The sequence below is a fragment of the Leifsonia sp. Ger2509 genome, from assembly GCF_055231915.1.
In genome coordinates this window covers 3,854,466-3,966,487 of sequence record NZ_JBUYVB010000003.1, presented here as the reverse complement: position 1 = coordinate 3,966,487, position 112,022 = coordinate 3,854,466, and the positions used below count along the sequence as shown (strand labels likewise).

General features: G+C 67.3%; 111 protein-coding genes and 2 tRNA genes (2 of these 113 cut by a window edge). 27 read left to right on the top strand and 86 right to left on the bottom strand.

Translation table 11 applies throughout. The features are described from left to right. The 3 genes in view from ligA to ACV7NN_RS19210 are tightly spaced (at most 53 nt apart) and all read right to left on the bottom strand, a layout consistent with a single transcriptional unit that may run on beyond the window. Window positions 1-1,693: the 5' portion of an NAD-dependent DNA ligase LigA gene (gene ligA / locus ACV7NN_RS19220; RefSeq protein WP_463351147.1), read on the bottom strand. Its footprint begins 554 nt before the window's first position; the window shows 1,693 of its 2,247 coding nt (coding positions 1-1,693); it begins with the start codon at window positions 1,691-1,693; its stop codon lies beyond the left edge, outside the window. Between the two features lie 53 nt (window positions 1,694-1,746). Continuing rightward, on the bottom strand, window positions 1,747-2,865 hold the full coding sequence (mnmA, locus tag ACV7NN_RS19215; RefSeq protein ID WP_463351146.1) for a tRNA 2-thiouridine(34) synthase MnmA: 1,119 nt from the start codon (window positions 2,863-2,865) through the stop codon (window positions 1,747-1,749). Window positions 2,866-2,909: 44 nt separating this feature from the next. Further along, window positions 2,910-4,139, bottom strand: coding sequence for a cysteine desulfurase family protein (locus ACV7NN_RS19210; RefSeq protein ID WP_463351145.1), 1,230 nt, complete (start codon window positions 4,137-4,139; stop codon window positions 2,910-2,912). 47 nt (window positions 4,140-4,186) lie between these two features. On the opposite strand from ACV7NN_RS19210, the gene glgX reads away from it, so the two are divergent. Together glgX and ybaK are read left to right on the top strand one after the other, a co-directional pair. Continuing rightward, window positions 4,187-6,304: a glycogen debranching protein GlgX gene (gene glgX, locus ACV7NN_RS19205; RefSeq protein ID WP_463351144.1), complete on the top strand. Its 2,118-nt coding sequence runs from the start codon at window positions 4,187-4,189 to the stop codon at window positions 6,302-6,304. Continuing rightward, window positions 6,304-6,792: a Cys-tRNA(Pro) deacylase gene (gene ybaK / locus ACV7NN_RS19200; protein WP_463351143.1), complete on the top strand. Its 489-nt coding sequence runs from the start codon at window positions 6,304-6,306 to the stop codon at window positions 6,790-6,792. Before glgX ends, ybaK begins: the two co-directional genes overlap by 1 nt. A 28-nt stretch (window positions 6,793-6,820) precedes the next feature. Here ybaK and glgP read toward each other — a convergent pair whose 3' ends face one another. Further along, window positions 6,821-9,382: an alpha-glucan family phosphorylase gene (gene glgP, locus ACV7NN_RS19195; protein ID WP_463351142.1), complete on the bottom strand. Its 2,562-nt coding sequence runs from the start codon at window positions 9,380-9,382 to the stop codon at window positions 6,821-6,823. 198 nt (window positions 9,383-9,580) lie between these two features. On the opposite strand from glgP, the gene ACV7NN_RS19190 reads away from it, so the two are divergent. Together ACV7NN_RS19190 and glgB are read left to right on the top strand one after the other, a co-directional pair. Beyond that, window positions 9,581-11,563, top strand: a complete 1,983-nt coding sequence (locus ACV7NN_RS19190; RefSeq protein ID WP_463351333.1) for an alpha-1,4-glucan--maltose-1-phosphate maltosyltransferase — start codon at window positions 9,581-9,583, stop codon at window positions 11,561-11,563. Continuing rightward, window positions 11,563-13,782 (top strand): 1,4-alpha-glucan branching protein GlgB, encoded by a 2,220-nt coding sequence (gene glgB, locus ACV7NN_RS19185; protein ID WP_463351141.1) that lies wholly within the window; start codon window positions 11,563-11,565, stop codon window positions 13,780-13,782. Before ACV7NN_RS19190 ends, glgB begins: the two co-directional genes overlap by 1 nt. Here glgB and ACV7NN_RS19180 read toward each other — a convergent pair. Genes ACV7NN_RS19180 through ACV7NN_RS19170 form a run of 3 tightly spaced genes read right to left on the bottom strand, consistent with a single transcriptional unit; the run spans window position 13,766 to window position 17,370 of the window. Further along, window positions 13,766-14,551 carry an SDR family oxidoreductase gene (locus ACV7NN_RS19180; protein WP_463351140.1) on the bottom strand — a complete coding sequence of 262 codons (786 nt, stop codon included), beginning with the start codon at window positions 14,549-14,551 and terminating at the stop codon, window positions 13,766-13,768. The genes glgB and ACV7NN_RS19180 overlap by 17 nt on opposite strands. Before the next feature lie 33 nt (window positions 14,552-14,584). Then, on the bottom strand, window positions 14,585-15,547 hold the full coding sequence (locus ACV7NN_RS19175) for a co-chaperone YbbN (protein WP_463351139.1): 963 nt from the start codon (window positions 15,545-15,547) through the stop codon (window positions 14,585-14,587). Then, window positions 15,544-17,370 (bottom strand): hypothetical protein, encoded by a 1,827-nt coding sequence (locus ACV7NN_RS19170; protein WP_463351138.1) that lies wholly within the window; start codon window positions 17,368-17,370, stop codon window positions 15,544-15,546. Before ACV7NN_RS19170 ends, ACV7NN_RS19175 begins: the two co-directional genes overlap by 4 nt. Window positions 17,371-17,651: 281 nt before the next feature. Here ACV7NN_RS19170 and ACV7NN_RS19165 point away from each other — a divergent pair, with 281 nt between their 5' ends. Continuing rightward, entirely contained in the window at window positions 17,652-20,555 is a 2,904-nt protein-coding gene (locus ACV7NN_RS19165) for an apolipoprotein A-IV repeat region-like domain-containing protein (protein ID WP_463351137.1), read from the top strand. Window positions 20,556-20,574: 19 nt separating this feature from the next. After that, window positions 20,575-21,612: an AI-2E family transporter gene (locus tag ACV7NN_RS19160; RefSeq protein ID WP_463351136.1), complete on the top strand. Its 1,038-nt coding sequence runs from the start codon at window positions 20,575-20,577 to the stop codon at window positions 21,610-21,612. A gap of 4 nt (window positions 21,613-21,616) precedes the next feature. Here the strand turns inward: ACV7NN_RS19160 and ACV7NN_RS19155 are convergent, their stop codons facing one another. From ACV7NN_RS19155 to ACV7NN_RS19105, 11 genes are all read right to left on the bottom strand, one after another. Beyond that, entirely contained in the window at window positions 21,617-22,357 is a 741-nt protein-coding gene (locus ACV7NN_RS19155) for an alpha/beta hydrolase (RefSeq protein WP_463351332.1), read from the bottom strand. 2 nt (window positions 22,358-22,359) lie between these two features. After that, window positions 22,360-22,659 carry a hypothetical protein gene (locus tag ACV7NN_RS19150; RefSeq protein WP_463351135.1) on the bottom strand — a complete coding sequence of 100 codons (300 nt, stop codon included), beginning with the start codon at window positions 22,657-22,659 and terminating at the stop codon, window positions 22,360-22,362. Window positions 22,660-22,686: 27 nt separating this feature from the next. Next, window positions 22,687-24,429 (bottom strand): cation:proton antiporter, encoded by a 1,743-nt coding sequence (locus ACV7NN_RS19145; RefSeq protein WP_463351134.1) that lies wholly within the window; start codon window positions 24,427-24,429, stop codon window positions 22,687-22,689. A gap of 46 nt (window positions 24,430-24,475) precedes the next feature. Further along, a complete protein-coding gene (locus ACV7NN_RS19140; protein ID WP_463351133.1) occupies window positions 24,476-25,111 on the bottom strand; it encodes an aggregation-promoting factor C-terminal-like domain-containing protein in 636 nt (211 codons plus the stop codon). A gap of 108 nt (window positions 25,112-25,219) precedes the next feature. Next, window positions 25,220-25,768, bottom strand: coding sequence for a DivIVA domain-containing protein (locus tag ACV7NN_RS19135; protein WP_463351132.1), 549 nt, complete (start codon window positions 25,766-25,768; stop codon window positions 25,220-25,222). 21 nt (window positions 25,769-25,789) lie between these two features. Next, the gene (locus ACV7NN_RS19130; protein WP_463351131.1) at window positions 25,790-26,779 is read right to left on the bottom strand and encodes a phosphatidate cytidylyltransferase; all 990 of its coding nucleotides are present in this window, start codon (window positions 26,777-26,779) and stop codon (window positions 25,790-25,792) included. An 8-nt stretch (window positions 26,780-26,787) separates the two neighbouring features. Next, on the bottom strand, window positions 26,788-27,342 hold the full coding sequence (frr, locus tag ACV7NN_RS19125; RefSeq protein WP_463351130.1) for a ribosome recycling factor: 555 nt from the start codon (window positions 27,340-27,342) through the stop codon (window positions 26,788-26,790). 46 nt (window positions 27,343-27,388) lie between these two features. Continuing rightward, the gene (gene pyrH / locus ACV7NN_RS19120) at window positions 27,389-28,114 is read right to left on the bottom strand and encodes a UMP kinase (RefSeq protein ID WP_463351129.1); all 726 of its coding nucleotides are present in this window, start codon (window positions 28,112-28,114) and stop codon (window positions 27,389-27,391) included. Window positions 28,115-28,216: 102 nt separating this feature from the next. Continuing rightward, window positions 28,217-29,044 (bottom strand): translation elongation factor Ts, encoded by an 828-nt coding sequence (gene tsf, locus ACV7NN_RS19115; protein ID WP_463351128.1) that lies wholly within the window; start codon window positions 29,042-29,044, stop codon window positions 28,217-28,219. Window positions 29,045-29,094: 50 nt separating this feature from the next. Next, a complete protein-coding gene (rpsB, locus tag ACV7NN_RS19110; protein ID WP_463351127.1) occupies window positions 29,095-30,066 on the bottom strand; it encodes a 30S ribosomal protein S2 in 972 nt (323 codons plus the stop codon). Window positions 30,067-30,325: 259 nt separating this feature from the next. After that, on the bottom strand, window positions 30,326-31,762 hold the full coding sequence (locus ACV7NN_RS19105; RefSeq protein ID WP_463351331.1) for a sugar porter family MFS transporter: 1,437 nt from the start codon (window positions 31,760-31,762) through the stop codon (window positions 30,326-30,328). 230 nt (window positions 31,763-31,992) lie between these two features. Here ACV7NN_RS19105 and ACV7NN_RS19100 point away from each other — a divergent pair, with 230 nt between their 5' ends. Then, on the top strand, window positions 31,993-32,577 hold the full coding sequence (locus ACV7NN_RS19100) for a murein hydrolase activator EnvC family protein (protein ID WP_463351126.1): 585 nt from the start codon (window positions 31,993-31,995) through the stop codon (window positions 32,575-32,577). A 56-nt stretch (window positions 32,578-32,633) separates the two neighbouring features. On the opposite strand, the gene ACV7NN_RS19095 is transcribed toward ACV7NN_RS19100, so the two are convergent. The 9 genes from ACV7NN_RS19095 to ACV7NN_RS19055 all read right to left on the bottom strand — a co-directional run bounded on the left by ACV7NN_RS19095 (window position 32,634) and on the right by ACV7NN_RS19055 (window position 39,821). After that, window positions 32,634-33,539: a tyrosine recombinase XerC gene (locus ACV7NN_RS19095; protein WP_463351330.1), complete on the bottom strand. Its 906-nt coding sequence runs from the start codon at window positions 33,537-33,539 to the stop codon at window positions 32,634-32,636. Between the two features lie 68 nt (window positions 33,540-33,607). Continuing rightward, entirely contained in the window at window positions 33,608-34,903 is a 1,296-nt protein-coding gene (gene dprA, locus ACV7NN_RS19090) for a DNA-processing protein DprA (RefSeq protein WP_463351125.1), read from the bottom strand. Further along, complete coding sequence (locus ACV7NN_RS19085; RefSeq protein WP_463351124.1) at window positions 34,900-36,471, bottom strand: YifB family Mg chelatase-like AAA ATPase; 1,572 nt, start codon at window positions 36,469-36,471, stop codon at window positions 34,900-34,902. Before ACV7NN_RS19085 ends, dprA begins: the two co-directional genes overlap by 4 nt. Continuing rightward, the gene (locus ACV7NN_RS19080; protein ID WP_463351123.1) at window positions 36,471-36,824 is read right to left on the bottom strand and encodes a YraN family protein; all 354 of its coding nucleotides are present in this window, start codon (window positions 36,822-36,824) and stop codon (window positions 36,471-36,473) included. Before ACV7NN_RS19080 ends, ACV7NN_RS19085 begins: the two co-directional genes overlap by 1 nt. A gap of 104 nt (window positions 36,825-36,928) precedes the next feature. Continuing rightward, window positions 36,929-37,252: a DUF2469 domain-containing protein gene (locus ACV7NN_RS19075; RefSeq protein WP_055813042.1), complete on the bottom strand. Its 324-nt coding sequence runs from the start codon at window positions 37,250-37,252 to the stop codon at window positions 36,929-36,931. Between the two features lie 12 nt (window positions 37,253-37,264). Continuing rightward, window positions 37,265-37,933: a ribonuclease HII gene (locus ACV7NN_RS19070; protein WP_463351122.1), complete on the bottom strand. Its 669-nt coding sequence runs from the start codon at window positions 37,931-37,933 to the stop codon at window positions 37,265-37,267. Continuing rightward, on the bottom strand, window positions 37,933-38,682 hold the full coding sequence (gene lepB, locus ACV7NN_RS19065) for a signal peptidase I (protein ID WP_463351121.1): 750 nt from the start codon (window positions 38,680-38,682) through the stop codon (window positions 37,933-37,935). Before lepB ends, ACV7NN_RS19070 begins: the two co-directional genes overlap by 1 nt. Before the next feature lie 85 nt (window positions 38,683-38,767). Next, on the bottom strand, window positions 38,768-39,115 hold the full coding sequence (rplS, locus tag ACV7NN_RS19060) for a 50S ribosomal protein L19 (RefSeq protein ID WP_163290074.1): 348 nt from the start codon (window positions 39,113-39,115) through the stop codon (window positions 38,768-38,770). Window positions 39,116-39,326: 211 nt separating this feature from the next. Continuing rightward, window positions 39,327-39,821: a hypothetical protein gene (locus ACV7NN_RS19055; RefSeq protein ID WP_463351120.1), complete on the bottom strand. Its 495-nt coding sequence runs from the start codon at window positions 39,819-39,821 to the stop codon at window positions 39,327-39,329. Window positions 39,822-39,890: 69 nt separating this feature from the next. On the opposite strand from ACV7NN_RS19055, the gene map reads away from it, so the two are divergent. Then, window positions 39,891-40,658, top strand: coding sequence for a type I methionyl aminopeptidase (map, locus tag ACV7NN_RS19050; protein ID WP_463351119.1), 768 nt, complete (start codon window positions 39,891-39,893; stop codon window positions 40,656-40,658). 20 nt (window positions 40,659-40,678) lie between these two features. Here the strand turns inward: map and trmD are convergent, their stop codons facing one another. Together trmD and ACV7NN_RS19040 are read right to left on the bottom strand one after the other, a co-directional pair. Further along, entirely contained in the window at window positions 40,679-41,365 is a 687-nt protein-coding gene (gene trmD / locus ACV7NN_RS19045) for a tRNA (guanosine(37)-N1)-methyltransferase TrmD (protein WP_463351118.1), read from the bottom strand. Window positions 41,366-41,390: 25 nt separating this feature from the next. Then, window positions 41,391-42,560, bottom strand: coding sequence for an MFS transporter (locus tag ACV7NN_RS19040; protein ID WP_463351329.1), 1,170 nt, complete (start codon window positions 42,558-42,560; stop codon window positions 41,391-41,393). Window positions 42,561-42,684: 124 nt separating this feature from the next. Between ACV7NN_RS19040 and ACV7NN_RS19035 the strand changes: the two genes are divergently transcribed. After that, on the top strand, window positions 42,685-43,347 hold the full coding sequence (locus tag ACV7NN_RS19035) for a GntR family transcriptional regulator (RefSeq protein ID WP_463351117.1): 663 nt from the start codon (window positions 42,685-42,687) through the stop codon (window positions 43,345-43,347). A 58-nt stretch (window positions 43,348-43,405) separates the two neighbouring features. On the opposite strand, the gene rimM is transcribed toward ACV7NN_RS19035, so the two are convergent. From rimM to rpsP, 3 genes are read right to left on the bottom strand one after another with little or no spacing between them, the layout of a single operon-like run. Then, window positions 43,406-43,987: a ribosome maturation factor RimM gene (rimM, locus tag ACV7NN_RS19030; protein ID WP_463351116.1), complete on the bottom strand. Its 582-nt coding sequence runs from the start codon at window positions 43,985-43,987 to the stop codon at window positions 43,406-43,408. A gap of 1 nt (window position 43,988) precedes the next feature. After that, window positions 43,989-44,225: an RNA-binding protein gene (locus ACV7NN_RS19025; protein ID WP_463351115.1), complete on the bottom strand. Its 237-nt coding sequence runs from the start codon at window positions 44,223-44,225 to the stop codon at window positions 43,989-43,991. Window positions 44,226-44,227: 2 nt separating this feature from the next. Further along, window positions 44,228-44,713 carry a 30S ribosomal protein S16 gene (gene rpsP / locus ACV7NN_RS19020; RefSeq protein ID WP_463351114.1) on the bottom strand — a complete coding sequence of 162 codons (486 nt, stop codon included), beginning with the start codon at window positions 44,711-44,713 and terminating at the stop codon, window positions 44,228-44,230. A 180-nt stretch (window positions 44,714-44,893) separates the two neighbouring features. Here rpsP and ACV7NN_RS19015 point away from each other — a divergent pair, with 180 nt between their 5' ends. After that, window positions 44,894-46,027: a glutamate--cysteine ligase gene (locus ACV7NN_RS19015; RefSeq protein ID WP_463351113.1), complete on the top strand. Its 1,134-nt coding sequence runs from the start codon at window positions 44,894-44,896 to the stop codon at window positions 46,025-46,027. A 20-nt stretch (window positions 46,028-46,047) separates the two neighbouring features. Continuing rightward, entirely contained in the window at window positions 46,048-46,749 is a 702-nt protein-coding gene (locus ACV7NN_RS19010; RefSeq protein WP_463351112.1) for an SGNH/GDSL hydrolase family protein, read from the top strand. A gap of 93 nt (window positions 46,750-46,842) precedes the next feature. Here the strand turns inward: ACV7NN_RS19010 and ffh are convergent, their stop codons facing one another. From ffh to ftsY, 4 genes are read right to left on the bottom strand one after another with little or no spacing between them, the layout of a single operon-like run. Further along, a complete protein-coding gene (gene ffh, locus ACV7NN_RS19005) occupies window positions 46,843-48,405 on the bottom strand; it encodes a signal recognition particle protein (RefSeq protein ID WP_463351111.1) in 1,563 nt (520 codons plus the stop codon). Between the two features lie 12 nt (window positions 48,406-48,417). Further along, window positions 48,418-49,098: a GNAT family N-acetyltransferase gene (locus tag ACV7NN_RS19000; RefSeq protein WP_463351110.1), complete on the bottom strand. Its 681-nt coding sequence runs from the start codon at window positions 49,096-49,098 to the stop codon at window positions 48,418-48,420. Further along, window positions 49,098-49,598, bottom strand: coding sequence for a DUF2004 domain-containing protein (locus ACV7NN_RS18995; RefSeq protein WP_463351109.1), 501 nt, complete (start codon window positions 49,596-49,598; stop codon window positions 49,098-49,100). Before ACV7NN_RS18995 ends, ACV7NN_RS19000 begins: the two co-directional genes overlap by 1 nt. Before the next feature lie 9 nt (window positions 49,599-49,607). Next, complete coding sequence (gene ftsY, locus ACV7NN_RS18990; protein ID WP_463351108.1) at window positions 49,608-50,483, bottom strand: signal recognition particle-docking protein FtsY; 876 nt, start codon at window positions 50,481-50,483, stop codon at window positions 49,608-49,610. 67 nt (window positions 50,484-50,550) lie between these two features. Here ftsY and ACV7NN_RS18985 point away from each other — a divergent pair, with 67 nt between their 5' ends. Beyond that, window positions 50,551-51,432 (top strand): CHAD domain-containing protein, encoded by an 882-nt coding sequence (locus ACV7NN_RS18985; RefSeq protein ID WP_463351107.1) that lies wholly within the window; start codon window positions 50,551-50,553, stop codon window positions 51,430-51,432. Here the strand turns inward: ACV7NN_RS18985 and smc are convergent. The 6 genes from smc to ACV7NN_RS18955 all read right to left on the bottom strand — a co-directional run bounded on the left by smc (window position 51,429) and on the right by ACV7NN_RS18955 (window position 60,270). After that, window positions 51,429-54,983: a chromosome segregation protein SMC gene (smc, locus tag ACV7NN_RS18980; RefSeq protein WP_463351106.1), complete on the bottom strand. Its 3,555-nt coding sequence runs from the start codon at window positions 54,981-54,983 to the stop codon at window positions 51,429-51,431. The genes ACV7NN_RS18985 and smc overlap by 4 nt on opposite strands. 176 nt (window positions 54,984-55,159) lie before the next feature. After that, window positions 55,160-55,873, bottom strand: a complete 714-nt coding sequence (locus ACV7NN_RS18975) for an ABC transporter ATP-binding protein (protein WP_463351105.1) — start codon at window positions 55,871-55,873, stop codon at window positions 55,160-55,162. Beyond that, window positions 55,860-56,759, bottom strand: a complete 900-nt coding sequence (locus ACV7NN_RS18970; RefSeq protein WP_463351104.1) for an ABC transporter ATP-binding protein — start codon at window positions 56,757-56,759, stop codon at window positions 55,860-55,862. The genes ACV7NN_RS18975 and ACV7NN_RS18970 overlap by 14 nt, the downstream gene beginning before the upstream one ends. Beyond that, window positions 56,756-57,952 carry a branched-chain amino acid ABC transporter permease gene (locus ACV7NN_RS18965; protein WP_463351103.1) on the bottom strand — a complete coding sequence of 399 codons (1,197 nt, stop codon included), beginning with the start codon at window positions 57,950-57,952 and terminating at the stop codon, window positions 56,756-56,758. The genes ACV7NN_RS18970 and ACV7NN_RS18965 overlap by 4 nt, the downstream gene beginning before the upstream one ends. Then, window positions 57,949-58,956, bottom strand: a complete 1,008-nt coding sequence (locus ACV7NN_RS18960; protein ID WP_463351102.1) for a branched-chain amino acid ABC transporter permease — start codon at window positions 58,954-58,956, stop codon at window positions 57,949-57,951. Before ACV7NN_RS18960 ends, ACV7NN_RS18965 begins: the two co-directional genes overlap by 4 nt. Window positions 58,957-59,076: 120 nt before the next feature. Then, entirely contained in the window at window positions 59,077-60,270 is a 1,194-nt protein-coding gene (locus tag ACV7NN_RS18955; RefSeq protein ID WP_463351101.1) for a branched-chain amino acid ABC transporter substrate-binding protein, read from the bottom strand. Window positions 60,271-60,519: 249 nt separating this feature from the next. Here ACV7NN_RS18955 and ACV7NN_RS18950 point away from each other — a divergent pair, with 249 nt between their 5' ends. Continuing rightward, window positions 60,520-61,614 carry a GNAT family N-acetyltransferase gene (locus tag ACV7NN_RS18950; protein WP_463351100.1) on the top strand — a complete coding sequence of 365 codons (1,095 nt, stop codon included), beginning with the start codon at window positions 60,520-60,522 and terminating at the stop codon, window positions 61,612-61,614. Here the strand turns inward: ACV7NN_RS18950 and mutM are convergent. Genes mutM through ACV7NN_RS18900 form a run of 10 tightly spaced genes read right to left on the bottom strand, consistent with a single transcriptional unit; the run spans window position 61,611 to window position 72,168 of the window. Then, window positions 61,611-62,540 (bottom strand): bifunctional DNA-formamidopyrimidine glycosylase/DNA-(apurinic or apyrimidinic site) lyase, encoded by a 930-nt coding sequence (mutM, locus tag ACV7NN_RS18945; RefSeq protein ID WP_463351099.1) that lies wholly within the window; start codon window positions 62,538-62,540, stop codon window positions 61,611-61,613. The two genes, ACV7NN_RS18950 and mutM, sit on opposite strands and share 4 nt — an antisense overlap. Beyond that, complete coding sequence (rnc, locus tag ACV7NN_RS18940; RefSeq protein WP_463351098.1) at window positions 62,518-63,231, bottom strand: ribonuclease III; 714 nt, start codon at window positions 63,229-63,231, stop codon at window positions 62,518-62,520. The genes mutM and rnc overlap by 23 nt, the downstream gene beginning before the upstream one ends. 22 nt (window positions 63,232-63,253) lie before the next feature. After that, entirely contained in the window at window positions 63,254-63,457 is a 204-nt protein-coding gene (rpmF, locus tag ACV7NN_RS18935; protein WP_077053432.1) for a 50S ribosomal protein L32, read from the bottom strand. Between the two features lie 2 nt (window positions 63,458-63,459). Next, window positions 63,460-63,978 (bottom strand): YceD family protein, encoded by a 519-nt coding sequence (locus ACV7NN_RS18930; RefSeq protein WP_463351328.1) that lies wholly within the window; start codon window positions 63,976-63,978, stop codon window positions 63,460-63,462. A gap of 59 nt (window positions 63,979-64,037) precedes the next feature. Then, window positions 64,038-66,299 carry a transglutaminase TgpA family protein gene (locus tag ACV7NN_RS18925; RefSeq protein ID WP_463351097.1) on the bottom strand — a complete coding sequence of 754 codons (2,262 nt, stop codon included), beginning with the start codon at window positions 66,297-66,299 and terminating at the stop codon, window positions 64,038-64,040. Beyond that, complete coding sequence (locus tag ACV7NN_RS18920; RefSeq protein WP_463351096.1) at window positions 66,292-67,638, bottom strand: DUF58 domain-containing protein; 1,347 nt, start codon at window positions 67,636-67,638, stop codon at window positions 66,292-66,294. The genes ACV7NN_RS18925 and ACV7NN_RS18920 overlap by 8 nt, the downstream gene beginning before the upstream one ends. 6 nt (window positions 67,639-67,644) lie before the next feature. After that, entirely contained in the window at window positions 67,645-68,697 is a 1,053-nt protein-coding gene (locus ACV7NN_RS18915) for an AAA family ATPase (protein ID WP_463351095.1), read from the bottom strand. Then, complete coding sequence (gene coaD, locus ACV7NN_RS18910; protein ID WP_463351094.1) at window positions 68,694-69,176, bottom strand: pantetheine-phosphate adenylyltransferase; 483 nt, start codon at window positions 69,174-69,176, stop codon at window positions 68,694-68,696. The genes ACV7NN_RS18915 and coaD overlap by 4 nt, the downstream gene beginning before the upstream one ends. A 50-nt stretch (window positions 69,177-69,226) precedes the next feature. Beyond that, window positions 69,227-71,428, bottom strand: a complete 2,202-nt coding sequence (locus ACV7NN_RS18905) for an ATP-dependent DNA helicase RecG (RefSeq protein ID WP_463351093.1) — start codon at window positions 71,426-71,428, stop codon at window positions 69,227-69,229. After that, window positions 71,425-72,168 (bottom strand): hypothetical protein, encoded by a 744-nt coding sequence (locus ACV7NN_RS18900; protein WP_463351092.1) that lies wholly within the window; start codon window positions 72,166-72,168, stop codon window positions 71,425-71,427. The genes ACV7NN_RS18905 and ACV7NN_RS18900 overlap by 4 nt, the downstream gene beginning before the upstream one ends. Before the next feature lie 48 nt (window positions 72,169-72,216). Here ACV7NN_RS18900 and rsmD point away from each other — a divergent pair, with 48 nt between their 5' ends. Then, window positions 72,217-72,786, top strand: coding sequence for a 16S rRNA (guanine(966)-N(2))-methyltransferase RsmD (gene rsmD, locus ACV7NN_RS18895; RefSeq protein ID WP_463351091.1), 570 nt, complete (start codon window positions 72,217-72,219; stop codon window positions 72,784-72,786). Window positions 72,787-72,805: 19 nt separating this feature from the next. Here rsmD and thiL read toward each other — a convergent pair whose 3' ends face one another. Next, a complete protein-coding gene (gene thiL / locus ACV7NN_RS18890; protein WP_463351090.1) occupies window positions 72,806-73,810 on the bottom strand; it encodes a thiamine-phosphate kinase in 1,005 nt (334 codons plus the stop codon). A 24-nt stretch (window positions 73,811-73,834) separates the two neighbouring features. On the opposite strand from thiL, the gene ACV7NN_RS18885 reads away from it, so the two are divergent. Beyond that, window positions 73,835-74,401, top strand: coding sequence for a DUF3515 family protein (locus ACV7NN_RS18885; RefSeq protein ID WP_463351089.1), 567 nt, complete (start codon window positions 73,835-73,837; stop codon window positions 74,399-74,401). 4 nt (window positions 74,402-74,405) lie between these two features. Here ACV7NN_RS18885 and ACV7NN_RS18880 read toward each other — a convergent pair whose 3' ends face one another. The 8 genes from ACV7NN_RS18880 to ACV7NN_RS18845 all read right to left on the bottom strand — a co-directional run bounded on the left by ACV7NN_RS18880 (window position 74,406) and on the right by ACV7NN_RS18845 (window position 82,769). After that, window positions 74,406-75,503, bottom strand: a complete 1,098-nt coding sequence (locus tag ACV7NN_RS18880; RefSeq protein ID WP_463351088.1) for a D-alanine--D-alanine ligase family protein — start codon at window positions 75,501-75,503, stop codon at window positions 74,406-74,408. Further along, window positions 75,406-76,539: an NAD(P)H-dependent glycerol-3-phosphate dehydrogenase gene (locus ACV7NN_RS18875; protein ID WP_463351087.1), complete on the bottom strand. Its 1,134-nt coding sequence runs from the start codon at window positions 76,537-76,539 to the stop codon at window positions 75,406-75,408. The genes ACV7NN_RS18880 and ACV7NN_RS18875 overlap by 98 nt, the downstream gene beginning before the upstream one ends. Beyond that, the gene (locus ACV7NN_RS18870) at window positions 76,532-77,353 is read right to left on the bottom strand and encodes a lysophospholipid acyltransferase family protein (protein ID WP_463351086.1); all 822 of its coding nucleotides are present in this window, start codon (window positions 77,351-77,353) and stop codon (window positions 76,532-76,534) included. Before ACV7NN_RS18870 ends, ACV7NN_RS18875 begins: the two co-directional genes overlap by 8 nt. A gap of 7 nt (window positions 77,354-77,360) precedes the next feature. Continuing rightward, a complete protein-coding gene (murA, locus tag ACV7NN_RS18865) occupies window positions 77,361-78,731 on the bottom strand; it encodes a UDP-N-acetylglucosamine 1-carboxyvinyltransferase (protein ID WP_463351085.1) in 1,371 nt (456 codons plus the stop codon). Beyond that, entirely contained in the window at window positions 78,728-79,330 is a 603-nt protein-coding gene (leuD, locus tag ACV7NN_RS18860) for a 3-isopropylmalate dehydratase small subunit (RefSeq protein ID WP_463351084.1), read from the bottom strand. The genes murA and leuD overlap by 4 nt, the downstream gene beginning before the upstream one ends. Beyond that, on the bottom strand, window positions 79,330-80,844 hold the full coding sequence (gene leuC, locus ACV7NN_RS18855; RefSeq protein ID WP_463351083.1) for a 3-isopropylmalate dehydratase large subunit: 1,515 nt from the start codon (window positions 80,842-80,844) through the stop codon (window positions 79,330-79,332). The genes leuD and leuC overlap by 1 nt, the downstream gene beginning before the upstream one ends. A gap of 144 nt (window positions 80,845-80,988) precedes the next feature. Next, entirely contained in the window at window positions 80,989-81,726 is a 738-nt protein-coding gene (locus ACV7NN_RS18850; protein ID WP_463351082.1) for a PP2C family protein-serine/threonine phosphatase, read from the bottom strand. Continuing rightward, complete coding sequence (locus ACV7NN_RS18845; RefSeq protein WP_463351081.1) at window positions 81,723-82,769, bottom strand: TerC family protein; 1,047 nt, start codon at window positions 82,767-82,769, stop codon at window positions 81,723-81,725. The genes ACV7NN_RS18850 and ACV7NN_RS18845 overlap by 4 nt, the downstream gene beginning before the upstream one ends. A 245-nt stretch (window positions 82,770-83,014) precedes the next feature. On the opposite strand from ACV7NN_RS18845, the gene ACV7NN_RS18840 reads away from it, so the two are divergent. Further along, window positions 83,015-84,028 carry an RNA polymerase sigma factor gene (locus ACV7NN_RS18840; protein WP_463351080.1) on the top strand — a complete coding sequence of 338 codons (1,014 nt, stop codon included), beginning with the start codon at window positions 83,015-83,017 and terminating at the stop codon, window positions 84,026-84,028. 70 nt (window positions 84,029-84,098) lie between these two features. Here the strand turns inward: ACV7NN_RS18840 and ACV7NN_RS18835 are convergent, their stop codons facing one another. Then, window positions 84,099-84,563, bottom strand: coding sequence for an SRPBCC family protein (locus tag ACV7NN_RS18835; protein WP_463351079.1), 465 nt, complete (start codon window positions 84,561-84,563; stop codon window positions 84,099-84,101). Window positions 84,564-85,392: 829 nt separating this feature from the next. Between ACV7NN_RS18835 and ACV7NN_RS18830 the strand changes: the two genes are divergently transcribed. Beyond that, window positions 85,393-85,470 (top strand): hypothetical protein, encoded by a 78-nt coding sequence (locus ACV7NN_RS18830; protein WP_463351327.1) that lies wholly within the window; start codon window positions 85,393-85,395, stop codon window positions 85,468-85,470. 327 nt (window positions 85,471-85,797) lie between these two features. Then, window positions 85,798-86,688, top strand: a complete 891-nt coding sequence (locus ACV7NN_RS18825; protein ID WP_463351078.1) for a class I SAM-dependent methyltransferase — start codon at window positions 85,798-85,800, stop codon at window positions 86,686-86,688. A gap of 251 nt (window positions 86,689-86,939) precedes the next feature. On the opposite strand, the gene ACV7NN_RS18820 is transcribed toward ACV7NN_RS18825, so the two are convergent. Further along, the gene (locus ACV7NN_RS18820) at window positions 86,940-87,200 is read right to left on the bottom strand and encodes a hypothetical protein (RefSeq protein ID WP_463351077.1); all 261 of its coding nucleotides are present in this window, start codon (window positions 87,198-87,200) and stop codon (window positions 86,940-86,942) included. Window positions 87,201-87,222: 22 nt separating this feature from the next. On the opposite strand from ACV7NN_RS18820, the gene ACV7NN_RS18815 reads away from it, so the two are divergent. Next, entirely contained in the window at window positions 87,223-87,642 is a 420-nt protein-coding gene (locus ACV7NN_RS18815) for a hypothetical protein (protein WP_463351076.1), read from the top strand. Between the two features lie 537 nt (window positions 87,643-88,179). Here the strand turns inward: ACV7NN_RS18815 and ACV7NN_RS18810 are convergent. The 3 genes from ACV7NN_RS18810 to ACV7NN_RS18800 all read right to left on the bottom strand — a co-directional run bounded on the left by ACV7NN_RS18810 (window position 88,180) and on the right by ACV7NN_RS18800 (window position 91,399). Next, window positions 88,180-88,252 (bottom strand) — tRNA-Glu (locus tag ACV7NN_RS18810). Window positions 88,253-88,329: 77 nt separating this feature from the next. Continuing rightward, window positions 88,330-89,232, bottom strand: a complete 903-nt coding sequence (locus tag ACV7NN_RS18805) for a diacylglycerol/lipid kinase family protein (protein ID WP_463351075.1) — start codon at window positions 89,230-89,232, stop codon at window positions 88,330-88,332. Between the two features lie 73 nt (window positions 89,233-89,305). Further along, the gene (locus ACV7NN_RS18800; RefSeq protein ID WP_463351326.1) at window positions 89,306-91,399 is read right to left on the bottom strand and encodes a heavy metal translocating P-type ATPase; all 2,094 of its coding nucleotides are present in this window, start codon (window positions 91,397-91,399) and stop codon (window positions 89,306-89,308) included. 79 nt (window positions 91,400-91,478) lie between these two features. Between ACV7NN_RS18800 and ACV7NN_RS18795 the strand changes: the two genes are divergently transcribed. Continuing rightward, window positions 91,479-92,117: an MBL fold metallo-hydrolase gene (locus tag ACV7NN_RS18795; RefSeq protein WP_463351074.1), complete on the top strand. Its 639-nt coding sequence runs from the start codon at window positions 91,479-91,481 to the stop codon at window positions 92,115-92,117. Between the two features lie 45 nt (window positions 92,118-92,162). Here the strand turns inward: ACV7NN_RS18795 and ACV7NN_RS18790 are convergent, their stop codons facing one another. Further along, entirely contained in the window at window positions 92,163-92,426 is a 264-nt protein-coding gene (locus tag ACV7NN_RS18790) for a hypothetical protein (RefSeq protein WP_463351073.1), read from the bottom strand. Window positions 92,427-92,459: 33 nt separating this feature from the next. After that, window positions 92,460-92,972 carry a DUF1269 domain-containing protein gene (locus ACV7NN_RS18785; protein ID WP_463351072.1) on the bottom strand — a complete coding sequence of 171 codons (513 nt, stop codon included), beginning with the start codon at window positions 92,970-92,972 and terminating at the stop codon, window positions 92,460-92,462. A gap of 143 nt (window positions 92,973-93,115) precedes the next feature. Here ACV7NN_RS18785 and ACV7NN_RS18780 point away from each other — a divergent pair, with 143 nt between their 5' ends. After that, window positions 93,116-93,259, top strand: coding sequence for a hypothetical protein (locus ACV7NN_RS18780; protein WP_463351071.1), 144 nt, complete (start codon window positions 93,116-93,118; stop codon window positions 93,257-93,259). A gap of 7 nt (window positions 93,260-93,266) precedes the next feature. Here ACV7NN_RS18780 and ACV7NN_RS18775 read toward each other — a convergent pair whose 3' ends face one another. The 9 genes from ACV7NN_RS18775 to ACV7NN_RS18735 form a co-directional block, all read right to left on the bottom strand. Continuing rightward, on the bottom strand, window positions 93,267-93,869 hold the full coding sequence (locus tag ACV7NN_RS18775) for a DnaJ family domain-containing protein (RefSeq protein WP_463351070.1): 603 nt from the start codon (window positions 93,867-93,869) through the stop codon (window positions 93,267-93,269). 58 nt (window positions 93,870-93,927) lie between these two features. After that, window positions 93,928-94,161, bottom strand: a complete 234-nt coding sequence (locus ACV7NN_RS18770; protein WP_463351069.1) for a hypothetical protein — start codon at window positions 94,159-94,161, stop codon at window positions 93,928-93,930. Window positions 94,162-94,192: 31 nt separating this feature from the next. Next, window positions 94,193-94,597 carry a hypothetical protein gene (locus ACV7NN_RS18765; RefSeq protein WP_463351068.1) on the bottom strand — a complete coding sequence of 135 codons (405 nt, stop codon included), beginning with the start codon at window positions 94,595-94,597 and terminating at the stop codon, window positions 94,193-94,195. Window positions 94,598-94,643: 46 nt separating this feature from the next. Continuing rightward, complete coding sequence (locus ACV7NN_RS18760; protein ID WP_463351067.1) at window positions 94,644-95,045, bottom strand: hypothetical protein; 402 nt, start codon at window positions 95,043-95,045, stop codon at window positions 94,644-94,646. Window positions 95,046-95,133: 88 nt separating this feature from the next. Further along, window positions 95,134-96,798, bottom strand: coding sequence for an alpha-amylase family protein (locus ACV7NN_RS18755; RefSeq protein WP_463351066.1), 1,665 nt, complete (start codon window positions 96,796-96,798; stop codon window positions 95,134-95,136). A gap of 141 nt (window positions 96,799-96,939) precedes the next feature. After that, window positions 96,940-97,548, bottom strand: coding sequence for a hypothetical protein (locus ACV7NN_RS18750; RefSeq protein ID WP_463351065.1), 609 nt, complete (start codon window positions 97,546-97,548; stop codon window positions 96,940-96,942). A gap of 115 nt (window positions 97,549-97,663) precedes the next feature. After that, complete coding sequence (locus tag ACV7NN_RS18745; protein WP_463351064.1) at window positions 97,664-98,506, bottom strand: hypothetical protein; 843 nt, start codon at window positions 98,504-98,506, stop codon at window positions 97,664-97,666. Window position 98,507: 1 nt separating this feature from the next. Then, a complete protein-coding gene (locus tag ACV7NN_RS18740; RefSeq protein ID WP_463351063.1) occupies window positions 98,508-99,092 on the bottom strand; it encodes an RNA polymerase sigma factor in 585 nt (194 codons plus the stop codon). Window positions 99,093-99,506: 414 nt separating this feature from the next. Continuing rightward, entirely contained in the window at window positions 99,507-99,935 is a 429-nt protein-coding gene (locus ACV7NN_RS18735) for a hypothetical protein (RefSeq protein ID WP_463351062.1), read from the bottom strand. Between the two features lie 40 nt (window positions 99,936-99,975). Between ACV7NN_RS18735 and ACV7NN_RS18730 the strand changes: the two genes are divergently transcribed. The 3 genes from ACV7NN_RS18730 to ACV7NN_RS18720 all read left to right on the top strand — a co-directional run bounded on the left by ACV7NN_RS18730 (window position 99,976) and on the right by ACV7NN_RS18720 (window position 101,627). Beyond that, window positions 99,976-100,221 (top strand): hypothetical protein, encoded by a 246-nt coding sequence (locus ACV7NN_RS18730; RefSeq protein ID WP_463351061.1) that lies wholly within the window; start codon window positions 99,976-99,978, stop codon window positions 100,219-100,221. Continuing rightward, the gene (locus tag ACV7NN_RS18725; RefSeq protein WP_463351060.1) at window positions 100,221-100,376 is read left to right on the top strand and encodes a hypothetical protein; all 156 of its coding nucleotides are present in this window, start codon (window positions 100,221-100,223) and stop codon (window positions 100,374-100,376) included. Before ACV7NN_RS18730 ends, ACV7NN_RS18725 begins: the two co-directional genes overlap by 1 nt. Before the next feature lie 189 nt (window positions 100,377-100,565). Beyond that, the gene (locus tag ACV7NN_RS18720; RefSeq protein ID WP_463351059.1) at window positions 100,566-101,627 is read left to right on the top strand and encodes a TolB family protein; all 1,062 of its coding nucleotides are present in this window, start codon (window positions 100,566-100,568) and stop codon (window positions 101,625-101,627) included. Between the two features lie 143 nt (window positions 101,628-101,770). Here the strand turns inward: ACV7NN_RS18720 and ACV7NN_RS18715 are convergent, their stop codons facing one another. Continuing rightward, on the bottom strand, window positions 101,771-102,211 hold the full coding sequence (locus ACV7NN_RS18715; protein ID WP_463351058.1) for a hypothetical protein: 441 nt from the start codon (window positions 102,209-102,211) through the stop codon (window positions 101,771-101,773). 402 nt (window positions 102,212-102,613) lie between these two features. Here ACV7NN_RS18715 and ACV7NN_RS18710 point away from each other — a divergent pair, with 402 nt between their 5' ends. Beyond that, window positions 102,614-103,483, top strand: coding sequence for a hypothetical protein (locus ACV7NN_RS18710; protein WP_463351057.1), 870 nt, complete (start codon window positions 102,614-102,616; stop codon window positions 103,481-103,483). Between the two features lie 29 nt (window positions 103,484-103,512). On the opposite strand, the gene ACV7NN_RS18705 is transcribed toward ACV7NN_RS18710, so the two are convergent. From ACV7NN_RS18705 to ACV7NN_RS18685, 5 genes are all read right to left on the bottom strand, one after another. Continuing rightward, entirely contained in the window at window positions 103,513-103,659 is a 147-nt protein-coding gene (locus ACV7NN_RS18705) for a hypothetical protein (RefSeq protein ID WP_463351056.1), read from the bottom strand. Window positions 103,660-104,050: 391 nt separating this feature from the next. Beyond that, window positions 104,051-104,122, bottom strand: a tRNA-Gln gene (locus tag ACV7NN_RS18700). Window positions 104,123-104,283: 161 nt separating this feature from the next. Further along, window positions 104,284-105,804, bottom strand: coding sequence for a glutamate--tRNA ligase (gltX, locus tag ACV7NN_RS18695; protein ID WP_463351055.1), 1,521 nt, complete (start codon window positions 105,802-105,804; stop codon window positions 104,284-104,286). 23 nt (window positions 105,805-105,827) lie between these two features. Further along, on the bottom strand, window positions 105,828-106,601 hold the full coding sequence (locus ACV7NN_RS18690) for a fumarylacetoacetate hydrolase family protein (RefSeq protein ID WP_463351054.1): 774 nt from the start codon (window positions 106,599-106,601) through the stop codon (window positions 105,828-105,830). Window positions 106,602-106,610: 9 nt separating this feature from the next. Continuing rightward, on the bottom strand, window positions 106,611-107,576 hold the full coding sequence (locus ACV7NN_RS18685; protein WP_463351053.1) for a LysR family transcriptional regulator: 966 nt from the start codon (window positions 107,574-107,576) through the stop codon (window positions 106,611-106,613). Window positions 107,577-107,657: 81 nt separating this feature from the next. Between ACV7NN_RS18685 and ACV7NN_RS18680 the strand changes: the two genes are divergently transcribed. Then, window positions 107,658-108,725: an aminotransferase class V-fold PLP-dependent enzyme gene (locus ACV7NN_RS18680; protein ID WP_463351052.1), complete on the top strand. Its 1,068-nt coding sequence runs from the start codon at window positions 107,658-107,660 to the stop codon at window positions 108,723-108,725. Between the two features lie 85 nt (window positions 108,726-108,810). Here ACV7NN_RS18680 and ACV7NN_RS18675 read toward each other — a convergent pair whose 3' ends face one another. Continuing rightward, window positions 108,811-109,929: a branched-chain amino acid aminotransferase gene (locus ACV7NN_RS18675; protein ID WP_463351051.1), complete on the bottom strand. Its 1,119-nt coding sequence runs from the start codon at window positions 109,927-109,929 to the stop codon at window positions 108,811-108,813. 24 nt (window positions 109,930-109,953) lie between these two features. After that, the gene (locus tag ACV7NN_RS18670; RefSeq protein WP_463351050.1) at window positions 109,954-111,009 is read right to left on the bottom strand and encodes a 3-isopropylmalate dehydrogenase; all 1,056 of its coding nucleotides are present in this window, start codon (window positions 111,007-111,009) and stop codon (window positions 109,954-109,956) included. Window positions 111,010-111,105: 96 nt separating this feature from the next. Between ACV7NN_RS18670 and ACV7NN_RS18665 the strand changes: the two genes are divergently transcribed. Further along, the gene (locus ACV7NN_RS18665; protein ID WP_463351049.1) at window positions 111,106-111,360 is read left to right on the top strand and encodes a DUF6458 family protein; all 255 of its coding nucleotides are present in this window, start codon (window positions 111,106-111,108) and stop codon (window positions 111,358-111,360) included. Here ACV7NN_RS18665 and ACV7NN_RS18660 read toward each other — a convergent pair. Next, window positions 111,357-112,022: the 3' end of an MFS transporter gene (locus ACV7NN_RS18660; protein WP_463351048.1), read on the bottom strand. 894 nt of this gene lie beyond the right edge of the window; only the last 666 of its 1,560 coding nucleotides appear in the window; its start codon lies off the right edge, out of view; it ends in the stop codon at window positions 111,357-111,359. The two genes, ACV7NN_RS18665 and ACV7NN_RS18660, sit on opposite strands and share 4 nt — an antisense overlap.

Below are 112,022 nucleotides of genomic sequence, written 5' to 3'. Positions count from 1 at the left end.
GCTCCTCGGCGTTCTTCGACGGAACGAAGTCTGCGGTTCCGCCGAACTCGGCCGAGTCCGGGTCGAACGGGCCGTCCTTCTTCTGCCGCCGACGGCGGAACGGGGTGTCCGTCTTCTGCTCCCCTGACTCCGTAAGCCGGGGCAGACCGGTCTCCGGGTCCCTCACGACCACCTCGATCGGGAACAGATCCGCCATGGTCAGGTCGAAGAGGCCGGCCTCGGTGGGCAGGGGCGGCTGCTCAGGCTTGAACGGTTGGGTCAATGCTGCAGCGGCGACCTCGCCGAGAGCTTCGATGTCGAGGGCCCCGCGGGACCCGATGTGCTCGACGCGGCCCCACACCTGGGCCGGACAGAACTCTGCGTTCGGGCAGCGCAGGTCGATATCGCCCTCTTTGGCGGGCGCGAGCCTCGTACCGCAGACGGGACAGTTCTCGGGCATGACGAACTCGCGCTCCGTCCCGTCACGCAGTTCGACGACCGGGCCGAGGACTTCCGGGATCACGTCGCCGGCCTTGCGGAGCACGACCGTGTCGCCGATGAGGACACCCTTGGCCTTCACGACGTCCTGGTTGTGCAGGGTCGCCTGGCGGACCTCGCTGCCGGCGACCCGCACCTTCTCCATCACCGCGAACGGGGTGGCGCGACCGGTGCGGCCGACGCTCACCACGATGTCGAGAAGCTTGGTGTTGACCTGCTCAGGAGGGTATTTGTAGGCGATCGCCCAGCGCGGAGCTCGGCTGGTCGCTCCCAGCTCGTCGTGCAGAGCGAGTTCGTCGACCTTCACGACCACGCCGTCGATCTCGTGTTCGACGCTGTCGCGGTGCTCGCCGTAGTAACGGATGAACTCGGCGGCGCCCGCGGCCGCGTCCACCACCCGGTAGTGGGTCGAGGTCGGCAGCCCCCAGCCGTTCAGGAGCTCGTAGGTCTTGGACTGACTGTCGACGGGCGGGTTCGCCCACGCCCCGATGCCGTGCACGAGCATGTGGAGCCGCCCGAGCCTGGCCCGCATGAGCGCAAGCTGGGTGTCGTTCTTTCCCTCGGCCTTCTGCCGCAGCGAGCCGCTCGCGGCGTTGCGCGCGTTGGCGAACACTTTCTCGCCGAGCTCTGTCTGGGCCGCATTGAGGGCCTCGAACTCTGCGACGGGGAAGAAGACCTCGCCGCGCACTTCGACGAGAGGCGGATGTCCGGTGCCGGACAACCGGGCGGGGATGGCCGGAATGAAGCGGATGTTCTCGGTGACGTCTTCTCCGACGACCCCGTCACCTCTGGTCGCCGCCGAGACCAGGCGCCCGTTCGCGTAGCGCAGGTTGATGGCGAGGCCGTCGATCTTCAGCTCGCACAGGAAGTCGACCCTGCGCCCTGCATCCCGTCCGACGCGTGCCGCCCAGGCGTCGAACTCGTCGATGGAGAAGACGTTGTCGAGGCTGAGCATGCGCTCCGCGTGCTGCACGGGCGCGAAGAGAGTGGTCTGCGCGCGACCACCGACTGTCTGGGTCGGGCTGTCCTGGCTCTGCAGTTCGGGGAACAGCCGTTCGAGCTCTTCGAGGCGATGGATCATCCCGTCGTATTCGAGGTCGCTCACGAGCACCGTGTCCCGCTCGTAGTACGCGTCGCGCAGCTCCAGGATGCGTTCGGTCAGCCGCTGTGCTTCGGCCCGTGCCCGGGTGGGGTCATCCGCAATGTCGTTCACCACGCTCCCAGCATACGGACAGCCGCCGACGCCGGACGGCCCTTGCGGGCGGAGGGTCAGCCGACGGGGACCGCGCTGACCGTCCGGTCGATCGTCGTCTGGCCGAGCACCCGGGTTCCGAGATACACGACGGCGGTCTGACCGGGGGCGACACCGTTCAGCGGCTCATCCGGGGTGACGACCAGCTCGTCGACGCCATCCGCCGCCGGGCGCACGACGGCGACAGCGGGCACGGGGTCGGCGTGCGCACGGATCTGCACCTCGCAGGCGAACGGCTTCTCCGGCGCCTCAGGCGCGCGACCGGCCCAGGTGAAGCGCGAACCGGCGATCTCGGCGATGTCGAGAGCCTCCTTGGGACCGACGACCACTGTGTTGTCCTTCGGCCGCACCTCGAGCACGAAACGCGGCTTGCCGTCGTCGGCGGGGAAGCCGATGTTGAGCCCCTTGCGCTGGCCGACGGTGAACGCGTGCGCGCCCTCGTGCGACCCGAGTCGGTTGCCCTCGCGGTCGAGGATGTCGCCGGTCTCGGCACCGACGCGCTCGGCGAGCCAGCCGCGAGTGTCGCCGTCCGGGATGAAGCAGATGTCGTGCGAGTCCGGCTTGTCGGCGACGCTGAAGCCCCTGGCCGCCGCCTCGGCGCGAACCTCGGCCTTCGACGGCGTCGCGCCGAGCGGGAACATCGCGTGCGCGAGCTGCTCAGCCGTGAGCACTCCGAGCACGTAGGACTGATCCTTCGCCCACGCGCTCGCCCTGTGCAGCTCGCGGTTGCCCTCGTCGTCGGCGAGGATGGCGGCGTAGTGTCCGGTGCAGACGGCGTCGAAGCCGAGGTCGAGCGCTTTCTCGAGGAGCGCGGCGAACTTGATCTTCTCGTTGCAGCGCATGCACGGGTTCGGGGTGCGGCCCGCGGAGTACTCCGCGATGAAGTCGTCGACCACGTCGAGCTTGAAACGTTCGGAGAAGTCCCACACGTAGTACGGGATGCCGATGATGTTGGCAGCGCGTTGGGCATCCATCGAATCCTCGATCGTGCAGCAGCCGCGGCTGCCGGTGCGCAGCGTTCCCGGCATGCGGCTGAGCGCCAGGTGCACCCCGACGACGTCATGGCCGGCTTCGACCGCACGGGCCGCCGCCACCGCCGAGTCGACGCCACCACTCATCGCTGCCAGAACTTTCACCCGACAAGTCTACGGCGCGCCTGCTGGCCGCTCGCCGAGAGCGGTCAGCGCCCGAGTCGCGTCGTCCGTTCCGCAAGCCCGGCGCGGGCCGCCTGGGCGTAGGCACCCGGCAGAGCGCCGACGACCGCATCGATGTCCGCTTCCGTCGTCGTGCGCCCGAGGGTGATGCGCAGCGCACCGCGCGCCTCTTCGCCGGTACGCCCCATGGCCAGGAGCACGTGGGACGGCTCCGGTATGCCCGCCTGGCATGCCGAGCCGGTCGAGACCGAGATCCCGGCCACATCGAGGAGGAAGAGCAGCGAATCCCCCTGGGCACCGGGGAAGACGAAGTGCACGTTCGAAGCGACGCGTCGGGGATCGCCCGCCGGCATCCCGCTCAGCACTGCCTCCGGAACGGCCTCGGAGACACCGCGGATGAGGCGGTCGCGCAGCCGTTCGAGCCTCGCCCGCTCCGCAGCGAGGTCGCGAACCGCCCGCTCGGCCGCCACGGCGAACGCCACCGCCGCCGCGACATCCTGCGTACCGCTGCGCACATTGCGCTGCTGGCCGCCACCGTGCACGAGCGGCACCACGGTCGCCGTGCGGCTGAGCACGAGCGCTCCGATGCCGACCGGGCCGCCGATCTTGTGGGCGGACACGCTGAGCCCGACCAACCCCGCCGATGTGCTGCCGGTGTCGCGCCGCAGTCCGGCGAAGTCGATGGGGATGTGACCGTACGCGGCCACCGCGTCCAGATGCACCGGAACCGCGTGCTGCTGCCCGAGTCGCGCGAACTCGGCGACGGGTTCGATCGTCCCCACTTCGTTGTTGACCCAGAGCGCCGTCGCCAGGGCGATCGAATCGCTGTCACGCGCGAACGACCGGTGCGCGGCATCCAGATCGACCAGCCCGTGCCCGTCGAGCGGGAGCCACTCGAGCGAGGCGCCCTCGTAGCGTTCGAGCCACTCGAGCGTGTCGACGGTAGCGTGATGCTCCCCGCCCGGCGCAAGAACCCTCGGCCGCGGGGGCTGCCGGACGTCGTTGCGCGTCCAGTACAGGCCCTTCAGCGCCAGGTTGATCGCTTCGGTGCCGCCCGAGGTGAACACGACCTCGATCGGGTCGCACCCGAGCGACCAGGCGACTGCCTCGCGGGCCTCTTCGAGCATCCGCTTCGCCTGCTGTCCCTGGCTGTGGATCGACGACGGGTTGCCGACCACGGTCATCGCCTCGGCGTACGCCGCGATCGCTTCGGGAAGCATGGGCGTCGTCGCCGCATGATCCAGGTAGACAGCCACTGCCACCCCTCCCTCTGCGCTCGCCTGCATTCACTACTCTAGATCGCATGACTCCTGCCGATCCCCTGCGCAATCTCGGCGTTCGACAGACATCGAACGGCGGCGAACTCCGCGTCTGGTCGGAGAACGCCGATGCGATGGAACTGTGCCTGTTCGACGACAAGGACGCGAACTGGCTCGTCAAGACGATCCGGATGACGAGGGATTCGAACGACGTCTGGGTCGGCAAGTCGCGGTCGCTCACGCCCGGGCGCCGCTACGCCATCCGCGTCTCGGGCCCCGCGAGCCCGACCAACACGTTCAACCCGGAGACGATGCTGCTCGACCCGTACGCGCGCGGGCTCGTGCACACGGGATCGAACGGCTGGCTGTCCTGCGTCACTGCGGACGGTTTCGACTGGGCCGGCTCCCGCAAGCCGCAGACGCCGCTCGACCACACGGTCATCTACGAGGCGCACGTGAAGGGCATCAGCAAGCTCAACCCGGACATTCCGGAAGAGCTGCGCGGCACCTACGCCGGACTCGCCCACGAGTCGACGATCCGCTACCTGAAAGACCTGGGGGTCACGGCCGTCGAGCTGCTCCCCGTCCAGGCCTTCCTCTCCGAGCAACGGCTCATCCATCAGGGACTGACGAACTACTGGGGCTACAACACTCTCAACTTCTTCTCCCCCCACGCCCCGTACGCCTCGCGTGCGGCACAGGCGGCCGGTCCGGATGCGGTGCTCGCCGAGTTCAAGGGGATGGTCAAACTCCTCCACGAGGCGGGTCTCGAAGTCATCCTCGACGTCGTCTACAACCACACGGCAGAAGAGGGTCTCGGTGGCCCGCGCTCCAGTTTCCGCGGGATCGACAACGCCAACTACTACCGCCAGGACGAGCACGGCGCCTACATCGATGTGACCGGCTGCGGCAACACGATCAATTTCGGACACGACGTTCCTGTTCGTCTCGTTCTCGACTCCCTCCGGTACTGGGCGAACGAGGTGCAGATCGACGGCTTCCGCTTCGACCTCGCAGCGACACTGGGGCGCGACGCGAACGTGAACTACACCCCTGACCATCCGTTGCTCACCGGTATCCTCGAGGACCCGCTCCTGGCGAACGTGAAGATGATCGCCGAACCGTGGGACGTGGGCGCCGGCGGGTGGCAGACCGGCAACTTCCGGCTCGGCTGGTCGGAGTGGAACGACCGCTACCGCGATCGTGCGCGCGCATTCTGGCTGGCCGACATCGCGGACGCCCGTGCGAAAGGTGCGGCCCCGACCGGCATCGGCGGTTTCGCCACCAGGCTGGCCGGGTCGTCCAACACGTTCTCGCCCGACCGCGGTCCGCTCGCGTCCGTGAACTTCGTCACAGCGCACGACGGATTCACGCTGGCCGACCTCACCACCTACGACGTCAAACACAACCTCGGTAACGGCGAGAACAACCGTGACGGCACCGACAACAACCGGTCGTTCAACCACGGCGTCGAAGGCCAGACGACGGACGAGGCGATCCTGCTCAGCCGGTACAAGGCGATGCGCAACCTCCTGGCCACGCTGCTGCTCTCCGCGGGAGTCCCCATGCTCACGGCCGGCGACGAGTTCGGCCGCAGCCAGCGGGGCAACAACAACGCATACTGCCAGGACAGCGAGCTGACCTGGATGAGCTGGCTGCGCACCCGCGACCAGCGCGAACTCTTCGCGACCACCCGGCGGTTGCTCGAGCTCCGCCGCACCAACCCGGCCCTGCGGCCCAGCAGGTACGCCGTCTTCGGCGAGACCACCAAGAACGCCAGTCACATGGACTGGTTCGACGCGACCGGCGCGCTGATGGACGACGAAGACTGGAACTCCCCCGAGAACCGCACACTGCAGTACCTCGCTGCGAGCACGCCGGACAAGGAGGAGTTCAACCGGATCCTCCTCATCGTGCACGGTGTCGAGGACGACGTGACGGTCTCGCTGCCTGTCGCTCCCGGCGTCGAGTCGTACAACCTTCTCTGGGACAGCGCGACAGAGGTTCCGATCGACGAAGACCCAACGCCGCTCCTGCCGGGATCGGAACGTCTGGTGGGCGGCACCTCGATGCAGCTCTTCCGGGCGAACGGCCCTCGCGTCGTCGCAGCTCCCGGAGCGCCTCCGAGCCCCCACCCCCTCACCGACCCGCTGCCGACCTGATGGCCAGGCGCAGTTCGGCGGGCACCCCGGCGACGGTCGCACTGACCGCGGCCGGCATCCCGTTCGCCGTCCACGCCTACGATCACGACGCTTCGGTGACCTCGTTCGGCCTGGAGGCCGCCGAAGCCCTCGGAATCGAGCCCGAGCGCGTGTTCAAGACGCTCCTGGCCGACACCGACTCCGGCCTCGTCGTCGGCATCGTTCCGGTCGACGGCAAGCTCGACCTGAAAGCCCTGGCGAGCGCGGTCGGTGCAAAACGGGCGACCATGGCCGACCCTGCTGTCGCCGAGCGACGCACCGGCTACGTCGTCGGCGGGATCAGCCCGATCGGGCAGAAGACGCGCCTGCCGACGGTGCTCGACGAGACGGCCGAGCTCTTCGACACCGTGTTCGTCTCGGGCGGCAGACGAGGACTCGATCTCGAGCTGGCGCCGGCCGACCTGGTCGCGGCGACCACGGCCACGATCGCGCCCATCGCCCGTCCCTGACGGGCCGGTCGGCCCGCGGATCCTCCGTTCAGCCTGCGACGGCCACCAGCCCCAGCTCCGCCGAGGTGAGCAGCAGGTCGTTGCGCGGAACGATCCGCACCGTGTAGCCGAACGAGCCGGCGCGACCCAGCTCGACCGCGCCCAGGTACTCGATGGCCCCGCCGATCGCGGACTCCTCGTCGACCGCGAGGTCCCGGATGCGCACATCCGTGAGCTCGTCACTGTTCTGGCTGCGACCGTAGACGACCTGGACGGCGACATCCTCCGGCTTCAGTCCGTTCAACTGGACGCGCGCCCGAAGGTGCAGTTCATCGCCGACCTGCGGGATCGCGTCCACCCCACCGGACTCGACGTGCACGACCGCCACGCCGGGCCACGCCGCTCGCACGCGCGACTTCCAGGCCGCGAGCGCCCTGGCGCCGCAGTAGTCGTCCTCGCTGACCCGGCGCTCGTATCCGCTGGCCGGAATATACATCCGCTCTACGTATTCCCGCACCATGCGGTCGGCGCTGAGCGCGGGCGACAGGGTCGCCAGCGTGTGCCGGATCTGCCCCACCCAGCCCTCTGGCACGCCGTCCACGTTGCGCTCGTAGAACCGCGGTGCGATCTGGTTCTCGATCAGGTCGTAGAGCGCCTCGGCCTCGAGGGCGTCGCGTTCGCTGCCGTCACCTGCGGCGTCCGCCGAAGGAATCGCCCAGCCGTCCTCGCCGTCGTAGTACTCGTTCCACCAGCCGTCGAGGATCGACAGGTTGAGCGCGCCGTTCAGCGCCGCCTTCATCCCGGAGGTACCGCACGCCTCGAGCGGGCGGAGCGGGTTGTTCAGCCAGACATCGGTGCCCGGGTACAGGAGCTGTGCCATCCCGATGTCGTAGTCGGGCAGGAACACCATGCGCGTGCGGATGTCCGGTTCGGCGGCGAACTGCACGAGCTTCTGGATGAGGCGCTTGCCCTCCTCGTCGGCCGGGTGCGACTTGCCTGCGATCACGATCTGCACCGGACGCTCCGGATGCAGGAGGATCGCGCGCAGGCGGTCAGGATCGTGGAGCATGAGGGTGAGCCGCTTGTAGGTCGGGACACGACGGGCGAAGCCGATGGTGAGCACGGAGGGGTCGAGCAGTTCCGACATCCAACCGGGCGTGACACCGCCGGGATTCTGCTTCTCCCAGGCTTGCGCCACCCGCCTGCGCGCGTCTCCGACGAGCTGTTCGCGCATCCGGGTGCGCACCGACCAGATGTCGAGCTCTCCGAGACCGCCGGACGTCCAGTCCGCACTGGTCGTGTCCGTCGTCCCGAGCCGCTCTTCGGCGAGCGCCCGGAGCATCGGATCGGTCCAGGTGGGCGCGTGGACGCCGTTCGTCACCGAGTCGATCGGGACCTCGTCGGCGTCGAATCCCGGCCAGAGCCCGCGGAACATCCGCCTGCTGACCTGCCCGTGCAGCTTGGAGACGCCGTTGGCGTGCTGCCCGAGACGCAGTCCCATCACGGCCATGTTGAACACGTCGGGCGAGCCGCCGGGATAGTCCTCTGCGCCGAGGGCCAGTACGTCGGCCGCCCGCACACCGGGAAGCAGGTCGGTCGAGAAGTACCGCTCGACGAGCGGCCTCTCGAACCGGTCGATGCCCGCGGCGACGGGAGTATGGGTCGTGAAGACCGTGCCGGCGCGCACGACCTGGAGCCCTTCATCGAAGGTGAGTCCTTCGCCGATCAGGTCGGAGATCCGTTCGACCCCGAGGAAGCCGGCGTGGCCTTCGTTGGTGTGGAAGACTTCGGGCTCCGGGGTGCCGGTGAGATCGGCCCAGACCTTGATGGCACGGACGCCTCCGATACCGAGAAGGAGTTCCTGCAGCAGCCGGTGCTCTCCCCCGCCGCCGTACAGGCGGTCGGTGACCGAGCGTAGGCCGTCGTCGTTCTCGGGGATGTCCGTGTCGAGGAGCAGGAGACGGATGCGGCCGACCGCGGCCTGCCACACCCGCGCGTTCAGCGCGCGTCCGTCCGGCAGCGCCAGAGTGATCTGCACGGCCGTACCGTCCGGCTGCCGGAGGACGGAAAGCGGCAGCCCATCCGGGTCGAGGACCGGGTAGCTCTCCACCTGCCAGCCGTCCGGCGAGATCGCCTGCGAGAAGTAGCCCGACCGGTAGAACAGGCCGACGCCGACGAGCGGTACGCCGAGGTCGGAGGCGCTCTTGAGGTGGTCGCCCGCGAGGATGCCGAGGCCTCCCGAGTACTGGGGAAGGGCGGCGGCGATACCGAATTCGGGCGAGAAGTAGGCGATCGACCGGGGCACCGCGCCCTCGAGGCCCTGGTACCATCGCGGCTCGGTCAGGTAGGCACGGAGGTCGTCGCGCAGCCGGTTCGCCCACTCGACGTAGCCGTAGTCGTTCGCCAGCTCCGTCAGTCGCGACGGGTGCACGGCACCCAGCAGCGCGATCGGATCGTGCCCGGTCTGCTGCCAGAGCTCCGGTGAAATGCGTGCGAACAGCTGCCTGGTGGGTTCGTGCCAGGACCAGCGCAGGTTGCCTGCGAGTTCCTCCAGCGCCCCGAGCTGCTCGGGGAGAACTGCGCGAACGGTAAACCTTCGGATCGCCTTCACCCCCACAGCCTAGGCGAGGACGATCGGGTGCGCGCAAGGGTCGGACGCCGCTGCACGCGGAGGGTGCCAAGTCGCGGGCCCGCGCGGTACGGTCAGGGGGTGGGAAAGACTGCGGAGAACCAGAAGGCGGGCAAGGGCACCCGCACGGATGCTGTACGGGTCAGTGACGGTCCCGCACCGTCGCCGTTCGCCCCGGCCATCGGGCGCATCCCGATCCTCGCCCTGTCACCCCAGGTCGATGACGGCGCGTGGCCGGCCAAGGCGTTCAACGGGGAGGTCATCCCGTTCCGTGCCACCGCGTTCCGGGAGGGCCACGACCTGATCGGGGTTGACCTGCTTCTCCTCGATCCGAACGGCGTGCAGACCGAGCACCGGATGAAGGCGGTCGCCCCCGGTACCGACCGGTGGGAGGCGCTCGTCCAGCTCGAGACCGAAGGCCTCTGGCGCTACCGCATCCAGGCGTACGGCGACGAGTACGCGACCTGGCTGCACAATGCGACGGTCAAGGTTCCGGCGGGGGTCGACGTCGAGCTCATGTTCACCATCGGCCGCGGGCTCCTCGAGCGCGCCGCTGAGGACGAACGCCGCAGTACGGCCGAACGCCGCCATCTCGGCGAGGCGGCGAAGACCGTCGCGGACACGTCGAAGACACCCGATGAACGACTCGCGGCCGCGACGGACGCCCGCGTCGTCGGTGTCCTGGACGCCCGCCCTGTCGTCAGCCTCCCGACGCTCTCGCCCACTCGCAGAGTCCTCGTCGAGCGCACACGGGCCGGAGTGGGCAGCTGGTACGAGTTCTTCCCCCGCTCCGAGGGGGCGAAGAAGCAACCGGACGGTTCGTGGAAGTCCGGCACGTTCCGTTCGGCCGCCAAGCGCCTCCCCGAGGTCGCCGCCATGGGGTTCGATGTCGTCTACCTGCCGCCCATCCATCCGATCGGGCACGAATTCCGCAAGGGGCCCAACAACACCCTGAACGCGGGCCCCGGAGACCCCGGGTCACCCTGGGCGATCGGCAGCGCCGAAGGCGGCCACGACGCGATCCACCCGGACCTCGGCACGGAGAAGGATTTCCTGTTCTTCGTCGGCAAGGCGAAGCAGGCGGGCCTTGAAGTCGCTCTCGACCTCGCGCTCCAGGCCGCGCCCGACCACCCGTGGGTGAAAACGCATCCCGAATGGTTCACCTCTCTTCCCGACGGTTCGATCGCGTACGCGGAGAACCCGCCCAAGAAGTACCAGGACATCTACCCGATCAACTTCGACAACGATCCGGTCGGCCTGCGCGACGAGATCCTGCGCATCGTGCTCTACTGGATCTCCCTCGGCGTGAAGATCTTCCGCGTCGACAACCCGCACACCAAGCCGATCGGCTTCTGGGAGTGGCTGATCCACCACGTCAATGCGCAGCATCCCGACGTGGTCTTCCTGGCCGAAGCGTTCACGCGGCCGGCGATCCTGCACACCCTCGGCAAGGTGGGCTTCCAGCAGTCGTACACGTACTTCACCTGGCGGAACACGAAAGACGAGCTCGCCGAGTTCCTCGACGGCCTGGCGCACGAAACCGCCGACTTCCTGCGCCCGAACCTCTTCGTGAACACGCCGGACATCCTCACCGAGTATCTCCAGTTCGGCGGTCCGGCGGCCTTCAAGATCCGTGCCGCGATCGCCGCGACAGGCGCGCCCACCTGGGGGGTGTACTCCGGCTTCGAACTGTACGAGAACGTCGCGCGCGCCGGTGCGGAAGAGTACATCGACAACGAGAAGTACGAGTTCCGTCCGCGCGACTACGCGCGGGCCCAGAACCTCGGTAAATCGCTCGCCCCCTACCTGACCATGCTGAACCGGGCCAGGAGCGAGCATCCGGCCCTGCGGCAGTTGCGCAACCTGCACGTGCACGAGAGCGACGACGACGCGATCCTCGTCTTCAGCAAGTACCTCGCGGGGGCCTTCACCCGGAGCGGCAAACCGGATGCCATCCTCGTCGTCGCCAACGTCGACCCGCATTCCGTGCGCGAGACCGTCGTCCACCTCGACGTCACCCGGTTCGGGATCCCCCAAGGCGGTCAGTTCGAAGTGAAAGACATCGTCACGGGCGCGAAATGGACCTGGGGCGCCGACAACTACGTGCGGCTCGATGCGTTCACCGAGCCCGTCCACATCCTGAGCGTGAAGGGGACCCCCTGATGAGCCCGATCCCCGAAGGTGCGGCCGCGATCGCGCTCCCCACTCTCCGCGACCCGCTGCTCGCCGCCGTCGCGGCCGGCAGCCACCACGATCCCCACGCCGTGCTCGGCCAGCATGTCGTCCGCGCGGACGGCATCGACGACCCCATCACAGTCATCCGCGCCCTCCGGCCGCTCGCGAGCGAGGTCGTCGCCGTGCTCTCGAACGGGGCCCGCATCGAACTCGGTCATCTTGCGCACGGCATCTGGCAGGGCTTCAGCCTGCTCGGACCGCAGGACTACGTGATCGAGACGCACTACGCGAATGCGCCGGCCTGGACAGCGGACGACCCGTACCGGTTCCGGCCCTCGATCGGCGAACTCGACCTGCACCTGATCGGCGAGGGCAGACACGAGCGCCTCTGGGATGCACTGGGCTCGCACTACAAGGCGCAGTACGGCGTGACCGCCGAGAGCATCGGAACCGGATTCGCGGTCTGGGCGCCGCACGCGCGCGCGGTGCGGGTCGTCGGCGACTTCAACGACTGGGACGGAACCCAGCACGCCATGCGCAACATGGGCGAGACCGGCGTCTGGGAGCTGTTCGTCCCTGGCCTGACCCCCGGAACGATCTACAAGTACGACCTTCTCGGCCAGGACGGAAACTGGGTACGCAAAGCCGACCCGATGGCGCGCTACACGGAATGCCCGCCGGCCACGGCATCCGTCGTCGGAGAGACGCACTACGACTGGCATGACGGAGACTGGCTCACGGCGCGCTCCTCGCACAACCCGCACAACGGCCCCATGAGCGTGTACGAACTCCATGTGGGAAGCTGGCGGCCAGGGCTCGGCTACCGCGAGCTCGCCGACCAGCTCATCGAATACGTGGGCGAGCTCGGCTACACGCACATCGAGTTCCTGCCCTTGGCCGAGCATCCGTTCGGCGGCTCCTGGGGCTACCAGGTCACCGGCTACTACGCACCCACCAGCAGGTTCGGCCACCCCGACGATCTGCGCTACCTGATCGACCGCCTGCACCAGGCCGGCATCGGTGTGCTCATCGACTGGGTCCCGGGCCACTTCCCGAAAGACGATTGGGCACTGGCCCGCTTCGACGGTCAGCCCCTGTACGAGCACTCGGACCCTCGCCGCGGCGAGCAGAAGGACTGGGGCACCCTGATCTTCGACTTCGGAAACTCGCAGGTGCGCAACTTCCTGGTCGCGAACGCGCTCTACTGGCTCGAGGAGTTCCATGTCGACGGCCTGCGCGTGGACGCGGTCGCATCGATGCTCTACCTCGACTACTCCCGCGAAGACGGCGAATGGGAGCCGAACAAGTACGGCGGCCGCGAGAACCTCGAGGCCATCAGCTTCCTGCAGGAGGTCACGGCGACGGCGTACAAACGCAACCCCGGCACCGTGATGATCGCCGAGGAGTCGACCAGCTGGGGCGGCGTCACGCAGCCCACCTCCAGCGGCGGACTCGGATTCGGATTCAAATGGAACATGGGGTGGATGCACGACTCGCTGCAGTACATCCACGAAGACCCGATGTACCGCTCCTACCACCACAACGAGATCACGTTCTCGTTCGTCTACGCGTTCAGCGAGAACTTCCTCCTCCCGATCAGCCACGACGAGGTCGTACACGGCAAAGGCTCGTTGCTGAGCAAGATGCCTGGCGATCATTGGCAGCAGCTCGCCAATGTGCGCGCCTACCTGTCATTCATGTGGGCGCATCCGGGCAAGCAGTTGCTGTTCATGGGGCAGGAATTCGGCCAGCCGTCGGAATGGAGCGAGGAGCGCGGCCTGGACTGGTGGATCCTCGACCAGCCGACGCACCGCGGCCTTTTCGACCTGGTAGCCCAGCTCAACCGCGTCTACCGCGCCAACGCCGCGCTGTGGGCGCTCGACAACGACCCCGCCGGATTCGAGTGGATCGACGGCGGTGACGCGGCCGGGAACGTCGTCTCGTTCCTGCGCTGGGACGACGACGGCAACCCGATCGCGGTGCTGATGAACTTCTCGGGGAACCCGCACAGCGACTACCGCGTCGGGCTGCCGTTCGCCGGGCGGTGGGAAGAGCTGCTCAACACCGACGCCACCGCCTTCGGCGGGTCAGGTGTCGGCAACCTCGGCGCAGTCGACGCCGTCGACGAGCCGTGGGGCGGACGCCCGGCTTCCGCGCTCGTCACGCTGCCACCACTGGCGGGACTGTGGCTCAGGCCGTCGAGCTGAGCCAGCCGTCGAAATCGAGGCCGTCGATCGCCTGATCGGGAGCCAGGTTTTCGCCCGCACGCCAGGAGGCGCCCAGTGCGCCGCCCTGACGAACGCCGGCGATGACAGCGCGCGAGCCGGTCGCAGCCTTCCATGCCTGGGCGAGGGCGCGGGACGTCTGGATGCGCGGCCCTCCGACCGTGCGTGTCGCGTCCGCGGGCCCCGATCCTTCAGCGGCATCGACCAGGATGCGCGCGACATCCGGAACCGCGATGGTCTGGAAACGCACCTTCGTGAAGGCCGGGATGACTCCCATCCGAGCGCCGGAAGCGAACGTGGATGCGACGAAATCGTGGAACTGCGTCGTACGCACGATGCGGGTCTCGATCGGCGAATCGCGGAAGGTGCGTTCCTGGGCGGCCTTCGCGCGGTAATACGCGTACGCGGAGCGGTCGACGTTGACGATGGAGAGCAGCACTGCGTGGCCGACGCCGAACCGGGCTGCCGTGTGCAGCAGGTTCTGCGAGCCCGCCATGAAGGTGTGCGCCGCCTCGCGTCCGGCTCCGTTCGACGCGTCGATCAGCACATCGATTCCGTCGACGGCTTCCTCGAGGCCGTCGGCGGTCACCAGATCGACCGTCGCGTAGACGGCGCCGGGCACGTAGGCTGCGCTGTCGTCATCCGGAACCCGTCGACTGGCGACGACCACGTCATGACCTCGGCCGACAGCTTCGGCCGCGATCGCGCGGCCGGCCAGCCCGGTTCCACCGACGACGAGGACGCGCGCCATGCGGAGCCTCCCGAGATCTGGTCTGGCGTGGTGTCAGTACAGAAGCGAGGCCAGCCTAGCCCGCGCCCTCATCACCCGCGGGTCGTCCACACCGACGATCTCGAAATAGTCGATCAGGCGCGCCCGCACGGAGTCGCGGTCTGCACCGGCGAGTTTCGGGAAGAGCGTGAGCAGGCGGTCGAAGGCGTCATCCACATGACCGCCGGAGATGTCGAGGTCGGCGACGAGCTGCTGGGACTCGGCATCGGCCGGGTCCTCCGCGGCCGCGGACCGGATCTCATCGGCAGTCCTGCCCTGGAGGCGGGCGAGCAGGCTCACCTGTGCGAGACCGGCGACCGCCATCGTGTCGCGCGGGTCCTGCGCGATGGCGAGCTTGTACTCGGCGATGGCCCCTTCGAAATCTCCGCGTTCTATCGCTTCGTACGCCTCGGCGTGGTGCGGGGGTAGCGGCTCCGGCTGCGGCTCGGCCTGGTCGTCGGGCTCCACTGGCGCCTGTGCGCCGTCGACGGTCACCCGGCCGGTCACGCCGTTCTGGGCTGCGAGCTGCAGAAGCTGTTCGAAGACGTCGCGCACCTGCGCCTCGGGGAGCGCCCCGGCGAAGAGCTGGACCGGACGACCGGCGATCACGGCTGCAGCGGCAGGGACGGATTGGGCCTGGAATGCCTGCGCGAGCTGCGGATTGGCATCGACGTCTACGGTGACGAGCACGAAGCTGCCGTCATAGTCCAGGATGACCCGTTCGAGCGTCCGCGAGAGCTGCTGCGACGGCTCGGCCCACGATGCTGCGAGGTCCACGATCACCGGTACGGTCATCGACAGGTCGAGGAAGTCGTTGAAGTTGGCGTCGGTGCCCTGGAAGAAGAGACTGGGCAACGCGAGGGACTGCGCCGCCGCGTCGCTCGGGCCAGGTGCCGCCGGCCCTGGCACCGCAGCACGGTCGACCAGGGACGAAAGATCGACGGCCCCGCGCAGGTTGGCGGGAGGGATCTGGCTCATTGAACCTCCTTGGCTGAGACGAGGCCCTGGGCGAACCCGAGCAACGTGATCTTCTGGTCGGAGCCTGCAGGCGGAACGTAGAACGCCAGCTGGTATCCGTACGTCGAGGCGATGCCCTTCTTGCTGGACACCACTCCGCTGAGAGCCGCCGAACTTGCACCGGCGCTGACCTCCGCGCCGGCTTCGACCACCTTCAGTGTCTCCGTCTCGTCCAGATTCGTCCAGACGATCGCGCCGGAATCGTTCGTCGCCATCGCGATGGGATCACCCGCCCCGACCTGGTTGGTGAACGTGAGGGACGCGGTCTTGGGGATGATCGCCTTCTTCTTGGCCTTGTATTCGACGCCGACGGCCGGACGCAGCGTGTCGCCCTGAGCATCGAAGAGGTTGAAGTACGTGCTCTTCGGGCCCTTCATGAGGATGTCGCCGTACGCGGCGGCGAGCTGCTTCGGTGGGAGAAGCAGGAGCTTCGAGTCCGGGGGCACGACGGCCGCACCGATGGCCGCGGGCGCCAGGTCGGGGACCTTGGCCTTGGGCTCGAGCGAGACGGCGTAGGTCACGAGGTAGTTGGACCGCGGCGTCTGCTGCACCAGCGTGATCGCCTGCGGCGCCTGCGTCTTGCTCGACCCTTGGACCACGGTCGACACGACGCGGGGCCACATGTCGGTCGCCTGCGGGAGGGTCAGCGCCAGCGGTCCGGCCGCGATGGCCGGGAGGGCCGCCACGTCGGACTTCTTCGCGCGGATGGCATAGTTCGCCTGACGCAATTGAAGGGCCGGACCGGTGAAACGGGTGGCGATGCCTGTGGAGTCGAGCTTCGCATCCGCCGCCGTCGCGACAGCGGAGATCTTGGTCATGATCCGCTCGAGCTGCGGAACTGTCACGGAAGGCGGCAGCACATCCTTCGCCTTGGGCAGTTCCGTGGTGATCGGAGTCGACGTTGCCATCGGGGTCGCGGCCCCGAAGTGCGGCCAGTAGTCACCGGAGCAGCCGGAGAGCCCGAGAGCCCCGACCAGGACGACCGGAATGGCGACCATGGCGCGCCCCGCCGAGCGGCGCCCCTTCGGCGTCGCTTCGATGGACTTGGTCGGCTTGTACTTGGGTGCCTTCGGAAGCTTCGGCATCTTGGGTCCGCCCTTACGTCTCGGCCCCCGCGACCTGCGCAGTGCGTACAGCCCCCACAGGTAGAGGCCCAGACCGACGATGAGAAGTGCTCCACCGCCGACGATCAGCGGACCCGCCCAGGGTGTGCTGGCGTCGAGCGGCCACACGATCCGGATCTGGTTCGGCGCGGGGGCTGTGCCATCGCTGGCGATGATCACACTGATGTTGTCGGGCACGTTCATGCGGGTCACGTTCGCGTCCGTACCGTCGAACTCCTCGAGCCAGAGGTCCGAGCCGGCAGGGTTCGGACCCTTCCCTTCGGCGGAGGTGCTGGAGCCCGTCGGAGCGGACGTCGCAGGGGCGGTCGATGAGCCCTGGAAATCCACGGCCGGGGGCGGCGTGACCTCCTTGCTGGTCAGGCTGCCGCTGGAGGCGTCGTACTTCAGCGTCGCGTACGACTGGTCGCCCAGCCATGCCGTGACATCGGCGGTGCGACCGTAGGCGACCAGTTCGTTCTTGGCGCCGTTCACGTAGAGGGTCTGCTGACCCGGGTGCGAATTGAGCACGGCGCCGTCGATCACGATGAAGCGGTGGTCGCCGCTGACCGTTGTTGCCGCCGACACCTGGGCGGGCGGTGCGAACACCGTGCGCTGTGCGATGCCGGCGAGGATCATCACGGCCGCCACCACGAAGGCGACGATGGCGAGTACGAAACGCAAAAAAGCTCCTCCTGTGCTGCCCGTTCTCGCTGAGCGATGCGCGGTGCGGCCGGACGACGGTTGCCGCCCTCATCGGGTTCTGGACCACACCATCCGCAGCGGAGCGACCGCCGCGGAACGGCAACAAACAAAGTCACCCAACGATACCGGACCACCCTGAGAGCCCGCCAACCGTTGCCTGCGAGAGACGCAAGTGCGGCACGCAGGTGCTGTCGCTAAGATCGGATCGGTTGCAGCGCCCCACCCCCCGAATGCCTGCAGTCAATTGACCAGGAGAGACAGTGGCGACCGACGAAGAGAACTTCACGCAGGTATTCCGCGGCTACGACAAGGACGAGGTAGACAAGGCCATCCAGGGCCTCCGTCGCGAACTCATCAAGTCGAACACGCAGAGTGCCGAATCGGCCAAGGAGATCAAACGGCTCCAGATCCGCGTGGAGGAGCTCAACGCCGAGATCGAAGAGGTCGGCAGCCCGACCTTCTCCGGGTTGGGCACGAAGCTCGAGAACACTCTCCGTGTCGCTGAAGAGCAGTCGACGCGCTTGATCGCCCAGGCCGACATCGACGCGGAGAAGCTCCGCAACGGAGTCGCAGCCGACGTGGACAAGATCAAGCAGGCGGCGGCCCAGCAGGCCGAGCGCGTGCTCGCCGACGCCCGCGCCCGCGCGGCGACGACCATCGAGGATGCGCAGATCGAGGCGGCTGAACTCGTCGCGAAGGCCAAGGACGACTCCGAGACGCTGACCCAGGATGCGATCCGCGAGGCCGCAGCCATCCGCGGAGCCGTCGCCACCGAGGCTGCGGAACTGCGTGCGACGAGCAAGCGCGAGTCCGCGGCCGTACGTGCGGAGGCCGAGCGGGAGGCGGCAGAGCTGAAGGTCGTCGCCACCCGCGACGCGGCGGCGGCACGTGCCGAGGCCGACGACATCGAGCGCGAACTGAACCAGCGTCGCGCTGAGGCCACGGCCGACCTGGAGGCTGCGCGAGCCGCCTTCGAGGCCGAGTCCGAGCAGGCGCGCCTTGCCCTCGCCCGCGACATCGAGCAGACCAGGGTGGCCCTCGATGCCGAGACCCTCGAAGCGCGCACCGCACTGGCGAATGAGACGCGCCAGGCCCGGGCCGACCTCGCCGCCGAGACGGAACGCGCACGCGCATCCCTCGCGAGCGAGACCGCGCAGACGCGGGCGGACCTGGCCAACGAGGTCCAGACGACGAAGCACGCTCTCGAGACCGAAGTCGACCAGACCAAGCGCGCCCTCGCGGTCGAGGTGGAACAGACGCGTACAGCCCTGACGGCCGAGGTCGAACAGGCCAGGAGTGCGCTGAACGACGATGTCGTCCAGACCAGAAGTGCCCTCGCCGACGAGGTCCTGCAGACGAAGACCTCCCTCGCCACCGAGGTGGAACAGACGCAGGCGAACCTGGCCGCAGAGGTCACGACCACCAAGAGCGCTCTGGCGGCCGAGGTGGAGCAGACGAAGAGCGCCCTCACGACCGAGGTCGAGGAGACGAAGCGCAACCTCGCCCTCGAGGTCGAGCAGACGAAGAATGCGCTCGCGGCCGACGTCGACAGCACCAGGAGCGCGCTCGCCACCGAGGTCGAAGAGACCACGACCACGCTCGCCGCACAGGTCGAGAAGACGAAGGCCGACCTTGCCAACGAGGTGACGAGCACTCGAGCCGAACTCGAGAACGAGGTCACGACGACGCGCGCCGAGCTCGCGAACGAAGTCAACACGGCCCGGACTGAACTCGACAACGAGGTCACCTCGACCAAGGCGGCGCTCGAACAAGAAGTCACCTCGACGAAGGCCGCGCTCGAACAAGAAGTCACCTCGACCAAAGCCGTGCTCGAACAAGAAGTCAGCACGACAAAGGCCGCGCTCGAGAACGACGTCATCACCACGCGGACTGCGCTCGAGAACGAGGTCAGCACGACGAAAGCCGCTCTCGAGAACGAGGTCACGACGACCCGGTCCAGCGTGGCCGCCGAGGTCGACAAGGCCCGTGCCGATCTCGCCACCGAGGTCGAGAAGGTGAAGGCCGAGCTCGAGACCGAGGTGCGTACGACGAAGAACGCGCTCACCGCCGAGGTCGAGGAGACCCGCAACGCCCTCACCGCAGAGGTCGACGGCACCCGGGCAGCACTCGCCGACGAAGTCCTCCAAGCGCAGACGGCTCTCGCGACCGAGGTCGAACAGACGCAGGCGAACCTCGCTGCCGAAGTGACGGCGACCAAGAGCGCCCTCACCGCAGAGGTCGAGCAGACGAAGAGCAAACTCGCCACCGAGGTGAAGCGCACGAAGAGCCGCCTGGCGGCAGAGGTCGAGAAGAAGACCAGCGCGCTGACGGAGGAGGTCGAGACGACCAAAGCCGCGCTGTTGGACGAGGTCGAGACGACCAAGGCGGCGCTGGCCGAAGAGAGCGAGACAGTCCGGCTCGAGCTCGCCAATGAGCGCGAGCAGACCCGAATCGCCCTTGCACGCGAGGCCGAGGACACCCGTGTCGCCCTCGCCGAAGAGACCGAGCAGGCCAGGGTCGACCTCGAGAAGCAGTCCTCGGAGGCGCGCGCCGGGCTGGCGAGCGAGCTCGAGCAGGCTCGTGCCGACCTCGCCGACGAGATCGCATCCGCCCGCTCAGCCTTCGCGGCGGAGAGCGTGGAGGCGCGCGCAGCGCTCGAGAACGCGTTGGCCGCGGTGCGCACGGAGGCACTCGATGCCGCTGCGGCCGGGGCGCGCGAGCTCGAACAGGCGCGCATCGACCTGGATGTGGAGCTCAAGGCCCGCAGGGACGAAGCCGAGAAGGAGCACCTCGCCCGTCACCAGGAGGCTGTCGCCCAGACCCAGAAGTACCTGGATGAGGCCAACCAGCAGCTGGCCGAGGCGATCAAGCGCACGACGGAGAAGCGCGAGGAGGCCGACGCGATCGAGGCCGAGGCCCGCGCCGAAGTCAAGGCAGCGCGCAAGGATGCAGAATCGACAGCGCGCACGATCGTCGGCGAGGCCGAGAAGCGGGCGGCGGACCTTGTCGACGACGCCGAGAAGCGCACGGAACGCCTCGTGGCTGACGCGGAAGAGCGGCTCGCTCAGATTAGGATCGAGCGAGAAGCTGTCGCCGGCTACTTCGAGAACCTGCGCGGTGTGCTCCAGCAGGCTGAGAAGGTGACGTCGGACAACAACGGCTAGACCACGGGGAGAGGTCCGGATGAAGATCCAGAACGCGTTCAGATTCGGCCTCATCGGAACCCTGGGCGTGGGCCTCGGCCTCCTGATCCTGATGTCGATCGTCTCGCTGTCGACGATCCTCACCTACATCGGAGCCGCGCTCTTCATCGCGCTAGGCATCGAACCGCTGATCTTGTTCCTGGAACGCCGCAAGTTCCCCCGCTGGGCAGCGCTGGTCACCGTCCTGGTCGTCATCATCGGTGCGTTCACCGCCCTGATCTGGGCGATCGTGCCCATCGCGGTCGGCCAGGCGACGCAGCTCGTGCAGGGCATCGTCAGCTGGGTGCAGAAAGGCGACGCCCAGAAGTGGTTCGAGCAGCTGCAGCACCAGTTCCCGACCATCGTCAACCAGGAGAACATCAACAACGTCGTCCACTGGCTCCAGAGCAACGTCGGCAACATCACGAACGGTATCGTCCAGACCGGCCTCGGTATCGTGAGCGGGTTCTTCGGCGTGGTCGTCGTGATCATCCTCACGATCTATTTCACGGCTTCGCTGCCGAACATCAAGCGGGCCAGCTACCTGCTGGTTCCCGCCTCGAAGCGCGCGCGGTTCGCCGACCTGGCCGACCAGATTACCGACTCCGTCGGGAAGTACGTCATGGGCCAGGTCTCCCTCGCCCTCGTCAACGGAGCGCTCAGCGCGATCTTCCTGACGATCATCGGCGCGAGGTTCCCGATCCTCCTCGCGTTCATCGCGTTCTTCTTCTCGTTGATCCCCCTCGTCGGAACGATCACCGGGTCAGTGATCATCGTGGCGATCTGCCTGCTGTCCGGCGGCCCGACCGCACTTGCGGCAGCGATCTACTACCTGGTGTACATGCAGGTCGAGGCGTACGTGCTCAGCCCCCGCATCATGAACCGCGCAGTATCGGTGCCCGGCGCGATCGTGGTCATCGCCGCACTCGCCGGCGGATCCCTTCTCGGCATCCTCGGCGCGCTGATCGCGATCCCGTTCGCCGCCTCCATCCTGCTGATCATCAAACAGGTGGTCATACCGCGCCAGAACGAGCTCTGACTCCTCAGGCGTCGGGTGCGACCGGTGATTCGTCCGATCCGGACCACTCCGTCGGAAGCGGCATGGCGGCCGGGTTGACGCGTTTCACGATCTCCGTGAGCACCCGCCTCGTCTGGTACTCTCCCACCCAGAGGTGCTTGCCGCCCTCGACGTTCACGAGTTCGATCTGAGGGACGTCCGCGAATTTTTCGGCCGCGGCAGCGGGGCGCAGGTAGTCGTCGTGCTCAGGGATCAGCGCGACCATCGGCCGGCTGTCCCCCGCCCAGGCCGCGAGTTGCTGCGGCGTCGCACGGTGAAGGGGCGGCGAGAGCAGGATCACCCCGTCGACGGCCAGTTGCCGACCGTACATGAGCGCGAGCTCGGTTCCGAACGACCAGCCGACCAGCCACGGATGCGGAAGGCGCCGCTCGGCGACGAACGCCATGGCGGCGTCGACGTCGAAGCGCTCGTCGACCCCTCCGTTGAACTGGCCGCCGCTCGTACCGCGCGGGGAGCGCGTGCCACGGGTGTTGAACCGCAGGACGGCGATGTCCGCGAGCGCAGGCAGCCGGGCAGCGGCCTTGCGGAGGATGTGGGAGTCCATGAATCCGCCTCCCGTCGGAAGCGGATGCAACGTCACCAGGGTCGCGACCGGCGCCCGGTCGATGGGCACGGCGAGTTCGCCGACCAGCGTGAGGCCGTCGCTCGTGTGGAGTTCGATGTCCTCGCGGCGTGCCGGGAGCTCGACGCCGCCCCTGATCTCGATGGTCAACTGATCCTCCAGCAGTGTGTGTGCCAGTGTCGCCGGGCCGCGATGTCCGCTGCATCCCCCATGAGCCCATCGGCGCGCCAGGTCACGAGGTGCGCGACCCCCGGCTCGATCTCCAGCCCGCAACCCGGGCACGTGTAGACCTTGACCGCCTGCACCGGCGAGACCGGCTGGACGTTCCAGGCGAGACCGCGACGCACCTCGGTGCGTCGCCAGCCCTGGGTGACGCGCGAGAGGTCCAGAGCCTCGTCGTCGTCCGGACTGGTCCTGCGACCTCGGGGACGGTTGCTGCGCGGCATGGGATCCAGTCTAGGACGGGCCTGAACTCAGACCTGGTCGTCACGCTGGGAGGCGCGCGACTCCTCGAAATCGAGCATGAGCTGCGCGTGGGTCAGCACCCGGGAGGAGTAGCTGCCGCGGCTCCGCGCATCCAGCAATGCGTCGCGCTCCGCCGCAAGGACCTGCTCCCTGAGCGCCTGGTACTGCTGGTGCGGTCCGAACGCGGGACTGTCCGAGGCCTCGCGTTCTGCGCGCTCCCACTGCGCTTCCACGCGAAGCATCGTGTCCTCCCGCACCCGCTCGACGACCTCGGGGTCGTACGTGCGGCCGGCCTCGACCTCGTCGTCCGGATGCTCGATGGCGGCCAGCCCCGCTTTGCTCATCTCCTCGAGAAGGCCGGCCAGTTCGCGCCGGTCTGCGGCAGCATCCGAACCCGTGACGCCGAGCCTGCGGATCACCAGGGGCAGGGTGCCGCCCTGGACGAGAAGGGTGACGAGCGCGACAGTGAAGGCGATCAGGATGAGCGGAGAGCGATACGCAGACTGAGGAAGCGTCTGGGCGGCCGCGAGGGTGACGACACCGCGCATCCCCGCCCAGATGAGCACCACGCCCCCGCGCCAGCCGACCGGCGAGTCCTGCAGATCGGAGACATCCGCTTCACGACGCTCGAGATAGCGTGTGAAGCGGTTCCAGCGACGCTCCGAGCGCTCATCCCCCGGCGGCCGGCGTTCGCGCTCGGTGCGCACGCGCTCCAGGCCGTCGGAGAGACGCTCGCCGACTTCGGGGGCGCGTCTCTGGTTCCTGCGCAGCTGCCAGATGATCGGGAGGACGAACAGCGCTCGGATGGCGAGCAGCAGCACGCACAGCGCCAGCCCGAGCACGAATGCACCGCCGAGGCCGAGCACGCCACCCTGTGCCTGCGTGACGATCGTGTTCAGCTGGAGGCCCATCAGCAGGAAGACGCCGTTCTCGAGCAGGAATTGGATGGTGCGCCAGTTGATCTGCTCACTGAGCCGCGCCTGGGCGGTGAACGACTGCGCTGCGCGGTGACCGGTGTAGATGCCGGCGATCACGACGGCGAGCACGCCGGATGCGCCGAGCGACTCGGCGGGGATGAAAGCGACGAAGGGGACGACGAACGAGATCGCAGTCTCCAGCACCGAATCCTTCAGCTTCGCGCGGACCCACACGTTGACCACGCCGACCACGAGACCGACGCCGATCGCGATCACGACCGAATAGAGGAAGTCCCCGCCGATCGCCCACACGCTGAGCGAGGCAGCGGTCGCCCCCAGCGCCGCCTTCAGCAGCACGAGGGCGGATGCGTCGTTCACGAGGCTCTCGCCCTCGAGTACGGCGACCAGTCGCGTGGGAAGGCCGAGCCGTCGGGCGATCGACGTGGCGGCCACCGCATCCGTCGGACTGACGATGGCCCCCAGCGCGATGGCGGAGCCGAGCGGAAGCCCGGGAAGCAGGGCATAGAGCGTGAATCCGACGATGAACGCGCTAGCGATGACGAGCAGGACGGACAGGGTCGAGATCGTGCCGAGATTGCGGCGGAAATCCGTCAGCTGCACCTGGACCGCCGACGAGTAGAGCAGCGGAGGGAGCACCAGCGTCAGGATGACCCACGAGGGCACGATGAACTCGGAGGGCAGCCCCGGCAGGAATGACGTCGCAACACCGACGACGACGAGCACCAGGGGTGCCGCAACACCGAGCTGTTTCGCGAACGCGGCCACAGCGACGACGGTGATCACCCCGACGACAGCGATCAGCGCGATCTCCATGGACCTACGCTACAAGCCGATCGCCTGCGAAGCGATCAGCGGACGACTAGTACCAGCCCGTGCTCTGCGAGTGGTCCCACGCCCCGCACGGGGTGCCGTAACGACCTGTGATGTAGCCGAGACCCCACGTGATCTGAGTGGCGGGGTTGGTCTGCCAGTCCGGCCCGGCGGACGCCATCTTGCTGCCCGGAAGCGCCTGCGGAATACCGTACGCGCCACTGTTGGCGTTGTAGGAGTACACGTTCCAGTGCGACTCGCGGTTCCAGAGGGCGACGAGGCAGTTGTACTGGTCGTCCCCCCAGCCGCGGTCGTGCACCATTTTGTAGCCGATCGCTTGCGCGGTGCCCGGATCGGGCGTGCCTGCCGCGGGAGCTCCCCCGCCGCCGCCGCCGCCACCGCTACTGCTGTTGCTGGACGACGCCTTGGTGGGGGGCGGAACGACCGGCTTGGGCTTCGCCTTCACCGAGACCGCCTCGCGCGTGACCGTGGTCGTGTAGGACCCTTCCACCGTCAACTGCTGGATGGGCTGGGAGCCGAAGCGTGAGGTCGTCACGCTGACGGTCGCCGCAGTCGCACCGGAGTACGGGTCGACGACGTTGACCAGGAGGAAGCCCACGGCAGCGCTGAAAGCGAACGCCCAGAGGCCCGCCTGCGATCGGACATGGGGTCGTCTGACAGCCACCCCGACCGGATTGGACGGCGTGAGTGGCACTAGTTCGGCTTCTCGTCTACCCACGATCACAGAACCATAACGGACATCCGCGTGGATACCAAGACGACGCGGACACACTCAGCGAACGGCCAGCATCACATCGGTGACGCTGTCCAGCAGCAGATCGACCTGGATCTCCTTGTATCCGCCCCGCTGCGGACGGAATGTCACCGTGCGGACTTCGTCGACGCTCATCGGTCGCGCATCCTGGAAATAGCGCACCAGACGGCCCGCGAACCGGTCCACATCCGCCCGGTGATAACCGAACGTGAGGACGCTCGTCCGTGCGAACCGGTGCCCCTCCGGACGGTCGAGGCGATTCAGGATGACCTGCGCCGTCGTGCGCGCATCGTCGTACCACGCGCTGTCGCCGCGCTCGCTCCTGGCGGCTTCACGCTCGCGCGAAGCGAAGGCGTCCTCGAGGCGCTCGAGCGCGGAATCGACGTGCGTGGTCGAGTAGCCGCCCTTCTGCATCGTGAAGGCCGTGTGACGGATGTCTGCTGCCGTCAGCAGGCTGACGCCGTCCTGGTCGGAGTCGTAGGCGCGACGTGCCTGCTGCAGGAACTCCTCGACCTGGTCGACGTCGTAGCCCAGCTTCGATTTGCGGGTGCGGGGAAAGGTACTCACTCCCCTATTGTGCCAAATGCTTCATCGGAAGATCAGGAAGAGCGCATAGGTGGCCGCTGCGGACGGGAGAATCGAGTCGAGGCGGTCGAGGAATCCGCCGTGCCCCGGTAACCACGAGCTCATATCCTTGATTCCGATGTCGCGCTTGATCAGGGATTCTGCAAGATCACCGAGGGTGGCTGTGCAGAGCAGGATCAGACCGAAGACGATGCCGAACCACCACGGCTCGCCGATCATGAAGATCGAGAGCAGGATGCCCGCCACGATGCTGGCGACCGCCGCGCCCGCGAAACCCTCCCAGGTCTTCTTCGGGCTGATCGTCGGTGCCATCGGATGGCGCCCGAACGACAGCCCCGTCGCATACGCTCCGGTGTCGATCGCTATCACGAGGATGAGGAAAGCGAGGGTCCACCACTGTCCCCCGTCCTCGGCGAGCAGGAGCACGGCGAAACTGCCCAGGAACACCACGTAGAGCTGAATGAGCGCACCGGCCCCGAGGTCGCGCAGCAGCTGCGCCGCCGGGACTCCGGGCCGTTTCACCGCGGCCTCGATGAGCCGCCACACCCAGACGAACACGATGCCGGCCGCGAGTGCGATCAACTGCCCGACGGAGTGGCCGAAATAGGCCGCCGGAACGATCGCGACCGACGCGATCATGGTCGGGATGCGCGGCACATCCCAGCCGGCGGCGCGCAGCGCCTGCGTGAGCTCGAACGCCGCGAACACGATGGTCGCCGCGGCGACCAGCATGAACAGTTCTTTGATCACGATCAGGCTGAACAGCATCAGCAGCCCGAACGCGAGCCCGATGAGGATCGCCAGGATGAGATTGCGGCCGGTGCGCGCCTCGATGCGTTCGTTCGTCGCATCGAGCTGCGCCTTGCGGGCCTGCATCTGACGCTCGATGTCGGCACGCGTCGCCTTCACCTGCGCCCGGAACTCTGCGCGCGACGCTCGGCCGCGCTGCGGCGGTACGGGCGGACCCGGTTCGCCCGGAGGAGCTTCGGTCATAGGGGGCCCTAAACCTCGAGGAGTTCGGCTTCCTTGCGCTTCAGAGCCTCGTCGACGGCGTCGACGTGCGTCTTGGTGAGCTGCTCGAGCTCCTTCTCGCCACGTGCCACGTCGTCGTCGCCGACCTCGCTCTTCAGCGCATCGAGGTCGTCCTTCGCTTTACGCCGGATGTTGCGTATCGCGACCTTCGCATCCTCGCCCTTGCTGCGCACGATCTTGACGAACTCACGACGACGCTCCTCAGTGAGCTCCGGAAGTGTCACCCGGACGATCTCACCGTCGTTGCCGACATTGGCGCCGAGGTTCGGAGTGTTGACGATGGCCTTCTCGATCTCTTTCAGCGCGGACTTGTCGTACGGCGTGACGAGCAGCACCCGTGCCTCCGGGTTCTGGAGCGACGCCAGCTGCGCGAGCGGGGTCGGCGAACCGTAGTACTCGACCAGGATCTTCTGGAACAGCTGGGGGTTCGCCCGACCGGTGCGTACCGTGCCGAAGTCGTCCTTCGCCGCCTCGACGGTCTTGCTCATGCGCTGGCGGGCGTCGGAAATCACATCCGCGATCACGGTCACTCCTTCAATCGGTGGGCGTCAGTCAAGCTTACCGTTGCGCTCAGCGCACGCCGGCGCTGAGGAGGGTGCCGATTTCCGCGCCGAGGATGGCAGCGGTGACGTTGCCTGCGGGCTCGATCCCGAAGATGCGCATCGGCATCCCGTTGTCCATGCAGAGGCTCAGTGCTGTCGAGTCGACGGCTCGCAGGTTCTGCTGAAGCGCTTCCTGGTGGGAGATCTGCTCGATCATGCGAGCGTTGGGGTTCTTCTTGGGGTCGTCGGAATACATCCCGTCGACGCCGTTCTTGGCGACGAGGACGATGTCCGCCTCGATCTCGAGAGCGCGCTGCGCGGCGACGGTGTCGGTCGAGAAGTACGGCAGCCCAGCGCCTGCGCCGAAGATGACGACACGGCCCTTCTCGAGGTGCCGTTCGGCGCGACGGGGGATGTACGGCTCGGCCACCTGGGTCATCGAGATCGCGGACTGCACCCGGGTCTCCGCGCCGGCCTGCTCGAGGAAGTCCTGGAGTGCGAGCGAGTTCATCACGGTGCCCAGCATGCCCATGTAGTCGGCACGACCACGGTCCATCCCGCGCTGCGAGAGTTCGGCACCCCGGAAGAAGTTGCCTCCGCCGACCACGATCGCCACCTCGACGTCGGAGGCGGCCTGTGCGATCTCGCGGGCGATGGAGCTGACGATGTCGGGGTTGACGCCGAGCTGTCCCCCGCCGAACGCTTCACCGGAGAGCTTGAGAAGGACCCGGCGCCTCTTGTTCGATTCCGACATACGTGTACGAGTCCTTCCGATCCGGTTTTTCTAAAGCTAGCTGCTGGGGGCAGAGAAAAGGAGTCCGGATCGAGATTCGATCCGGACTCCTTCACAGGGAGGTCAGGCGCCGACCTTGAAGCGGGCGAAGCCCGAAACGGTCAGTCCCGCATCCTTCAGAACGGTGCTGATGGTCAGCTTGTTGTCCTTCGCATAGTCCTGCTCGAGGAGAGCGACCTGCTTGAAGTAGGCACCGAGGCGACCCTCGATGATCTTCGGCAGCGCAGCCTCGGGCTTGCCCTCGTTGCGCGAGATCTCCTCGACGATGCGGCGCTCGTTCTCGACCGCGGTCGCCGGGACATCCTCGCGGGTGAGGTACTCGGGGTTGGCGAAGGAGATGTGCTGCGCGATGCTGCGAGCGGTCTCGGCGTCGTCACCCGAGTATCCGACCACGACGCCGACCTGCGGGGGCAGGTCCTTGGACGTCTTGTGCAGGTAGATCGCGAAGTGCTCGCCGGAGACGACCGCGACGCGACGCAACTCGATCTTCTCGCCCAGGATGGCCGCCTCATCGCTGATCAGGTCAGCGACGGGCTGGCTGCCGGCGGGGGCGGCGAGGCCCTCCTCGACGGTGGCGGCACCGGCCGCCGCGACGGCGTCGAGCACCTTGTCGGCCAGCGCGATGAACTTGTCGCCCTTCGCAACGAAGTCGGTCTCGCACGCCAGCTCGATGAGCGTTGCGGTCGAGCCGTTCTCCTTGGCGGCGACGAGTCCCTCGCTCGTGGAGCGATCGGCACGCTTCGCGTTGCCCTTCGCACCCTTGAGGCGCAGGATCTCGGTCGCCTTGTCGAGGTCGCCGTCGGCCTCCTCGAGAGCCTTCTTGGTGTCGACCATGCCCGTACCGAGCTGCTCGCGCAGTGCCTTGATGTCAGCGATGCTGATGTTTGCCATGTTCTTCTGAGAACCTTCTGTCGAAAAATGTACGAAAGGTGAAGCCGGAGTTACTTGGCTTCTGCGTCGGTGGCCTCGGCCTCGACGACGGCCTCGGTCGCGTCGTCGATCGCGACGGTCTCGTCGGCGGCGGCCTCGGTCTCGGCGACGGCCTCTTCGACGGTCTCGGCCTCATCGGTCTCGGTGCCGAGTTCGGCCTTCGCCGCCTTGAGGTCCGCGTCGACCGACTTCGCGGTCTCGGGGCTCGACTGGAGCTCCTGGCCCGACGCCTGGAGGAGCTCCTGCTCCCACTCGGCGAGCGGCTCGGCCGGCTCTGCGCCCTCTTCGGGCTTCTGGTGACGCTGGATCAGACCCTCGGCGGCGGCGTCGGCGACGATGCGCGTGAGCAGACCGACCGAACGGATGGCGTCGTCGTTGCCCGGGATCGGGTACTGCACCTCGTCGGGGTCGCAGTTCGTGTCGAGGATGCCGATGACCGGGATGCCCAGCTTCTTGGCCTCGTCGATCGCGAGGTGCTCCTTCTTCGTGTCGACGACCCAGAGCGCGCTCGGGGTCTTCGTCAGATTGCGGATACCGCCGAGCGACTTGTGCAGCTTGTCGAGCTCGCGCTTCTTGATGAGGAGCTCTTTCTTGGTGAAGCCGCTCGTGGTGCCCTCGAAGTCGAGCTCCTCGAGCTCCTTCATGCGTGCGAGTCGCTTGGAGACCGTCTGGAAGTTGGTCAGCAGGCCACCGAGCCAGCGCTGGTTCACGTAAGGCTGGCCGACGCGGGTCGCCTGCTCGGCGATGGCGTTCTGGGCCTGCTTCTTGGTGCCGACGAAGAGGATGGTGCCGCCGTGGGCGACCGTCTCGCGGACGAACTCATAGGTCTTGTCGATGTAGGCCAGCGACTGCTGGAGATCGATGATGTAGCTGCCAGAGCGCTCGGTGAGGATGAAGCGCTTCATCTTCGGGTTCCACCGGCGGGTCTGGTGTCCGAAGTGGACGCCGCTGTCGAGCAGCTGGCGCATGGTTACGACGGCCATTTGCCGTACTCCTGTTCCGGCACGCCGCACGAACATGCGGATGCCAATCGGTTCTCAGCGACGACCGGACGGCCGCCACTCCTGGTGCCCGGCGCGCATCCGCCACCGCTGTTTCCAGAGATGGACCGTGTGGATGCGACGCGGCGCTGCATGAGCGCAGTGGGCACGCGTAGTCACCCCGGCGAGCGGGGTGCTCCATGAATACTATCATCCGCCGGCGGGGGTCCCTTTCCGCCGCCGATCGGCCCTTCGAGGGCGCCTACCCGATGCTGTCTCCCGAGCTGGTGACAGAGACACCGCGGGATTTCCGGGCGTTCGCGAACAGGGTCTCGGCGTGCTCGAGCGCCATCCCGTTGGTCTCAGGGATCTTGAAGAACACGAAGATGAACGACAGCGCGGCGAACACTGCGTACATCCCGTAGGTGAACACCAGGGAGAAGTCGGCGAGCGGCGGGAAGGTGACCGTGACGAGGAAGTTCGCGATCCACTGCGCCGCGGCCGCGACACCGAGCGCCTTCGCGCGGATCTTGGTCGGGAAGATCTCGCCGAGCAGCACCCACACGAGCGGTCCCCACGAGGCGCCGAAGCAGACCACGAACACATTCGCAGCGATCAAGGCGACCGGTCCCCACGGGTTCGGAAGCTCCACGGCCCCGTGGACCTTGTCGGCGAAACTGAAGGCGACGGCCATCGTACCGAGCGAGACGGCCATGCCGACGGACCCCGTGAGAAGGATCGGCCTGCGCCCGACGCGGTCGACGAGCAGGATGGCGACGATGGTCACGAGCACGTTCGTCACCGAGGTGATCACGGTGATCAACAGGGAGTTCTTCTCCGTGAACCCGACAGCGCGCCACAGCGTCGTGGAGTAGTAGAAGATGACGTTGATACCCACGAACTGCTGGAAGACCGACAGGATGATGCCGATCCACACGATCGGCTTCAGTCCGAAGGTGCTGCCCCGGAGCGTCGCTTTCAGCCCCTCCTTGTCCTCGGAGATCGATCGCTCGATGTCGCCGATCTGGCGGTCGATGTCACTCTCCGGGACCAGCGTCGCGAAGATCTCCCGCGCTTCGTCGCGCTTGCCGGTGGCGAGCAGGTAGCGCGGTGATTCCGGGATGGTGAGGGCGAGGATCCCATAGACCACCGATGGGATCACGCCGACGAGGAACATCCATCGCCACGCCTCGAGACCCAACCACAACTGGTCGGAGGCCGAGCCCGCGATTCCCGCGAGCAGTGCATCCGAGAGCAGCGCGATGAAGATACCGATCGTGATTGCGAGCTGCTGGAGCGACGCCAGCCCGCCGCGGGACTGCCTGGGCGAGATCTCGGCGATGTACGCGGGAGCCACGACGGATGCGATTCCGATGCCGAGGCCGCCCACGACGCGCCAGAACCCCAGGTCCAACGCTGAGAAGGCGAGGCCGGCACCGATCGAGCTGACCAGGAACATGATGGCGCCGAGGAGCATCACCTTGAGACGACCCCAGCGGTCTGCGAGCCGGCCCGCGATGTAGGCGCCGACAGCGCAGCCCAGGAGGGCGATGGCGACGATGAAGCCGGTGACGAAGGCATTGAGCGCGAAATGTCCCTGGACGGAATTGACCGCGCCGTTGATGACGGAGGAGTCGAACCCGAAGAGGAAGCCTCCGACCGCTGCGGCGAGAGCGAGCCCGACCACCTTGCGCCGCATCGCCGGGGTCGGTTTCGCCCCTTCCCATTCCTCGTCGTTCGAGGCTGGCGTTCTGTCGTTTCGCTCGGACATGGGTTCCCCCTTGATCGCTCCCTTTCCGCCTACGGTAGCCCCGCCATCTCCCGAGAGTAAGGGGCGGGTGTCGTTCACAATCAGGCTCGCCGAACGGATCTGAACAGCTCCCGCACGGGCGTCCGCTCCGGAGATGCGGAACGACGACGATGGATCCCATGTCGCGACGTTCACTGCTCGGATGGTCGGCACCCGTGACCGCCCGAGCCATCACCGTGGTCCTCGCCGTCATGCTCGGCGCCGTGCTCATCGCCCCGTCAGCGGCCTCGGCCCGCCTCCCCCGTCCGGATGGCGCGGACCGTACGACTTCCGGTTCCGCGGTCGGCGGCGAAGGCGCACGGTGGCCGTGGCCGGTCGCGCCCCCGATCGTGGTCGGCCATGTTTTCGTGGCGCCTGCCACGCCCTATTCGGCGGGACACCGGGGAATCGATCTCACCGTTGGCCCCGGGGCGGAGGTCCGTTCACCGGCGGGAGGCGTCGTCACGTTCGCGGGCGTCGTGGTGGATCGGCCGGTTCTCACGATCGACGTCGGCGATGACGTTCTGGTGAGCTTCGAGCCTCTCATGGCCGATGTGTCGCGGGGCGACCGCGTGGCGAGGGGCGAACGGATCGGCGAGGTCGCCGACGGTGGTCACTGCGGGTCAGAGTGCCTCCACGTCGGCGTCCGGCTCCGCGGCGCCTACGTGTCGCCGATGCTGTTCTTCGACCAGGTCCCTCGGGCGGTCCTGCTGCCCGTCGGGTGAGGAGGACCGTATGAGCGGGACGACGTCAGGAGCCCCTGACCCACGAGCGGGTCCAGTCAGGCGCGGGGATGCGCGGTCCGGTAGCTCTCCTTCAGCCGTTCGGTCGATACGTGCGTGTAGATCTGCGTGGTTCCGAGGCTGGCGTGCCCGAGGAGCTCTTGAACCGCTCGGAGGTCCGCCCCGCCGTCGAGCAGGTGGGTCGCCGCTGTATGGCGGAGCGCGTGCGGACCCGCTGGTCCCGCGCCTGGGAGATCGGCGAGAAGTCCGGCGACGAGTTGGTAGACGGCGCGTGTTCCGAGCCTGCGACCACGGTCTCCGAGGAGGAGCGCCGGCCCGGAGTCCGGTCCGGCGAGGGCAGGGCGCGCCTCGTGGAGGTAGGCGACGAGCGCCCTCTGGGCCGGTACACCGAAGGGGACCACACGTTCCTTGGATCCTTTTCCGAGGACGCGGAGGGTGAGCCGCTCGAGGTCGACGTCGTCGTTGTCGAGGCCGGTGAGTTCAGATACGCGGATGCCGGTGGCATAGAGAAGTTCGATCACCGCGAGGTCGCGTCTGGCAGCCGGGTCACGGGTTGCCGCCCGGACCATCAGTGCGTTGAGGAGACCGGTGATCTGCTGACGGTTGATCACGCGGGGCAGGGTCTTGTCGGGCTTCGGGGATCGCAGCCGCGCCGCTGGATCGTTGTCTACTCCTCCTACGCGCGCGACCCACGCACTGAAGCCTTTGGCCGAGGCCGATCGTCGAGCGAGCGTGGCTTTGGCCAGTCCTGCCTGGGATGCGTCCCAGAGCCAGTCGCGAAGGAGTTCGAGGGTGATTCCGTCCGTCGACGAGACGGCGCGCTCCTGGGCGAACCCGGCGAGCGCGGCGAGGTCGGAACGGTAAGCCCGGATCGTCTGAGGCGAGTAGCCGCGTTCGGCCGCCAGATGGACCGTATAGTCCTCGATGGCTCGCTCCAGCTGCACTCCTCCAGCTTGCTCTGCGGATCCGGTATGCGTGGCAGCGACGCTCCGCGCGGCGTCCTTCACGTCCTTCACGTCCTTCGTGCCCGCGCAACGAGCCATCCTTCCTGGCTTTCACGGACCCTACCGTCCAGGTCGAGGACGCCGAGCGTCGCGATGACGTCTCGTGGGGACATCCCGGTCATCACCGCGAGTTCGGCGACACTGCGCGGGAGGCGGGGACTGAGAGCGTCCATCAGCCTGACGGCGTCCGGACTGCCGGACACTTCGCCGCCGTCGTCAGGAGATGCGAGGTGACCCGGTGATGGTGACCCAGCCATACCCGCGAGCTCGGCGATATCGTCTGCGTTCGTTACGCATTCGGCTCCGTATTCGCGGAGGAGACGGTGGCATCCTGCGGATGCGGGAGAGGTGACCGGTCCGGGCACTGCGCCGAGTGGGCGACCGATCGCGGCGGCGTGGCCCGCCGTGTTGAGGGATCCGGATCGCCGGCCAGCCTCGATCACGACGGTCGCTGCGCTGGCGGCGGCTATGAGCCTGTTGCGCATGAGGAATCGCCATTTCGTGGGCGACGACCCGCACGGGAGCTCGGCGAGGAGGGCGCCACGCTCGGCGATCCGCCGCAAAAGCTCCGAGTGGCCGGCCGGATACAGACGATCGACGCCTCCGGCGAGAAAGGCGACCGTCGTCGAGTCACGTGCAAGCGTCGCCCGATGGACTGCCCCGTCGATCCCGTACGCGCCTCCGGAGACGGTGACGATGCCGCGGTCGGCCAGTCCTGAGGCCGTCTCCATCGCGACGTGCTCCCCGTAACCCGTCGCAGCCCTGGCTCCCACGAGGGCAACCGATCGCTCGAGACGGCTCAGCAGATGTGCATCTCCCCGGACCCACAGCGCGTGAGGCGCTCCGTCACCGAGGTCGGCCAACCCCGAGGGCCAGTCGTCGTCCTCACACGTGGCGAGCACGGCGCGGAGTCGGGCGGCTTGCTCGAATGCGCGAACGGCTGCTGCGAGGGATACGCGGGGTCGCCAGCGTTCGAGGGCCTTCTCGATCCGTCCGCTCAATGCGTCCGCAGCAGCCGGGTCGCTCTCCCGCACACAGTCGACGACACGGGGTCCGTCCCAGGCTTCGACGATGCACCGGAGAGCCTGAACGGGACCGATGGCCCCGACGAGCGCACCGGCGTCGGAGTCGCCCGGCTCGGCGAGAGCGGTCAACACACCGCGAGCGAAGCGGGTGCGGTGCGCCGGCGGTTCGCCCTCCCCCGATCCCGCGGGCGGTGTCCTGTCCGCGCTGGCCGTCGATGACGGCACCACCGGGGCCACGTGGGCAGCCAACTGGGTGTCCGTCAGCCCCAGATAGGTCATGACTCGATCCCCCGCCGGAGGAAGAGCGCCGCGCCGACATGGTGGGCGGTCGGAGCCATAGCAGTGTCGAGGTCGGCGAGGCTCCACGCGAGACGAAGTGTGCGGTCGAATCCGCGCATCGTGATCGCTCCGCGTTCGAACGCCTTGTCGAGCGCGATCGTCGCGGCATGGGGTAGTCTCTGCGGGCCCGTCCGCAACCAGCTTCCGGTCACCTCCGAATTACGCACCCAGGGGGTCGCCGCCAGGCGCTCAGCAGCAACCTTGCGTGCCTCGACGACACGTCCGCGGATCGCCGCGCTCGTCGCGGAGTTCTCGGCCCCGGCTCTAGATTCCACGCTGCGCGCGACCGCGGCCCGCATGGCTGCGACGCTGAGCCGTCGCACGCTCAGCCGAATGTCGATGCGGTCGAGCAGCGGCCCCGACAGACGCGCCAGGTACCGTCTGCGGGCGATGGGAGTGCAGGTGCATTCGTCGTCGTGCGAACCGTATCGGCCGCACGGGCACGGGTTCGCGGCCAGCACCAGCTGGAACCGGGCGGGAAACGCAGCGACCCCGTTGGCGCGGTGGATTGTGATCCGCCCCGATTCGAGTGGCTGCCGGAGCACATCGAGCACACGGGCCGGGAACTCGGGTGCCTCGTCGAGGAACAGCACACCGTTCGAGGCACGGACGACGGCCCCAGGGACGATCCGCCCGCTGCCGCCGCCCACGATCGAGATCGCCGATGCGGTGTGGTGCGGTGCTTCGAAAGGCGGCCGGCGGACGAGCTCTCCTCCGATCGGCGCGCCGGTCAGCGAACGGACGGAGGTCACCTCGAGTGCCTCGTCGTCGGTAAGGTCGGGAAGGATGCCGGGCAGTCGCGCGGCGAGCATCGTCTTTCCGGCTCCGGGCGGACCCACCATCGACAGGTGGTGGCCACCGGCGGCCGCAACGACCAGAGCCTCGACGACGTCGTCGTTCCCGACGACGTCACTCATGTCGACGTCGAGATCCTCATGCGGCTGCCGAGGCGGCAAGGCAGGCAACCCGACTGGCTCGACCGGCTGCGGCGTGAACCTCCCACCGTGCCAGATGGCAGCGTCGCGCAGGCAGCCGACGGCGATGACCTGGATTCCGTCGACCAACTGGGCCTCGTCCGCGTTCGCGGTCGGCACCATCACCTTCGCGAACCCGGCGCGCCGGGCAGCAGCGACAGACGGCAGCACGCCCGGAATCGGACGGAGACGCCCGTCGAGCCCGAGCTCCCCGAGGTGGACGACCGCCGCGACGGACTCGACGGAGACATCGCCTGCCGCCGCGAGTGCCGCAACGGCGATGGCCAGATCGAAGCCGGACCCCTGCTTGCGAAGTGCGGCCGGAGAGAGGTTGATGGTCAGCTTGCGCTGGGTCAGGGGACATCCCGCATTCATGGCGGCCGCCCGGACGCGTTCGCGGGATTCGCCGAGTGCCGTGTCGGGCAGCCCGATGAGCACGAACGCAGGGAGACCGGCAGCGATGTCGGCCTCGACTTCGACGACATGCCCGTCGAGCCCGGCCAGAGCCACGGCGAACGTTCTCGCGACCGTCATCAGACCGCTCCGCGCAGGTGTTCGACGATCGGGCGTGCACCCCATGCGTCGAGGACGGCGACGACATCGATACGCAGCTCCTCAGCGGCACGGTTCGTCCGGCACCACTCCGCGGCCAGCCGGCGGAGCCGGGCTGCCTTCGCCGGGGTGATCGCCTCGAACGGATGGCCGAACGCCGTCGTCGACCGCGTCTTCACCTCGGCGAAGACGGCCGTCGCCCCCTCCGTGAGGATGATGTCGATCTCGCCCGACGCGCATCGCCAGTTTCGGGCGACCACCCTCATGCCCCGCTGTTCGAGCCACGCTGCCGCGATCTCTTCGCCCCGTCGGCCGAGGTCGTCTTTGTCTGCCATTGCTGCCTCCGGAACCCAGCCTCGCGATATCCGCGAAGCAATTTCCGGGGATGCGGAAATCTGTGGAGGGAGACCTTCAGTGGCGCACTGTGGAGGAAGCGCCCTTACTCGTCGAGGGCGAGTTCCTTGGGAAGCTCGAAGTCCTTGCTCGACAGCTCCTCGATGTTGACATCCTTGAACGTGAGCACGCGGACGGACTTGACGAAGCGATCGGAGCGGTAGACGTCCCACACCCATACATCGTTCATCGTCAGCTCGAAGTAGAAGTCGTGCTCCGTGTCACGCCGCACGAACTCCACCTCGTTGGCAAGGTAGAAACGCCGCTCCGTCTCGATCACGTACTTGAACTGTGAGACGACGTCGCGGTATTCGCGGTACAGTGCCAGCTCGACCTCTCGGTCGTAGTCGTCGAACTCGTCTTCATCCATCGTCCGACAAGTCTATGCCGGTTCATCCACCTGTTCGAGCGGGACGTCGCCCTTCAGCCAGCTGAGTCGGTGATAGTCGGTCGGACCCAGCAGATCGATCGCGGCGAAATGGGCACGGCTCGCGTACCCCTTGTTCGACGCCCAGCCATAGCCGGGCGTCACGACGCTGCGGTCGATCAGCAAGCGGTCGCGGTGCACCTTGGCGATGACGGATGCTGCGGCCACCGACGCGCAGTCGCGGTCCGCCTTGATCCTGGTCACCACATCCACCCGGCGCTCGAGCACAGGATTCAAATAGTCCCAGTTGCCGTCGAGCACGAGCGTGCTGGTGGAGACGGGCGCCCCCATCGCTTCGAGGCTCTCGAGGGCGCGCCGGCCGGCGAGACCGAGGCAGCGGCTCAGCCCCAGCGAATCGATCTCCTCCGCGGAGGCGAGGCCCACAGCTGAGTACCTGACCCATTTCGTGCACAGCGGCGCGAGCGACTCGCGATGCGGCTCCGGCAGCAGCTTGGAGTCGCGCAACCCTTTCGGCATCCGTTTGATGCCTTCATCGATCACGACCATTCCGACCGCGACAGGGCCGGCGAGTGCGCCGCGCCCGACCTCGTCGCAGGCGATGATCGACTCCACGCCGCTGCGGAACAGCGAGCGTTCGAGTCGCAGGGTCGGATCTGCGGGCATTACTTCTGGTCGTCCTCCACACCGCGGAACACATCGGGGTAGTTGTCGAGCCATGACCAACGGCTCACCGGCCAGCTGATCACGAATGCGCGGCCGACCACGTTACTGATCGGCACGAATCCCTTTCCGGGATCATTCATATGGTAACGAGAGTCGGCCGAGTTGTAGCGGTTGTCCCCCATCACCCAGAGAGACCCCTTGGGGACGGTCACATCGAAGGTGATGCCGGAGACGGCCTGAGAGCCGGGCGGCAGCAGGGCATACGGCTCTTTGAGCGGAACGCCGTTCACGCTCATCTGGCCGAGCGCGTTGCAGCAGGTGACGTGGTCGCCGGGAAGGCCGATCACGCGCTTGATCAGGTGGTCGTTGCTGTCCGGTGCGGAGAGGCCCACGAAGGACAGCGCCGCATCCCAGGCGGCAGCGATCGGGTTCTGGTTGGTCGGAATCGAGGGTGGAAGCCACCCGCCCGGATCGCGGAAGACGACGACGTCTCCGTGCTGGATCGGGATCAGATTCGGCTCGAGCTCGTTGACGATGATGCGGTCGTTGATCTGGAGCGTGTTCTCCATCGAGGCCGATGGGATGTAGAACGACCGGACGACGAACGTCTTGATCAGGAAGGAGACGAGGACCGCCACCACGAAGATGATGAGGATGTCACGGATGAAGAGCTTGACGCTGCGCTGCTTACGGCGCTTGTCTGCCGCTGCGCGGTCTGTCCGCGTGGGCAAGATATCTTCGTCTGTCATTTAACCGCCTGAGCTCCCGACCCAGTTTATGGGATCGGGAGCTCAGGATTTGCCGGGAGCCGACCGCGGGTCGGCGACAGCGGCTCTAGTTCTCGCGCTTTTCTTTGATCTTGGCCTTCTTGCCACGGAGCTCGCGCAGGTAGTACAGCTTGGCGCGACGAACGTCACCACGCGTCACGACCTCGATGTGGTCGATGATCGGGGAGTGCACCGGGAAGGTGCGCTCGACGCCGACCTGGAAGCTGACCTTGCGGACCGTGAAGGTCTCGCGGACGCCTTCGCCCGAGCGGCCGATGACGACGCCCTGGAAGACCTGGATACGAGAGCGGCTGCCCTCGACGATGTTGACGTGGACCTTGACGGTGTCGCCGGCGCGGAAGGCCGGGATGTCCTGCTTGAGGGACGCGGCGTCCAGCTCATCGAGAATGTGCATGTGTGTTCGCTCTCTGTACCCGCCACAGGTCGAGGACGGACTTGGGGTTGCCGTGCAGGGCGCACGACGACCGAATTGTCAGTTATGGGGTGACCGCGAAGAATGCTGGCTCCCCTGTGGCAGAGCCTGGCCGCGGCACAAACAACCATTCTGCCATGAACGGGCAGCCTTTACCAAAGCGAGCGGTACGCCGTCGAGGCGGATCCGCCCGTCACTCGTCGTCGCGACGCTCTTCGATCACGATGTACTCGCCGCCGTCGACGGAACCGGCATCGGGGCTCGCGGCCCGACCGGACGTCGCGGCCCGTTCGTACGCGTCGAAGGTGAGCTGCACACGGGCGCGCGCCTCGACGAGCAGTTCCCACAGCGAGACCCAGAACATCGCGAGTCCGAGCAGGATGCCGAGCACGGCGATCCAGCCTCCCGCGCCCGGGATGAAGCATCCGAACGCGATGATCGAGGCGTGCCAGGCGGCCAGCAGACCGACGTCGTACCAGGACACGGCCCTGGTCTCACGCACGCTCCCGCGCGCGTAGATGATGCCGCCGATGGCGAGCATCGCGATGAAGAGAACAGGGCATGCGATGAGCAGCCCGAGGAACGACCATCCGCCCCCTCCGAAGATCGCCCAGCCGATCAGGAGCCAGGCGGGGAGGATCACGGCTGACGGGAACAGCCACCAGTAGAACGCCCTGCGGAGGATCACGAGACCAGATTAGCCTCGTGCGGCTGTGCGCCGTCTGCGGGTTCGCTGACGGCATGAAAAACTGAGTCCATGATCGAGTTGAGGACGCCCGCCGAGATCGAAGCGATGAGGCCGGCAGGGCGGTTCGTGGCGGACGTGCTGCGAACGACGAGCGCGGCGGCGAAGGTCGGGGTCAACCTGCTGGAGCTCGACAGGATCGCGCACGACCTCATCCGCCAGGCGGGCGCCGTCTCCAGCTACATCGACTACCACCCGTCGTTCGGCGCGAGCCCGTTCGGCAAAGTGATCTGCACCTCCGTCAACGATGCTGTGCTCCATGGGCTCCCCCACGACTACCGGCTGCGGGACGGCGACCTGCTGAGCCTCGACTTCGCCGCCGCGCTCGACGGCTGGGTGGCGGACTCAGCTCTGAGTTTCGTGGTCGGCACGCCCCGGCCCGCCGACCTGCGGCTCATCGACACCACGAGGCGCGCCCTCGACGCCGCCATCGCCGCGGCCGTCCCCGGCAACAGGATCGGCGACCTCTCGGCAGCAATCGCCTCGGTCGCGCACGCGGAGGGCTACTCGATCAACACCGACTTCGGCGGTCATGGTGTCGGACGCACCATGCACGGCGATCCGCATGTGCCCAACGACGGGCGCCCCGGGCGCGGCTACCCGCTGCGCCCCGGCCTGGTGATCGCGATCGAGCCCTGGTTCCTCGAGGCCACAGACAGAATCGTCACGGATGCGGACGGCTGGACGCTGCGTAGCGCGGACGGTTCGCGTGGCGCCCACTCCGAGCACTCGATCGCGATCACGGACGGTGCACCCATCGTCCTGACCGCCCGCATCTGACCGGAGGCCTGCGACACGGACTAGTCGAGCAGGTCGGGGCGCACACGACGTGTGCGGTCGAGTTGCTGTTCGCGGCGCCAGGCGGCGATCGCGCCGTGGTTGCCGCTCAGCAGCACAGGCGGGACCTCGTGTCCGCGCCAGACCGACGGCTTCGTGTAGCTCGGGTATTCGAGCAGCCCGTCCTCGTGCGACTCCTGCACCAGCGACTCCGGATTGCCGACCACTCCGGGAATGAGGCGGCCGACCGCTTCGATCATCGCCATGGTCGCGACCTCTCCCCCGTTGAGCACGTAGTCGCCGAGGCTCATCAGCCTCACCCGCGCGCGGGAGGCCGTGTCGTCGAAGACGCGCTGGTCGATTCCTTCGTAGCGTCCGCATCCGAAGACCAGGTGCGACTCGCCCGCGAGCTCGCGGGCCGTCGCCTGGGTGAAGACGTCGCCGGCCGGCGACGGGAAGATGACGACGGGATCGCCGGGACTGTCGATCAGGATGCCGTCGAGCGCCTCGCCCCACGGCTCCGGTTTCATGACCATTCCGGCCCCGCCGCCGTACGGAGTGTCGTCGACGGTCCGGTGCCGGTCGTGCGCGTTGTCACGCAGATCGTGGACGCCCAGGTCGATGATCCCCGACTGCCTGGCCTTGCCGAGCAGGGAGATGTCGAGCACATCGAAGAACTCGGGAAAGATCGTGACGATGTCGATGCGCATGGAGGCCAATTCTAATCGGGAGGCGCTACTGCGGTACGACGGCGAGCTCCCGGTCGTGCGGGACGAGCGGGATGGCCGCCAATGGGCAGAGCGCCACCGACGCGAAGGCGAGCGGGAAGCCGATGAGGGTGATCAGCCCTCCGACAGCTGGCCCGACGACCGATGCAGCGAGGAACTGTCCGGTGTTCTGCGCGCCGAGCGCGCGCCCCGACCAGAACGGTCCGGCGATCTCCGCCACTGACGTGTAGGCGAGGCCATTGTCGGCGACGGTCACGACAGCCGCAACGATCAGGATGACAGCGGCCCACGAGGCCCCGAGCATCGAGCCCACCGCCATGAGGAGCATGACGACCGCAGCAGAGACGGCCACCCACCTCAGAGGCCGCAGCCTGCTGCCGACCCGGTCGCTGAGCATCCCGACTCCGATCCGCCCGAGTGCCCCGACGAACTGGCTCGCCCCGATCACGAGGCCGGCGCCGAGGCCCGGGAAGCCGAGCTCGGTCACCAGCCAGACCAGGCCGAACGTCGACACGGCGAACTGGGGCACGACCAGGAGGATCGAGACGCCGTGGATGCGCCACAGCAGCGAGGTCGAGCGGTACGGGTTCCAGCCGGCGTGCGGGCGCGCCGCCTCCCCGCCGGATGCCCGTTCCGGCCGCGGCGGGTCGACGATCCAGATCGCGCAGAGCACGGCGGAGACGCCGGTCAGCCCGGCAGGGACTACCAGAGCTGCCGGGATGCCGCCGGTCGCGGCGAGGACGGGGACGGTCACAGCAGCCACGGCCACCCCCAGCGGCTGGCACATCTGGCGGATGCCCATGGCGAGCCCCCGGCGTTCGCGCGAGAACCAGCCGACGACGACGCGCCCGCTCGCCGCGTTGGGACTCGCCGACGCCATCCCGCCGATGAGCAGGAAGAACCCGAGGCCGACATAGCCGCTCGCGTACATCGCACCCACCGCGGCCAGCGACGTCACGGCGAGCCCGGATGCGATCACCCAACGCTCACCGATGCGGTCGCTGAGCGCGCCCCACGCGATCAGAGTCAGGACCATGCCGAGCGTCGGGGTCGATGCCAGCAGTCCGGCCTCGGCGAGGCTCAGCCCGCGTTCGGCGTGAAGGAGCGGGATCAGGAATGCGGGCGTGCTCACGAAGACCGTCGAGCTGGCCTGGGCGATGACGCCGAGTGCGAGCATCAGCCCGGGGCGCGCTGTTCGTGTGCGGGTGAGTGTTGCGGTCACGGTGCTCCTTCCGGCATCTGCGGGGCTTTCGGTATACCCTAGCGGTATACCGCACTGGTATACCAACGAAAGGCTCCCGATGCCCGAGCAGTCGCACATCTACGAACTCCTGCGCTCGGAGATCCTCGACCTCGACCGGATGCCGGGTGCCAGGCTCACCGAGCGCGGCCTCGAAGGAGAACTCGGCGCATCCCGCACCCCGCTGCGTGCGGCGCTCATGCGTCTCGAAGGCGAAGGCCTCGTCGAACGCGTCGGGCGCGCCTGGCAGGTCACGCCGATCGATCTCGGCGAGATCGGGCAGCTGAGCGAACTGCGGGACGCGGTCGAGTCCGCTGCGGTGCGACTCAGCTGCGAACGCGCGACCGCGGCAGCGATCGCGTCGCTAGGCCAGAGACTCGGCGACTTCGACGTGTCGGCACCCAGCGATGACGGCGTGCGTGCGGGCACGCACTTCCACGTCGAACTCGCGAGCCTGTCGGGAAACCACTTCTTCGCCGATACCGTCGCCTCGGCGATGACCCGGCTGGCGCGGACGCGGTGGCTCGAGGTCCGCACGGAGGATGCGAGGCGGACCGCCTGGCTCGAGCACCGTGAGATCGTCGACCTCGTGGGCGCGCGGGATGCCGACGGGGCGGCGGACCGCATCCACCACCACATCGTCGCTACCCACGAGCGGCTTCTCGCCTCACTCGACGCGGATGCCCGCATCCTGCGCGCACGTGGCCTCGCCGTAGTGCGTTGAGTCCGGGAAAGGTCCGCGGTTTCGACCGAAACCAGCGGACCTTTCCCGGACTCGACCGCTACTCGGCCTCGGCCTCGGACTCGGGGTCCTCGTCGGGCAGTTCTTCGAAGAGTCCCGTGGGCGGCGTGAGCGTGACCGTTCCGGCGGCGAGATCGACCGCGGGGACGATCGCCTTGACGAACGGGACGAGGACTTCGCCGTTGTCCGTCTTGATCGCCAGCAGATCCTGCGCGGGCAGGTGGTCGACGCGGGCCACGAGCCCGACCTTGACGCCGTCGCGCACGGCGGCGAGGCCGACCAGCTGATGGTCGTACCAGGCGTCTTCTTCTTCAGGGAGCTCGGTCGGATCCTGGTTGACCCAGAGGATCGCCTTGACGAGTGTCTCGGCTTCCGTCCGATCGTCGATGCCCTTGAAGAAGCCGACGGCGTGGCCGTTGTACCAGCGGAGCTCAGTGAGCTCGAGCGTCTTGCCGTGCCACTTGGAGCCTGTCGGCACCTGGAGCGTGAACACCGCACCGGGCACGAACCGCTGCTCCGGAGTGTCCGTGTACAGCTCGACTTTGATGGCGCCTTTCAGCCCATGCGCCTTCGTGAGGCGACCGACCCGAAGTTGAGTCTGGGCAGGCTTGTCGGCCGACACCTCAGTAGTCGGTGTCGACGACGTCGACGCGAACGCGACGTCCGTCGGCGAGCGCGGCGACGAGCGTGCGCAGCGCCTTGGCGGTGCGTCCGGCGCGGCCGATGACCCGCCCGAGGTCCTCGGGGTTCACGCGAACCTCGAGGACCTCGCCGCGGGGCGAATTCTTTGCTACGACGTGCACATCGTCAGGGTGATCGACGATCCCCTTGACCAGGTGCTCGAGAGCGGGACCGAGCAAGGCTAGGCCTTCTCGCCGTCGGCGGCGGCGTCGGTGATCTCTTCCGCAGCCTCGACGACCTCGGCCTCGGCGGCCTCTTCGGCCTCGACCTCGGCTTCGACAACGGCCTCGGCCTCTTCGACGACGGGCGCCGGCTTCTCAGCCTTGGGCTTCAGGACCGGCTTCTTCTTCTCGTCAGCGACGAACTCGGCCTTGGCTTCCTTGGTCTTGACCGTGTTCGTGGCGTTCTTGTCACCCTTGAAGGTGCCCCAGTCGCCGGTGAGCTTCAGCAGCGCGGTGACCTGTTCGGTCGGCTGGGCGCCGACGCTGAGCCAGTACTGCGCGCGCTCCGAGTCGACCTCGATGAGCGACGGCTCCTCGGTCGGGTGGTACTTGCCGATCTCTTCGATCACGCGGCCGTCGCGCTTGGTGCGCGAGTCGGCGACGACGATGCGGTAGTAGGGAGCGCGGATCTTGCCGAGGCGCTTCAGACGAATTTTGACAGCCACAATTCTCCTGTGTTGTATGAGGTGTTTGACGAACTGACTGCCGTGAGCGTGGGGGCACACTCGGCAGGAGGTCTATGGGGTTCTCTCTCGCCTGATTAGAGGGTCGGGCGGAACAGAACTCAACTAGCTATTCTGTCAGATACACCGGGCTTTGAATAATCGGATGGGCGGAACGACCAGATGCAGATCGATTTCGCAGCATCCGAGAGGTCGACAGTGGGCATCGAGTGGGAGCTCGCACTGGTCGACGGCTCGTCCGGCGACCTCGTGCACATCGCCCAGGAGGTGCTCGAAGCCCTCGGCACCCCCGACGGCAAGGAGCACCCGCAGATCACGCATGAGCTCCTGCTCAACACGGTCGAGCTGGTGAGCCGCGTCCACCACACGGTCCCGGATGCGGTCGCCGACCTGAATGAGCTGATGGCGCTCGTGCGCGCGGTCACCGATCCCCTCGGCGTCGAGCTCATGTGCGCGGGCACCCACCCGTTCGCCCAGTGGTTCGACCAGAAGGTCACCCCGAACGAGCGCTACGATCGGCTGCTGGACCGCACGCAGTGGTGGGGCAGGCAGATGATGATCTGGGGAATCCACGTCCATGTCGGAATCGACGAGCGCGAGAAGGCGCTACCGATCGTCAACGGGCTGCTCACCTATTACCCCCATCTTCAGGCGCTGAGCGCGTCGAGCCCCTTCTGGGGCGGGGCGAAGACCGGGTACGCCTCCAACCGAGCCCTCATGTTCCAGCAGCTCCCGACGGCAGGGCTGCCCTGGCAGTTCGGGAGCTGGGCGAACTATGAGGAGTACGTTCAGGACCTGGTCAACACCGGCGTCGTGCACGACTACTCCGAGGTGCGCTGGGACATCCGCCCCTCTCCGCGCTGGGGCACCGTCGAGATGCGGGCCTGCGACGGGCTGTCGACGGCCGAGGAGGTCGGAGCCGTCGCCGCCATCATCCACTGCCTCGTCGACCGGATGTCCGGACAGCTGGACGACGGGATCGAGCCGGTCAGCCTGCAGCCCTGGTTCGTGCGGGAGAACAAGTGGCGCGCCGCCCGCTACGGGATGGACGCCGAGGTGATCCTCAACGCAGCAGGCGACGAGCGCCTCGTGGCCGACGAACTGCGTGACCTCGTCGCGGACCTGGCCCCGATCGCTGAGAGACTCGGATGCCTCGAACAGCTGGCGAACGTCGACCTCATCCTGGAGCGCGGGGCAAGCTACCAGCGGCAGCTGAGGGTCGCCGAGGAGAACGGCGGAAGCCTCCAGGCGGTGGTGAGCTCGCTCACCCACGAGCTGAGGAACGGGTTGGCCTGAGCGTGATCTATGCTCATTCCGTGATTCGAACGGCCCTCCCCCGCCGACTGCTGGTCGCCGTCGCCGGCCTGGCCGCCCTCGCAGCCCTCAGCGGGTGCGCCGCGATCGCCGCGGAGCGCTCGGTCGCAGCGGATGCGAAGGCTGCGTCGGCGGAGCACGCGCCGGCGACCGTGAGGGCCGTCGCCATCGGTGATTCCATCTCGCACGGGCGCGGAGTCCTTCCGGCGCAGGCGTGGCCGGAGCAGATCGCGGCCCGGCACACATGGGCGCTCGACGACCTCGCGATCAGCGGCTCCGGCTTCGTGAAGCGTGGCCTGGGCGGCTACACCTACGACACGCAGGTCACGACGGCCATCGGGCTGCACCCGAGGATCGTCCTGATCGCGGCCACCCGGAACGATCTGACAATCGGCGACCAGGCGCTCAGGGCGAAGACCGTGGAGCTTCTGCGCCGACTCCGTGCTGCACTCCCGCAGGCGACGATCGTCGGCACCAGCGCGGTCTGGGGCGACGACACCCCGCCCGCGCGACTCTCCGCGGTCGACGCCCTCGTGCGGCAGGCAGTGACCGGCGCCGGAGGAACATGGCTCGACCTCGGTTTCCCGCTGGCGGCACATCCGGAGCTGCTCCAGACCGACCACATCCACCCGAACGCGGCCGGTCAGGCCGTCGTTGCCGGTGTCGTCGACCGCGCACTGGACGCGGCCCACATCGGGAGCTGAGCGCCGCCGTCACGGGAGAGCAACCGTTCCGGCCGGGGGCGGCAGGCGCGACAGGCACGCTCGACCGCAGCGGTCACCCTCGGGCGACGAACGTCAGCGCCCGAGGAATTTCTGAAGCGAAGCCAGCTCTTCTTCGGTCGGGCCGTCCTTCTTCGCGGCGCCGCCGAGTCCGAAGCCCGATCCGCCGCCCGGGACCGCCGGCTTCACGCCGGACGACAGTGCAGCGTTCTCCGCGGCCCGCTTGGCCGGGTTGCCGGAGCGCGAACCCTTCTTCTTCTGCTGCTGCTTTCCGCGACCGCCCGTGAATCCGGCGCCGGGGATCGGCCCCATGCCCGGAACGTTCGGCACGCCGCCCTTGGCCACGGTCTTCATCATCTTCGCGGCCTGCTCGAACCGGTTGACGAGCTGGTTGACCTCGGTGACCGTGGAGCCGGCACCCTTCGCGATGCGGAGACGGCGCGAACCGTTCAGCAGCTTCGGGTTGGTGCGCTCAGCCTTCGTCATCGACTGGATGATCGCCTCGGTGCGCACGATCTCTCGCTCGTCGAAGTTGTCGAGCTGCTGCTTCATGGCGCCCGCGCCCGGCAGCATGCCCATCATCTTCTTGATGGAGCCCATGTTGCGCAGCTGCTGCATCTGCTTGAGGAAGTCGTCGAGCGTGAACGTGTCTGTCGCGAACTTCTCGGCGACCTTGCGCGCCTCGTCTTCGTCGAACGCCTCCTGCGCCTGCTCGATGAGGGTGAGGATGTCACCGAGGTCGAGGATGCGGCTGGCCATGCGATCGGGGTAGAACGGCTCGAAGTCGTCGAGGGTCTCACCGGTCGAGGCGAAGATGATCGGACGCCCGGTGACCGACGCTACGGACAGCGCAGCGCCACCGCGGGCATCTCCGTCGAGCTTGGTCAGCACGACGCCGGTGAAATCGACCCCGTCCTGGAACGCCTTGGCCGTGGCGACCGCGTCCTGGCCGATCATCGCGTCGATGACGAACAGCACCTCGTCGGGGTCGACGGCCTTTCGGATGTCGCCCGCCTGCTTCATGAGCTCAGCATCGACGCCGAGACGGCCGGCCGTGTCGACGATGACCACGTCGTACTGCTTGGTCTCGGCGAACTTCATCGCCTCTTTCGCGACCTTGACCGGGTTGCCGACACCGTTGCCCGGCTCCGGCGCGAACACGGGGACGCCCGCCTGCTCGCCGACGATCTGCAGCTGGGTGACGGCGTTCGGGCGCTGGAGGTCGGCCGCGACCAGCACAGGAGTGTGGCCGTCCTTGGCCAGCCACTTCGCCAGCTTTCCGGCGAGCGTGGTCTTGCCGGCGCCCTGGAGGCCAGCGAGCATGATCACGGTCGGCGGCTTCTTCGCGAACTGCAGGCGGCGCTGCTGGCCGCCGAGAATCGTCACGAGCTCTTCGTTGACGATCTGCACGACCTGCTGGGCCGGGTTCAGCGCCTTGTTGACCTCGTCGCCGAGCGCGCGCTCGCGTACGGTCGACGTGAACGACTTGACGACGTCGAGCGAGACGTCGGCGTCGAGGAGCGCGCGACGGATCTCGCGGACGGTGCCGTCGACATCCGCAGGCGACAGCTTGCCCTTGGTACGGAGGTTCTTGAAGGTGTCTGCGAGCCTGTCAGACAGGGTTCCGAAAGTAGCCATGGTCCAGACAGTTTAACCGGCGGATGCTGAGCGCACGCGCGCGTTCAGCCCGCGGCGCACATCCGGCCACTCCTCGGCGAGGATCGAGAACATCACGGTGTCGCGCACGGTGCCGTCCGGTCGGCGCATGTGGCGCCGGAGCACGCCCTCGTAGCGAGCGCCGAGGCGGTCGATGGCGCGTTGCGAACGCTCGTTGCGGATGTCCGTCTTGAGCTGCACGCGCCCGGCGCCGAGGGACTCGAACGCGTGCTCGAGCAGCAGCAGCTTGGTCTCGGGATTTACGGCGGATGCCCACACGGCGCTCCGGTACGCCGTCGAGCCGATCTCGAGCCGCGCATCCACCGCCGCGGCGTCGAGATACGACGTCTGGCCGACGACCGTGCCTGCGGGCAGACCGCGGTAGTCCACCGCCAGCCGGACGATCCACTGGAAGCGCGGACCCGCGAGGAGCGCATCCTCGAGGCGTTCCTGGAGAGCGGCGACGTCGACCGGGCGACCGGCGATGTACCGCCACACGGTGTCGTCGTCGAGCGCCGCGAACAGCTCGCGCGCATCGCGCTCCGGATCGCGCACCCCGGTGAGCGTCACGACCCGGCCGCGCAGTTCGACCGCCGCATCCATCGGCCACGCGAGCTCCGGCCACACCACGTCGTCGGGCCGCGTGTCCTCCCGCGGCCGGAACGGCTCCCCCATCAGCCCTGCATCTCGACCGCGACGACGTCCCCGCGGATATCGAAACTGACGATCAGCACGGAGTCGGTGTCGTCCGGGCTGATCGAATAGTCGAACGTCGCGAACACGTCCTCCTCATCCGAACGCTCCGGAAAGAGCGAAACGCGCATCAGCTGCAGCGACCGCAGCACGTCGACGGCGATGTCGCCCGAGTTGTGCACCAGGAGGTCGAGGAGGCTCTCCCCCATCTCGTCCATCTGCTGGTCGACGTAGTTCACGGTGGCGGATGCCTGCTCGCTCAACTGCGCGACCAGCGCATCCCTCGCCCGAGCGTCGAAGCCTTCGAGCGCCTGGATGAGGGACGCGGCTGCGTCGAGCGAGTTCTCGGTGACCCGGGACTCACGGTCGGCCTGCAGCTCCAGTTCGACGGACTGGTCCCCCAGTTCGACGCTGTCCTGCCAGGCCAGGCCGCCGCTCGCCGTGTCGTCGATGATGCCGAAGAAGTCGTGTTCGATCGCCATCGGACCCTCCTAGCCGATCAGCTGCTGTGCGAAGACGTGCGGTGTGAAGCCGGTCAGGTCGTTGATGCCCTCGCCCTGGCCGACGAGCTTGATCGGGATGCCGGTCTTCTCCTGCACCGCGAGGACGAAGCCACCCTTGGCAGAGCCGTCAAGCTTCGTGAGCACGAGTCCGGTCACTCCGGCGTGCTCGATGAACGCCTCCGCCTGTGCAAGGCCGTTCTGTCCGGTCGTCGCATCGAGCACGAGGAGCACTTCGGCGATCGGCGCCTGTTTCTCGACCACTCGCTTGATCTTGGACAGCTCGTCCATCAGGCCGCCCTTGGTCTGCAGCCGGCCCGCTGTGTCGATGATCACGATCTCGATGCCGTTCGCTTTCGCGCGCTCCACGGTCTGGAAGGCCACCGACGCAGGATCCTGCCCCTGCTGCTGCGGGCGCACGATGTCGGCGCCTGCACGTTCCGCCCAGGTCGCCAGCTGCTCGACCGCTGCGGCACGGAACGTGTCGGCCGCTCCGACGATGACGCTGCGGTCGTAGGTGCGCAGGAACTTCGCAAACTTGCCGATTGTTGTCGTCTTGCCGACCCCGTTCACCCCGACGACCAGCACGATCGCCGGACGCTCGGAGAGCTTGAGGGTCGGGTCGAGTTTCGACAGGCGTTCCTCGAGAGTCTCGCGCAGCATCCGCTGCAGGTCGGCGGGGTCGGTCGTGCGATACCGTTCGACCTTCGCGCGCAGGTCGTCGACGATGGCTTCGGTCACATCCGGTCCGAAATCGGCTGTGATGAGCGCGGTCTCGAGGTCGTCCCAGGTGTCGTCGTCGATGGTCTTCTTCGCGAACATCCCGCGCAGGGCGCTCGACAAGGACCACGGGGTACGTTCAGCCATGCTTTCACCCTAGTTGTTCGTGGGGCGCCTCTTCCCGCGACGAGTCGACGGGCGCTACGTTTTCACAATGGGTGACGATACGAGCGCGGGGGACGCCATCGTCCGTGTGCTCGTATTCCTCGACGCGGAACTGCGTGAGCAACTGGCCGCCGTTCGTCGGGACGATCCGGATGCAGTCCACCAGGCGCGCATCCGCGTCCGGCGCATCCGCAGCGTCCTCGCCGCGTACCGCCGCCTCTTCGCGCGCGGGCAGACGGAGGACCTGCGGCGGGATCTCCGCACGCTCGGGACCGCGCTCGGCTCGGCGCGCGACCCGGAGGTGCGCGCGAAGTCGATCGAAGATCTCCTGCAGGCGCGCACCTCACCGCCGGTGATCGACGCGGTGGAGGGGCTGGCCGCGCACCAGGTGCAGGAATACCGTGGCGCGCACGCGGAGCTCCTGCGGCTCTTCGACAGCCCCGACCACGCAGCGCTGCTCGACCGGCTCACCCGGTTCGCCGTCGACCCTCCGCTGCACCACCGGGCGGGTCGCCCGGCCAGGCGCTGGTTCCGCACAGCACTCCGCCGCGAGGTCGCGCGCGTCGATGCCCGGGCGAGGGCGGCCGCCGACCTCCGGCTGGAAGGCCTGCACGACCTGCGCAAGAAGACGCGCAGACTCCGCTACGCCGCCGACGCCGTCTCGAGCGAACCCGCACCCGTCCTCGGTGCGAGGACCCAGCGGCTCGCCTACGCGGCGGAGACGGCCCAGGACGTGCTGGGCGACCACCGGGACGGCGTGCTTCTGGCCCGCCATCTCCGGGACGCGTTGCACGACCGCTCGCTCGGGAGGTCGGCTTCGACCGGAGTCGGGATCTTCGCGGCGCGCAGCGAAAAGCAGGCGACGCGCGAACTCGACCGTCTCGATGTGGCGCTCGACGGCATCCGAGAGCTGTACCCGCCGAAAGGCTAGGAGGCCTTCTCCTGGGCGACGCGCTGCCCGACCACCGCTGACACGCCGTCCTGTCTCATCGAGACGCCGTAGAGCGCATCGGCGATCTCCATCGTGCGCTTCTGGTGGGTGATCACGATGAGCTGGCTCGACTGGCGGAGATCCTCGAAGATCGTCAGCAGCCTGCCCAGGTTCGCGTCGTCGAGGGCCGCCTCGACCTCGTCCATGATGTAGAACGGGCTGGGGCGCGCCTTGAAGATCGCGATCAGCAGGGCGACGGCTGCGAGAGACCGCTCGCCGCCAGAGAGCAGGGAGAGCCGCTCGATCTTCTTGCCCGCAGGTCTCACCGAGACTTCGATGCCCGTGGTGAGCATATTCTCGGGGTCGGTGAGCTGGATGCTGCCCGAACCGCCGGGGAACAGCACGGGGAAGACTTCGCCGAACGCCGTCTTCGTGTCCTCGAACGCGCTCTGGAAGATCGACTGCATCTTCTCGTCGATCTCTTCGATGATGGTCAAGAGGTCGCGTCGCGTGTTCGTCAGGTCGGTCAGCTGCTCCGTGAGGAATTTGTGACGCTGCTCGAGCGCGGCGAACTCCTCGAGCGCCAGCGGGTTCACCCGGCCGAGCTGGGCGAGCTTGCGCTCGGCCTGGGCGAGACGCTTCTGCTGCTGCTCGCGGTCGAAAGGTCGGGTCTCGGCTTCTCCGGCCTCCCGGGTGTTCTCTGCGTCACCGGCGCCCGGCTTCACATCCACCGGCACAGGAACCTCGGGGCCGTACTCGGCCACCAGAACATCCTCGACGAGGCCGAGCTCGCTGCCCGCACGCTCGAGAAGGCTCGACAGGTGGAGCTTCTTCTCGTAGATCTGCAGTTCCAGGCCGTGCACGTTCTCGGTGATCGCCTGCAGCCGCTCGCGGAGCGCGCTCTCGTCACGCCGGAGACCGGCGAGCTCTTCGTTCTGGCTTGCGCGCTGCGCCTCCGCCGCGGCCAGTTCGACACGCGCCGATGCCACCGACCGGTCGACGGAATCAAGCACGGCGGGAAGAGCCTCGATCACCCGCGTCGCGGCGTCGACCTGACGCCGACGGATGACCGCGCGGCGGGCGGCCTCCTCGGCTGCAGCGCGTTCCGCTTCGAGCTGCCTGGCGAGCGCCTCGCCGCGGGCCTGCTCCGCGCGCACCCGCTCTTTGGCGGTCTCCACGCCGAGGCGCGACTCGACCTCGGCCTCGCGAGCGGCGTCGAGCTCGGTGGACAGGGAGTCGCGCGCACTGACGTCCAGGATCGGCCGGGGACGCGCGCGGGCCGTCTCGAGTTCGGCCTTGGCCTTCTCCGACGCGGCCTCCGCATCCGCCACCCGCTCTTCGGCGAGACCGAGTGCGACGCTCAGTCGGTCGAATTCTGCCTGGGACGCCTCCATCTGGACTTTGAGCCTGTTCAGCTGCTCGGTCTGCGCCGCAAGCTGCGCGTCGAACTCGCGCAGGGCCGCCAGCGCTGAGGCGGACTGCTCCTTCGCCACCTGGAGCACACCGCGCTGCTCGGCGAGAGCGAACTTCGCCCGGTCGATCAGCGACGTCACCTCGCCGAGACGGTCCTCGGCTGCGTCGCGGTCCGCGATCAGCTCGATGCGGCTCTGCTTCGCGCCGGAGCCTCCCCGGAGGACGAACTCGGTCAGCACGTCGCCGCCGCGCGTGATGATGGTCACGGGAGCGGCGAGGCCACGCTTCGCGAATTCCGCTGATGCCGCACGCGCGACATCGAGGTCGTCTGCGATGGCCGTGTACGTGAGCACACCGAGAACGCCGTCAGGGGCGTCGACCACGGATCGCGCGGCGACCACGCCGGCGATGCCAGAAAGGTCGACGGCGGGTGCGGCGGCCGCTGCGATGATGACCTCCACGCGGCCGAGATCGTCAGCGGATGCGTGGGCGACCGCCTCGAACGCTGCGTCCCGGTCCTCGGCGAGGACAGCATCCGCCAGCGACCCGAGCGCCGCGGCGACCGCGGCCTCGAACCCCGGATGCACGCGGATGTGCTCGGCAGCCAGGCCGCGAACCCCTGCGAGCCGCGCAGCGACGAGAGCGGCGGAGCCGTCCTTCTGGTTGAGCGCCTGCGACAGAGCGCTGGTGCGCGCAGCGAGGGCGTCCCGCTCGCGCTCGAGAACATGCAGCTCCTCGCGCAGCCGCTCGATCTCGCCCTCTGCCTCGAACACGTCGGCCTGGGCCAGCTCGTAGGCCTCGTCGAGGTTCCCCTCACTCGCGTCGCTGATCTCCGCTTCGGACTCGCGCACGGCGAAATCAGTGCGCGCCTTCTCCTTGCGTTCCGTCGCAGCATCGAGTGCGTTCTGCTGCCGCAGCACCTCGCCGCGCACGGCGGCAAGGCGGGAGGCGGCAGCGTCGGCCTGGCCGGTGAGCTTCGTGATCTCGAGGTCGTGGCGCGAGACGAGAGCGCTCTGGGCGGCGATCTCCTCATCCACCGAATCGAGACTCGTCCGCGCCGCGCGGGTCGCGGCCTGGGCGGCGATCCAGGCGGCCTCCGCCGCGGTGACGACGGCACGCAGCCTCTCGACCTCGGCTCGCGCATCCTCGACCATCTGCGGCGAGACGCCGGGGGCGGCATCCTGCGCCTCAGCCTGCGAACCCAGCAACGCAAGGCGCTGGTTGGCCATCGTGTACAGGTTGCGGAGCCGCTCCTGCACCGACTCGAGCCCGAACGCGGTGCGGCGCGCGACATCCACGTCGTCGCCGACCTGCGCCTGCTCGAGTCGCGCGATCCGGAGCTGTTTCTGCTCGAGCTGCTCCTGCAGCACGATGCGCTCGCTGTGCCGTTCGCTCTCGGTGCGGCCGTGCGCGTCGAGTGCCGTTCGCAGGGAGACGACCTCGTCGGCGAGCAGGCGGGCACGCGCATCGCGCACGATCGCGGCGATCGACTGCGCTTCGCGCGCGATCTCGGCCTGGTGCCCGAGTGGTTTGAGCTGACGCCGGATCTCGCCCGCGAGATCGCTGAGCCGTGTCAGGTTGGTCTGCATGGCCTCGAGCTTGCGGAGGGTCTTCTCTTTGCGCCTGCGGTGCTTGAGGATGCCCGCCGCCTCTTCGATGAAGCCGCGGCGATCCTCGGGACTGGCGTGCAGCACCGCATCCAGCTGGCCCTGTCCGACGATGACGTGCATCTCCCGGCCGAGCCCGGAGTCGCTGAGGAGTTCCTGCACGTCGAGCAACCGGCAGGCCTGTCCGTTGATCGCGTACTCGCTGCCGCCGTTTCGGAACAGGGTGCGCGAGATCGTGACCTCGGAGTACTCGATCGGGAGGGCACCGTCGGAGTTGTCGATCGTCAGGGTGACCTCGGCGCGGCCGAGTGGTCCCCGGGTCGACGTGCCCGCGAAGATGACGTCCTCCATCTTGCCGCCGCGCAGGGTCTTGGCCCCCTGCTCGCCCATCACCCAGGCGAGCGCATCGACGACGTTGGATTTGCCCGATCCGTTGGGGCCGACGACACAGGTGACCCCGGTCTCGAAGGCGAACGTCGTCGGCTGCGCGAACGACTTGAACCCTTTGAGCGTCAGGCTCTTCAGATACACCTGCCGCCCTTTCGTTCGCTGGTCGCGTGGTTGTCCCGAGCAAGATTACCCAACCCGCGCCCCCACCCCGTGCACCCCACGCCCCGGAACCCCTGTCGAGCACAGGAAAAGCGGGCTTCTGCGCGTCGCATTCGCCCGCTTTTCCTGTGCTCGACGGCCTGGTTGAGGGATGGGCGTCAGCCGACGCCCAGGTAGGCCTCTTTGATCGCGGGGTTGGCGAGGAGCTCCTTGCCGGTGCCGGAGTGGGTGATGGACCCGGTCTCGAGGACGAAGCCGCGGTTGGCCCGGGCGAGGGCCTGGTTCGCGTTCTGCTCGACCAGCAGGATGGTCGTGCCCTGCTGGTTGATCTCCGTGATGATCGAGAAGATCTGCTTGATGAACTGCGGAGCGAGGCCCATGGAGGGCTCGTCGAGCAGCAGCAGCCTCGGTGCCGACATCAGCGCGCGGCCGATGGCGAGCATCTGCTGCTCGCCGCCCGACATCGTCCCGCCGACCTGGGTGCGACGTTCGGAAAGCCGAGGGAACAGCGAGAAGACGCGATCGAAGTCGGCTTCCATCCCGCTGCGGTCCTTGCGGCCGAAGGCGCCCATGTCGAGGTTCTCCAAGACCGTCATGCCGGGGAAGATCCCCCGGCCTTCCGGTGCCTGCGAGATCCCGCGGACGACGCGGATGTGCGCCTTCATCTTGGTGATGTCCTCGCCCTCGAACATCAGGCTGCCCTTCGACGGGTTCAGGAGACCGGAGATGGTCTTCATCGTCGTCGACTTGCCCGCCCCGTTCGCACCGATGAGGCTGACGATCTCGCCCTCCTCGACCGAGAACGACATGTCGTGGATCGCCTCGATGCGCCCATACGAGACGCTCACGTTCTTCAGCTCAAGCAACGTCATCTTCAGGCTCCCCGAGGTAGGCGGCGATCACGCGCGGGTCGTTGCGGATTTCGACGGGGATGTCGTCGGCCAGTTTGCGTCCGAACTCGAGAACGACGATGCGGTCGGTGACACCCATCACCAGGCGCATGTCGTGTTCGATAAGGAGCACCGTATATCCGTCGGCCCGGATCGTGCGGATGAGGTCCATCAGGTCCTCTTTCTCCGCCGGGTTGAATCCGGCCGCCGGTTCGTCGAGGCAGAGCAGCTTGGGATCGGTGGCGAGCGCGCGCGCGATCTCGAGCCGTCGCTGATAGCCGTACGGGAGGTGGCGTGACGCCGTATTGGCCAGGTCGGCGATACCCACGAACTCGAGCAGCGCCATCCCTCGCTCGATTGCGGTGCGCTCCTCGCGGTGGTGCCGTGGGAGGCGCAGCAACGCGCCGGGCACACTGGTGCGGTGGCGTGCGTCGAGGCCGACCACGACGTTCTCGAGGGCGCTCATCTCACCGAAGAGGCGGATGTTCTGGAACGTGCGCGCGAGTCCGAGGCGGGTGATCTGGTGCTGCTTCTGCCCCTTGAGCGATTTGCCTTCGAGGAGCACGTCGCCGCTGGTCGGCTTGTAGACGCCCGTCATGGCGTTGAAGCAGGTCGTCTTGCCGGCACCGTTCGGCCCGATGAGCCCGAGGATCTCCCCGCGCTTGATGTCGAAGGTCACGTCGTCGAGGGCGAGCAGGCCGCCGAATTTCACGGTGAGATTCTTCACCTCGACGAGTTTGTCCCCCACCTCCACCGCGATCTCGCGGTCGGGGGCAGCCGCTTCCGCGACGTCGAGGTCGACGTTGAGCTCTTCGAGTACGGTCGGATCGGCACCGACCTCTGTCAGGTTGTCGGCGTCTTCGGTCATGCTGCGCCTCCCTTCGATACGTCGGACACCGGTTCGGACGGTGGTGGCGCCGCCGGCTTGGCTCGCAGGTACTCGATCGCGTGACGACCGTAGGCGAGCAGCCGCTGCTTCGCCGGAATCAGACCTTTCGACCGGTAGATCATCAGCAGGACGAGCGCGATGCCGAAGATCAGGTACTTGTAGTCGGCGATCGCGGTGAACCGCAACGGGATGTACGCCACGATCGCACCACCCAGGAGAGCACCGACCTTGTTCCCGGAACCACCGAGGACGACCGCGGCGAGGAACAGGATTGACGTCTGGACATCGAACTTCTGGTTGTTCACGAAGCCGACCTGGCCCGCGAAGAGGGCGCCGGAGAGACCGCCGACGGATGCCCCGATCGCGAAGGCCCACACCTTGTACTTGAAGGTCGGCACGCCCATGATCTCCGCGGCGTCCTCGTCCTCGCGGATCGCGATCCACGCGCGACCGACGCGGCTGCGTTCGAGGTTGCCCACCAGCAGCAGCACGATGATGATGATCACCAATGTCAGCCAGTACCAGGGAATCCCGTTGGTGTTCGAGAAGATCGGGATGCCGTTGGCGCCGACACCCGGCGGGTGGCCGACGTTCTGGAATCCGACCTGCCCTTGCATCGCCGGGATGATCGTGGCGAGGATACGCACGATCTCACCGAAGCCGAGTGTCACGATCGCGAGGTAGTCGCCGCGGAGGCGGAGCGTCGGCACACCGAGGATCACCCCGAAGGTCATCGTCACCGCCATCGCGACCGGGATGGTCCAGAGGTACGGGATGTGGATGAACGGCGAATCCGGGCTCGTCAGCATCGCCGCGGTGTAGGACCCGACAGCGAAGAACGCCACGTACCCCAGGTCGAGGAGGCCGGCATAGCCGACGACCACGTTCAGCCCAACCGCGATGAGCGCGTACACCGCCATCGCGAAGCACGCCAGCGGCCAGTCGTTACCCGGCTCCGTCGTGAGGGGGAAGAAGTTGAGGTACGGCAACGCGAAGGCGATCGCGACGACGATGAGCATCCACAGCCACTGGACAGCGCGGGGAAGCCCGTTCCACCGGTCCCGCAGGGGCTGCAGGAAGCCGGACCGCCTCTTGGTCTGGGCCTCCGCATTGTCGAAAGCCTGCTCGCTGCGGGCATCGGGCAGGACACGAGGTCCGTCGTTGGTGCTCATGCTCTGCTCCTTCCCAGTGACGTTCCGAGGATTCCGGTGGGTTTGATGAGCAGCACGAGCACCAGCACGACGAACGCGACGACATCCGTCCACTGCGAGTCCCCGAGCAGGATCTGCCCGTAGTTGCCGATGACGCCGAGGAGCAGGCCGCCGAGCAGTGCGCCCCTGACGTTGCCGATACCGCCGAGGACGGCCGCGGCGAACGCCTTGACGCCGAGGATGAAACCGCCGTTGTAGATCACGCCGCTCGGCACGAGCATCACGTAGAACAGCGCCGCAGCTCCCGCCAGCAGACCGCCGACCACGAAGGTGATCACGATGATGCGCTCCTTGTTCACGCCCATGAGGGTCGCCGTGTCCGGATCCTGCGCGACCGCGCGGATTCCGCGGCCGGTACGGGTGCGGCGGATGAACATGTCGGTGAGCACCATCAGGATCACGGCCGCGATCACGATGATCAGCGACTGGATGTAGATCGTGGTGTTGAAGACGTCGAACACCGGGATGGCCTTGAACATCGTCACAGATGGCTCAGCGTTCGCGCCACGCACGATGAAGATCGTGTACTGGATCGCGAACGAGGCACCGATGGCGGTGATGAGGAACGCCAACCGTGGCGCGTTGCGTTTTCGAAGCGGGCGGTATGCCACGCGTTCGAGCAGGAACGCTGCGACCGCCGACGCCAGCATGCCGACGATGAGCGCGAGTAGGAGGTCGCCCACGATCGCCGGAACCGAGAGGTTCGGGGCCGAGGGACCGAAGCCCAGCGCGGAAAGCGTGATCACGACACCGTAGGCGCCGATGATGAACACTTCCGAGTGGGCGAAGTTGATGAGGTTGAGCACGCCGTAGACGAGCGTGTAGCCGACGGCGATGAGTCCGTAGATCGCCCCGAAAGTGAGGCCGTCGAAGGTCGCACTCCAGAAATTCTGTACCAGGGCGTTCACATCGAAGTTGATCCACGAATTATCGAGGACCGGGTGGAGAATCAGTGCTTCGAGCATTCAGGCATCCAGATCTTGACGAACACGGATCGACAGTGATCCGCGTGGATTGCGGCCGGGGGTGAAGGGGGATGCCGCGGGCCACGCCGGGCGGGCCCGCGGCATCCTCATCTCATTCGGCTAGCCGATGGTCCCGATCGGGACGATCTTGCCGTTGTCCACCTTGTAGCCGTAGACGGTCGGGGCCTGCAGTTCGCCCTTCGAGTCCCACTTGTAGTGCTTGCTCAGGCCGTCGGCGTCGTACGACGTGACGAAGCTGAGCAGGTCGGCACGGGTCGTCTTGCCCTTGTCGATGCCGGACAGCAGCACGGTGGCCGCGTCATAACCTTCGATCGAGTAGGTTCCGGGCTCGATCGAGAACGCCGACTTGTATGCGCTCTCGAAGCTCGGGATCAGCTCACCGGGGATGCAGGGGCAGGTGAAGTAAGCGTTGCTCGAAGCGTCGCCGGCCAGCTTGATGAACTGGTCGTCCTTCACACCATCGGGGCCGACGAACGTGCCCGTGTAGCCCTTGTTGACCAGCTGCTGGTCGAACGGCGCACCCTCGGCGTAGTAGCCCGAGTAGTAGACGGCGTCAGGCTTCGCGTTGATGATCTTGGAGATCACCGCCGAGAAGTCCTTCTGTCCGGTGGTCACCTTGTCGGTACCAGCAAGGGCGCTGCCGAGGCCAGCCGACACGGATGACGCAAGACCGATTCCGTATGCGCTGTCGTCCTGAACCAGGTAGACCTTCTTGGCCTTCAGCTTGTCCGTGAGGAACTTCGCCGCTGCCGGACCCTGGACGCCATCATTGCCGAGGCCGCGGAAGAAGGTCTTCCAGCCGTTCGTCGTCAGCTCGACGGCGGTCGCGGACGGTGTGATGTGCACCAGGCCCTGCTGCTCGAAGATGTTCCCAGTCGCCTTCGACTCACCCGAGAACGGGAGACCGACGACGCCGATGATGTCCTTCTCGTTGACCGCCTGGGTCACCGGGCCGGTCGCCTTGGTCGGGTCGCCCTCTGTGTCGAACTTCTTGAATGCAACCTGGCATCCCTTGTTCGCCTGGTTGTGCTGTGTGATGGCGAGCTGCACGCCGTTGTAGATGTTGATACCGAGCTGTGCGTTGGCACCTGTCTCCGCGCCGACGTAGCCGATGGTCAGCCCACTCGGGCAGGTCGCCTTGCCGTCACCCGCGGGAAGGACAGCGCCCTTCGGGGTTTCGATCGAGGTGATCGCCGGAATGTTGACCTTCGAGTTGTTGCTCGTCGATCCGCCGGTGGATGCCTGGTTGGCACACCCAGCGAGGAACAGGGCGACCGACGCTGCGACGGCCACTCCCGCTATTGCTTTCTTTCGTAACATGTGATTCTGCCTCTCGACGGGAATCCGTTACGAGGCCGCGAAGTGCGGCCTCGTCCCACGAATATGTGCCCTGAGCCTACAAGGAATGCAGGCGTCTGCATCGTGTTTCCACGCGCAGATTTACCTGATCGAAACCAAACCGCCCGGGGCCTTTTGCCCGCGGATGCAAGGCGATAGGCTGGTCGGCTCGGCACTCCCGGTCGGCGCGTGAGGAGGATGCACGTGGCAGGGGTACCCGGTCTGACGCTCTCCGAGCTCGCGGTTCCCGAACGCATCGGCGGCGCCGGATCCGCGGTGTTCGAGGAACTCGTCGCGATGGTCAACGGCATCTCCGTCGAGTTGTGGGGCAACCACGATTTCGTCTATTCGGCCGAGGCGGAGCTCCCTGCGTTCGGCCCGCAGGAGTTCCTGGAGCGCGTAACGTTCTTCGCCAGGCTCGACGGCATCATGGTCGGCCGCGTGATCGCCGAGTTCCCTCTCGAGCCGGACGCCATCACCGCGACGCTCCTCGTCGACGTCGTCCCGGCGGCCCGCGGGCTCGGGATCGGCTCCGCGCTTCTCGCGAAGGGCGAGGAGCTGGTTGCAGACGGCGGCCGCACGTCGATCTCGGCGTACACCGAGTATCCGGCATCCCGCTTGGTTGGCGGCTCTCCGCTCATCCGCCCCGAGGTCGGTCCGAACGGCGTGCCGGCCGACTCGCCTGACACCCGTTTCGCGCTCGCCCACGGATATCGGCTCGGCCAGATCGAGCGGTCGAGTGAACTGCCGCTCCCCCTGCCGCCCGGGCGCCTTGAGGAACTGTTCAGCGAGGCGGCACGCGCGGCAGGACCCGAGTACCGTGTGCTCGGCTGGTGGCGGCATGCCCCGGACGAGTACGTCGCCCAGTTCGCCGCACTGCGCGCTCGCATGACCCGCGACGTTCCCCAGTCGGGAATCGCCCTCGACGACGAGGAGTGGACGCCCTCACGCGTGCGAGAACTCGAGCAGCTGATGATCGACCGCGGCGAGCCGTTTCTCTGCTCTGTTGCCGAGCACATCCCGACGGGCCGCCTGGTCGCGTACACCGACCTCGTAGTGCCGGAGGGCGGAGGCAAGGTGGAGCAGCACGACACGCTGGTCGTCCGCGAACACCGCGGGCACCGGCTCGGGATGCTCGTGAAAGCCGAGAACATCCGTCGCCTCGCCGAGCTCAGCCCCGACGCCACGCGCATCCTCACCTGGAACGCCGACGAGAACGAGCACATGCTGGCCGTCAACGACGCCTTCGGGTTCCGGCTGCACGGTCTGGTCGGCAACTGGCAGAAGTCGCTCGCCTAGCTGTTCGCCGTGCGCGGCGTGCGGAGCCGCTGGCAGTACGGGCAGAGATGCGACGAGCGGTTCATGAACTGCTCGCGCACGATCGGTCGGCCGCAGCGGGGACATGGACGCCCCTCCTGGCCGTACACGTTCAGGCTGTGCGAGAAGTAGCCCGACGCCCCGTTGACGTTGACGTACTGGGCGTCGAAGCTCGTGCCGCCCTCCGCGAGCGCGCGAGAGAGCACGAGGCGGATCTCGGCGAGGAGCACACGGATGCGCACCCGGCTCAGGCTCGCCGTCGGCTGCGCGTAGTGCATCTTCGCGGCCCAGAGCGCCTCGTCCGCGTAGATGTTTCCGATGCCGCTGACCACGGTCTGATCAAGGAGCGCCCGCTTGATGCCGGTGCTCTTGCGCGCGAGGATCGCAGCGAAGCGCTGGTCGTCGAACGCGGGATCCAGCGGATCACGTGCGATGTGCGACACTCGCTCGGGAACGAGCGGCTCATCCGTGCCGAATCCGCCGGGCAGACCGTCGGAGGTCGGCACCAGGCGGTCGACGGCCATCGACCCGAAGATCCGCTGGTCGACGAAGTTGACCCAGAGCTCGCGGTGTGCCGGGCTCTCGATGTGGAGCCGGATGCGCAGCAGTCCGCTCTCCGCCGTGCCGGGTTCGCGCACGAGGATCTGGCCGCTCATCCCGAGGTGCGCCACGAGGGCGCAATCGGTGTCACCCTCCGATCGCGGGCGGAGCGGGATCCAGAGGAATTTGCCGCGCCGGGCAGGAGCGCTCATCACCCGGCCTGTGAGCAGCGCCTCGAAATCGCCGGTCGCCGGGTCGTGCCTGCGCAGGGAGCGCGGCTCGAAGACGTCGACTCCGGTGATGGTCGCATCCGTTACCGCGGGCTCGAGTCCCGCGCGAACGACCTCAACCTCGGGGAGCTCTGGCACGTCGTTTGGTGAGTTCGGTCCAGGCCGTGAGCGCCGCAGCCATCTCGGCCTGCTTCTTGCTGGTCCCAACGCCGGTTGCGACGACCAGGCCGGACACCTCGACCGTGGCCTGGAAGACCTTGCTGTGGTCGGGACCCGTGTTCGTCACGGTGTACTGCGGGAGCCCCGCACCACGGTGCGCGGCCGCCTCCTGGAGGCTCGTCTTGGGATCCATCGCTGCGCCGAAGCGCGCCGGGTCGTCCAGGAGCGGCTCGATGAGACGGAGGACGAGCGCCGTCGCGACATCGCCTCCGGCGTCGATGTAGGCGGCGCCGATGAGGGCTTCGACTGTGTCCGCCAGGATCGATGCCTTGTCGCGACCGCCGCTCTGGTCCTCCCCCCGGCCCAGCCGGAGGTACTCGCCGAGGCCGATGCCGCGGGCGACTTCCGCGAGAGCCACGGAACTGACCAGACTCGCCCGCCGTTTGGCGAGGTCTCCCTCGTCGAGATCCGGGTTCTCCCGGTAGAGCTTGACCGTCACGGCCTGCCCGAGGATCGAATCGCCGAGGAACTCCAGGCGCTCGTTGTTGGGAATGCCGCCATGTTCGTACGCGTACGAGCGATGAGTGAGCGCAAGTTCGAGAAGCCCAGAGTCGATGTCGACTCCGAGCTTCTCGAGGAGGGCACTCCGATCGGGATGTGCGCTCAGCATTGCGTCGTCACGTGCGCGCTGACTAGACGTCGGCGACCTTGCGACCCTTGTACTCAAGGAACAGAGCGGTTCCGGCAGAGTCCTCGACGACCTTCGCGCGGTGCGGGAGGCTGTAGGTGACCTTGCCGTTCTCCACGGTCTTGACGAGCGTGGGGACCTCGGCCTTCCACTGCGAACGACGAGCGTGCGTGTTGGCGCGTGACTTCTTCCGCTTCGGAACAGCCATGACTATCTCTCTTCTCTGTCTGCAGGACTGGCGTGGCCAGCACTGGTGTCTTCGGAAGCCTGGAAACCAGCAAGCGCAGACCATCGCGGATCTGCGATTTCTCGTGGCTTGTGGTCCGGTCTGTCCGCCAGCCGTTCACCGGTCTCTGGGTCGAGACCTGGGCAATCCGGCCGGCATACCGGCTGAAACGGTAGTGAAAGCACTACCGCGTCCCTGATCAGAGGTTCAAGATCCACGTGGTCGTCGTGAACCTCAAAATCAAAAGCTTCGTCAGAAGAATACGCGAAAAGTTCTTGGAAATCGACTTGGACCGGCACCTCGATGTCCGTGAGGCATCGTCCGCACACGCCGACAGCGGTTGCGGACAGCTCTGCACTGACCAGGATCCCCTCGTGCATCGACTCGAATCGGATGTCCGCGTCGATCACGGAGCCCTCGGGGACGCTGACCAGCCCCTCCCCCATCTTCGCGTCGACAGGGAACGTTATCTCCTGCTCGCGCATCTCGCCGGGGCGGTGCATGAGGTCGTACACATGAAGGGTGTACGGGGTCGTTCTGAACTTGGTCACGATGACCGATTCTACGCGTTCGTCGGGCGCACTCCCGCTGTCGGCGACCAGGACGGCGGGATGAGCGACACGGGTGCCAGCAGCGCCTTCACTCTCACTGCGCGACCTGCGTGCGCTTCAAGGCCGGCCAGGGCATCCTCCAGGTCCTCGGGGACCCCGTGGGCGATGTAGCGCCCCGGCGGACCGAACGACTCGCGTTCCACCGACGTCAGCAGCCTGTCGACCGCAGCCGACCGCGCTCCATCGCCGATGGCTTCCCGCAATCTCTCAGCGAATGCACGGGGAGTCTCCGTGTCGGGCACGGACCAGCCGAGGTCGCGCGCGGTGTCGCGCAGTTCGTCCCAGGCCACGACAGCGAGCCCCCACTCGTCCCGGAGCTTCCTGAACCGGCTGCGACGCCGGAGCCTGCGCAGAACCGCCGGGGTGAGGAGCAGCAGGATGACGAGCAGGGTCACACCGAAAGCGGAAGCGATCGGCTGAACCGCGTTGACCGGCGCGCCCGTCGCGCTGTTCGGGCCGTTCGTGATCTCGGGGGCGAGGGATGCATGACCTGCGGCGCCGGACGCCGTGGGGTTCGGGCTGGACGTGCTGTTCGCCGACTGCGGCAGGGTATATGACGGGACGATCCCGCGGGAGACGGTGGGCTCGAACGCGACCCAGCCCACGCCCGCGAAATACAGTTCCGGCCAGGCGTGCAGGTCGTCGCTGGTGACGGTGTAGACGCCCGGGTTGTTCACCGAACCGCCGTTCGAGGTGCCCGGCAGGTAGCCCTCGGTGACACGGGAGGGGATGCCGAGCGTGCGGGCCATCAGCGCCATCGCCGAGGCGAAGTGCACGCAATAGCCGCTCTTCACCTCGAGGAACTTCGCGATGACGGCGCCCCCGTCACCGTCGTAGCCCTGCTTGAGCGGCGTCTGCACGGAGTAGACGAAACCGTTGTTGCGGAAATAGTTCTGCAGGTCGACGGCCATCTCATACTCGTCGATCGCGCCCGTGGTGGCCTTGATCGCGGTCGTCTTGATGATCGGCGGGAGAGTGGACGGCACGAAGAGGTCACGGGAGATCGACGCGGGGACGAAACCGCCCGCCACCTTCAACTGGTCGGCGGTGGGCTCGATCTGGAGGCTGGTGACGGTGTACTGCTGCCCCTCCGTCGACGTGCCGACGCCGCCGATGGTCAGATCGTCCGGATCCCAGGACCAGGTGCCGTTCAGGCCGTGAACTCCCTTGACCGGGAAAGGCACCGGCAGCCACCGGCTCTGCATGTTCGCGATCTGGATGCTCGTGCTGACCCTGGTCGTCTTCACCGCATTCGACAGCCCGGTGACGGGACCGATGCTGTTGCCGACCGGGAGCCGCTTGGTGTCGCGTTCGCGGTGCTTCCAGACCGTTCCCGTGAATTCGTCGAGCGACGCGAGTTTCAGGTACTCCGCAGTGCTCGCGGTCGTCGTGTATGTCAGCACCTTGACCGCCGCCGGCCTGCGCAGGTCGCGCCCGAGGTCGATGAGCGGGGTCACGGTGCCGCCGATGGAGATGCCGCCCGCTGTGAACGAGCTCGCGCCGCCGCGATCGAGCCCCGGCGCGGTGGCAGAGAGGATGAGCGCCACGATGATCGACCCCGCCGCGATCGAGAGCGACGCTGTCGGTCGCGGAGAACCGGGCCTGCGCGTGCGCACGTCGCAGCGGAGCAGGTAGAGGAAGGCTGCGGCCGATTCGGCGAGCGCGATCGGAGCGACTCCGTCGCCGAGCAGGGCGGCGGGCACGATCAGGACGGCGATGATGCCGATGGCCGAGAACGCTGGGATGCGGAAAGCGATCGCGGTCGTGTCGAGGAAGAGGGCGATCAGGCCGGAACCGGCGACGATGAGGAACATGAACTCTGGCAGCGGCGGGGCCGGTGTCCCCTGCTGGTAGATCGAGAGCATCGCCTGGTCGAAGAGGTCGCCGAACTTTCCGAAGGTCGCCGGTGTCGGGAGCACACCGAGCAGGCCGGTCCCTCCCCCGAAACCGATCGTCATGATGATGCCGTACTCGACCACCAGCAGAAGCGGCACGACTTTCGGGGGCACCCCGAGCATCCGGAGCCCGGCACCGCCGACCAGGATCAGGGATGCGGCGAACAGCATCAGGAACCACCAGCCGAAACCGTCGATCAGGCCGATCAGGGCGAAGCTCACTGCGAGGACCATCAGGAGGAGCGCCGATGTGAGCCGCCAGTATCCCGATCTGCGCGCCACCCGCTCGCGGGCCGGCACCGCTGCGATGCTAACCATGCTGAGCCGCCATCCGATGACGCCCGAGCGCCTGCTGCCATGCCGCGACCGTTCCCTCGGCATGGCTGAACGGCACACAGATCCACCCGGCGTCGGTCAGGGTCTCCATCACGGTGGGATCCGCGCTCGAGCCGACGAAGGCTACGGCGGGATCGCACATCTGCCGGAGGCCGGCCAGAGCGCCGATCTCCTCGGTCGAACCCGCGAGGAGCATCGCGAAGACAGGAACGGCCCTGCCGCTGCGCCGCAACCCAGCAGACAGTTCTGCAACGGCGTCGTCGCGGAACTCAGTGGTCTGCTCGATGCTGGCGAGGTCCGCGAGCAGGAGGCGGTCAGCCCCACCCAGGTCGTACGTGGGCGTCGTACTGCCCATGGTGCCTGAGCGTCCGGCTCCGGTGCGGCCGCCGAGCTGGCGCGGCGCCGTCTCGACGATACTCACCACGAACTCCTCGTCGAGCAGGTGCACTCCGACCGAGGCGACCAGTTCGACCAGCTGCTCGAACTCGGCGTCCGCACGTTCGGCGGCACCGGGAACGACGAAACGATCATGCTGCAGAGTGTGCGTGTCGAGCAGGATCCAGGCCTCCGGATTGCTGCGCTGCTCCTCCTGCCGCACCATGAGCTTGTCGTGGCGAGCTGTCGCCCTCCAGTGCACCCTGCGCAGCGGGTCTCCCGGGCGGTATTCCCGCGCGATCAGCTCGTCCGCGCTCGGGATGCTGTGCCGGAGCAGTTCGTGCTCCGTGCCCTCGCTCCGCGCGATGTCGAGTTCGCCGCGCGACAGAGCTCGAACACGCGGCGTGACGACGAGCTGGCGGGACTGCCCGAGCGTGTACTCGGCGTAGGCGAGGCCGAACGGGTCGGTACGGCTGAGGATCAGGGGGCCGACACCGTGCGAACCGCGGTGGGTCGCGCGCACATCCTGCCGCAGCGTGACCGTATCCCGGGCGCGGTGGATGGCCGGCTGGTGGGCGTCGAGGCGGGGAAAGGGCGCGGACGGCTGCACCTCCAGGCCGCTCGGTGCGAACTCGCGCCAGCGGGCAGGAGGGCTGGGTCGCGGGGACTCGTTCCGTACGGTCGTCGACACGGTCGCTGTCTCGCCCACGGCCACCACATCCGGATGGAAGGCGCGCGTCACGCCCATCCGCGGCCGGTCGACCGTGACGGAGATCATCGCGGCCAGCGGCACGGTGACGAGGAAGAGTCCGACGAACAGCACGTCGGAGCGCCCGAACAGGATCGCCGCAATGAGCGCCGCGACACCGACCCCGAACAGCGTCCAGCCGCGCGCGGTCGGCCGTGGTTTGCGGACCGGCGAAGACGAACGCTGGCGCCCGGTCATGGCCGGCTAGCTCGCCGAGCCCGATCCGACCGGAACCGGGGTCGCGGCCACGATCCGCCGCACGATCTCCGCGATGACCGGCGCGCTCTCGTGATGGTGGCCGAGCGCCCTGCTCGTCGGCAGCAGCCGATGCCCGAGCACCGGAACTGCGAGCATGTCGATGTCGTCGGGAAGAACGAAGTCCCTTCCGTCGAGCGCTGCCTTCGCCTTGGCGGCGCGCACGAGCTGAAGAGTGGCACGCGGGCTCGCCCCGAGCCGCAGCTCCCGGTCCTCCCTGGTCGCGCGCACCAGGTCGACCGCATACTGCTTGACGGGCGCCGACGCGAAGACGCTGCGCGCCGTCGCCATCATCGCCCGCAGCTGCTCCGATGTCACGACCGGCCCGATCCGCGACAGGGGACTCGAGGTGTCGCGCGTGTTCAGCATCGCGAGCTCGGACTCGTCGTCGGGGTAGCCCATCGCGATCCGCGCCATGAACCGGTCGCGCTGGGCCTCTGGGAGGGCGTAGGTGCCCTCCATTTCGATGGGGTTCTGCGTCGCGACCACGATGAAAGGCGATGTCAGCCGGTAGGTCGACCCATCGACGGTGACCTGGCGCTCCTCCATGCACTCGAGCAGCGCGGACTGGGTCTTCGGGCTGGCGCGGTTGATCTCGTCGCCGATGACGATGTTCGCGAACACAGCGCCCGGCTTGAACTCGAACCGTCGCTCGGCCTGGTTGTAGACCGACACGCCCGTGACGTCGCTCGGAAGCAGGTCGGGTGTGAACTGGATGCGGCTCACGGTGCAGTCCACGGACTTCGCCAGCGACTTGGCCAGCATCGTCTTGCCCACCCCGGGGACGTCCTCGATCAGCAGGTGGCCTTCCGCCAGCAGGACAGTGAGGGCCGTCCGGACCGCGTCATGCTTGCCGTCGATGACGGATTCCACATTCGCCGTGATCTGCTCGGCAGCGCGTCGCAGTTCGTCGAGGCCCATCTCGTCGGATTCGCCGAGCTCAGTGATATCGCTCGGCGCGACGGACGAGTCCGTCGGCTGGCGCGTCGGGTAGCTGTTCATGTCTCCTGCAGATAGTCGTAGACGGCGGCGGGAACGTAAGGGCTTACATCCCCGCCCAGGGCTGAGACCTGTCTGACCAGCGAGCTCGACACGTGCGCGTTCGCGGGATCGGGTAGGAGGAAGATCGTCTCGACGTCGGCGAGATTGCGATTGACGATGGCCATGGGCGTCTCGTAGGCCACATCGATCTGGGACCGGATGCCTTTGACGAGCACATGCGCACCGACATCCGTGCAGTAGTCGACCAGCAGGCCGACGCTCCACGAGGCGACGACGATGTTGCCCTCGATCCCCGCGTCGTCGATCGAGCGCTCGATGAGGGCGACCCGCTGTGCGATCGGCAGCAGGGCGGCCTTGTCGGGGTTGTGCACCACCAGAACGTGGACCTCGTCGAACAGGCCGGCAGAGCGCTCGATCACATCGAGGTGCCCCAGTGTGACCGGGTCGAACGAGCCAGGGACAACGGCGATCCTGTTCATAGATTCTCAGAATAGCTGCGGAACCCCTGCATTCGTTGTGAATCCGTTATTCAGGATTTTGCTAGGAAGTCGCGTTCCTGAGCGTCCAGCCGGCGGGCGAGGGCTTCTCCCAGCGCCGGATGAGCCGCCAGGCCGCCCGGCGACTCGAGGAGCCCCTGCGCTGCGGCCCGCGCCTCTGCGATCAGTGTCCCGTCCTTCGCGACCCGCAACAATCGCAGCGAGGATCGGCCGCCGGACTGCCTGCTACCGAGCACATCGCCCTCCTGGCGCAGCTCGAGGTCGATGGTCGCGAGCTCGAAGCCGTCGAGGGTCGCGGCGACGGCATCGACGCGCTCGCGCGCCAGGCTCCCGTCCTCGGCGCGGGTGACGAACAGGCACAGCCCGGGGACACCGCCGCGACCGACGCGGCCTCTGAGCTGGTGGAGCTGCGAGACGCCGAACCGGTCCGCATCGAGGATCACCATCGCCGAGGCGTTCGGCACGTCGACACCGACCTCGATGACCGTCGTGGCCACGATCAGGTCGAGTGCGCCGTCGGCGAAAGCGCGCATGACCTCGTCCTTGGCATCGCCGGAGAGTCGTCCATGGAGCACGCCGATCCGCGCTTCGGCGAAAAGAGGATCGGCTCGGAGCTGCGCAGCGATGCTTTCGACGGATGCAGTGGGCACGACGGGTCCGGACCCCGCGTCGTCCTCCTCCAGGCCTTCGCCGTCGTCCTCGACATCCTTTCCCGAGATCGCGGGACACACCACGAAGACCTGTCGCCCCTTGGCGATCTCTTCGGCGGCGCGCTCCCAGACGCGCCGCTCCCAGCCGGGCCGGTCGGCGAGCGGCACCACGAAGCTCTCGATCCCCTGGCGGCCCGCCGGCAGCTCGGCGATCGTCGAGACGTCCAGGTCGCCGAAGACCGTCATCGCGACGGTGCGCGGGATCGGGGTCGCCGTGAGCACCAGCACGTGCGGCGGCGTGCCCGCCTTCAGGCGCAGGGCCTCGCGCTGGTCGACCCCGAAGCGATGCTGCTCGTCGACGACCACGAGACCGAGGTCGAAGAAGGTCACGGCGTCGCCCATCAGTGCGTGGGTGCCGACGACGATGCGCGATTGGCCGGAGACTGTGCGCAGCAGTGCCTTCTTGCGGTCAGCGGTGGGCAGCTGGCCGGTCACCAGGGTCGGCATCAGCTCGGCGGCGAGATCGGGCCCGAGCACCTTGACGATCGAGCGGAGATGCTGCACCGCGAGCACCTCGGTGGGAGCGAGCAGCGCCGACTGCCCGCCGGAGTCGGCCACAGCCAGCATCGCCCGCAGCGCGACGAGGGTCTTGCCGCTTCCGACCTCGCCCTGCACGAGGCGGTTCATCGGGGCATCCTGGGCGAGGTCGGCGGCGATGGCGACGCCGACGGTGGTCTGATCGCCCGTCAGCGCGAACGGGAGCGCCGCGTCGAAGCGTTCGAGGAACCCGCCGGCGACGGGCTTCCGCGGCTCGGCGTGCTGCGCCCGTGCCGTCGCCCGCTGCTGCAGCAGCGCTGCCTGAAGGACGAAGGCCTCCTGGAACCGCAGGGCGTCCCTGGCCCGCTGCCAGTGCGCATCCTTCTCCGGCCGGTGGATGAGTTCCAGCGCCTCGCGGAACGGGAGCAGACCGCGCTCGACGACCAGCGCATCCGGGACGGGGTCTGGCACGTCGCCCAGACCGTCCAGAACGAGCGCAACCGCTTTCTGCACCTGCCAGCTGGCGACCGTGCCCGTCGCCGGGTAGATCGGAATCGGTGTCTCGGCCCAGGAACGGGCGGTCTCCGCATCCGCACCGCCCTCATCCGCTTCGAACAGTTCGTAGTCCGGATGCGCCAGCTGCAGCGCGCCCTTGTAGTCGGAGACCTTGCCGGCGAAGATCCCCCGCACGCCAGGTCGCAGGTCGCGTGAACGCCAGGCCTGGTTGAAGAAGGTGAGGGTGAGGACGCCCTTGCCATCCGAGATGCGCACCTCGAGGATGGAACCGCGCCTGGCGCGCATCGGCCGCTCGCGCACCTCGAGCACCTCCGCGACGATCGTGACGTTCTCGTCGACCGGAAGCTGGGTCAGCGCCGTCAGTTCGCCGCGTCGCGCGTACCGGCGCGGATAGTGGGTCAGGAGGTCGCCCACGGTCGCCATCCCGAAGGCCTTCGCGAAGGCGTTCGCTGTGCGCCCGCCGAGCACGCCGGAGAGCCGGGTGTCGAGAGAGATGACGCCGTCGACCGCCGCGACCGGTGTTCCGCTCATTCTTCGATCGTAGGGGGCGCAACCGTCAAAGCTGCGATCTCCGCCGCGACGTCGGGATCGTCCGGTCGCTGGACCGAGAGCCGGGATTGGATGGCGAGCGCCTCGTCATTGCGGCCGAGTTCGCGCAGGCACCTGGCGACTGTCCACTCGCCCATGAAGCGCTGGTCGGCCGTCCCGAAATCGCGTGCGGCTCCCAGGGCGGCCGCGAACTCCTCGAGGGCAGCAGCCGCGTGACCTGCATCGAAGTAGTGCCAGCCCAGGTTGTTGTGGAGCGCGATCTGCCAGCGCTGGGTCCGCTGGTCGTCAGCGGTGCGCAGCTCGACGAAAGCCAGTCGCGTCCAGTGGTCCTCCTTGCCGCTGTCGGCGAGGGCGAGCATGTGCAACGCGTCGACAGCCAGGAACGGCGAGGCGGCAGCATGGGCCGACTCCAGTGCGCCGAGGAAGAGCGGAACTGCGTCGGCCGCATCACCGGACGACAGCCGGACACGGCCGCGCTCGAGCGCCACCCGGGCGTCGACGACCGGTCCGAGGGCCGGGATGCCGTCGAGCACCGCGTCCGCCTCGTCGTACCGGCCCTGGAGTCCGAGCGCGCGGGCTCGCTGTGTGGCGAGCTCGGCCCGGACCTCGTCACCGCGGGACTCGTCGTCCTCGGCCGCGCGGAACCGGCGCTCTGACTCGGCTGCCTCGCCGTGATCCCAGAGTTCGTCGAGCTCGGCCTGGCCGAGACGCACATCCGTCACATCACCATCATGACCCCGGATGGAACCCGCCGATAGGCTCTACACACCATGACACGCATTGTCGCCGGCTTCGCCGGGTCGCTCGGACTCCAGGTTCCGAGATCGGGCACCCGGCCGACCAGCGATCGGGTGCGGGAGGCGATCTTCTCGGCTCTCGAGTCGCGCGACGCGATCCGCCATGCGCGCGTGCTCGACCTGTTCGCCGGATCCGGCGCCCTCGGCCTCGAAGCGGCCAGCCGCGGGGCCGCAGCGGTGACCCTGGTCGAGCGCAGCAGCGCCGCGGCGCAGATCTGCCGGCGCAATGCCGCCGCCGTGCTCAAGGCAGCGCCGGCGTCAACCAAGCCGGCCATCGAGGTCGCCGCCACGACCGTGCAGTCGTTCCTCACAGCGTCCGGCGCCGAATTCGACCTGGTCTTCGTCGATCCACCGTACGAGCTGTCCGACGGCGAGCTCGTCCATACGCTCTCCACGCTCGTTCCGCGACTGGCCTCTGAGGCCATCGTCTGCGTCGAGCGCAGCACGCGCACGGGCGAGCCGGACTGGCCGGTCGGCCTCGCGCTCGACCGGCGCAAGGACTACGGCGAGACAGCGGTCTGGTGGCTGTCCGCCGACCGATGAAGCGGATACGCGGTGACGCTCAACCAGCGTGGCCGTCCCAGCCGACGTACGGGTCCCAGCCCTCCAGCCCATCGTAGGGGCGGCCGTCCACGAGGACGCCGGCGCCCTCCGCGACGATGCCGATGCGCCGGAACCCGCCCGGAAGCTCGACATCCGGTGGGAACGCGGCCAGCAGGCTGTGGTCCTCGCCGCTCGCCAGTGCCCCGCGCGGATCGCCGCCGAGAGCCGACGAGTCGATGGCGATCGCCACGCCACTGGCCGCCGCGACCCTGCCGGCATCCAGGGCGAGTCCGTCGCTCAGGTCGAGCATCGCGGTGGCCCCGGCACGCGCGGCGAGCGGGCCGTCCGCGATCGGCGGATGGGGACGCAGCTGCGCCACGATCACCTCCGCGTGGTCGCGGAGCAGGTCCGCGGCACGCTCCCGGCTCGGTCGGCCGTCGGCGTCCACACCCGAGCCGAAGAGCATCCGGAGCCCCTCTCCTGCCGCCCCCAGCAGACCGGACACCGCTACGACATCGCCCACGCGAGCCCCGCTGCGGAGCACGGGATCCCGGCCTTCGAGGTCGCCGAAGGCGGTCACGGCGATCGTGAAGGTTCCGGAGACCGACAGGTCGCCGCCGACGACACCGCAGCCGGGAGCGAGAGCCGCACAGGCCTCCCGGAGCCCGTCGGCGATGGCCTCGAGCTCCGCGACGGGGGTCTCCATGGGCGCCGCGATCGCCACCACGAGCGCCGTCGGCACCGCCCCCATCGCCGAGACGTCCGAGAGGTTCGTCGCCGCCGCCTTCCAGCCCAGGTCGTACGGCTCCGACCATCCGCGCCGGAAATCCGGGCCGTGCACCATCATGTCGGTGGTCACGACATAGCGGCCGTCCGGGGCGGCGAGCACGGCGGCATCGTCACCGGGCCCAACGATGGCGACCGACGACTGGGGCAGCCGCGGGAAGATCCGCCGCAGGGTCTCGCCCTCGTGCACCGACCCGAGGGTGTCGCCGTCGGACCCTGTGCTCCCAGCCATCGTCATGAATGAAACGGTAGCCTGAAAGGGATGTCACTTCGTCCCACCGCCCTGCTCGCGGTCATCCTCGCCGGCGCAGGGCTGGCACTCACGGGATGCGCGCCGACCGTCTCGCTCGACCCGGCCGCCGACGCCAACGATCCCGGCTGCGCCGAGATCTCCGTGCGGCTGCCTGACACTGTCGCCGGAGAGGCGAAGCGCGAGACCGACGCGCAGGCCACCGGCGCCTGGGGCGACCCGGCTGTCGTCCTGCTGCGGTGCGGCGTACCGCCGATCGGACCCACCACGAAACCGTGCGTGAACGTCAACGGCATCGACTGGGTGCTGATGACCGACCCTGCGGCGAAATCGATCGTCTACCAGACCTTCGGGCGCACACCGGCGACCGAGGTCATCATCGACCACGTGCACGGCGTGTCCGATGCCTCCGTGCTTCCGGAGTTCGCGAGCGCGATCGCCAACGTCGAACAGAAGCAGAAGTGCCTGGACACGCTCGACACCCAGACCTCAGGGGCGACCTCGGCGCCCACGGGCACGCCTGTTCCGACCGCGACGGGCGAACCGACGGTCACGCCCGGGCCCCATCCGTCGAAGTAATGCCTCAGTACGCGGCGCGGGCCAGTGCGACCTCGATCAGTTCGTCGATGAGCGCCGGGTAGCTCAGCCCGGACTCCTGCCAGCACCGAGGGAACATCGAAATCGGCGTGAAGCCGGGCATCGTGTTGATCTCGTTGATCACGAAACCGTCCGCGGTCAGGAAGAAGTCGACGCGCGCGAGCCCTTCGCCGCCGATGGCGTCGAACGCGCGGATCGCGAGCTCCTGCATCGTCGCGAGCTCACCGGCGCTCAGGTCGGCCGGACAGACCAGCTCGACGCCGGGCGCGTCGAGGTACTTCGCCGCGAAGTCGTAGAACTCTCGGCCGGTCATGACGATCTCGCCGGCGACGGAAGCGCGGGTCGGCTCACCCGGACGTCCTCCGAGCACCGCGACCTCGACCTCGCGTCCGACGAGCCTCGACTCGACGAGCACCTTGTCGTCCTCGGCGAACGCGACCGCGAGCGCCGAGTCGAGTTCCGAGGGATCGGCGACCTTGCTCACCCCGACCGACGAGCCCGCACGGGCGGGCTTGACGAACACGGGCAGTCCGAGTGCTGAGACCGCTTCGCGGACCGCAGCCGGGTCCGTCGCCCATTCGAAGGCCGACACCGTCCGCCACGGCGCCACCGGGACTCCGACATGCTGAAGGACGGTCTTCGTGAAGTGCTTGTCCATGCCGAGGGCACTCGCGAGCACTCCGCTGCCCACGTAGGGCAGGTCGACGAGTTCGAGCATCCCCTGAACGGTGCCGTCCTCACCCCAGGGGCCGTGCAGGATCGGGAAGACCAGGTCGACATCGCCGAGCGACCGAGCGGAGCCGTCCGCGCCCGTCACGGTGAGCTCGCGGGTCTCCGCGCTCTCCGGCCAGTGCACCCTGGTTCCATTGTCGGGCACGACCGGCATCGACTCCGGGTTCAGCGCGAAGAATGCAGCATCGTCCGGCTGGAGCGTGAAGGAGCCCGCTTTGGTGATGCCGATCGGGATGACGTCGTAGCGCTCGCGATCAATCGCGGCCAGGACTCCCGCTGCCGTCGCGCAGCTGACCGAGTGCTCGCTTGATCGACCCCCAAACAGAAGAGCGACTACGAGTTTGTCCGTCATCGATGGTCCTTTCACCCTGGGGTTCGTCCGAATCCGTGGTGAGATGCGGCGCGATGTCTTTCGGTTCGAGCGTACCGGCGAGCACCTGGCTCACCTGTCGCACGATGGGCATCTCGACGCCGCGCGCCTCGGCGAGCGTGAGGATGGGAGCGACGGATGCCAGGCCCTCAGCGGTCTGGTTCATCTGCTTGACCACCTCGGTGAAGCTGTACCCCTGGCCGAGCAGGCGTCCCGCCGTGTTGTTACGTGACAGCGACGACTCGCAGGTCGCGATGAGATCGCCGAGCCCCGCGAGCCCGGAGAGCGTCTCGGGCTGGGCGCCGTAGGCGACGGCGAAGTCGGTCATCTCGACGAGGCCGCGCGTGATGATCGACGCCTTGGTATTCTCGCCGTAGCCGACGCCGTCGACGATGCCGATCGCCACGGCGATGAGGTTCTTGAGCACCCCGCCGAACTCGGTCCCGATCACGTCAGTGTTCACGAAACTGCGGAAGTAGCGGTTCGTTGCGGCCATCGCAACAGCCTGTGCCGTCTCCAGGCTCGCCGACGAGACGACCGCGGCCGTCGGCTGCTCCCTGGCGATCTCGAGCGCGAGGTTCGGACCCGAGGCGACGGCGATGCGCTCCTCCTCGATCGGAAGACCCTGCGCGATCACCTCGCTCATCCGGAGCCCGGTGCCCTTCTCGACGCCCTTCATCAGGCTGACGACAACGGTCGTCGGGCCCAGGTGCGGCGCGATCGCTGCGAGGTTGCCGCGCAGCGACTGGCTGGGGATCGAAATGTACACCTGCTCGGCGCCCCGGAGCGCCTCTTCGAGGTGCGCGGACGCGCGCAGGTTGCGCGGCAGGTTGATGCCCGGCAGGTAATCGCTGTTGCGACGGCCCTCCGTGATCTCACGCGCGAGCTCCGGGCGCCGCGCCCACAGGACGACCTCGGCGCCCCCGTCGGCGAGGATCTTCGCGAACGTGGTCCCCCAACTGCCCGCACCCAGCACCGCGACCCGACGCGGTGCGACGACCTTCTTCTGGCTAGCCATCAAAACGGCCGGTCTCCTTCTGGTCGTGCTCGGCGGGATTCCAGCGTTGCGCCGGAGGCTCCTCCCCGCGCAGGTCGGCGAGCAGCGCGGTGATGCTGTCCATGATGACGGTCGTCGCCTCGTTGAGCGTCGCAGCGTCGAGGTTTCGGCCCCGGAACGCGGACAGGTCGACGGGGTCACCGATCTTCACCGCGATCGTCTTCGGCGGGAAGAAGCTGATCTTCTTGGAGTACCGCGCCATGACCCGTTGCGTGCCCCAGTGGGCGACAGGGATCACAGGGATGTCATGCTCGAGCGCCATCCGGGCGGCTCCGGTCTTGCCGCGCATCGGCCACAGGTCGGGATCGCGGGTGAGCGAGCCCTCCGGGTAGACGATGACGATCCCGCCGGAGTCGACCAGTTTCTCCGCGGCCGCCAGGGAGGCGTTGCCGCGCGCATTGCTGCGCTCGACAGGGATCTGGCCCGACCGGCGAAGGAACCAGCCGACGACGGGGACCCGGAAGAGGCTCCCCTTCGCCAGGAACCGCGGAACCCGCCCGAGCTTCCAGCAGACGGCGCCGATCATCACCGGGTCGATCTCGCTGTAATGATTCGGCGCGACCACATAGGCGCCGTTGCGCGGGAACTTCTTTCCGTCGGTGATCGTGAAGCGCGCCATCAGCCACACGATGGGCAGGACCAGCCCCGCGAGTACCCAGAAGATGGACGGTCGCGACCGCTCGGAACGCTGGCGTTTCACCGGCTTCGCAGGGCTTGACGGTACGACGGGCGACGGCTGGGCGGCAGGCTTCTGCTCTGAAGACGGTTCGGGCACGAACCTATTATCCTTCGAGAACGAAGTCGGCTCCCAGCAGCTCGAGCTTGGTGATGAAGTTCTCGTACCCGCGGCTGATGATGCCGACGTTACTCACAGTCGAGGTTCCCTCGGCGCTCAGCGCTGCGACGAGGTGGCTGAAGCCTCCGCGCAGGTCGGGAACCTCGATGTCCGCGCCGTGCAGGCGCGTCGGACCGGTGATCACCGCGGAGTGGTTGAAGTTGCGCTGCCCGAAGCGGCACGGGTGCCCACCGAGGCATTCCTTGTGGATCTGGATCGTGGCGCCCATCTCGACGAGCGCGTCAACGAAGCCGAACCGCTGCTCGTAGACGGTCTCGTGAACGATCGACACGCCGTTGGCCTTCGTGAGGGCGACGACGAGCGGCTGCTGCCAGTCCGTCATGAACCCTGGGTGCACATCCGTCTCGATGACGACCGGCTTGAGCTCACCACCCGGGTGGTAGAACCGGATGCCGTCGTCGTGGATCTCGAAGGCGCCTCCGACCTTGCGGAACACGTTGAGGAAGGTGAGCATCTCGGGCTGACGGGCACCGCCGACGAAGATGTCGCCGCTGGTCGCAAGCGCCGCCGCGGCCCAGCTGGCGGCCTCGTTGCGGTCGAAGAGCGCCGTGTGCGTGAAGCCTTCGAGGCGGTCGACGCCTTCGATGCGGATGACGCGATCGGTGTCGACCGTGATGATCGCACCCATCTTCTGCAGGATGTTGATGAGATCCATGATCTCGGGCTCGATGGCCGCGCCCTTGAGCTCGGTGATGCCCTCGGCACGCACTGCGGTGAGCAGGACCTGCTCCGTAGCGCCGACGCTCGGGTACGGCAGCTCGACCTTCGCACCGTGCAGGCCGTTCGGGGCGGTCATGCGGATGCCGCTCGGGAGCTTGTCGACGATCGCACCGAACTTGCGCAGCACTTCGAGGTGGTAGTCGATCGGCCGGTCACCGATGCGGCAGCCACCGAGGTCGGGGATGAACGCTTCGCCGAGCCGGTGCAGCAGTGGTCCGCAGAACAGGATCGGGATGCGGCTGGAACCCGCGTGCGCGTCGATGTCGGCCATGTGCGCGCTCTCGACGTTGCTCGGGTCGAGCAGCAGCTCGCCTTCGTCGGCGCCATCGGTCACCTTGACGCCGTGGATCTCGAGCAGCCCGCGCACGACGCGGACGTCGCTGATGTCGGGGACATCGCGGAGCACGCTCGGGCCCTCGCCCAGAAGAGCGGCGACCATCGCCTTGGTGACGAGGTTCTTCGCACCCTTCAGTTCGATTCGTCCGCGGAGCGGGATCCCGCCGTTGATCGTGATCCGATCGCCTTTGAGTCCCACATGTGCGCCTGCGGCTTGTGCGTCCTGAAGAAGTGAGTTCACTGCGTTTTCACCGGTAACGTCTTGGGCCGCCAGCTCTCGCGGCGGGCTTCGAATTCTGTGATGTGCGCTTCGTCACGCAGGGTCAGGCCAATGTCGTCCAGGCCTTCGAGCAACCGCCACCTAGTGTAATCATCGATCTCGAACGAAACCGTGAGGTCACTGATGCTCGCAGTTCTGGCAACCAGGTCCACGGTGGCTTCTATTCCCGGGTTCGCTTCGATCGCCGTCCACAGTCGCTCGGCGTCTGCCTCGCTGATCTGGCCGGCGAGGAGGCCCATCTTGCCCGAGTTGCCGCGGAAGATGTCCCCGAAACGCGGACTGAGCACCGCCGTGAAGCCGTAATCGCGCAACGCCCAGACGGCGTGCTCCCTGGACGAACCGGTGCCGAAGTCCTGGCCCGCGATGAGGATCTTGCCTGCGCGGTACGGCTCCTGGTTCAGGACGAACTCGGGATCCTGGCGCCAGGCGTGGAAGAGCGCGTCGTCGAAGCCGGTCTTCGTGACACGCTTCAGGAAGACGGCAGGGATGATCTGGTCGGTGTCGACGTTCGAACGCCGCAGGGGCACGGCGACACCGCTCAGGGTCGAGATCTTGTCCATCAGGCGTTCACCTTCTCTCCGGACTGCGTATTCGACGAGTCATTTCGCGGAGTGTCGCCAGAACCGTCGCCTTCGAGGTCCCACGGGCTCGAGAGCGTTCCACGGATCGCCGTCGCCGCGGCGACCACCGGGGAGACGAGATGTGTGCGGCCTCCCTTGCCCTGCCTGCCCTCGAAATTGCGGTTGGACGTGGATGCGCAACGCTCGCCCGGCGCCAGCTGGTCGGGGTTCATGCCGAGACACATCGAGCAGCCCGCGAAGCGCCATTCGGCGCCGAACTCCTCGACGATCTTGTCGATGCCCTCCGCCTCGGCCTCGATGCGCACGCGTGCACTGCCGGGAACGACCATGACGCGAACACCGTCGGCCTTCGTGCGGCCTTTGATCACGGAGGCGAAGGCACGCAGGTCTTCGATGCGGCTGTTGGTGCAGGAGCCCATGAAGACCGCATCCACCGGGATCGCCTTCATCGCGGTGCCCGCCTCGAGGTCCATGTACTCGAGGGCTCGCTCCGCAGCGGCCCGCTCGTTCGCATCGGCGATCGTCGCCGGATCGGGCACGGACCCGCTCAGGGAGACACCCTGGCCAGGGTTGGTTCCCCAGGTCACGAAGGGTTCGAGCTCGTTCGCGTCGAGGTACACCTCGGCGTCGAAGACCGCATCGTCGTCGGTGGCGAGAGTCTTCCAGTACGCGACCGCATCGTCCCAGTCCTGGCCGTGCGGTGCGTGCGGGCGACCCTCGAGATAGTCGAAGGTGGTCTGGTCGGGCGCGACCATGCCCGCACGGGCGCCCGCCTCGATCGACATGTTGCAGATCGTCATCCGCCCCTCCATCGAGAGCGAACGGATGGCGCTGCCGCGGTATTCGAGCACGTAGCCCTGGCCACCGCCGGTGCCGATCTTCGCGATCACCGCGAGGATGATGTCCTTGGCCGTCACGCCAGGGCGCAACTCGCCCTCGACGGTGATGGCCATCGTCTTGAACGGCTTCAGCGGCAGGGTCTGGGTCGCCATGACGTGCTCGACCTCGCTGGTGCCGATGCCGAACGCCATGGCGCCGAAGGCTCCGTGCGTCGAGGTGTGCGAGTCGCCGCAGACGACGGTGATCCCCGGCATCGTGAGGCCCAGCTGCGGGCCGACGACGTGCACGATGCCCTGCTCGATGTCGCCCAGCGAATGCAGGCGGATGCCGAACTCCTCGGCGTTGCGACGCAGCGTCTCGATCTGGGTCCGGCTCGTGAGGTCGGCGATCGGCCGGTCGATGCCGATGGTCGGCGTGTTGTGGTCTTCAGTCGCGATCGTGAGGTCGGGACGGCGGACGCTCCTGCCGGCCATCCGCAGGCCGTCGAACGCCTGCGGGCTGGTCACCTCGTGCACCAGGTGGAGATCGATGTAGATCAGGTCGGGCGACCCGTTCTCACCCTTGACCACGAGGTGGTCGCGCCACACTTTCTCGGCCAGGGTGAGGGGCGTGTGCGTTGTCTCGGTCGCACCGGTCTCGTCGAAATTGCTCATGTCCGCGAATACTCCTTGCTTGCTTGGTGGTCAGCCAACGACAAACTCCGCGACGAGTGAGGCCTCAGATCAGGACTCGTCGCGGCAGCTAAGGAGAAGCAGACCGTACAGCACCTCCGCAGTTTATCACCGGGGCGGGGCGGGTCAGGTCTGCGACCGCACGACGACGACGGTGACGTTGTCCCGCCCGCCCGCCGCGACGGCCGCGTCGACCAGCTCCCTGGCGGGATCGGCCGCCGGATCGGACAACGCCTTCACCAGGAGGCCGGCGATCTCTGGGTCGGTCAGCTCGCGGGTCAGCCCGTCCGAACAGACCAGGAAGACCTGCTCCCCCGCTGCAGGGACGATCCAGGTGTCCGGGTCGACGTCGTCCTCCGCGCCGAGCGCGCGGGTGATGATGTTGCGTTCCGGGTGGGAGTCCATCTGCGCGGCGGTGATAAGCCCTGCCTCATAGAGCTCCTGCACGGCGGAGTGGTCGACGCTGAGCTGCTCGAGGCCGCGGCCGTCCCACCCGTACAGTCGCGAATCGCCGACGTTGAGGGCCAGCAACGCCGCGCCATCGTCGGTCTCGACCTCGACGAGCCCGACCAGCGTGGTGCCGGAGACGGCCGCACCGATGTCGTCCGGGAGCGAGAGGGCGCGCACCTCCGTGTTGGCGGCCGCGATCGCCGCACGCACCGCATCCGGATTCGCGGGCGCCTCGTCGGGGAACGCCGCCGTGAAGACCCGGATGGCCGCCTGGCTGGCCGCGTCGCCCCGGGCGTGGCCACCGAGCCCGTCGGCGACCAGGAACAACGGCCGTCTGGCGATGAAGGAGTCCTCGTTGAGGGCGCGCACCCGGCCCACATCCGTCCACGCCCACACATCCGTGATGGAACTCATCGGCCCGCGCTCTCCTCGTTCGACGACTCGTCGGTCGTTTCGTCGCCGGAAATCGCTTCGGCGACGGTGACACCGGTGAGGCGAAGTTTCACCAGGCTTGCAATCGTAGCGACAGCCATCGAGCAGAGGATCACAGCCAGCGATGTCCACGTGCTGATCTCGGGCGCCCACTCGACGGGATGCCCGCCGTTGATGAACGGCACTTCGTTCGCATGAAGTGCGTGGAAGACTAGCTTCACGCCGATGAACGCGAGGATGAAGGCGATGCCGTACTTGAGGTATTCCAGTCGGTCGAGAAGGTGCCCGAGCAGGAAGTAGAGCTGCCGCAACCCCATGAGCGCGAAGACGTTCGCCGCGAACACGATGAACGGGCTCGTCGTGATGCCGAAGATCGCGGGGATCGAGTCCAGCGCAAAGAGCAGGTCGGTGGTGCCGAGGGCGAGGAACACGATGATCAGCGGCGTGAACATGCGCGTGCCGCTCACCGTGGTGCGCAGTTTGAAACCCTCGTACTGCTTCGACACCTTCAGCCGCTTGCGCATGAACCGCACGAACGAGTTCTCCTCGTCCTCGATGGCCTCGTGCGAGCTGAACGCCTGGTGGACGGCGGTGTAGAGCAGGAATGCGCCGAAGAAGTAGAAGATCCAGCTGAAGCTCGCGATCAGGGATGCGCCGAGCACGATGAAGATCCCGCGGAAGACCAGCGCGATGATGATCCCCACCATCAGCACTTCCTGCTGGTTCTTCCTCGGCACCGCGAACCTGGTCATGATCAGCACGAAGACGAACAGGTTGTCGATGCTGAGGCTGTATTCGGTCAGCCAGCCGGCGAGGAACTGCCCGGCGTGTTCCGCGTCGCCGATGAGGTACATCAGCAGGGCGAACAGCAGCGCCAGCCCGACGTAGAAGACCACCCAGAGCGTGGACTCCTTCGGGCTCGGGATGTGCGGGCGCTTGATGACGAGAAGCAGGTCGGCGGCCAGGATCACGACGAGGACGATCGCCGAACCGATCTCGAACCAAGCAGGAAGAGCGAGCTCCACGGAAAACCTTTCGAAGGGTGCCGAAAACGGCCCGAAAGTCTCTCCCGCATCCACAGGTTCCGGATGCCGCCGTGCCCGGGACCGTATGGACGATCCGTGATGACGTTCACGACGCGGGCCCTCACCAGGCCCTTCGGGATACTCCCCTTCGCGTCTTCGATCTTATCGGATCGCCCGGTGGCCCCGTCCCGTCATGGGTGGTGCAATTGTTGTTGTGGTGTCCGGTTGGCGGGTGCGGTGTCGACGTGTCTGTAGAGGGTGCCAGGGAGGCACCGGGGTGGGCACTCACCGAACACGTCCTGCCGGGATCTGATCATGAGGGGCTGTCAGACGGCGACGACAGCCTGGTGCTCTTGCTTCTGTGCTGCCACCCCTCGCTACCCGTCGCCTCGCAGATCGCGCTGACGCTCCGCGCTGTCGGAGGTTTGAGCGTCGCCGAGATCTCCCGCGCGCTCCTCACCTCCGAACAGACCATCACCCGGCGCATCACCCGCGCGAAACGGACAATCAAGGAGAGCGGAGTGCCGTTCGCGATCCCGGCTGACGGGGCAGACCGACTCGCTGCCGTGCTGCGGATCCTGTACCTGATCTTCAACGAGGGATACGCAAGCACCTCCGGGACAGAGCTTCTGCGCCAAGACCTCTGCGACGAAGCGATTCGTCTCACGCGGGTCCTGCACGGCACGCTCCCGCGCGACAGTGAAGTCACAGGTCTGCTCGCTCTTATGCTTCTCGTGCACGCGAGGCGTCGAGCACGCACCGCCTCGGACGGGTCTCTCGTCACCATGGCGGAACAAGACCGTCAACTATGGGATCAGGACGCAATCATCGAGGGCGTCGGCCTTGTCACGCGCGCCCTGCCTTCCGGTCCCCTCGGCCCCTACCAGTTACAGGCCGCGATCGCCGCCGTCCACGACGAAGCCATGACCGCTGAGGACACCGACTGGCCACAGATCGTTGCCCTCTACGACCTCCTGCTCCGCGTCGACCCGAGCCCCATCGTTGCGCTGAACAGAGCTGTCGCTATCAGCGTCGTCCGCGGCCCGCGCGCAGGACTTCAGCTACTCGCCGACCTCCAAGACGACGAGCGCTTGCAGGCGAACCGACGCTTCCACGCCGTCCGTGCTCACCTTCTGGAGCAAAGCGGCGACCAAGACGCAGCGATCACTTCATACGAGGCGGCGGCCAAGCGCGCGACCAACCAGCAACAACGCCGGCACCTCGAATTCGAGATCGCCCGACTCCGCAAATCGGAGTGAACCACCGCCCGGCGACAGTTGCAGAGCATTGTGAGAAATGAGCACTAGGAGAACCGAATCATGACCATTCTTACGTGATCCGGGGCACGTCCCTCGGCACCTGCTCGAGAAAGTCCTTGAGCGCCCGTAAGGTGCGACGATTCTCGGATCTGACGGCCGTGACGACGATGAAATGTACGGCTTTGATCAGGCCGCCGGTCAGGATCGTGCCGGTTCGGCGAACCCGGGTTTCCCCGTCGATCGGCGTCAACTCGTATCGGCTCGTGATCGTAATCGTGCTGCCGCCTGAGCGGTGGGGGGCGGCGGCCTGGTGGAAGACCAGGAGTCGGTCAGGCTCGCACGCGAGTACCGTGCCTTGCGCCGTGCCGATGAGGCTCGCGTCGCTGTAGCTCGTACCCGTTCGGAGCGGTTGGTTCCGCTCAGCGGTGGTACGCGAGCCGGGAAGCCATTCCCCGTAGCCGTTCAGATCCGCGAGGGTTGCGTACACACGTTCCGGGCTTGCGTTGATCCGGGCCATCAGAATGCTGTCGGTCACGAGTGGGAGCCTAAACGACGCCGAAGTGCTGCCACCGGACCGAATCGCGCACGCAGCAACGACCAGACAAAAAGCCCGGACACCAGTGAATGACTGGTATCCGGGCTGTTGGTGACCCCAGCGGGATTTGAACCCGCGTTACCGCCGTGAGAGGGCGACACACACCCGCGATTCTTCAGCGAACAAGACCGTGGATCCCAGTAAACCAGCGGAACTGAGAACACACCCAATCAGGCAGCGTCGCCACCGCAAGCAAGAAGCTCAGCGCGGCCTAAGACTTCATCCCCGGCAGGAAGCAGTCCGGATTGGCTGCTGCAGTTCGGAGAACTCGTGCGGCTGGACCGCACCGCAGCAAGTTGGTCTTCCAGACGATCAGCGGCGGCAGAAGGGCGTTGCTTTGCCCGGTGAGACCTTGGGCATTGGTGTAGACGCGGACGTAACTGATGAGGATGATTCGGACGGTAGCGTTTGAGGCACCATCACCGGGCATATTCACGGTCGGGTCTTACGGGAATCGTGCGCCCGCAACAATGCTTGATTCATCGAGAACGGACCGGGCGGCTTGGGTGTCCCGTTGATCGACCGGCTATCGGGCGGCCTGGCGCCCCGACCGATAGCGTCTGGCTGTGTCAGCGTTGAACGGCCCCACTTGTCGGAGTTGAGTGGCCCCAGTTGCTGACTCGCCGGAGTGGCTGTGTCGGTGTTATTTGCACCCACCTGAGCGGGGTCCCGTCGGTGTTGTTGATGACGGGGAGGGCCTGGGACGAGGTCGGTCAGGTTGGAGCTGTTCGCGCAGATTCGCCGTGATGCGAGGGTCGAGGGGCTCTCGATGCGGGAGCTCGCGCGCAAGCACGGGGTGCATCGGCGCACGGTGCGTCGGCGCTGGAGGATGCGCAGCCGCCCATGACGCGTTGAGAGCGGCATTCTGGGCGCTCTCGGCCGTGTTCTCGTCTGCCGTCTGCGGGCGGTCGACGATGACTTCCTTGAAGAGCTCGCGGAGCACCGTGTAGTCGAGCGGGCCTTCGGCGGGCCGGTTGAGGCCGGATGGACTGCGCGCTGGCGACGGCCCAGCGCTCGGCGTCGACGGCCGAGTAGTCGGCCTGGTAGTTGGTCTGCTCGAGCCCGTGGTCGAGGAACATGCGTGCGCTGCGGCCGTCGATCTCCCTGAACGGGTGCCCGAAGGAAGTAGCCGTGCCTTGATCTGCGCGCGTGGCGCTGGCTACGCTCCTTGATCGTGATCTATCAGGACCCTCTTGCATATCTGCTCGGCATCGAAGGGTCCGCTCTGCTCGATGCATGGGCCGGTGACCACGATCAAGCCTTCGTCGAAGACCGGGTCGCCGAGATCCGCCGATTGCTCGCCGACGGGAAACTCCAGAATCGCGGGGTGCTCGCGGAGCGCGTGGCCGCTGACGTCACCTATCAGCAGCAGGCGCCCGACTACGACGCGAATGCGGGCGGTGGCCTCTTCGCGATCGACGAGCCGGTCATCATCGAATGGCTGGCGCACCGCGAGGTCGGCGTCGCCCTGGATGCCGCGTGCGGCACAGGGCGATTCGCGCGGATTCTCGCCGACCTCGGCCACACCGTGATCGGCGTCGACGGGTCACCGGACATGCTCGAGCTGGCCCGAGAGCGTGTCCCGGAGGGCGACTTCCAACTGGGATCAGTCGATCGACTGCCTCTCGCCGACCGATCGGTCGATGTGGTCGTATGCGCGCTCGCGCTCGTCCACGTGAGCGATCTCGGCCCGGTGTTCGCCGAGTTCGCCCGCGTGCTGCGCCCGGGTGGCGTGCTCCTCATCTCAGACGTGCATCGCGAGCTCACCACGATCGGCTCGGGCATCAAGGGTCTAGGACCCGACGGCGAGCGCCGCCTCGCCCCGGCATTCCGGCATCCCCTCGGCGACTATCTTCGGGCCGCGCTCGCCGCGAGACTCGAGTTGCGCGGCTGCGAGGAGCCGGCCCTCCATTGGGACGACTCGCCGCTGCCGAGGCCGAGCACCGAGATCGGCGACTGGCCGGCGTGGCCATGGACTCTGATGGCATACGTGCCCGAGGCGACGCGCGCGGTCTCCGGCCGTCCGCAGCTGCTCCTCCTGCACTTCGCTCAGCCTGCGTCTTGAGCCTGCGCCCTGCCCCCCGGTCCTGAGCCTACGGCCCGCTCTGCAGGGCGGACCGCTACTCCAGGTCGTCCTCATCGACGAGTTGAACGCTGTGCACTCCGGCGATTGCGCTCAGGGCGGCGATCAGCGGCGCCTATTGCGTGCTGGGCGAGTCGCTCGGCTCGATGCATGCGAACTACCTCGCGCAGCAGGGCGGCGAGGGCCGATCGTGGTGACCGACGAGGCCGAGCGGCGCTGCTCGACGAGCCGCATCACGAACCTGATCCGCGAGTGGGTTTCGTGTAGAGGTCAGCGACGTGCTCGATGACCTGATCTCGGCTGAGGTTGGGCAAGTCGACGTCGCGGACGCTGTGCTCCATCACGGCGTCCATCCACATCTCCAACGGCTTGCTTGGCGACATGAAGACGCGTGTGCGCTGGTCTTCGTCGATGGGCGGCTTCTGGCCGATGGTGACGTTGCCTTTTCTGGCAAGCACTTCCGGCAGCGCGCCCGCTGAGGGATCGGCGAACATGGCCTCCGGCTAGGGTGGCGGAGTGGCGAAGCGGTCAGACAGCGATGAGCATTACGTGCTCGATTTGTGCGACGAAGTGCTCGGGGTCGCGGGCGAGCGGCAAGCGCGGTTCGACTGGCTCCTTGGCGACGTGTCGCCAGTGTCCGGTCGGGCCGTTCGCCTCCCTGTCGACGGATACTGGCACTCCCAGCAGCTAGTAGTCGAGTTCCAGGAGAAGCAGCACACCGAGGCGGTGCCCATCTTCGATCGAAGGGCGACGGTGTCGGGGGTCCCTCGGGGGGAGCAACGGCGTCTCTATGACAAGCGCAAAGCCGACCTAATCCCCGCCCGTGGTCTTCGCCTAGTCGTGATCCACAAGAGCGAGTTCGACGTCAAGCGCGATCGGATGCTCCGCGACCACAATCGCGACGTGAATGTCGTGCGACGCCGACTCGAGCCTTGAAGGAGGCGGCATCGCGCATTGAGGTTCCCCTCCCGGGCGATGTCCGCATAGGGATCCCCTTACGGACACCTGAACCGGCCGCCAAGTCTGACTCGATGTGCCTCGAAACCTCAATGCCTCGAAACTCTAGCGATACAAGACAACTCGGGGTCAGTAATGCGACATATAGCGATCACAGAACGCTGCCATTTATCGGCAAACTCCGTACGTGCGGGCATCTTCTTCGGGCGGGTTTTACGGGAATAGCCCGCTCGTGAAAATCTGCGATCCGACAAAATTGGACCGTATGGCCTCGGGTGTCCCTGATCGACCGTCAATTGCACGAATTCAACGCCCGCCTTTGCGGCCTCCCGGGCAAACGGTATTTCACCAAGGCACCGTGCTGTTGCGGTCGGTGTAGGTCCCGGTGGGTGTCTGGGCTCCGAGCATCGCCAGGCGGACGATCGCGTCGGTGTGCCACCGGGCCAAATTGCGTAGGCAGCAACGACAAAGTAAAAAAGCCCGGACACCAGTGAGTGACTGGTATCCGGGCTGTTGTGACCCCAGCGGGATTTGAACCCGCGTTACCGCCGTGAGAGGGCGACGTCCTAGGCCGCTAAACGATGGGGCCGCTTTGCAACTCATCGAGTATGCCATACGCCGAGCGTCCCGACCAAACCGAGAGATGACCCACAGGCGTCGCGCGGTTCAGGAGAGTACGCGCAGGGATGAACGAACCAGCGAGATCTCGACCGGCAGCGCACCCACCCGCTCGCCGTCCGCGTAGGCGACCACGCCGTCCGCGCTGAGTTTCACCGAGCGCACACGCTGGAAGGAGACTTCGGGCAGTGTCGTATGCGTCCCCCGGAATACTTTCGGAAACACGCGGAGGAAGCCCAGCCTCGACATGGGCTCCACCACGAAGAGGTCAAGGTAGCCGTCATCCAGTTCGGCGTGCGGCACGATCCGCATGCCGCCGCCGAGCGAGACGTTGTTCGCTACCGAAATCAGCAACGCCCTGCGCCGGGACACGACGCCGTCCGCCTCGATCTCGTACTCGATCGGCTTCAGGGTCGCGAGTTCGCGCAGCATGGCGAAGACGTAGCGCGAGCGGCCCCGCGGGCGGGTCATCAGATTCGCCCGTTCGTTGACCGTCGCGTCGAAGCCGGCCGAGAGCACGCACGCGAACCAGGTCGTCAGCTCGCCGTGCCTGACGAGTCCGGCGTCGATGATGCGCGGAGGCTTCCCGAGAGCTGCGATCAGCTGGTCGGTCGCGGCCTCCGTGTCGTCGATGCGGATGCCGAGGCCGGCAGCGAGATCGTTTCCGGTTCCGCTCGGCACGATCCCGAGCGGGATGTCCGTCTGTGCAACGATGTTCGCACCGAGGCTGACCATCCCGTCACCGCCTACGACGACGAGGGCGTCCGTGCCGGAGTCCACAGCCCGGATCGTCTCGCGCCGGAGGAGCTCGATGTTCGGCTCAGCGACGTCGACGACCGTGTGGCCGGCCAGGCGCAGGCGTTCGACGACGCGCGGGCCGACCTCCCGCCGCTTGCCGAACGACGCCTGCGGATTGATCGCGACGACGATGGTGAGAGGTGCTTCGGCCATAGTCCACGATTATGTCGGACCGCGCCGTTTGCGCCCGGCCTGCGCGGTAGACCCCGCGTTCGGCGCGCCGTCCTCAGCCGAGTTTCGTCCGGCGCAAGAGCTGGGCGTTGAGTGCGACGACGATCGTCGAAACGGACATCAGCACGGCACCGAGCGCCGGGGAGACGACGAACCCGAGCCCGATCGCGACGCCTGCGGCGAGCGGGATCGCGATGACGTTGTAGCCCGTCGCCCACGCGAGGTTCTGCAGCATCTTGCGATAGGTCACGCGTGAGAGCCGGATCACCTTCGCCACTCCGCGGGGGTCGCTCGATGCCAGCACGATGCCCGCGGACTCGATCGCGACATCCGTCCCCGCACCGATGGCAATGCCGACATCCGCCTGGGCGAGCGCGGGGGCATCGTTCACCCCGTCGCCGACCATCGCGACCCGGGATCCGTCGGACTGCAGCGCGGCCACCGTGCTGGACTTGTCACCGGGAAGCACTTCGGCGAAGACTTCGTCGATTCCGAGCTCGCGAGCGACCGCGTTGCCGACATCCCACGAGTCGCCGGTGAGCATCGCGACACGCACTCCACGCTCCCGCAGCGTCCGAACCGCTTCGAGCGATTCGGGGCGCACGACGTCAGCGAGCGCGATGAGACCGACGACCGCATCCTGTCGCACGACGAAGACCACGGTCTGGGCGTCGCGGGCTGCATCCCTTGCTGCGTTGACCAGCGCTGCCGTCGGCGTGAGCCCGCGCTCGGTGAGCATCCGCGGCGCGGCCACCAGGGTCGCGGACCCGTCGACCATCGCGGACGCACCGCGGCCCGCCAGCGCCGCGAACTCGGTAGCCCGCGTCACCGGCAGTCTGCGGTCGCGCGCCTCGGCGACGATGGCGCGGCCGATCGGATGCTCGGCAGGCCCCTCGACGGCCGCGGCGAGCGCGAGCACGGCATCCGCCGACTCGCCCTCTGCGGGCACGACCGCGACCACGCCCTGCCTGCCCTCCGTGAGCGTGCCTGTCTTGTCGAACAGCACGACGTCGATGAGCCGGGCATCCTCCATGGCGTGGCGATCACGGATGAGCAGGCCGTTCCTCGCGCCCAGGACCGTCGAGATCTGGGCGACCAGAGGAATCGCCAGACCGAGGGCGTGCGGGCACGCGATCACGAGCACCGTCACGACCCGCTCCAGCACGAACGACGGGTCGCCGGGAGCAAGGATGACCCAGACGACGAGGGTGATGGACGCGGCCCCCAGCGCCACGTAGAAGAGCCACGCCGCTGCCCGGTCTGCCAGCACCTGTGTGCTCGACTTGCTCGCCTGCGCGTCGGACACCAGGCGCATGATGCCCGCGAGCGCCGTGTCCCCTCCGAGCTTGGTCACGCGGACGACGAGCGAGCCGCTGCCGGAGATGCTCCCGGCGACGACATTCTGGCCGGCTGTGCGGGACACCGGCCTGGATTCGCCGGTGAGCAGGGATTCGTCGATGTCCGATGAACCCTCGACGATCTCACCGTCGACCGGGATGCTCGATCCTGGGCGGACGCGAACGAGGTCACCGACCGAGAGCGCTGTGACCGCGACGACCTCGGTGCGTTCGGCACCCGGTCCCCCGAGCACGCGCTCCGCCTGGTCCGGGAGGAGTTTCGCGAGCTGGCCGAGCGCATCCTGCGCACCCATGACGGCCGACATCTCGATCCAGTGCCCGAGGAGCATGATCGTGATGAGGGTCGCCAGCTCCCACCAGAAGTCCATTCCGTTCAGGCCGAACGTCACCGCGAGGCTGTAGCCGAAGGCCACGACGATCGCCAGCGAGATGAGCGTCATCATGCCCGGCTGCCTGCCACGGAGTTCGGCGACCGCGCCGCGAAGGAAGACAACTCCCCCGTACAGGAAGATCGCCACACCGAACACAGCGGGGATCCACTGGCTGCCGGGGAACCGTGGGCCGTCGAGTCCGAGGATGCCCTGGAGCCCGTGGGAGAAGACGAGGGTCGGGATGGTCAGGACCAGCGAGATCCAGAACTTGCGGCGGAAGACGGCCGGGTCATGGGCTGAGTGATCGGTGTGGCCGTCATGGGCCGAGTGGTCGGCATGATCGGCATGCGTACCGTGTTCTGCGTGATCGTGCGCCGGAGCTCCAGCGGATGCGTCGGTCGCGTGGGTCGTCTCGTTCATGTCCACGTTTCAACAGTACCCCTAGGGGGTATATTCCTCAAGAGTTGCAGCCGAGAGGGGAAGGGTGTTTGCTCAAACCATGAAGCTGACGAAACTCGAGCACGCCGCCTTGATCCTCGAAGAAGCAGGAAAGAAGCTCTTCATCGACCCCGGGTCGTTCACGGCACCCCTCACCGACACCGCGGGGGCCGTAGCCGTCGTCATCACGCACGAACATGCCGACCACTGGACGCCGGAGCAGCTGGCGCGGATCCTCGACATGAACCCGGGCATCCCGATCTACGGACCCTCGGGTGTCGCAACCGCTGCCGTGGGCATCGATGTCACCGTCGTCAACGCCGGCGACACTGTCGAGGCCGGGCCGTTCACCCTGCGGTTCTTCGGAGGCACGCACGCCGTCATCCACTCGAGCATCCCGGTCGTCGACAACCTCGGTGTCCTCGTCAACGACGAGCTCTACTATGCGGGCGACTCCTTCACCATCCCGGAGGGCATCGAGGTGGACACGCTCGCCGTTCCCGCAGGAGCGCCGTGGCTCAAGATCGCCGAGACCATGGACTACGTTCTCGCTGTCAAGCCGAAGCGCAGCTTTCCCACGCACGAGATGGTGCTGGCGCGGGCCGGCAAGGACATGGCGAACGCTCGGATCGGATGGGCGACCGAACAGAACGGCGGCGAATTCTTCGCGCTCGAACCGGGTGACTTCCTGGACCTGTGACCGTTCGACGCACCGCTCTGGTGCCGCGACGGCCGGCTGAGGTCGTCAGCGAGCGTGCTCGGCGAGGATCTGGTCGACGTCGATGCGCTTGAGCAGGGCCGGCCAGTCGACCGATCGCGCCTCGCTCTCCTTGTCCTCGTCGGCGAGGACGCGCCCGTTGCGCTCGACGACGATACCTGCCGGAAGCATCCGGTTCAGCTCGGCGAGGATCGCGTCGTCGACCGCCTCCGTGTCGAAGTCGGCGCCGACCTGGGCGTAGTAGTCGCTCGAGAGGGTGTAGGAGACGATTCCTGCTTCGACCTGGCTCATGACGCGCAGTCTAGCCCCGAGGCCGTGCCGGCGTCAGGCCTCGACGCCACTGTCGCGGGCGAGTTCCGCCTGCATGCGCTCGTCGATCTCCACGGCCACGAGCGAGCCGCCGGACTCGGCGAACTGCTTGCGGATCTCGCCGAGGGCGACCTCGGTGGCGTACACCACTACGGCCCAGTGACCGGGCCTCAGCGCCTTGGTGATCTGCTTGCGGATGTCGTCGTCGACGGAGTCGTCGTCCGACTCCATGGCCTCGAAGTACGCGCCGACCGTCCCTCCGACCGCGAATCCTGTCAGGGGCGCTGTGACGAGCGCCCCGAGGAGCTGGCCGAACGCGGCCGCCTCCACCAGATCGAGCGGCGCCGCGGGGTCGTGCGGTGCGCTCCGCAGCTCGATGTGCCCATCCCGGCCCACGGCGATCCAGGCCGCGTCGGTCAGCCGCAGCAGCGCGATGCGATGCAGTTCGAGGATCGTGTCGAACGCCTTGGTGGCGTCGGCTTCCCGGTCGAAGCCGAAGATCATGAGTGTCGCCATCGCGGAATCCATCCATCCGATTGTGAAGGTGCTGGACTGTGACCGTACGCGCTCGGCTGTATCTCGGCAAGGGGCTTGACCTGCGGCCGTCGTCGACCTCCGACACTCCGTGCAGCCTCCGGGATGAGCGCCGACGGAAGCGCACAATCGGTGCCATGAGGACGTTGATCATCTGCGAACGGTGCGACGGCACGGGGGCCGACCCCGACCAGGACGGCGCGGAGGTGCTCGCCTGCGTGGAGTGCGGAGGCGACGGCTGCCACATCACCTACTTCGCCGAATTCCGGCAGACGGCCTGAGACCCCGTCAGCGGCCGCGTCTCGCGCGGCGCCGCTGTCGCCAGCTCATCGCCGCCAGCTCGGCGATCTCCCGCTCGCGCGCCTCGGCGGCAGCCCGATAACGCGCCTCCCGCCGTTCATGCCAAGCCGCGACCTCGGCGTCGAGATCACGCACAGGGGTGACGACAGGCGGGCCGCCCTGCAACTGCCGTCGAGCTTCGATCACGCGAGCGTTGAAGTCCTCGAGCAACTCCCGCACCGCGCTCTCCGACGGCGCCGCATCCATGCGGTCGTCGAGCGCAGCATCCTCAGCCCGAAGCGTCAGAGCCGGCGGTCCGAGACCGGTCAGGCTCTCGCGCTCGATCTTCTGGCGGATCCACCAGTTCGGGTCGTGGATCTCGTGGAGGTTGCGGAGTGGCTTTCCTGCGCCCGGCAGGTCGTCGAAGTCACCCCGTCTCATCGCCTGGACGATGGAGATCTCGACGAACTGCGTGCGCTGGTCCATCGAAGCCTGTCCAGCGGTGTTCGTCTCATCGTCCTCGGCAGACGCGCTCTCGGTGCCCGCGAGCCGATCGACCTGGTAGCGGGCGACATCCACTCGCGGGTCGCCCCGGTTCTTCTTGCCGGCCACGACATCCAGCCTAAGCAGTTCGACCCGTCGCCTGCCACCGACCGCTACGGCTCGGGCGCTACCGCGTCCGCCGCCGCGTGACGATGAGAACGATGACACCGACGACGGCCATCGCGAGCAGCACGAAACCGACGATCGTGAGCGCCTGACCAGTCACGGTGGCTCCGGAGACCGTGAGGATCCGACCTCCGTAGATCGCGACCGGGCTGACGACGATAAGCACGGGCACGCACACCCACAAGGCCGTTCGGGCGGCGCGCGTCGCCCGGTCATCGTCGGGTCGAGTGACCATACCGCCACCGTACCCCCGATTCTGCAGGGGTCTAGAGCTGCCTGACAGACGCCCCGGCCGTCAGTTCCAGGAGCTGAGCGGCGGTCAGGGTCTCACCGTCGTGCCGCCACCTCGGCTCCCCGTCGAGCACGATCTGGGTGGCCACATGCGATTCGCCGTCCGGCGACTGCCAGGTGATGAACTGCGAATCCGGCAGTCCGTCGCGCATCGCGATCGGCCGGTCTCCGACTGTGCCCCTGTTCTCGACCACCAGACCGTAGATCGTGAACGCGTAGATGCCGAGGCCCAGGAAGACCAGGATGCCGGCCACGACCGGATGCGGCTGGGTGTCCGACAGAGCGATGATCGCCACGACGATGACCGCAGTGGTCCCCACCAGAAAAGCCACGCGAACCCACGGCGATGCCGTCGCGATCACGTTCTTCCCCGATTTCATGTCTCTCATTGTCCATGACGGCGATGGGAAAAGTGACCAAGCTGTGTCACGGTGACAGCAGGTCGGCGAGGGAGGCGAGCGGGACGAGCCCGGCCGCCCTCCCGGCGAGATCGGGATCGGCCGCGATGAGCGCATCCGCCTGGAGCTGTGTGATCGCAAGATACTCCGCCTCACGGATCGTCTCCCACCCCTGCTCTCGCGCGATCCGCCAGGCGGTCCTGCGTGAGACGCGGTCGCCGAGGAGGCGGATCTTCACCTCGGTCATGCGCTCGTGCAACGCGAGGGCCTGGTTCTCGGTGAGCTCACCGGTTCTCACGCGTTCCAGCAGCAGATCCAGGGCTGAGGAACGCACCGAGTTGGGGGCGACGAGCTTGTGGGCGGCGTCGGGCGTGCCGTCCGCACCTGCGAGCTGCACCAGCGACGCGGGGTCGATGACGAAACGAGTCATGCGAACACGCTAGTCACTGCAGCTGACGATGGATCAGGCGACCAGACTCGGAGACTCCCCGCGGTCCGGCGAGAAGTACAAGCTATCGCTAGAACAGTTCCTCGTCCTCGTTCCCCGCCAGGCCGAGCCAGCGGTAGCCGTAGCCATCGAGCGCGACGACCGCCCGGCCCCGCTCGACGGGGAATTCCTCGTCTGAGAACAGGTCCCGCAGGCAGGTGCCCTCCCCTTTCAGCCTCAGGCGCACCACGCGCGGCTCGGACGAGAAGTTGTGCACGGCAACCACCATGCGCGCGTCGGTGGTCAGACTATGGGCCAGCACCGCGGGGTCCGGCTGGTCGAGCACATCGAACGCACCCCACCCCAGCTCGCGCACGTTGCGGTAGTGGCGGATGAGCGAACGCATGAAATGCAGAAGGGATTCGGGATCGCGCTGCTGCTGGGCGACGTTCACATGCTCGGGGCCGAAAGCCCCTTCGGTCACCGGTGCTCTCAACCGGGACGGGCGGGCCGTCGAGAAGCCCCCGTTGCGGCCGGAACTCCACTGCATCGGCGTGCGCACCGACATGCGGCCACCGATGTCGAGGTTCTCGCCCATGCCGATCTCCTCGCCGTAGAAGAGCACGGGAGTGCCCGGAAGCGAGAAGAGCAGGCTGTAGACCATCCGGATGCGCCGCGGGTCCCCGTCGAGCATCGGTGGCAGCCTGCGGACCAGTCCGCGGCCGTACACTTGCATCCGCTCCTCCGGACCGAACGCCGCGAACACTTCGTCGCGCTCCTCCTTCGTGAGCTTGTCGAGGGTCAGCTCGTCGTGGTTGCGCACGAAGTTCGCCCACTGGATGTCGGGCGAGCCCTTGGGACGCGAGAGGAGCGCGTTCGCCAGCGGGCGCGCATCCGCACGCGCCAGCGAGAGGTACAGGTTCTGCATGCTGATGAAGTCGAACTGCATCGTCAGCTCGTCGCCTTCAGAACCGCCGAAGAATTCGTTCTGCTCGTTACGCGACAGGTTCACCTCGCCGAGAAGGATGCCCTCGCCCGCCCTCCGGTTCAGGAACGAACGCAGCGAACGGAGGTAGGCGTGCGGGTCGGGCAGGCGGCGCGCGCCGTCGATGACGCCGTCGGTCTGCAGCAGAAAGGGGACAGCGTCGACGCGAAATCCCGACACCCCGAGCTGCAGCCAGAAACCCATGACCTTGGCGATCTCGTCGCGCACTCGCAGGTCCGTGATGTTCAGGTCGGGCTGCTGGCGGTAGAAGACGTGCTGGTAGTACTGGCCTGCCTTCTCGTCGAACTGCCAGTCGCTCGTCTCCTGGTCGGGGAACACGGGAGCGGGCTGGTTCTTCGGGGGTTCGTCGCGCCACACATAGAAGTCACGGAACGGCGAATCCGGGCTGGAGCGCGCGGCCTTGAACCACGGATGCTGGTCGGACGTGTGATTGACGACGAGATCGACGATCACGCGCATCCCGCGGTCGCGAGCGATGCGGATGACCTCGACGAAGTCGCCGAAGTGCCCGAGCCGGTCGTCGACGCCGTAGAAGTCGGTGATGTCATAGCCGTCGTCGCGGTGGGGCGACGGGTAGAAGGGCATCAGCCAGATGCACGTCACCCCCAACTCGGACAGGTAGTCGAGACGGGTCGCCAGACCGCCCATGTCCCCCACGCCGTCGCCGTTGCCGTCGAGGAAGGTCTCGACGTCCAGGCAGTAGATCACGGCGCTCTTCCACCACAGGTCGCTGGTGTCGCTGACTTTCATTCGGCTCCCTTTTGCGCACACGGTACCCCTCGGGCACGCGATGCGGTGCGGCGGATGCGGTGGCGCAGGGCGCTCAGTCCTCCTGGGCAACGGCCGGAAAGGCGCTACACCCAGCGCGCGGCGGCGCCGTCGGCCGCGCGTTTACCGTGCCGGAGGAATAAGCCTGAGCGGGAACCATCCCTCGAGGTCCGAGGCTATCGCGTCGCGCTGCGCCGCTGTGGCGGCGGGATTGACGACGAGCAGGTTGTCGAAGTAACTGACGGTTGCTGGGGCGTCGATGACCGTGCCAAGAACCTTGTCCGACGCTTTGGTTCCGATGAAAACGGTGTCGGGAAGCAGGTAGCCTTCGGCCAGGGGTCGTCCTTTGCTGGCCAGACGGTACCCCACTCCGTGCGCGCCGAAGTCCGACTGACTCGCGCAGGATGCGCCCGACACAGCGAAGGCGGGTCCCGTCGACACGATCAGGCAGATGTAACCACGGGCGTCGAGGCCGACCCAATACGCGCCAGCGGTACCGGCCTGGATGAGGCGCACGCTGGCAGGGTCGACACCACCGCCGCCGATCTTCGTTGCTGAGATGGCGGCCGGCAGGGCGTCGAGGACCGTTGCGGCCCTGTTCAGCAGGCTCACGCCGGCCGGTTTCGGTGTCGCGGAAGCTCCCGCTCCGTTCGGGCTCCAGACGGCCATGCCGCCGGCCACGACACCCACCGCCACGAACAGAACGATCACGACCCAAACCGACCGCTTCACAGACTCCCCCAGTCCACCCGATAGTTCGCGACGCCGCAGCGTGCGGGTCGGAGGCACCTGTCCTCCTACCCGTTAATGTCCGGACGGGGGCAAAAGGTTCCATCCGACCTCGCGACTAACAGACGTTCTGCGTGAGCTCGCGAGTATCGTTCACCCGGATCGCGTAGACGAGCTGGCCCGCATCCCTCACGTCGAAGTGGATGTACGCACCGTTCCGGGGGCCCGTCACGTATTCGGTGTAGTAGCCCGAGTCGTAGATTTTGCGAAGGTCCGGGTATGCCGCGGTCAGCTCGTCCACGGTTGACGCGATGGTGATCCCGGCGGCCGTCGCGGGTGACCCGGGAATCGGATGGGTCGCATCCTGAAACGTCGTGTCGAGGAGGATCCACCGCACGCCCTGCGCGCCGCTGTCGACCTGGCCGACGCGTAGGGACCAGCCTTCGGCTTTGATGTCGCGGTCGTCGAAGGTGCTCCAGCGGAAGAAGGCCACGCACGAAGAATCGTCCTGCTCGGTGAACCTCGATTTCAGAAGCTGTGCGCGGGCATCCGTCCCGAGCGCAATGGGTCCGGCGGTCCCGAACCCTATCACCCAGGTCGATGGGTCGCCCGGGTCGTTCGGCATTGGAATCGGACTCACCGTCCCTGCGGGGTCGAGAGGAACCGGCGTCGATGTCGCTGCCGGCGTCTGGGAGGCCGGCAGTGATGGAGGAAACGGCGTCGACTGGACGGTGTGCGGGGGCACGGCGACGTTCAGCCTGGAAGGCCCGGTCGGTCCGAAAGCCGTTGCGCCCGCGATCGCGCCGGCGACGACCAGCACGGTGGCGACGGATGCGACTACGAGCCACACCAGACGCCGCGAACTCCTCGCGGGCGCGCCGCTCTGCTCCTCGACCATCTCGGTGAGCATCCGCCTGATCCGCGCGCCCTGCGCGGGATCGAGCCCGGTCGATTCTGTCATTTCACCTAACCTCACTTGTCGTGTGGTCTGCATCGTCGTGACTCTGGTCAGTCGTCAGGACGGAAAGTCGTTGTTTCGCGCGGGAGAGACGGGATTTGACGGTTCCCACAGGAATCCCGAGAGCCTCAGCTGCCTCAGCGAGGGTGAACTCGTTGAGAACGCACAGGGTGAGGATGTCCTGGTCGTTTCGACCGAGTTGAGCGAACGCTTCGCGCACCCGCGCCTCCCGCTCCCGGGCGAGGACCCGCTCCAGAACCAGATCTGCGTGGCCGTGACTGGGTTCGGAGCGCCCCGCCTTCGCCATCAGCTCGCGGTAGCGGCGGTGCGTTCGGGTCAGGTTGCGTGACACGTAGTTGGTCGTCACGAGGAGCCACGCCGCAATCGAACCGTCGACGAGGCGGACTGCCGATCGTCTCCGCCATGCTTCGAGGAAGACCAGTGCGGTGGCGTCCTCCGCATCGTGAGTCGCCCTCAGAAGCCGGAGAGCGTGACTGTAAACCCGGTCGTGATGCGCATCGAAAATCAGGCCGAACGATGCCGAATCGCCTTCTGTCGCACGCGCCCACACCGCTGATTCGTCCGGCATACCGATCCGCATACCTCATAGTGTCCGGATCCGGGCGAAAGGTTCCATTTTACCGCGAGGGTCGGGGTAATCGCGTTGGGTGCGCCCGTCAGGTCCTGCCTCGTTGGCCGTGGATGACCGCTGTGCCATCACCAAGTCCGGGAAAGTCGGAACACCTCAATCCGGTGACATCTTCCGGTCGCTCCTTGCTCGGACCCATTATGAGACCAGATGACCCACTGTCTTCCCCCGAATGATCTAGTTGGCACAACGTATTCGCGGCGAAGAGCAAACAGCACTACCCACTTGGGAGGGCCATCTTCAGCTCGGCGTGAAGCGCCTATCGACGAACCTATGCGCGGACCTTTCGCGACGCCACGAAACAGGCGTTGAACGGTCGGATGTGCCAAAGTATTTCGGTGACGCCGGTGGGACTTACTTGTCTCGGCAGTCCCAGCAGAAGCCGTCGTTCGCGGGTGCGGTGTCCGGGTCGTAGAGGTAGACGCAGCGCCCGCAGGTTGCGGTGTATCGGACGTCCCATGTGACCTGGATGGCCGGGTCAGCCCACGGGTTCTCGGTGACGATGTACCCGAGGTGGTTGACGATCGCGAACCCTGGGACGAGGTAGAGGTTCTCCTCGCCGGCGATCGACCAGACAGTCTCAGCGGGGACGTTTGCGACTTCCTCGTCGGTCCAGACGGTCTCACCCGACGGGGAGGTGACGGGGACGTACGTGTTCGCGAAGTCGTCTTCGGTGATCGTGCCGGTGTATGCGAGCGGTGGGCAGTCCCCGTCCGTGTGAGCGTATGCGACGTACTCACCGGTGACTTTGTCGCGGGGGACGATCCTAGGGTCAATGCTCATGAACGATATGTGCGCGGGGCGCCGGGTGGGATGATGAGCCATGACACACCGACGTGACCCCGAGGAGCCGCTACCGTACGGGCTGGCGCCGGAGAAGCAAGAGGTCTACTTCGACGTCCTGTACCCGAACCTCGACAAAGTCGCCGGGGCGTCATTCGACCGGGACACCGTCAATGGCAGGCGCGGGCGTCGGGGTCTCATCGTCGTCGCAGCCGTCGTCGGAGTCTGCGTCGTGGTCGCTGGCCTCGGCATTCTCATCCAGACGCTCACTGGGGCGCTGAACTGATGGTCAATCGCATCGTCGCGTCGTGCGCGAAAGCAGCCGGATGCACCGACACGGGCACCACGATCGAGCCCGCATGGTGGGTCTGGGGAATCGTCGCACTGGTCGGAGTCGCGATCATCGCCGGGGCCGTGGTATTCGCACGACGGGGACGGTGACCGGAACAGGCACCCATCGGGCGAAGCAGTCCCGCCCGTTCTGGAGACGGCGGAGTACGCACCATGCGTATTGCGCAAGATGGAACACGGCGAGACCCTGACTCAAAGTCCCAATTCCCTGACCGAATCGCGCAGAGCGCACGGCCGAATCAGAAGCCCGGACCCCGGGCGGAATCGCCAGGCATCATCATGAGGAAGAGCAGAATCGCCAGCGTCGTTGGAGCCTTGCTTCTCGTCGCTGGAACAACAGCAACCGTAACGGCGGCGTTCGCCTCCGGTGACCAACACAGCGGCGGCGGTGGCGAGCGTTCCGACATCCTCGCATGGTCGCGATACGACGACGCCGTCTCCGGCACCGCGCGGATCGTCGTCACCGACGCCCGAGCTCACCGGATCATACCGATCTCTCACCCGCCGACCGGCGCGCAGGACGTCGACCCCCGCATCTCCCCCGACGGCAGTTGGATCCTGTTCGAACGTGACCTGCCGACAACGTCGGAAGCGTTCATCATCGGCTCCGACGGCCGGGGTGAGCATCAGCTCGACCTGAGATGCACGTCACCGTGCGCTTCAATCAACACGCCGAGCTGGACCCCGGACGGCCACCACGTCATCTACGACCGGGTGAGCGGCCCGTTCGCCGACAATGGGGACGCCGCATCCGCTGTCCTTTGGGTCTCCACGCTTGACGGAGCGCACCAAGTCCGCGCTTCGGAGCCGGGGATCGAACCGACCTACGAAGAGACCGACCCGACGTTCGCACCGGCAGGGTACCGGGTCGTGCTCAGAGGTTCGCATACGAGCGGCGCTCTGTTCCGCGAATGGGCGGACGGTTCCCATGCGGTGCAGCTCACACCGTGGGAGTTGGACGCAGACATCCCGTTCGTTTCGCCTGCCCGTTTCGGGCCGAGCCGGGACCTCGTCGTATTCGAAACGCATGGACGCGGCGTCCCGGACGGTTCAACCGTCGGCCAACGCGTTGGAACAGTGCCGACGACTTGCCGGTCCCTCGCCGACTGCACCGCGAAAATCCGGTACCTGACCCCGCCGACACTGTTGCCGGTCATGTACTTCAACCCGTCCTGGTCACCGGATGGCCACCGAGTCATATTCGTCCGCTTCAACCATGACGCGGTGAAGCATCTGGCAAGCGGTGACATCTGGACGATGAACTGGAACGGGACGAACCCGCAACCTCTCTCTCTGGACCCGCGGTTCGAATACCGACCAGTGTGGGGATCGAGGGACTGACGGTTGCGTCGGGCCGCCAAGTAAGAAAGTCGCGCCTCGATCTGCGGGCCGACCAACATCCAGTTGACGCGGTCGTAGCCGAGTTCCGCGTCGCCGGTGTCGCTGCCGGCTCCTTCGGTCCGGCGGTTCCTGGTAGATCGTCGTCATCGATTCACCGCGGTGACCCCTAGCGACCATTGCACCTTGCCGGGCGCGTCGACGTGCACGGTGAACGAGTGAACGCCGTCCTGCACGCCGAAGATGACGCGTACGGCTGACCCGGAAGCGCTGCACTGGTTTGGGAGTGCGCCGACGCCGGCGACAGTAACCGTGGCTGACCCCGCACCGAGGCAGTTGAAGTCGACGGCGATGCTGTTGCTCCCGTCAGGTCTGTATGGCCCGTAGATTCCGCCTCCGCGCTGGTCGTCCAGTCTGAGAAGGACGGTCCCCGTCAGCGACCCCAAGGGTTCAAGCCCTGGTGTCGTGGCCGAGACAGGCACGTCGCTGTGCGCAGGCACCGCCTGTGGTGTCGTGCAGCCGGTTATCCCGAGCGCGAGGATCGTGGCGACTCCGGCCAGGGTCGCAGCGCCAGCTCTGCGTTTCATCAGTCCCTCTCGACGCGCGACCGCCGCATGTGATGAGGTGCCACCGTCGAACGGGCGGGACGTCGCCGGTGGTCGAGAATCTATATGCCGGTGCGGTGATGCGCAATCGTTACGCCGCCGGAGCCCGGAGGATTCCTCGGACGCCGTAGATTCTGATCACTGCATGGACGGGGGAACACGATGGGTCGTATTCGGGTCGGCGCGGTCGCCGTCGGGGTGATCGTTGTCGTTGTTCTCAGCGGCTGCGCAGTTGCGCCGGCGGCCTCAACGACGACGTCCCCGCCGGCGAGCTCCCACCCGACGCCGACTCCGACGCCAGCTGCGATCGTCGCGCCAACGTCGCGGGTCCCCCTCGACTGCTCGGCCATTGTCGATCCAACGGCGATCGCAGCGATTGGGCCGATGTTGACGTTGACGGCAGCCGACCCATTTTCACCGCCCTACAACCGGCAGGTCATGTGGGAGCAGGCGGGCAACCTCAACTGCTACTGGGACACCCCGGGCAAACGAACGGACTCAGCGACGCTGACGGTGTCCGTAGACGCCGCGGATGGATTGGCCCTCACCAAACGAACCGATGCGCCGTCCCTCGACATCGGCGACGGATCCTGGGCTGCCTGCGGACCCCTGGGTGCCGGCTGCACGGCATCCGTCGTCGCGGGCGGCTACTGGTTCGACATCCAGATCGGCCAGATCACGAACGACAAACAGAGCTCCATCGATGTTGTCCGCGCCATCGCAGCATCCGTCGCCTCCCGCCTCGCAGCCGCCGGTCCCGCACTACCGGCATGGCAGCCGCCGCCGACCATCTGGTCACCTGTCATCTCCTGCAAGGACCTCGGCGCAGCTCTTCCGATGACCGACGTCATGGCACCTGGACCGGCGACCTCCGTCGACCAGTGGAACGGTCCGGGCGACGAGAGCCCGATCAACAACTGGACCACCCGTAGTGAAGCGTTCTACAACTGTGCGTGGGACTGGACTGACGCACCAGCCAACGAAGGCACCCTGGTCGTCCAGATCGTCCCCAGCGGGGAATGGGTGCTACCCCAGCTCGAGTCATCACCGGGCGTCACGTCAACACCGCTCACAATTCCCGGAGCGACTGCCTCCACATACCGCTGTAAAGCCGACCGCGGCTGCTGGGCCGACGCCATCATCGACCACAGCTGGGTGCAAGTCGGCGGAACCAGCACGGTCCTCCCCGACGAGCAGGACAAGCTCACGAAAGCGATAACCGCGTTGGCGGCGTACGCGGCGTCGAAGAAGTAATCCGGGCGTACCGGAAGCTGCTGCGCCGGTCAGTCGAGGGTGCGGATGTACGTGACGGTCGGCGCTGCCGGGTCACCGCTGGCGACGCACAACGCGGAAACGGAGGGACCCTCCGGGTAGTGGTGGCTGACGTTGACATAGATCGCGTTCGGGTCCCCGTTCGTGTGGTCTTTCACGTACCCGTCGGAGCTTGCCAGACCGAACGCGTCCGCGGTCGGCGGTTCCGGTTTATCGGAGTATTACCACCCCAGTCGCTCGCCGGCACCGCAGCGTCACACGCCTCATACACAGCCGCGAGATCGAAGCCGTTCACTGTTGCCGCGGTCGCAGTCGGCGTCGGAGTAGGTGATTCACTCGGTGTTCATGACCCCTCCAAGACAGCCCACCCACGGTTCACGGCAGCAACGGCTGGCGTGTCAGAGGCACTTATCCTCTTACCGTTAAATGTCCGACGGGGTGCAAAACGTCCCATCCGCCGCCTCAGCTCCGCGGGAAGCTCTCGAGCATGAAAACCGGAAAACCCCCGATCTCTCGGGGGTCTCATTCGCTGGTTTCGCTTCAAGAAAGCTGGGGTACCTGGACTCGAACCAAGAACAACTGAACCAGAATCAGCCGTGTTGCCAATTACACCATACCCCACTGGCCCACACCGAAGTCCGGGCCGAGTGTCAACTTTAGCCTACTGGGGGGGCCCAGCCAAAACCGACGCCGCCTCAGCTACAGACTGCCCGATCAGGTGGCGAATCACGGCCGCAGCGACGAACGCTCCGGCCCCGCCGCGACGATCACGGGAGCTCCGCTCACCCGGCCAGTGACGCCGACAGCTTGTCGAGGCGTGCGAGCGTCTCCGGCTTGCCCAGCAGCTGCATGGACTCGAACAGCGGCGGAGACACGCGACGACCGGAGACCGCGACCCGCAGCGGACCGAACGCGACGCGCGGCTTCAGTGCGAGGCCCTCGATGAGTGCGTCGCGCAGCGCGGACTCGATGACGTCGTGCGTCCACTCGGCCTCACGCACGAGCTCGAGCGCTCCGAGCGACGCCGCCAGGATCACGCCGGCGTCAGCAGGCAGGGTGGCACGCGCATCGTCCTCCACGACCAGCGCTGTGGAGTCGGTGAAGAGGAAGCCCAGCATCCCCGGCGTCTCTCCCAGCAGTTGCACCCGCTCGTGGATGAGCGGCGCCGCCGCAGACAGCATCGCGGCGTCTTCGTCGCTGATCGGTTCGGCGAGCACACCGGCCGCGACGAGGTAGGGCACCGTCCGTGCAGCGAAGTCGTCGACGTCGAGCAGGCGGATGTGGTCGCCGTTGATCGACTCGGCCTTCTTCACGTCGAACCGGGCGGGGTTCGGGTTCACGTTCACCACGTCGAACGCCGCGACCATCTCGTCGGTCGAGAAGACATCGCGGTCGTGGGTCAGCGACCAGCCGAGGAGCGCAAGGTAGTTGACGAGTCCCTCGGGGATGAACCCGCGGTCACGATGGTGGAAGAGGTTCGATTCGGGGTCGCGCTTCGAGAGCTTCTTGTTGCCTTCGCCCATCACGTACGGCAGGTGGCCGAACCGCGGGATGAAGGTGGTCAATCCGATGTCGATGAGCGCGTGGTAGAGGGCGATCTGGCGCGGCGTCGACGACAACAGGTCTTCGCCGCGCAGCACGTCGGTGATGCCCATGAGCGCGTCGTCGACCGGGTTCACGAACGTGTAGAGCGGGTGCCCGTTGGGGCGCACGAGGACGAAGTCGCTGAACGAACCGGCGGGGAAGGTGATCTCGCCGCGCACGAGGTCGTGGAAGCTGAGGTCGGTGTCCGGCACCCGCAGGCGCAGCGCAGGCTCACGGCCCTCGGCGCGGAAGGCCGCCCGCTGGTCGTCGGTCAGGTCGCGCTCGAAGTTGTCGTAGCCGAGCTTCGGGTCGCGCCCGAGTGAGACGTTCCTGGCCTCGATCTCTTCACCGGTGGCGAAGCTCTCGTAGATGTGGCCGGATGCCTTGAGCTGCTCGATCACACCCCGGTAGATGTCGTAACGCTGCGACTGCCGATAGGGCTCGTTCGGGCCGCCGACGTCGACACCCTCATCCCAGTTGAGGTTCAGCCAGGTGAGCGCATCGATGATCTGCGCGTAGCTCTCCTCGCTGTCGCGCGCGGCGTCGGTGTCTTCGATGCGGAAGATCAGCTTGCCGCCGGTGTGCCGCGCATACGCCCAGTTGAACAGGGCGGTGCGGATCAGGCCGACGTGCGGGGTGCCTGTCGGCGACGGGCAGAAGCGGACACGGACGTCAGAGCCGGTCGCCGTTGAGAAAGGGTGCGCAGTGGAGTCAGACATACGCTCCCGATTCTACTGGGCGGCTACCGGGCGCGAGCCCGAACAGGGTTGCTCAGGGCGCCGATCCCCGAGATCTCCACCTCGACCGTGTCGCCGTCGACGATCGGGCCCACACCCGCCGGCGTGCCGGTCAGGATGACGTCGCCGGGCAGGAGCGTCCAGACACTGGAGGCGTACTCCACGATCTCGGCGACGCCGTGGACCATGTCTGAGAGCACACCATCCTGCTTCAGTTCGCCGTTCACCCGGGTCCGGATGGTCGCGGCTGAGAGGTCCAGCTCGGTCTCGATCACCGGCCCGAGCGGGCAGAACGTATCGAAGCCCTTGGCCCGCGCCCACTGTCCGTCGGTATTCTGGAGATCACGGGCCGTGACGTCGTTCGCGACGGTGTAGCCGAAGATGTAGTCGGCGGAGTCTGCGGCGGACACGTTCTTCGCGATGCGTCCGATGACGATCGCCAGTTCGCCCTCGAAGTCGACCTGCTGCGACTGCGGCGGCAGGACGATGGCGTCACCCGGGCCGATCACAGCGGTGTTCGGTTTGAGGAACAGCAACGGCGCCTCCGGGGCCTCGCCGCCCATCTCGGCTGCGTGCTCGCGGTAGTTCTTGCCCACGGCGACGACCTTCGAGCGCGGGATCACCGGCGCGAGCAGGGAGCTCACCTTGCTGAGGGGCACGCGCTCGCCCGAGGTGTCGAACCCGGAGAACATCGGGTCTCCGGTCAGCACCACCAGTTCGTTCTCGTCGACGATTCCGTAGGACAAGGCGCCTTCATGGCTGAAACGTGCGATCTTCACCCTCCGAGCCTAGCGATCGGCGGAGGTCAGCATCCATTCGCTTGCGTCGAGGTCGAGGAGCACGGCAGCGGTCGCGGCGATCGCCGGCACCTGGTCCGCCCCGACCGAGCCGACCAGGTTCACCGTGCGGCGATCCCGGTTGGCGGTCGGGCGCACGACGACGCCGGGGTGCAGTCCGGCGGATGCGACGGCGAGCGACGGCAGGAGTGCGACGCCCACGCGCTCGGCGACCATGCTCAGCACCGCGATGAAGTTGTCGGTCTCGTACGCGATGCGCGGGTTGTAGTCGCAGTGGTCGGTGAGCTCGAGCAGGTGGCCGCGGCACCGCGGGCAGCCGGCGATCCAGGCTTCGCCGGCGAGCGCCGCCAGGTCGACCGTCGGTTCGCCGGCGAGCGGATGGTCGACAGGCAGCGCGACGACCATCTCGTCGAACCAGACCGGCACGACGGCGAGACCGCGGGCGCTCTCCCGGTGCGGGTCGACGCGGTCGCCCGGATAGCTGAAGGTGATGGCAAGATCGGCGGCCTGCGAGCGCACGGACTGGACGGCCTCGGGCGGCTCGGCCTCGGTGTAGGTGATCCGCACGCCGGGATGCGTGCCCGCCATCGTGCGCAACAGGCGCGGAATGATCGTCGACGACGCCGATGGGAACGCTGCGATCCTCACCCGGCCGGAGCGCAGTCCCGAGAGGTCGGCGAGCTCTCCGGCCGCTGCGTCGAGCGCTGTGGTCACCGTCGATGCATGCCGCGCGAGCACGCGGCCGGCCTCGGTGAGCGTCACTCCGCGACCGACCCGGGAGACCACAGGCATACCGATGCGCGCCTCCAGCCTCTTGAGGTGCTGGCTGATCGCGGGCTGGCTGTAGCCGAGCGCTCGCGCCGCCCCGGTGATGGTGCCGTGGTCGGCGACGGCCCGCACGACGCGGAGGGCGTGCGAGTCGAGGTCGAGGTGGATGGCGTCCGCTTCGAGGGTCATCCACAAATCATAATGCAGCGCTATGTTTTCAATCACACACTGGCTCTGGTCGAATGAATGAGTATGCCTCACGCTGGATCCATGTCCAGCCAGACCCTCGAACGCATTCCCATCGACGAGGCGCGCGCCCACTTCGCGGCCGGTCCGCGCTACCTCGCTGCCTGCACCCAGGGTCTCCCCCTGCGCGAGACACTGGCCGCGACCCGCGCCGACCTCGACACCTGGGAGCGCGGCGAGACCCGCGCCGACCGCTACGACATCCCGGTCGCATCCGCCCGGGAGTCCTTCGCCGAACTCGTCAAGGTCGGCCCGAGCCGGGTGGCCATCGGCTCCCAGGTCTCTGTGCTGGCGAGCGTCGTCGCGGCGGCAGCCCCCGACGGAGCGGAGATCGTCTGCGTCGACGGCGACTTCAGCTCCATCGTCTACCCGTTCGTCGTCCAGGCCCACCGCGGTGTGACCGTTAGGCATGTCCCCCTCGCAGCCCTCGCGGAATCCATCGGGCCACGCACGTGGCTCGTGGCATTCTCCTTGGTCCAGTCTGCGAGCGGCGAGATCGCGGATGTCGACTCGGTGACCGCAGCGGCACGCGACAACCACGCCTTCACCTTCTGCGATGCGACCCAGGCCGCGGGGTGGTATCCGGTCGACGGCTCACGGTTCGACGTGCTCGTCTGCAGCGCCTACAAGTGGCTCTGCGCGCCGCGCGGATCCGCCTTCCTAGTCGTCGGCCAGAGCATCGACCCCGTACTCCGGCCGATCCACGCCGGCTGGTACGCGGGCGACGACCCCTGGCAGTCCTGCTACGGTCCAGCGATGTCGCTGGCGGCGGATGCGCGGCGCTTCGACGTCTCTCCCGCCTGGCCCGTGTGGCCGGGCACCGCGGCCGCCCTCGACATCTTCCGTCGCCTCGACATCCGCGCTGTCCACGCGCACACGTCCGGACTCGGCGACGACCTGAGCGAACGCCTCGGACTGGCCGCGAACGGCCAGGCGATCGTCACGTGGCCGGATGCGGACGGCAGCGACCTGAAAGCCCTGACCGCTGCGGGCATCCGTGCATCCGGACGGGCCGGACGCGCCCGCGTCGCGTTCCACCTCTGGAATACGGCCGAGGACGTCGACGCGGTCCTCGCCGCGCTCGGCCGCTGACCGTCGCGGCGAGTTGCGAGCTCTGCACCCGACACGCCGGGGGCGACGGTGCAGAGCTCACATCTCGGCGAGGTGAGGGGGACGGTCAGGCGTCGAGGCGCATCATCCAGCCATGGCGGTCAGGACGGCGGCCGTACTGGATGTCGGTCAGCTCCTCGCGGAGCGACATCGTCAGCTCGCCTGCGGGCGCCGTGATGTCGCCCAGCGTGAAACCTTCGGCCTTGAGCTCCCCGATCGGCGTGATCACGGCGGCCGTGCCGCACGCGAAGACCTCGACGATGTCGCCGGACTCGGAGCCCACGCGCCATTCGTCGATCGTCACGCGGCGCTCCTCGACCGTGTGGCCGCGATCCCGGGCGAGCTGGAGCACCGAGTTCAGCGTGATGCCCTCGAGGATGCTCTCGGACTGCGGGGTCACGAGCGTGCCGTCCTTGTAGACCAGCACGACGTTCATCCCACCGAGTTCTTCGAGGTACTTGCCCTCGGTCGAGTCGAGGAACAGCACTTGCGCGCAGCCGTGCTCGTAGGCCTCCGCCTGGGGCAGCAGGCTCGACGCGTAGTTGCCGCCCGTCTTCGCCGCTCCGGTACCGCCCTTGCCTGCGCGGGAATAGTGGTCTGACAGCCAGATGGAGACCGGGCTGACACCGCCGGGGAAGTACGCGCCCGCTGGACTGGCGATGACGTAGTAGGCCACCTTGTTCGCGGGGCGCACGCCGAGGAACGCTTCCTTGGCGAACATGAACGGGCGCAGGTAGAGGCTCGTCTCGCCACCGGTCGGCACCCATTGGCCGTCCACGGCGATGAGCTGCTTCAGCGACTGGAGGAAATACTCGACAGGGAGCTGAGGGAGGGCGAGTCGATGCGCCGACCGCTGCATCCTGGCCGCGTTCGCCTCCGGGCGGAAGGTCCAGATCGATCCGTCATCGTGACGATAGGCCTTGAGCCCCTCGAAGACCTCTTGGGCGTAGTGCAGCACCGCAGCCGACGGCTCCAGCTGGATGGGACCGTACGGCGAGACGCGCGGGCGGTGCCAGCCGCCTTTCGCAGACCAGCAGATGTCGACCATGTGGTCGGTGAAATAGTTACCGAAGCCCGGGTTCGCCAGGATCTCGTCGCGCTCCGGTCGCCCGCGCGCGGCGAGGTTACGGGTCACGGCGAATTCGAGGGCGGCCGGTGCGGTGTCTGTTGCGGTGGGAGCGGTCATGACAATCCTTTGAGAGCTGGTGATCTAATTCTGCGTCAGCAGTGAGACGATTGCGTCGCCGATTTCGGCGGTCGTCCGAGGTGTCGAGCCTCTGGCCGCGAGGTCGTCCGTCACAGCGCGCTCCACCCGGTCCGCGTCACGCGCTGCTCCGAGGTGCCGGAGCAGCAGTGCGACAGAGAGGATGGCCGCCGTCGGATCGGCCTTCTGCCGGCCCGCGATGTCGGGAGCCGATCCGTGAACCGGCTCGAACATGCTGGGGAAGTCGCCTCCAGGGTTGATGTTGCCCGAGGCCGCCAGTCCGATGCCGCCGCTGATTGCGGCCGCGAGATCGGTGAGTATGTCGCCGAAGAGGTTGTCCGTGACGATCACATCGAATCTAGCAGGATTCGTGACGAGGAAGATGGTCGCTGCGTCGATGTGGAGATAGTCGACCGCAACGGCCGGATGCTCGGCCGCGACCGTATCGACGATGCGCTTCCAGAGGCTCCCGGAGAACGTGAGCACATTGGTCTTGTGTACGAGGGTGAGCTTGCCGCGGCGCGCCTCGGCCTGTTCGAAGGCGTAGCGCACGACCCGCTCCACACCGAACGCCGTGTTGACGGACACCTCGTTCGCGACCTCGTGCGGCGTGCCGACGCGGATCGCTCCGCCGTTGCCGACGTACGGGCCTTCCGTGCCCTCGCGGACGACGACGAAGTCGACCTCGCCCGGCTCCGCCAGCGGACTGACGATGCCAGGGAACAGTCGGGTCGGCCGCAGGTTGACGTAATGGTCCAGCGAGAACCGGAGCTTCAGCAGCAGGCCGCGCTCGATGTTCGCGTTAGCCAGGCGCGGGTCGCCCGGAACCCCGCCGACGGCCCCGAGCAGAATGGCGTCATGGGTCGCGATCGCCGCGAGGTCCTCGTCGGTCAGCACGTCGCCGGTCTCGAGGAAACGCTGCGCACCGAGCGAGAAGTGCGTCTTCTCGAACGCGAGGTCCGTGCCGGCTGTCACCGCATCCAGGACCTTGACGGCCTCGGCGACGACTTCGGGACCGATGCCATCCCCGGGGATGACGGCGAGCTTGTACGACTGCGGCATGACACTCCTGCGTTGATCTTGCGTTCGGTACAGCCAGATTACCGGTGCGACCGGCCCGCTCTGGTCCCGCGACCTGCGCGGGTTTATGGTGGGCGCATGAGTCTTGGCGGCGGTATCTTCCTTTTCGTGGTGGGCGCCATCTTCGCGTTCGCCATCACGGTCAGCCCTTCGTGGATCGACCTGCAGGTGCTGGGCTACATCCTCATGGGCGCGGGGGTGCTCGTCATCATCATCGGCATCATCCTGCTGGTGAGGAAGCGCCGCACGACGATCACCGTGCGCGAGGGCGTCGACCCGGCGACCGGCCTGAAGTACAACACCACCGAGCGCCGGGACGACGGAAGCGTCTAGGCCCGGATCCTCCGGAGCGCCAGGAAGGCCACCGTCGCCGCGGCGACCATGAGCAGTGCGCCGATTCCGGCCGTCAGCGCGACGCCGCTGTCGAACGAATGCCGGGCCGACTCGAGCAGGTCTGCGGCGATTCCGTCCGGAAGCGATCCGGCGACCGCCGTGGCCCCGCCGAGCGTTTCGTGGGCAGCAGCGCGCTGCGACGCGTCCAGCCCGCGCGGCAGCACGACGGATGCCCGGTACGACGCGGTCAGGATCGTCCCGAGCGTCGCCGTTCCGAGCACCGCCCCGAGTTCGTAGGCCGTCTCGGAGACTGCCGAGGCGGCGCCGGACTTGTCGGCCGGAGCACTGGCGATGATGAGCTCGTTCGACACGGTCTCAGCGGCTCCGATGCCCGCTCCGAGCGCGACGAACGCGAGCATCAGTGTGGATGCGGGAGCTGCGCCGCCGAGCAGCGCGATGACCCCGTAGCCGGCACCGGAGACAAGGAGACCGATCGGCACGAGGATTCCGGGCCGCACCCTCCGCGCGATCGGAACCACCACCAGGCCGGCGACGATCATCGTCGCGAGGCCGGGCACGAGTACCAGCGCCGCATCGATGGGGTTCAGGCCGAGCACGAGCTGCAGGTGCTGCGACACGAAGAACAGGAATCCGACGAGCGA

What these genes read in the sequence shown, in the direction of transcription:
- glgX (WP_463351144.1), top strand. Translation starts at nt 4,187, where the DNA reads ATGACTCCTGCCGATCCCCTGCGCAATCTCGGCGTTCGACAGACATCG.
- ybaK (WP_463351143.1), top strand. Translation starts at nt 6,304, where the DNA reads ATGGCCAGGCGCAGTTCGGCGGGCACCCCGGCGACGGTCGCACTGACC.
- glgB (WP_463351141.1), top strand. Translation starts at nt 11,563, where the DNA reads ATGAGCCCGATCCCCGAAGGTGCGGCCGCGATCGCGCTCCCCACTCTC.
- ACV7NN_RS19180 (WP_463351140.1), bottom strand. Translation starts at nt 14,551, where the DNA reads ATGGCGCGCGTCCTCGTCGTCGGTGGAACCGGGCTGGCCGGCCGCGCG.
- ACV7NN_RS19175 (WP_463351139.1), bottom strand. Translation starts at nt 15,547, where the DNA reads ATGAGCCAGATCCCTCCCGCCAACCTGCGCGGGGCCGTCGATCTTTCG.
- ACV7NN_RS19160 (WP_463351136.1), top strand. Translation starts at nt 20,575, where the DNA reads ATGAAGATCCAGAACGCGTTCAGATTCGGCCTCATCGGAACCCTGGGC.
- ACV7NN_RS19150 (WP_463351135.1), bottom strand. Translation starts at nt 22,659, where the DNA reads ATGCCGCGCAGCAACCGTCCCCGAGGTCGCAGGACCAGTCCGGACGAC.
- ACV7NN_RS19145 (WP_463351134.1), bottom strand. Translation starts at nt 24,429, where the DNA reads ATGGAGATCGCGCTGATCGCTGTCGTCGGGGTGATCACCGTCGTCGCT.
- ACV7NN_RS19130 (WP_463351131.1), bottom strand. Translation starts at nt 26,779, where the DNA reads ATGACCGAAGCTCCTCCGGGCGAACCGGGTCCGCCCGTACCGCCGCAG.
- pyrH (WP_463351129.1), bottom strand. Translation starts at nt 28,114, where the DNA reads ATGTCGGAATCGAACAAGAGGCGCCGGGTCCTTCTCAAGCTCTCCGGT.
- tsf (WP_463351128.1), bottom strand. Translation starts at nt 29,044, where the DNA reads ATGGCAAACATCAGCATCGCTGACATCAAGGCACTGCGCGAGCAGCTC.
- rpsB (WP_463351127.1), bottom strand. Translation starts at nt 30,066, where the DNA reads ATGGCCGTCGTAACCATGCGCCAGCTGCTCGACAGCGGCGTCCACTTC.
- ACV7NN_RS19105 (WP_463351331.1), bottom strand. Translation starts at nt 31,762, where the DNA reads ATGCGGCGCAAGGTGGTCGGGCTCGCTCTCGCCGCAGCGGTCGGAGGC.
- ACV7NN_RS19100 (WP_463351126.1), top strand. Translation starts at nt 31,993, where the DNA reads ATGTCGCGACGTTCACTGCTCGGATGGTCGGCACCCGTGACCGCCCGA.
- dprA (WP_463351125.1), bottom strand. Translation starts at nt 34,903, where the DNA reads ATGACCTATCTGGGGCTGACGGACACCCAGTTGGCTGCCCACGTGGCC.
- ACV7NN_RS19085 (WP_463351124.1), bottom strand. Translation starts at nt 36,471, where the DNA reads ATGACGGTCGCGAGAACGTTCGCCGTGGCTCTGGCCGGGCTCGACGGG.
- ACV7NN_RS19080 (WP_463351123.1), bottom strand. Translation starts at nt 36,824, where the DNA reads ATGGCAGACAAAGACGACCTCGGCCGACGGGGCGAAGAGATCGCGGCA.
- ACV7NN_RS19075 (WP_055813042.1), bottom strand. Translation starts at nt 37,252, where the DNA reads ATGGATGAAGACGAGTTCGACGACTACGACCGAGAGGTCGAGCTGGCA.
- ACV7NN_RS19070 (WP_463351122.1), bottom strand. Translation starts at nt 37,933, where the DNA reads ATGCCCGCAGATCCGACCCTGCGACTCGAACGCTCGCTGTTCCGCAGC.
- lepB (WP_463351121.1), bottom strand. Translation starts at nt 38,682, where the DNA reads ATGACAGACGAAGATATCTTGCCCACGCGGACAGACCGCGCAGCGGCA.
- rplS (WP_163290074.1), bottom strand. Translation starts at nt 39,115, where the DNA reads ATGCACATTCTCGATGAGCTGGACGCCGCGTCCCTCAAGCAGGACATC.
- map (WP_463351119.1), top strand. Translation starts at nt 39,891, where the DNA reads ATGATCGAGTTGAGGACGCCCGCCGAGATCGAAGCGATGAGGCCGGCA.
- trmD (WP_463351118.1), bottom strand. Translation starts at nt 41,365, where the DNA reads ATGCGCATCGACATCGTCACGATCTTTCCCGAGTTCTTCGATGTGCTC.
- ACV7NN_RS19040 (WP_463351329.1), bottom strand. Translation starts at nt 42,560, where the DNA reads ATGCTCGCACTCGGCGTCATCGCCCAGGCCAGCTCGACGGTCTTCGTG.
- ACV7NN_RS19035 (WP_463351117.1), top strand. Translation starts at nt 42,685, where the DNA reads ATGCCCGAGCAGTCGCACATCTACGAACTCCTGCGCTCGGAGATCCTC.
- ACV7NN_RS19015 (WP_463351113.1), top strand. Translation starts at nt 44,894, where the DNA reads ATGCAGATCGATTTCGCAGCATCCGAGAGGTCGACAGTGGGCATCGAG.
- ffh (WP_463351111.1), bottom strand. Translation starts at nt 48,405, where the DNA reads ATGGCTACTTTCGGAACCCTGTCTGACAGGCTCGCAGACACCTTCAAG.
- ACV7NN_RS19000 (WP_463351110.1), bottom strand. Translation starts at nt 49,098, where the DNA reads ATGGGGGAGCCGTTCCGGCCGCGGGAGGACACGCGGCCCGACGACGTG.
- ACV7NN_RS18995 (WP_463351109.1), bottom strand. Translation starts at nt 49,598, where the DNA reads ATGGCGATCGAACACGACTTCTTCGGCATCATCGACGACACGGCGAGC.
- ftsY (WP_463351108.1), bottom strand. Translation starts at nt 50,483, where the DNA reads ATGGCTGAACGTACCCCGTGGTCCTTGTCGAGCGCCCTGCGCGGGATG.
- ACV7NN_RS18985 (WP_463351107.1), top strand. Translation starts at nt 50,551, where the DNA reads ATGGGTGACGATACGAGCGCGGGGGACGCCATCGTCCGTGTGCTCGTA.
- ACV7NN_RS18975 (WP_463351105.1), bottom strand. Translation starts at nt 55,873, where the DNA reads ATGACGTTGCTTGAGCTGAAGAACGTGAGCGTCTCGTATGGGCGCATC.
- ACV7NN_RS18970 (WP_463351104.1), bottom strand. Translation starts at nt 56,759, where the DNA reads ATGACCGAAGACGCCGACAACCTGACAGAGGTCGGTGCCGATCCGACC.
- ACV7NN_RS18965 (WP_463351103.1), bottom strand. Translation starts at nt 57,952, where the DNA reads ATGAGCACCAACGACGGACCTCGTGTCCTGCCCGATGCCCGCAGCGAG.
- ACV7NN_RS18960 (WP_463351102.1), bottom strand. Translation starts at nt 58,956, where the DNA reads ATGCTCGAAGCACTGATTCTCCACCCGGTCCTCGATAATTCGTGGATC.
- rnc (WP_463351098.1), bottom strand. Translation starts at nt 63,231, where the DNA reads ATGCTGAGCGCACATCCCGATCGGAGTGCCCTCCTCGAGAAGCTCGGA.
- rpmF (WP_077053432.1), bottom strand. Translation starts at nt 63,457, where the DNA reads ATGGCTGTTCCGAAGCGGAAGAAGTCACGCGCCAACACGCACGCTCGT.
- ACV7NN_RS18930 (WP_463351328.1), bottom strand. Translation starts at nt 63,978, where the DNA reads ATGCACCGCCCCGGCGAGATGCGCGAGCAGGAGATAACGTTCCCTGTC.
- ACV7NN_RS18925 (WP_463351097.1), bottom strand. Translation starts at nt 66,299, where the DNA reads ATGGTTAGCATCGCAGCGGTGCCGGCCCGCGAGCGGGTGGCGCGCAGA.
- ACV7NN_RS18920 (WP_463351096.1), bottom strand. Translation starts at nt 67,638, where the DNA reads ATGACCGGGCGCCAGCGTTCGTCTTCGCCGGTCCGCAAACCACGGCCG.
- ACV7NN_RS18915 (WP_463351095.1), bottom strand. Translation starts at nt 68,697, where the DNA reads ATGAACAGCTACCCGACGCGCCAGCCGACGGACTCGTCCGTCGCGCCG.
- coaD (WP_463351094.1), bottom strand. Translation starts at nt 69,176, where the DNA reads ATGAACAGGATCGCCGTTGTCCCTGGCTCGTTCGACCCGGTCACACTG.
- ACV7NN_RS18905 (WP_463351093.1), bottom strand. Translation starts at nt 71,428, where the DNA reads ATGAGCGGAACACCGGTCGCGGCGGTCGACGGCGTCATCTCTCTCGAC.
- rsmD (WP_463351091.1), top strand. Translation starts at nt 72,217, where the DNA reads ATGACACGCATTGTCGCCGGCTTCGCCGGGTCGCTCGGACTCCAGGTT.
- thiL (WP_463351090.1), bottom strand. Translation starts at nt 73,810, where the DNA reads ATGACGATGGCTGGGAGCACAGGGTCCGACGGCGACACCCTCGGGTCG.
- ACV7NN_RS18885 (WP_463351089.1), top strand. Translation starts at nt 73,835, where the DNA reads ATGTCACTTCGTCCCACCGCCCTGCTCGCGGTCATCCTCGCCGGCGCA.
- ACV7NN_RS18880 (WP_463351088.1), bottom strand. Translation starts at nt 75,503, where the DNA reads ATGACGGACAAACTCGTAGTCGCTCTTCTGTTTGGGGGTCGATCAAGC.
- ACV7NN_RS18875 (WP_463351087.1), bottom strand. Translation starts at nt 76,539, where the DNA reads ATGGCTAGCCAGAAGAAGGTCGTCGCACCGCGTCGGGTCGCGGTGCTG.
- leuD (WP_463351084.1), bottom strand. Translation starts at nt 79,330, where the DNA reads ATGGACAAGATCTCGACCCTGAGCGGTGTCGCCGTGCCCCTGCGGCGT.
- leuC (WP_463351083.1), bottom strand. Translation starts at nt 80,844, where the DNA reads ATGAGCAATTTCGACGAGACCGGTGCGACCGAGACAACGCACACGCCC.
- ACV7NN_RS18850 (WP_463351082.1), bottom strand. Translation starts at nt 81,726, where the DNA reads ATGAGTTCCATCACGGATGTGTGGGCGTGGACGGATGTGGGCCGGGTG.
- ACV7NN_RS18830 (WP_463351327.1), top strand. Translation starts at nt 85,393, where the DNA reads ATGCGGGAGCTCGCGCGCAAGCACGGGGTGCATCGGCGCACGGTGCGT.
- ACV7NN_RS18820 (WP_463351077.1), bottom strand. Translation starts at nt 87,200, where the DNA reads ATGTTCGCCGATCCCTCAGCGGGCGCGCTGCCGGAAGTGCTTGCCAGA.
- ACV7NN_RS18805 (WP_463351075.1), bottom strand. Translation starts at nt 89,232, where the DNA reads ATGGCCGAAGCACCTCTCACCATCGTCGTCGCGATCAATCCGCAGGCG.
- ACV7NN_RS18800 (WP_463351326.1), bottom strand. Translation starts at nt 91,399, where the DNA reads ATGAACGAGACGACCCACGCGACCGACGCATCCGCTGGAGCTCCGGCG.
- ACV7NN_RS18795 (WP_463351074.1), top strand. Translation starts at nt 91,479, where the DNA reads ATGAAGCTGACGAAACTCGAGCACGCCGCCTTGATCCTCGAAGAAGCA.
- ACV7NN_RS18790 (WP_463351073.1), bottom strand. Translation starts at nt 92,426, where the DNA reads ATGAGCCAGGTCGAAGCAGGAATCGTCTCCTACACCCTCTCGAGCGAC.
- ACV7NN_RS18785 (WP_463351072.1), bottom strand. Translation starts at nt 92,972, where the DNA reads ATGGATTCCGCGATGGCGACACTCATGATCTTCGGCTTCGACCGGGAA.
- ACV7NN_RS18780 (WP_463351071.1), top strand. Translation starts at nt 93,116, where the DNA reads ATGAGGACGTTGATCATCTGCGAACGGTGCGACGGCACGGGGGCCGAC.
- ACV7NN_RS18770 (WP_463351069.1), bottom strand. Translation starts at nt 94,161, where the DNA reads ATGGTCACTCGACCCGACGATGACCGGGCGACGCGCGCCGCCCGAACG.
- ACV7NN_RS18765 (WP_463351068.1), bottom strand. Translation starts at nt 94,597, where the DNA reads ATGAAATCGGGGAAGAACGTGATCGCGACGGCATCGCCGTGGGTTCGC.
- ACV7NN_RS18760 (WP_463351067.1), bottom strand. Translation starts at nt 95,045, where the DNA reads ATGACTCGTTTCGTCATCGACCCCGCGTCGCTGGTGCAGCTCGCAGGT.
- ACV7NN_RS18755 (WP_463351066.1), bottom strand. Translation starts at nt 96,798, where the DNA reads ATGAAAGTCAGCGACACCAGCGACCTGTGGTGGAAGAGCGCCGTGATC.
- ACV7NN_RS18745 (WP_463351064.1), bottom strand. Translation starts at nt 98,506, where the DNA reads ATGACAGAATCGACCGGGCTCGATCCCGCGCAGGGCGCGCGGATCAGG.
- ACV7NN_RS18740 (WP_463351063.1), bottom strand. Translation starts at nt 99,092, where the DNA reads ATGCCGGACGAATCAGCGGTGTGGGCGCGTGCGACAGAAGGCGATTCG.
- ACV7NN_RS18735 (WP_463351062.1), bottom strand. Translation starts at nt 99,935, where the DNA reads ATGAGCATTGACCCTAGGATCGTCCCCCGCGACAAAGTCACCGGTGAG.
- ACV7NN_RS18730 (WP_463351061.1), top strand. Translation starts at nt 99,976, where the DNA reads ATGACACACCGACGTGACCCCGAGGAGCCGCTACCGTACGGGCTGGCG.
- ACV7NN_RS18725 (WP_463351060.1), top strand. Translation starts at nt 100,221, where the DNA reads ATGGTCAATCGCATCGTCGCGTCGTGCGCGAAAGCAGCCGGATGCACC.
- ACV7NN_RS18720 (WP_463351059.1), top strand. Translation starts at nt 100,566, where the DNA reads ATGAGGAAGAGCAGAATCGCCAGCGTCGTTGGAGCCTTGCTTCTCGTC.
- ACV7NN_RS18715 (WP_463351058.1), bottom strand. Translation starts at nt 102,211, where the DNA reads ATGAAACGCAGAGCTGGCGCTGCGACCCTGGCCGGAGTCGCCACGATC.
- ACV7NN_RS18710 (WP_463351057.1), top strand. Translation starts at nt 102,614, where the DNA reads ATGTTGACGTTGACGGCAGCCGACCCATTTTCACCGCCCTACAACCGG.
- gltX (WP_463351055.1), bottom strand. Translation starts at nt 105,804, where the DNA reads ATGTCTGACTCCACTGCGCACCCTTTCTCAACGGCGACCGGCTCTGAC.
- ACV7NN_RS18685 (WP_463351053.1), bottom strand. Translation starts at nt 107,576, where the DNA reads ATGACCCTCGAAGCGGACGCCATCCACCTCGACCTCGACTCGCACGCC.
- ACV7NN_RS18680 (WP_463351052.1), top strand. Translation starts at nt 107,658, where the DNA reads ATGTCCAGCCAGACCCTCGAACGCATTCCCATCGACGAGGCGCGCGCC.
- ACV7NN_RS18675 (WP_463351051.1), bottom strand. Translation starts at nt 109,929, where the DNA reads ATGACCGCTCCCACCGCAACAGACACCGCACCGGCCGCCCTCGAATTC.
- ACV7NN_RS18670 (WP_463351050.1), bottom strand. Translation starts at nt 111,009, where the DNA reads ATGCCGCAGTCGTACAAGCTCGCCGTCATCCCCGGGGATGGCATCGGT.
- ACV7NN_RS18665 (WP_463351049.1), top strand. Translation starts at nt 111,106, where the DNA reads ATGAGTCTTGGCGGCGGTATCTTCCTTTTCGTGGTGGGCGCCATCTTC.